This is a genomic window from Nostoc sp. (genome assembly GCF_036917675.1).
In the GTDB taxonomy this organism is placed as follows: domain Bacteria; phylum Cyanobacteriota; class Cyanobacteriia; order Cyanobacteriales; family Nostocaceae; genus Nostoc.
The window spans coordinates 1-98509 of the sequence record NZ_JBALCT010000033.1; the positions used below are offsets into that span (position 1 = coordinate 1).

A 98509-nucleotide genomic window follows, 5' to 3' on the forward strand; every position below is an offset into this window, starting at 1 on the left:
TCCCACTAAACAAACTTTACCAACTCGAACTAGGGAAACTCCACCAACTCCCACTAAACAAACTTTACCAACTCGAACTAGGGAAACTCCACCAACTCCCACTAAACAAACTTTACCAACTCGAACTAGGGAAACTCCACCAAATCCGACTGAGGGAGCATCGGTAGCAATAGTAGCTCCTTTGGCTAAAGATGAAGTGAGTAACTTGATACAAGCAGGAAGATTGCGACAAGATGCTTTACCCGACGTTATCGCTTTATACAAGGGAAGCAACACAAAACAGTTAGACTCAAGTTTTCTTGTCCACAATTCTGGACTTGAACCAGCACAGCTCTTGGCTAGCTTAATAATTGATAACAATGGCAACTTTCAACGGGCTGTAGTTCTAGAAATAGAACCAGCAAGACTCCAAAGCCAAAAAAGCACATACGAGCAAGTCCTCAGTGAAGTTTTCAAAACAGAAAACTTTATTGCTGCTCACAACAACGATGGTACAAAACCAGGTTTGAGCAATCTGTATGTCAGGATCAAAATCCAACCTACTAATTCCAACTAGATGCTTGAATTTTCGCAAAAACTGTGCTACATTTATAGGGTTGGAAATGCGCGGGCGTAGTTTAGTGGTAAAACTATAGCCTTCCAAGCTATTAATGCGGGTTCGATTCCCGCCGCCCGCTTAGAAAAAAACTCTAAAATGCGCTGGTGCAAGAAGCAAGTCTGGGCTTGCTAAAATAACTGTTTCAATCAGCAATGTCTACTATGTAGGTAGCGATCGCCAGACATGCAAGTATGAAATAAATAGCAAGTCTTGCCAACACTATTACTGCGCTATGTATCGGACTATTGTAGAGTGAGTATCTTGCCCGCCCAGTCAATGCAAGTCTAATGTTAAACAGCTTAATTATTGCTTTTTTTTGACCAAGAAACAGCCATAATTTATCAAGCGATGCCTGCGGCGGGCTACGCCTACGCCAAAGTTGACGAACAATTAACAATTCAAAATGACGCTATCTACGAGACGCTGCGCGTAGCTTGCTTCTTTGCAGGAGTACGCGGACTCGCTCTAAGTGAAGCTATGCCGAAGGCGTTGCCTCTCGTTCGCGGTAGCGTCTCCCCTTGGGAGAAGATAAGGCTTTAGGCTGCGCTAACAAAATTCAAACATTTTAGACAATTTTAGACAGGGATTTAAACCTCGACTGAAATTTAAGCTCCGTGTAATGTTACAGGTCTTCAACCCTTAGACTTACTATAAAAAAACTAGAGGGAATAGCGCAGCTTTAATTTCCGAGTATCCCTCATCGTTACAACATAAACAAATGTAATATTTATCCAAACCTGCCGCTAACGTAATCTCTGGTGTCTTCCTGCTTAGGATTGTTGAAAATTACTTCTGTTGCGTCGTACTCTACCATGAAACCATTACGACCACCTGTTTCTGTAGTCCGAACATTAAAAAAGGCTGTCTTATCAGAAACCCGCGCCGCTTGCTGCATATTATGGGTGACGATAACGATGGTATATTGCTCTTTCAGTTGGTGAATCAGTTCTTCAACCCGCAAGGTGGAAATAGGGTCGAGGGCGGAGCAAGGTTCATCCATCAATATAACTTCAGGTTGTACTGCGATCGCGCGAGCAATACATAATCGCTGTTGTTGTCCACCAGATAAAGACGAGCCATTTTGTCGCAGTTTATCTTTGACTTCTTCCCACAAAGCCGCTTGCCGCAAACTCTGTTCGACTAATTCATCCATATTTCCTTTGTAGCCGTTGATTTTAGCTCCAAAAGCAATATTGTCATAAATTGATTTTGGAAATGGGTTTGGTCTTTGAAACACCATCCCAATCCGACGACGCACTTCTACAGGATCAATGTCGGATGCATATAAGTTTTTATCGTAAAAAAGTATTTGACCTTCTGCGCGAAAAGACTCAATCAGATCATTGAGACGGTTATAGCATCGCAACAACGTACTTTTACCACAACCAGAAGGGCCAATAAAGGCTGTCACCTGATTTTTCGGTATATCTAGCCAGATATTCTGTAAGGCTAAAAACTTACCATAGTAAACGTTGAGATTTTCGGTGCGTAAAACGGTTTCAGTGTCATTCACTGTTTTAATGTTAGCGGCCATAAATTAAGTGTAGTATTAGTTTGAGCGATTGGTATCTGTACTGTAGATGGTGTGTTTACTAAACTTTTTGACGAGTTGCCCAGCGAGCAATGATACTTGTGATTAAAACCATCAATACCAAAATCAAAGATGCTGCCCAAGCTAGTGATTGCCAATTTTTAAACGGAGAAATGGCATATTTGTAAACCAAAACAGCAAGGGAAGCTGTTGGTTGGAATAAGCTATCTGGCCAAAAGTTGGAAAACAGAGCAGTAAATAGTAAAGGTGCGGTTTCTCCAGATGCTCTGGCGATCGCAAGCGTTGCTCCAGTTACAATTGCTGGTAAAGCTGCTGGTAAAACTACTTGACTCACTGTTTGAAAGTTAGTCGCTCCTAACCCTACAGATGCTTGTCGCAAATCTTGCGATACCAACTGCAAGGCTTCATCAGTAGTTCGCAAAATAATTGGCAACATCAGAATTGCCAGTGCAAACCCTCCACCGAGAGCGGAATATGATCCTAAGTTCAACTTTACCAGTGTTAAAACTACAATGCCATAGGCAAATACCCCAGCAATAATTGAGGGGACTCCACTAAGGACGTTAGCCGCAAAACGTACCCATCTGGCTACTTTTGCCGAACTAAATTCTGTGATGTAAATCGCCCCCAAAACTCCAAAGGGGATGCTAATCAAGGCAGCAATTCCTACCATTAGCAGCGTGCCTAAGATTGCATTACCAAAGCCTCCTCCCTTTTGTAGAGCTTTGGGTGGCAATTCCACAAACACGGCCAGATTCAGACTGCTAAAGCCTTTTATAACCACATAAGAAAGTACTGCTAGCAAAGGTAAAAGCGCCAATACTCCGCAGGTAAATGCGACTACAGTCATCACTGTATTAAACAGTGTTCTCTGAGATGTGGGGGAGCGAGTTAAACTGCGCTCTGGAAAACTAGAAGTCATAATTTAACCCAAAACTAAGCTATATTCGCTTGACTCTAATAACGATCAACTCTGCCAGAATATTGACTACCAGAGTCAAGAAAAATAGAACTAAAGCAGCATACATTAAAGCCGCAACTTGCAAACCACTAGCTTCTGAGAATTGATTTGCCAGTAAAGAAGAAATCGTATTGGCTGGAGCTAAAAGAGAGATACTGATGTTGTTGGAATTGCCAATTAACATCGTTACAGCCATTGTTTCTCCCATTGCCCGTCCGAGTCCCAGCATCACAGCACTAACTATGCCCGAAAAGGCTGCTGGGATGAGAATTTGCAAAATCGTTTCCCAGCGCGTTGCTCCTAATCCTATAGAGGCTTGGCGCAAACTGGGGGGTACAGAAATCAAGGCATCACGGGATAAGGCTGTGATGATGGGCAAAGTCATAATCGCTAATATGACTCCCGCCGGCAACATTCCTGGTCCTGTAGGAGAAGTGCTAAAAAATGGCAGCCAACCAAAGTAACTATTAAGCCATTTTCCCAAGCTGGTTAAGATTGGCACCAAAACAAAAATACCCCACACGCCGTAGACAACGCTGGGAATAGCTGCCAGCAGTTCTACTGCGAAAACCAGTACCAGCTTCACTTTACCGGGCAAAAAATCCTCGCTCAATACAACAGCAGTACCAACCCCAATTGGTACTGCTATCAATAGACCAATGAAAGAACTCAAGAGAGTTCCATAAATTTGAGGTAGCACCCCGTAGCTATCATTAACTGGGTTCCAAGTAGTGTTGGCTAAAAAGCTGACACCAAACTTTTGAATAGCAGGCCAAGCGCCAATTGCAACTTGTGACCCGATCCATAATAAAGTGGCCCCAACCCCAAAGGCGAAAATTTTAGTCAGCCAAATAAAACCCCGATCTAGGGACTTTTCTGCCTCAGAGCGATTTTTTATCGTTGATGACAGATTTTGAGAATTTGTAGTCATGAATACCGATTTTAACAATTAAATCAGACAAAAATGTGTGAGCGAACCAGATTAGTAAAATTGTCGTTTGATCATCTATTTAAACTGATATATTAGTAATCCTGTGTTCCCAGTTACTAATGTCCATAAAACGACCAATTCATCAGTTAAATTATTGATTAGGGATGTTTGATGCTTATTTGCTAGCGCTACTACCACTGCCAACAGAGATTTTATACTCTGGACTGATTTGATCAGCAGCAGCAGCTACCTTGGTGATGACGTTTTGGGGTAGAGGAACATACCCTAGTGCACTAGCCTGCTTCTGACCGTCAGTTAAAGCGTATTCGATCGCAGCTTCAACTGCCTTAGCTTTTGCCGCATTGGAATATTTCTTGTAAGCCAAAATCCAGGTGTAAGTGACTATAGGATAGGAATCAGCCCCTGCTGGATCGGAAATGAACAGGCGGAGATCAGGCGGTAGAGCTACAGATGCCAGAGCTTTAGAGGCTGACTCCTCACTAGCTACAATAAACTTGCCGCCTTTGTTTTCCAAAGCAGCAAACTTGAGATTATTTTGTTTGGCATAGCCGTACTCGACATAACCAATAGAACCTTGAGTTTGTTGGATTTGAGCGGTAACACCCTCATTTCCTTTAGCACCGACTCCCGTAGGCCAGTTGACAGTTTTGCCTTCGCCAACTTTAGTCTTCCACTCTGGGCTGATAGCGCTGAGGTGTTTTGTAAATACCCCCGTGGTTCCGCTACCATCTGAACGATAAACAACTGTGATCGGCTGTTTAGGAAGCTTTGCACCTGGGTTAGCGTTGGCAATTTGGGGATCATCCCAAGACTTGATTTTCCCTAGTAGAATATCGCCGTAAACTACCCGTGGCAGCTTGAGTTCTGGAACATCTGGCAAGTTGTAACTCAGCACGATGCTACCAGCAGTTACAGGCAGTAAAATAACACCCTTATCCGGTGGCACTTTCTGGATTTCTTCATCTTTCATGGCAACATCGCTGGCACCAAAGTCTACAGTACCTTTGATAAATTGCTCAACTCCAGCACCGCTACCAACTGATGCATAGTCAACTTGCAGATTTGGATATTTCTTGTTCAAATCCGTGAACCAGGTGTCGTACAGTGGTGCCGGAAAAGACGCACCAGCCCCGGTTAATTTTACGGTTCCACCAAGGTCTAATTTAGTTGGGCTAGAAGCAGTAGTATCTGTAGCAGTGCCAGAAGGTGTTTCCTTAGTGGCTGTGCTATCTGGAGTTTGTTGTCCGCCGCAAGCTGTTAGGCTGATTGTCAGTGCTAACACTGAAATTGAACCTGTGAGGCGATGATTTTTGATGACGCTAAGACGTGAGAGCATCGCTATCAATTTTTTATTATATTTCCAGGTGAGCGTTTCTAAGATACCCCTAAAGGACAACAATTAAGATTAACAATAGGTTAACAAAGCAAAAAAACAAGTATTTTTTTGATGAAAAGCAAACCCTTATTTTTAGGATTGATAAATCTTCTACCTGGTTGATTTTAGGTTGCAAATAGCACGAAGTAAAATATTTTACATTTATTTACAAAACTTTATTCTTAGTGTTCGTTCGTTGGTCAAGTCATCAAAAAAGTATGTCAATAGGTGATAAAGCGTGGTAAAAACAAAAGGCTTATAAGAGAAGGCAGGAGGTGGTAACTGAGCAGTTCGGCAGGCTCAGTGTAATACTTCCCGAAGTGCAGAGGGCAGTTCTTGGTAAAGGAAAGGATTATGAATGAAAACTTTCCTTCGACCCTTCTCTACGAGACGCTGCACGTAACTTGCTTCCCCGTAGGGGTACGGCTCAGGGCAACACAAGCTCAGGAACCATAGTTATGGGTATAAAACGCAGTTTAAAAAGAAGAATTGTATCGAGTACAGTGCAGCGAGATCCGGGGAGCGATCGCCTAAAAAAACTGCATTCAGGAAATATCTTAAGCACTTTGTAGGTAGTTCACTACAAATACTAAGCTCGATGATGTAAATTTTACCATATTTTAGGTCAAAGGCAGAATCAGAACACGCCTCAGTCAATAAAATTAGACAATAGACACCTAAGCCACAATTCGCAGAACTGAAAAATTACATACCAAAAAGGCAAAAGAAAATATGCTAGTTCTTAAGATGTCAGCACAAATTTAATTTCAATATTAATGAATATACTGCTTGCTATTGGTTTTCCCTTTTGCCTTTCCTTGGTTGTCTAATAAATGTTTGCTGCTTCCAATCAATTACTATGGTCTATGATTGGCTTACTCCTAACAATGGGTGGCACTTTCCTAGAAGCTTATGGCATCACCCTTCCTTGGAGTTGGAGTCAGCACGGAATTCAGACTTTTTCTTTAGGAGTCAGTTTTCAAATTGGCGCAGTGCTGCTGGTGGGTTGTTTAGGAGGCAAAAATGCCGGTGCGCTCTCGCAAATTGCCTATTTAGTGATGGGGTTAACCTTATTACCTATATTTGCCAATGGCGGCGGAATTGGTTATGTTAAACTATCTCAGTTTGGCTATCTACTAGGGTTTATTCCTGGAGCTTGGATTTGTGGCTTGTTTGCTTTTAAAGCTAGACCTCGACTAGAAACTCTCGCCTTTAGTTGCATCTGTGGTTTGTTAACTCTCCACCTATGCGGTATTACTTATTTGATTATTAGCTATATTTTTCAGTGGAAAGGCGCAGAAAATCTACCCTTGATGCAAGCAATCCTTAGATACTCCTGGTTTGCACTACCAGGGCAACTAACTGTGGTGTGTGCCGTTACTGTAATAGCATATGTATTGCGTCACTTAATGTTTTATTAGTTCATTGTCCTTCGTCATTTGTCAAAAGCTCATGACTAATGACTAATGACTAATGACTAATGACCAGTGACTAATGATCAATGACCAATGACTAATTCGCCATGCGTTTAAAAAATCGCCTTTTCTTTTTCGCTGCCTTCATCGCTTTCTTCTTAGACCAAATAACAAAATACTGGGTGGTGCAAACCTTTAGCTTGGGGCAGAGCCTACCACTCTTACCTGGGATATTTCACTTCACCTATGTCACTAATACTGGTGCCGCTTTTAGTCTGTTAAGTGGGAAAGTAGAGTGGTTGCGCTGGCTATCTTTAGGAGTGAGTTTAGTATTGGTAGTGTTGGCCTTGTTTAGTCCAACCTTAAATTTGTGGGATCAGTTGGGCTATGGCTTGATTTTAGGTGGAGCTATGGGCAACGGTATTGATCGGTTTGTTTTAGGCTACGTCGTTGATTTTCTTGATTTTCGCCTGATTAACTTTGCTGTATTTAATGTGGCAGATTCATTTATTAGTATCGGTATTGTTTGCCTGTTAATTGCTTCCTTGCAAAAAACACCGACTTCAACTGGCAGGTCACATTAAACTATAAAGCCTGGGATGATTAATCCCAGGCTATCTATTACTAAAACCCTTGCTCAGTCCTATATGCGAAGACTTGATCTAGAAGTTCGAGCAATTATGATTTTTTATCTTACACCAGTTCGCATAACTGGTGTAAGAGGTGAAGATGCACCAGCGATCGCTGATGACAAACTAGTATTTAGATTATGCCTCAGCTTTTAATTTAATTACCTGTGCCAGGAGTTGTTGGGGAACTAGAGCCTGGAGTACTGGGAGAGCTACCTGGTTCGATACTGCTGCCAGGAGTGCCAGGAGTGCCAGGTTGTTCAGGTGGGGTTGAGCTACCTGGTTCGGTAGTGCTGCCAGGAGTACCAGGTTTTGGTGGGGTAATGCTTCCTGGTGCTGGAGTTAAGTTGCTAGGAGCGCCAGGTTCAGGTGGGGTTGAGCTACCTGGTTCGGTAGTGCTGCCAGGAGTGCCAGGTTCAGGTGGGGTTGAGCTACCTGGTACTGGAGTTAAGTTGCGAGGAGCGCCAGGTTCAGGAGGTGTCATGGTTCCTGGTGCTGGAGTGCTTTCGGGAGTGCTAGATCCAGGAGGTGTCATGGTTCCTGGTGCTGGAGTGCTTTCGGGAGTGCTAGATCCAGGAGGTGTCATGGTTCCTGGTGCTGGAGTGCTTTCAGGAGTGGTAGTTTTATTGGGCGTGGTTTCTGCTGGTACTGTAGTGCTACTAGGAGCGCTAGGGGTGACAGCTGTGCCGTTGGGACAGCGAGAGTTTAGCGGAAAATACTCGCACAGAATCTTCATCCCTTCTGGCGACATCTTGATTTCCGCTGGTGCGCTAGTGGAGTCGCTACTGGATTGGGCTATGGGGGATTTACTGGATTGACCTACAGCAATGTTAGCGGTGAGCGCCAAAGATAAAGCTGTACCAATCATGGTCAGAGATTTTCCCATCATTCTGAAATTAACCTTAACGGAACACTCGACCTATTAAAACAGACAATAAGATTTAGAAAATCTTCCTAAATGAAGATATTTAGGTTTATTTCAGAATATGTGGATATGTAAATTGGTAAAAATTAAATCTGTTGTTTCTTAAGACTTAGTGTTTAATTATACGAAATAAAACCTATGTTTCTAGTTATTGAACTAGTAATAGTAGATAAAATCAGCCTTTGAGAATCGAGCAAAAATTTATACCTCTATAAATAAGTGACTAAAATCACAAATTAATTATAGTCGCAAGGGAAGTTAAAGTATAAATTAGATTAAAAAGTTCCGTATAGCCAATTTATGCTTTGGCTTATGAGTAAAATGATGAAAGACTAACATCTAAATAGATTGTAATTTGCCCGATTCTTCACTAAAAACTGTGATGTGAATAGCCGATGAGTTCTCCCCAACCCCCTCAAAAGCCACAAACGTTAATTGGTCAACTGACTCAAGCGGTACATACTATCCAAGCTAGAGTCGATTTTTCCAAATTAGCACTCAAGCCGAATGCCAAAGTACCGGAACTCTGGGTGCAGGACGCGGGGGCAGATAAGGCAGAGGTATATCCACTGTTGGGCGATCGCTATATTCTAGGTCGTAGCTCCAAATCCAGCGATATCGTCATCCGTAACCCTGTTGTCAGCCAAATTCACCTGTCGCTATTGCGGAATTCTACTCAACGCACACCAGTTTTTGTCATCAAAGACGAAAATTCCACCAATGGCATTTATCGTGGCAAGCGTCGTGTTAGTTCCCTGGAACTGCGTCACGGCGATATTCTGACTCTTGGACCTCCAGAACTCGCCGCTTCTGTGCGGTTACAATATGTCGATCCACCAGCCTGGTATGTCAAAGCTGCAAGTTGGACAGCTTATGGTGTTGGCGGTGTCAGCGCCCTCTTGGCATTGGTAATTGGCGTTGAATGGCTGAAATTTTCAGTCAGACCTCTACCTACAGCTACACGCGCTCCAGTGGTTGTTTATGCTCGTGATGGAGCCACTCCCCTGAGAGAGCCTCGGACTACCTCTCATGTAGACATGAAGCATTTAGAGGAATTTGGCCCTTATTTGCCTGCTGCGGTGGTGGCTTCAGAGGATACTCGTTATTACTGGCACTTTGGGGTTGACCCTCTGGGAATTTTACGAGCTGTGTTGATCAATAGCCGCAGTGGAGATGTGCAACAAGGAGCCAGTACTGTTACCCAGCAAGTTGCTCGCAGTTTGTTCCGCGAGTATGTAGGCAGACAGGATACCCTTGGACGCAAATTGCGGGAGGCAGTTGTCGCCCTGAAGCTTGAAACCTTTTACAGCAAAGATGAAATTTTGCTGATGTACTTAAATCGGGTTTTTTTGGGAGGAGATACCTCTGGCTTTGAGGATGCATCCCGATATTACTTTGAGAAGTCGGCTAAAGAATTAACTTTGGCAGAAGCAGCAACCTTGGTAGGAATTTTACCAGCCCCCAACGGCTTCGATTTTTGTGGGGATAGTCACAATAAGCTAGAAGCAGCTGAATACCGCAATCGTGTAATTAAGCGGTTGCTGGAGATGGGCAAAATTAAACCTGAGGATGCGAACCGAGCCAGACGCTCCACAGTCCAAGTTAGTCCTAAAGTCTGCGAACAGCAAGCTAAAACGATCGCTCCTTATTTTTACAGTTACGTCTTCTCTGAGTTGGAATCAATCTTGGGGCAGGGAGCCGCAAGAGAAGGAAACTATATCATTGAAACCCAGCTTGATCCAGCGTACCAGAGCCAGGCAGAAGTAGCGTTGCGGAATTCAGTCAATAACGGTGGCGCAAATTTTAATTTTTCTCAAGGGGCAATGGTAACTCTTGACTCCAGTACTGGCAGCATCTTGGCAATGGTGGGCGGCACTGATTACAAAAAAAGTCAGTTCAATCGTGCTGTCCAAGCCAAAAGACAACCAGGTTCCACCTTCAAAATCTTTACCTACACCGCCGCTATCCAACAGGGAATTTCAGCATCCAATAGTTATTCCTGCGCCCCTTTAACTTGGCAAGGCTTTACTTATAAACCCTGCCGTGCTGGTGCTGACACTAGCTTTGATATTGCTACTGGGCTGGCGCTTTCAGAAAATCCCATCGCCCTGCGAGTTGCCAAAGAAATTGGGCTGGATAAAGTGGTGGCAATGGCGCAGCGTTTGGGGATAAAATCATCCCTCGATCCAGTTCCCGGATTGGTACTTGGTCAAAGCGTGGTCAATGTTTTGGAAATGACTGGTGCTTTTGGTGCTATTGGTAATCGCGGTGTGTTGAATCCTCCCCATGCCATTAACCGAATTCTAGACAGTGGTGATTGCCGCGATCGCAAGGATATCAAAACCTGCCGTGTAATCTACTCCTTCGACCAAGATCCAGATGCCAACAAACGAGTGCTGCCAAATGGTGTCGCCGATGAGATGACTAGTTTGATGCGTGGCGTAATCACAAGAGGTACTGGTCGTAGTGCTGCCATTGGACTGGGGGAAGCTGGTAAAACTGGCACGACTGATAAAAACGTTGACTTATGGTTCATTGGTTTTATTCCCAGCCGGCGGCTTGTAACTGGTGTTTGGCTGGGAAACGACAATAATTCCCCGACATCTGGTAGCAGCGCTCAAGCAGCTCAGTTGTGGGGAAATTATATGCGGCGGATTACAAGGTAAATTGGGCATTGGGCATTGGGCATTGGGAACTATTGATCAATAAATGATCAATGGATTTTTGTGAGAAGACCTGATTTTGAGGACTTAGAAGTTTATCAACTTGCTGAAAAGCTAGCTAATCAAATTTGGCATATTGTTAAAGGATGGGATCATTTCACTAAAGATACACTGGGCAAGCAACTTGTTCGGTCTGCCGATAGTGTTTGTGCGAACATCGCAGAAGGTAGAGGTAGGTACAATGACCAAGACAATCGGCGTTTTGTCAAGATTGCGAGAGGGTCTTTGTATGAAACTATCAGTTGGTTGAGGTTAGCCTACGCCAGACAGTTATTGACAAATGAACAGGTAAGCAGATTTAAACCAATTCTTGATGAACTGTTACCCAAGTTTAATGCTTATCTAAAATCCATAGGGAATAGGGAATAGGGAATAGGGAATAGGGAATAGGGAATAGGGAATAGGGAATAGGGAATAGGGAATAGGGAATAGGAACTTAATTCTTTTTCCCATGCCCCATGCCCCATGCCCCATGCCCCATGCCCCATGCCCCATGCCCCATGCCCCATGCCCCATGCCCCATGCCCCATGCCCCATGCCCCATGCCCTATTGTTGATATCCCTGCCAAGGAGTGACTTCAAGTTTACCGCTAGGCTTGAATATCACTTGGAAGTGGGCGAGAGGTTCTTTATTGTTGGGGGCTGCTACATTGGAACCGTAGATAGCGTTGAACATTTTCGGAAGAGGTGTTTCCCGGAAATAGTCAAAGGCTACTTGGTTGAGTGGTTCATAGTCAGCAATTACACCATCTTTGTTAACCGCTACCCGATATTTTAAATCTCGCGTAAAAGTGGGGGTGCCACTCCAAGTTTGGCGAACTGTACTATAAAGCTTTTGATTTAAACCTTTGACTATATTAGAGTCAGTAATTTTTGCGCCGAGTACCTCTGGTGTAGTAGCATATCCCCGCCAAGGGCTAACTTCTAGTACACTTTTTGTATTAAACACTACTCTAAATTGGGCGATCGGTTCATTGGAAATGGGAGTGCGGTTAGCAGGATTATAAAGTAGGTTAGGCAGAGGAGTTTGCCCGACTCTGAGATTCGCCTCTTTATTCAATGCCTTATAACCAACGATCGCTCCATCCGCAGCTACACCCAGACGATAAATTAAATCGTCGTTCAATCCTGAGCGATTAGTCCAAGCTGGATGAATTTGGTTGTACACTTGGCGATTCAATGCACGTAACTGCGATGGATCAGTAATTTCTGGAACCGTATTTAAAAGTGCTTCTAAATCTTTAACTACTGGCTTTGCATTAGTTGTGGGCGTTGGTGTTTGTATGGGAGTTGCAGCAGCGATGGGAGTTGCAGCAACTGATACTGGAGGAGTTAGGCTTTTTGTTGTAGAGCTACTTTGCTCATCTGGCTTAGGCTGCGGTGGACGGATTTGGGGAGGTGGAATCAAGTTAAAAGCGATCGCTGCTACTGCTAAAGTTGATACTCCCACAGCAGCAGGAACTGCTTGCCTGATCAAAGCCTGACTAGCACCGCCATAGCGTCTGGTAACTGGTTGTAGTTCTAGGGATAATTCTGGTAAAGTTTGGCTATCAGCAAAAAACTGATCCACTGCTTCCACTAAATCAAACAACTGTACCGTATTCAAATCTATTTCAATAGGCGGACGTTTGGAATTTTTAGAGTGAGATTCGAACCCCTCTGGAATACCTTCTGAATGTATGATTAACCTGTGTCGGTTGCTGTTAACTTTCCGAAACTCTACTAGCTCCGATTCTTGGTTGTGTGCTTGCGGATTGGGTACAGTACTTAAAAATTCTTGGGCATAGCCACTAACAGCCCTCACCAAACTTTCAAAAAATTCTCGCCCTCCCGTTAGGGGTTGATTGTAACCAGATAAAGTACATTCTGCATTTACCAATATTGATAATTCCGGGCGCATTTCCTGGAACTGTGCAGCCCTAGTAACATCACTTAACCCTTCTAAAAGCAGTGTACAATTAGGTAGACTGTACTTACGTTGAATATTCATTCCACTTCACCGTCAAAAAGACTAATCCAGAACCTCTGCATTCCAGCTGTACCGGTACAAAATAGTAATTGTCCTAACAAATTTATCGCTAGCTCATCTAATTTTTCATCAGAACTTAATGCCAGTAAACCAGAACGGCGAGCATTCATCCGGCTCTTAAAATGCGCTCTAAACCGCTCTAGGTAATTAGATAGGCGCAAATTCTGTTCTAATGGAATCTGTTTTTCTTCCATTTGTTGACATATCATTAGTAACTGGCGGATGACAACAGTTAAACGCCGCGCCATGTAGCAAGCAATGACCACCAGAGCTTTTGCTTCCATAATAGTTAAGGGACGGCGCATGTGCGCTCTTCGTAGCGGGTTAGAGCTACGCATCCGCCATAAATTCACCCTGTCTTTAACAATTCCTTTAAGATCCAACTCTTGAGCAAAAGCCAGGATTGCTTCCGAACCACCAAGCTCTAAAGCTTCAATTGCCAGTAAAATCAGATCAATTTGCAACCGCGTTCTTCGAGGACACGTCTTGGAAGCGATCGCAGGATCTGGTAAAGTGTCCAGAACCGTCGGCAGTGAGTCTTGGGTTGGACTGTTGAACGGCGTTAAACTTGCTGAGACATTCATTCTATAAATACCTTGTGCGGTTCCAACAGATTAGATAAAACAAATTTAAGATCGGTAGCCAAGACTTGAAGATTAGACTTGTAGCAGTAGCATGACTATCTGATATATACATTAGTTAACTCTTTGTACTCAAAGATTTCCCTATATTGAAATTAAAGTTTTAAAACATCAGTTAATTCACCTCATTTATTAGTGCAATACCTTTTCTAGCTTGGTTTAGATTCTAATTATCGTCAATGAAGAGCGAAGCTTCAGCCTCGACTCCCAGCGTATGACATTATAGTGTACGATTTTTCAGGTATCTGAAATTAGGCATTGGGGATTGGGATAGCTATGAATTTAAATTAATAACTCCTCACTCTTCACTCCTAACTTTCCCTACTGCCTACTCCCTACTCCCCACTCCCCACTCCCCATTGTTATGGATTTGAAGTCTCTCGTTCGTGACATCCCAGATTTCCCCAAACCCGGAATTCTATTTCGGGATATTACTACGCTGCTGCGCGATCCAGAGGGACTGCGCTATACTATTGACTTTTTAACACAAAAATGCAACGAAGCTGGAATAACGGCGGATTATGTCATCGGTATAGAGTCGAGGGGATTCATTTTTGGCTCACCTCTGGCTTATAAATTAGGAGTTGGTTTTATTCCCGTCCGCAAAAGAGGGAAGTTACCAGCAGCCGTTCACTCAATTGAGTATGAACTAGAATATGGTACAGACTGCCTAGAAGTGCATCAAGACGCTTTACACCAAGGTAGCCGAGTTTTGATTGTGGACGATTTGATTGCCACGGGTGGAACTGCGAGTGCGACAGCAAAATTAGTACAGAAGATTGGCTGTGAACTAGTAGGGTTTGGGTTTATTATCGAGCTACGGGATTTACAAGGGCGTAAATATCTGCCGGACGTGCCGATTATCTCTCTAATTGAATATTAGTCATCGGTCATTAGACAAAGGACAAAAGACAAATGACATCTACGAGAATTTCCTTGGAGACAGGTCGGGATTGGCTAATCAGGCTAGTCACGAGCGAAACTTTTGTTTATGTCGCAAAGCGGCTATTGCAGGCACTACTGACTTTGTTTTTGGCGGCAGCCTTGTCGTTTTTCATTATTCAACTCGCTCCCGGTGATTATGTAGATACGCTGCGGCAAAACCCAAAGATATCTCCAGAAAGAATTGAGGAAATCAAGCGGCAGTTTGGTTTGGATAAGTCTTGGCCAGAGCAATTTTGGCTGTGGCTATGGCGAATCTTGACAAAAGGGGATTTTGGCACGAGTTTTATTTATCAACGTTCAGTGGCATCGCTGTTGTGGGAACGGGTACCAGCGACTTTGCTATTAGCGATCGCATCTTTAATTGTCACATGGGCGATCGCTATCCCTCTAGGGATTTTTGCTGCTGTTAACCAAAATAAGCTCTCAGACCGGGTTTTACAGGTGATTAGTTACGCCGGACAAGGTTTTCCCAGTTTTATCACAGCCTTAGCACTACTGGTTTTAGCGCAACTCACCTCGCCTTTATTCCCAGTGGGTAGCATGACTAGCATCAATCACTCGGAACTGTCGTGGTTTGGCAGAATCTTAGATATCGGCTGGCACATGATTTTACCCACGATCGCCCTCTCAATTACAAGTTTTGCTGGTTTACAACGGATCACTCGCGGCGAATTATTGGATGTGCTGCGTCAAGATTATATCCAAACGGCTCGTGCCAAAGGTCTGCCAGAAAACCGCGTTATCTACGTTCATGCACTCCGTAACGCCATAAATCCCTTGATTACCTTATTGGGTTTTGAATTAGCTGGTTTATTAAACGGTGCCTTCATCGCCGAATTTTTCTTCAACTGGCCCGGTTTAGGGAGGTTGACTTTACAGGCTTTACAAGCTCAAGATTTATATTTGTTAATGGCAAGCTTGATAATGGGCGCAGTGTTGCTGATTCTTGGCAATTTAATCGCCGATTTGATGTTAAAAGCCGCCGATCCACGCATTCGCCTAGAAAATCTCAATTAGTCATTTGTCTGTCATTAGTCATTGGTTTAACCTCATCTCCATGCTGTCTGAAGTTTATTACTTGGTGCGCTCAAAAACTGACGGTAATTATCTCATCGCTCGTCCTGATGCCGAAACATCGGGTTATTTATTACTGTTTCAGGAAAACTTTGATGCCTTAAGCTATCTCAATACCCATGCGGCAGAAGTGGCAAATCGCTTTACTGTGGAATCTATTGCGCGTACACAGTTGGGAAACTTGCTCAAACGTTGGGGTTTTAGCGGTGTGGGTATTGTGACTGACCCGTTATTGCCCAAGGTTGAGTTTTTGCAGCACAGTTAAACAGCTTATCCCTAAAGGCACTCCCTAACTTTACTATCTGGCTTTGTTAATATTTTTGCTTGCCTTATCTGCTTGATAGGAATCTCAATCACAAATTCTGTGCCCTTTTTAGGTGCAGAAACACACTTAATTTTTCCCTTATGCTTATCTACTACAATCTGATAACTAATAGATAATCCTAAACCTGTACCTTCGCCTATAGCTTTAGTAGTAAAGAAGGGGTCAAACAATCTAGTTTTAACTTCCTCAGTTATTCCTGAACCATTATCTTTAATGCTGATAACTACGCACTCTTGATTTTTAACTTCAGTATAAATAGTAATGAAACTAGGGTGTTGTTTAATCTCATCTTTTAAGCGCTCCATTTCCTGTTGACGTAAAGCATCAATAGCATTACTCAGGATATTCATGAAGACCTGATTTAATCCTCCTGCATAACATTCTACAAGAGGCAAATTACCATAGTCTTTGATAATTGTAATTTCTTGCTGTTCGGATTTTCCTTTGAGACTATGCTGCAAAATTAACAGCGTGCTATCAATTCCTTGATGAATATCAACAGGTTTCATTTCCGCTTCATCAAGACGGGAGAAGTTCCGTAAGGTTAGCACAATCTCGCGGATACGATCAGTACCAACTTCCATTGAGCATAAGATTTTCGGCAGATCATCAATAAGAAATTCCAAATCTATCTGATCAATTAAAATAGTTATTTCTGGGTTGTCATCAGGATATTGTTGCTGGTACAGATTAGTTAAAGTTAGTAATTGCTGAATATATTCTCTAACATACATTAAATTGCCATAAATGAAATTAACAGGGTTATTAATTTCATGAGCAACACCAGCGACTAGCTGACCCAGTGAGGACATCTTTTCAGTTTGAATCAGTTGTACTTGAGTATTTTGCAATTCTTGCAGTGTCTGTTGTAGTTGAATATTTTTCTGCTTTAATTTTTTCGTTCTCGTCGCAACTTGCATTTCCAATACATAATTAGCTTTTTCTAAGGCAGCTTGAGCGATTTTTTTCGCTTTTAAATATTCTTGCAATAAATTTAATACCAAAAGCCATGCCGGAATAAGTATTATTAAACTTATGATAGATTCTAAAATTGCCCAAAATATTCTTTGACGATATTCAGCAACTGCCTGCTGTAACTGAAGTGAGATATTACGGTTTCTTTTAGCAACACCATCTGCATAAATGTGTTTATTAATTTCATATTCGGGACTAGACAATAGTAGTTGGGCTGCTTGTTTTTGATTCTTCTTGACTAAATCAAAAGATTGATACTCCATTCTGACCAACTGCTGATTAGCATCATCAATTTTTTTGGCATCCTCATTTTCATATGTTTTAGGAGCCAGTTTAATAAGTTCTTTAATGATGACATCGAGTTGAGGTTCAAATTGCCGATACCGTTGTTCCCAAGTAAGTTTACCTGTAACAGCATTCATGCGAGCTGACATGGTTAATACTTCATCAAAATAGATAATTTTATCACTCAGTTTTTGCAGTTGAAATTCATTTTTAGTAATTCTATTGAAATGATAATATGCTTGCCAATTCAGCCAAATTTGAGGAATAAATAAAAGTAACGTTAGCAGTACTGTTACAGTTACTATTTGAGAGGGAAGAAATCTCAGTTTATAAGGTAGGTGCATTTTCATACTCTTGTTTTAGATATAATTAGAATCGGGCATTAACCAAATTTCAAAATGTCGTATTAGTTGGATCTCATCAGCACTAATACCAAAATAATTTCTGAGATAATTTATGGTTTCATTGTGATAATTTTCAAAAACTATCTCATTCATTTGTTTTATTTTTATTTTTTTGCCATAAATAAAACCTAAGTCAAAATTTATTAAATCTAATTTAGAAAAGTTGTATGGATATGGATATATAAATTGAGCAAAAAACTTAAATATCAATAAATGCATTCTATTAGTATTTAAATCGTTTCCCATAGTAAATCCAATTACAAAAGCTTCATCTTGAGGAGAAATTCCTCTACCTAAAAGTATGTGAATATAATCATGATCGTGAAGACTAATTTTACCAGGTAATGCCAAGGGGCTATTAGGATTCTCTAGTAACCAAATGACAAAAGGAATCTTCGGATTATGTAAACCAAATACTGTTGAATATGCTTCTTTTAACTTAATATGCTCTACATCTATTTGAAAAGTTGTATCTAAATCAAAAGCCATCTCTATAGTCATGAACGTTATTTAAGACAAGATTTTTTAACTTTATTATTAGCCTTGATGAGATTGCTATTTATATAGCAATCCTAAATCATTTGTGAAAGAGTAAAAGGCTGAAAAACTTATAAATAAATACGTACTTTTAATCTCCGTATTTTTTCACGATTAAATTCGGATTGCTATATTAATTTGCTTTTATTGTGTAAATAACAAAAGCATGGCAATGAGCAGCTACTGTTAGATTTAATAAAACAGAAACCATAAATTAATTAATACTTATTTTTTATTTACTTGTCTATATTTATCAGAAAAGTTATTCTTATTTTTATAAAAGAATGCTAAGAATTAGTTATGATAAAGTCTCAGTATAATCACTAATTAACTTTTCTAAAAATTATTTATAATTACGTTAAAAAGATGAAAATTTAAATATTAAATGTTTACAAATATAGAATTAGTATTTCAATGTAGTAATATGTTTAAAATTAAAGTAATATCTTCATAATAAATGAAGATATATAGGACTCCTATTTGATTTTTGAAATACACGTAGGTGAGCCAGTGCATTGGATGCCCAGCTTTCGATGTAGCAGACGCTCATATTCTTCCTACGCCAGAATCACACCAACTTGCTGCCCCGATCGCGTAATTTGTACCGATTCACCTTGTTCAATTTCCTGAAAAATTTTATCCAGATTCGTAGGAACTTGCTCAATTGAATACTGCTGAGACATTGCACTTTCACCTGTGTCCATCACTATTTGTTAAAAATTGCCAATAGTAAGAAATTATGGCAATTTTGCGAACTTATGTTATGTAAATAAGGATGCGATCGCACAAGTAAAATCAGGCAATATCGGTGAACTCAACTCATCACTATTGAACAACGTAGCAACTAACTTTAAACTCGCTTGTTCACGTCGGTAAACTTCCACCTGTTGGTTGCGCCAATCCACAATCCAATATTCTCTAATACCTCTTGCTGAGTAAAGCTTTAGTTTAAATTCCCTATCTCGCTTTTCATTTTCAATACCAGCAGACAGCACCTCTACTACCAGTTCTGGCGCACCAGTCAAATGCCCCGCCTCGTCTAAAAGTAGGGGCAATCTCTGATTACTAGCCCAGACAACATCAGGAATCACATTATCATTATCGCCAAAAATTATGCCTGGAGCAGGTACAACTTGTCCCAGACCAGTAGTCTGTGACCATATATCCAATGGAGTAATAATTCTGACACAAGTTTTTTGATGATTCCAGTGAGGCGCTCTGGTCACAAACAATTCTCCGTCAATAATTTCATAGCGGTTCCCGTTATCTGGAAACAACTCTAAATCGGCCGTACTCCAGCGCACTCTCTCAGATATCGGCTGGTTCATAAACCATGACTGTTGAATGATTTACCAATTCTAACCTTAGATTGACAGCATTTATTTAGCCCGCGCAGGCGGGCTTTGTTTGTGTAGCCGCAGACTTCAGTCTGTCGGAGCATCTACACGACTACCTTTTCTAAACTCAGCTTAGAACGCTTCACTTGCTGAGGAATTTCTACGGGATAATCTCCAGTGAAGCAGGCAGAACAGAAACTATTGGTGTCTTCTCGTGTCGCTTCTAGCATTCCGTCCCAACTGAGATAGGCGAGGCTGTCTACTTCCAATTGCTTGGCAATTTCGGCGACTGACTTGGTAGCAGCAATCAGCTGATCCTGAGAATCGGTATCGATGCCATAGAAGCAGGGATGAGTTACAGGCGGAGAAGAAATTCGCATATGTACTTCTACTGCACCAGCATCACGCAAGGTTTTGACTAGTTTACGGCTGGTAGTACCCCGTACAATCGAGTCGTCTACGATGATTACTCGTTTACCTGCCAGCACATCTTTGAGGGGGTTAAGTTTCATGCGGATACCTGACTCGCGCATCATTTGGGTTGGTTGAATGAAAGTTCGCCCAACATAGCGATTTTTAATAAGTCCTTCGGCGTAGGATACACCAGAAGCTTGGGAAAATCCGATGGCAGCAGGTATACCAGAATCAGGAACACCAAAGACAATATCGGCATCTACAGCAGATTCTTGAGCTAATTGCCGCCCTAACCGCATTCGGTAGCTGTACAAACTCTCGTTGTGCATGACACTATCAGGGCGAGCAAAGTAAATCATCTCAAAGATACACAATTTCCGCTCGGACTGTTGACTCCAATGATAGGAAGCTAGACCTTCTTCAGTAATCCAAACTAATTCACCTGGTTTAACGTCTCGCAGGTATTCGGCTCCAATTATGTCTAAACCACAAGTCTCCGAAGCCAAAACGTAACGAACTGGATTACCAGGCAAAGTGCCAATTACTAGGGGACGAATGCCATTGGGGTCACGCACACCCATGACGCCACTAGGAGTGCCAATGACTAAACTAAAGGCTCCTTTGCAACGGTGAAATGCTTGAGTTGCACCTTCTAGCCAATCTGCGCCAGCATTGACGGCTTCGGCGATCGCAAAAGCAATCATTTCTGAGTCTGTTGTTGTGACTAAGTTACATTTATTCTCAACCAACTCTTGACGCAGTTGCACAGTATTGACTAAATTGCCATTATGTGCTAGCGCCAATGAACCTAAACGTGTTTCCAGTACTGCGGGTTGGGCATTAACTTTACGGCTAGAACCTGTGGTGGAATAACGAGTGTGACCAACAGCAAGGCTACCAGGCAACTGATCCAAGATGGATTCATTGAAAACTTGAGACACCAAGCCCATATCTTTGTAAAGATGTATTTGTGTTCCCTCAAAGGTGGCAATACCAGCTGATTCTTGACCCCGATGCTGGAGGGCATACAATCCAAAGTAGGTCAGTTTAGCAACGTTTTCTCCTGGGGCGTAGATGCCAAAAACACCACAAGCTTCTTCTGGCTTGTCAGACTGATTTTCATGACTATTGATTGGGTTGTTGGTCTGATCGGGGTATTCATCCGAAGTGACAGAATGAATAGAAATCATGCTAGCTTTGCTCCTGGTGGGGGGGTCAATCAATTTGGGATTTTAGATTGACGATTTTGGATTGATCGCACCATAGTAGGGATGCGGCTTGGGATTTGAGAGTGGCTATTTTAGATTTGTTTCGCCCAGTAGGAGCAAGACATGAATCAGAAGCAACGCCCCCAATCCAAAATCTAAAATTCAAAATCTAAAATCGGTAGTCAAGTCACTGGGATTATCTGGATAGATGGTGGTAGAGTTCTTAACAAATCTTTAACCATCTATTAAAACAGTACCGTAATTATGCCTAATAAATCAGTTAGGAGTGAGGAGTTAGGAATTAGGAGTTAGGAGTTATGCTTTTTATTCCTAACTCCTCACTTTCAACTCCTAACTTCTTTGGGGGTGGTGGTGGGGATGGCGAGACGTCTGGCGATCGCATGGGAATAGCGATCGCTCATATCTTCGATACTAACTTTGATTAAGGTTTGGTTATCAGTGGTGAAAACCCCCAAATGAGTCTCAAAATTACCAACCGTACCCAGTTTTTGCCACTCTTCACCAAGATGTTCCTGTAAATATGATTCCCAAATTTCTTGTTGTTCTGATGCTACAGAAACTAAAATTCTGGCACCACCTTCGGCAAACAGCACCTCATCGAGGCGAGGTAGTGCCTGGGTTGGTGCTATTTCTAAATTGATTTCGGCACCAAGCTTGCCAGCAATACAACATTCTGCTAGTGCGATCGCCACTCCTCCCTCAGCACTATCATGGGCTGAACGTACCCAACCATTACGAATTCCTTCACGACAAACTTTCTGGACACGGCGTTCTAAATCAAAATCTACCCGTGGTGGTTTTCCGGCAACAGTACCGTGGATAGTGGCTAAATACTCCGATGCTCCCAAACTGATTTGGGATGCCAGAGGCAATCCGAGAAGATAAATCAGATCGCCGGATGCTTGCCAACCTTGTCCACAAATTTTGGTTATATCGGGAATCAAGCCCACCATACCGACAACAGGAGTGGGATAGATTGGTTGTGGGATGCCTTCGGAATCGAGAGTTTCATTGTATAAAGAAACATTTCCGCCGGTGACTGGTGTTGCTAACTCTCGGCAACCTTCCGCCAAACCGCGACAAGCTTCTGCCAATTGCCAGTAACCAATCGGTTTTTCTGGAGAGCCAAAATTTAGGTTATCTGTCACCGCCAGAGGTTCTGCACCCACACAGCTAAGATTGCGTGCAGCTTCTGCCACCACTGCCTTAGCTCCTTCGTAGGGGTCAAGATAAACATAACGAGGATTGCAATCTACCGTCGCTGCCACCCCTGATTTTAGATTTGGGATTTGGGATTTTAGATTGGGGATTTTTTCAAGGGGGCGCAAACGGATAACAGCCGCATCTGCACCACCTGGTAGAATTACTGTATTATTCTGTACTTGATGGTCATACTGACGATATACCCAGTTTTTAGAAGCGATCGTGGGTGTATCGAGCAAAGTTAACAGAATATCATTCCAACTTTGCAGGTGTCCTTGGAGTTCTATTCCAGCAGTTGTGCAATCAGGTAAGGAATCAGGAGTCCATTCCCAAGCTTGACGCGCATATTCTGGGGGTTCTGTTAACAACTCCCGATGATACAGTGGCGTATTTTCCGCCAAAGCTTCAGCCGGAATTTCTGCTGCTACTTCACCTTGGAAGAAAATCCGCACGATCGGTTCAGCGATGACTGTACCGGCGACAACGGCTTGAAGTCCCCAACGGTGGAAAATATCGATTAATTCCTGCTCACGCCCCTTGTGGGCAACGAACAGCATTCGTTCTTGAGATTCCGAAAGCAGATATTCATAGGGAATCATTCCCGTTTCTCTGACGGGAATCTGATCTAAATCTAGTTCAATTCCCACACCGCCTTTTGCCGCCATCTCTGAGGTAGAACAGGTGATTCCCGCCGCTCCCATATCTTGGGCGGCGACAACTGCACCCGTCTTAAACGCCTCTAGACAAGCTTCAATTAACGACTTTTCCAAAAATGGATCGCCCACTTGCACAGCAGGGCGGTTATCGATTGACTCATCGCTCAATTCTGCACTAGCAAAACTCGCGCCTCCCATACCATCGCGCCCAGTGGTGGAACCAACATAAAGCACGGGGTTGCCTAAGCCAGATGCTCCAGATTTGACGATTTCTGCTGTTTCCATCAACCCTAGTGCCATGACATTCACCAGAGGATTACCAGAGTAAGCAGAGTCAAAGTAAACTTCACCGCCCACTGTGGGTACCCCAACGCAATTACCATAATGTGAAATTCCCGCCACTACGCCTTGGAACAGCCTTTGAGTTTTGGCATCTTCTAGGGAACCAAAGCGCAGTGAGTTTAATAGAGCAATGGGACGCGCACCCATTGTAAAGATATCTCTGAGAATGCCTCCTACTCCCGTTGCGGCTCCCTGAAAGGGTTCTACTGCTGAGGGGTGGTTGTGGGATTCAATCTTAAAGGCTAGTTGGAGTCCGTCGCCCAAATCTACAACACCAGCATTTTCACCAGGACCCACAAGGATGCGATCGCCTGTCGTGGGAAACTGTTTTAATAGCGGTCGTGAATTTTTGTAACAGCAATGCTCTGACCACATCACCCCAAACATTCCCAGTTCAGCTTTGTTAGGATGACGCCCTAACCTACGGACAATTTCTTCATATTCTTCTGGCTTTAAACCTTCTGCGGCGATTTCTTCGGCAGAAAAGGCTGGTTTTGAGGTTGCAGTCATGGAAGTAATGCACTCTGGGGGGACAGAGCATTATTCTATCGATTTCTTAGTCACTCTCGAAATAAGCTTATTGACGCGGTTACGCCTAGAGGTTGACATTTTTCTAGTGCTAAAGTAATGGTATCTTCAAGCTTCCTATTTGATCATGAACACCATTACCATCAAAATTCCCGATGAGCGTTTGTTGAAGCTGCAAGAAACCGCTAATCATCTTGGCGTATCAATAGAAGAATTAGTGCTAATGGGTATTGAAGAAGTACTAAATAAACCAAACGCATCTTTCAAAGGTGCGATGAATTACGTACTCCAGAAAAACACTGAACTTTACAAGCGGTTGGCGTGATGCGCTATCTCACCCTAGAAGAGGTGTTGGAACTCTATCATCGCATAGTTGAGCAGTCAGGTGGATCGGCAGGTATTTCTAACATAGGTGGATTAGAATCAGCGATCGCTCAACCACAAATGACATTTGCTGGTGAGGAACTTTACCCTACAATAGTTGAAAAAGCTTCTGCCCTTGGTTTTTCCCTAATTAAAAATCATCCTTTCATCGATGGTAATAAACGCATTGGTCACGCGGCGATGGAAGTATTTCTAGTGTTGAATGGTTTTGAGATTAACGCAGCGCTGGATGAACAAGAGCAGGTAATTTTACAAGTTGCATCTGGTGAGTTAGGACGAGACGAATTTACCAAATGGCTTCGGAATCAGATAGTACCAAAGCCAGATTTTCCATCACTCATGTGAAAATAGGTTTGTCTTTAGGCGATGCCTACGGCGGCAAACTATGCATTTCTACTTTTCTGTAAATTAAAGCGCCATGTTTAAAGATAGTTCAGCTAAGTAACTTTATTGTATTTTATAATACTTTATATTGCAAATATGTACTGCAACTCAGAGATTATTCGGGTATAAGCAGTTTAGCTGTAACAATCAAGTGACGAGAATCACATTTATGTATGATTAGGATCGTCTTCCTGCGATCGCAAGCTTGGCATAATTAATGACAACTGAACTCTAGCCGAGTCATTAATAGGGAACACACTTAATTGCCGACAGCCTTAATCAAGGACTGTCGGTTTTTTGTATTTGGATGTCATTAGTCATTTGCTCAATGCCCATATCCAATAAAATTTACCCACAACTGGTTGATAACTTGACAGAGATTTTGCCAAAGTCACAACCAAATGTGGGGAAGATATGATCAAATTCGGGATCTTATGCCTATCGAGCGGTAAACCGCAAGTATACTCCTAGAACCAGCACAGACTTTGTATTAAGACATCGCTTGAATGATGTAATCAAAGTAGGGTGCTGCTTGAGCAGCGTCTTCCGCACTCAGCAAGCCAAGGGAGGCTGTTTTGAGGGAATTCATCGCTTCTACCATTCCAGGCACGGGAACGCCCAATGAATTGTACATTTCCCGCACGCCAATCAAACCAATTTTTTCAATTGGTTCTTTGTCACCGGCAAGTACGCCATAAGTAATTAGACGTAAGTACCAGCCAAAATCACGGATACATAGAGAGCGTTGACGTTCTCCATAAGCATTACCTCCGGGGGAGATAAAGTCAGGACGCTTTTGCCAAAGTTGTTTGGTTGCTTCCTGAACTATCTTTTTTTCGTTTTCGGCTAAGGTAGACGCAATCCGCGTCCGTTGTACGCCAGTTTGCAAAAAATCTTTGATATTTTTCAGTTCGCCACTGCTGGGATAACGCAGTTCGTCGTCGGCTTGGAGGATAACTTGGCTAATTACAGTCATGATGATTGAAATCACCTGAAATATTATTTATCTGTTAGTTTAACGAGTCGGAGGTACACAAGTGAAGAGAGATGATAGAGATCAGGGAGCAGAGAGAATTAATAATTTTTGACTCTTTAGTGTTGACTTTTGACTCTTGATTAATAACTAATGACTAAAATAGTTTGGCAACAGGGTGAATTAATTGAAGTGACGATCGCTAATCTGAGTGATACAGGTGATGGTGTGGGACGCGCTGATGAGCGTGTAGTGTTTGTCCCAGATACTGTCCCAGGCGATCGCGCCATCGTCCGCTTGGTACATGTTAAACCCAAATACGCCCACGGGAAGCTCCAGGAGCTATTGGAACGATCCCCCCACCGGATTAGACCTAGTTGTATTGTGGCTGACAAGTGCGGTGGTTGCCAGTGGCAGCATGTTGATTATAATTACCAGCTAGCAGCCAAGCAAAATCAAGTTATCCAAGCTTTGGAACGGATTGGCAGTTTTGTCCAACCACCGGTAGATCCGGTACTCGCTGCCCCTTTTGCTTTCAACTACCGTAACAAATCTACATATCCTCTGGGTACATCGGCAACAGGACAGGTACAAGCTGGTTATTATCAAAAAGGTAGTCACCAATTAATTAATTTAAATCAATGTCCAGTCCAAGACGCGCGATTAAATCCCTTACTTGCGGAAGTTAAGCAGGATATTCAACAGCAGGGTTGGCAAATTTACGACGAACAGCGTCATCAAGGGAAAATTCGCCATCTCAGTTTACGCATTGGGCGACACACTGGAGAAATGTTGCTGACTTTGGTGGTGAAGGACTGGAATTTATCAGGAATTGAAACCCAAGCCCAGGAATGGTTAAAGCGCTATCCCCAGTTAGTGGGAGTGTCGCTCAATCGCAATGGCGATCGCACAAATGCTATCTTTGGATCAGAAACCCGTTGCATCGCTGGAGTCCCCCACCTGCGTGAGATTTTTGCTGGACTGGAATTTCAAGTGCGCCCAGATACATTTTTCCAAGTGTATACAGAAACAGCAGAGGCACTATTGCAGGTAATTCAATCAGAACTCAATCTTCAAGGGCATGAGTTGCTAGTTGATGCCTATTGTGGTATTGGAACTTTAACTTTACCCCTCGCCAAAAAAGTGCGGATTGCTACAGGATTAGAAGTGCAACCAGCAGCAGTAGACCAAGCTATTTTGAATGCCCACCGCAACGGAATTGATAATGTGACATTCCAAGTTGGGAGAGTAGAAAAATTGCTGACAAAAATGGACACAATACCAGAAGTAGTAATACTCGATCCGCCACGTAAAGGGTGCGATCGCGCTGTGATCGACACTTTACGGCAATTGAAACCATCTCGGATTGTTTACGTCAGCTGTAAAGTAGCTACCCTCGCCCGCGACCTGAAATTGCTTTGTCAAGATGGGAAATATACTATCACACGGGTGCAACCTGCTGATTTTTTTCCTCAAACTGCTCATGTTGAAGCTGCCGCCTTTCTTGTGCTATCACATTTGGACAAGGGTGATAATTCCTTTACAAAAACTGAAATTTGAAATTTTTAGTCTACTGCATACTAAAGATGCTAAAATTGAATTAAGCTAAAAATAGAAATTCATTTTGTTTAAAGAAATTCAAGTTGCATAGGCTCTTAAAAATGTGAAATTGGATTGTGTAAATTACAAATCGGCAATTAACTAGAGTATGCCAATACTCTCTTAAATTACTAGCATCTTTTTAAGTTGCTGACTTCATTATCAAACTTATTCCAGCCGCTATATATCTAAACAATCCCAACTCATACATGAAGTCAATGCTCCCTAGCATTTTCAAAATTTAGTTTTAAAGACGCAAGTTTGAAGGCAGCATGACCACCTCAAGTTTTATCAGGGTGCCTGTAATAGCAAACTGATGTCTAGCTAACTGAAAGCTATGGGGTATCTCTTGTGATTACTATTTCACTCCGTCCAGTTGGACGTTATTGGGGCACTATTAGTTTTGCCTCAACCCTCTATCTTTGTCCAATATTAGATTTACTGTTGGCAGAAATTCCAGCAAAGTTACAAGCAGAATTGCGGCTAGGACTTCAAGAAGCCCTAGTAAACGCCGCTAAACATGGCAATAATCTTGATCCAAGTAAAACAGTTGTAGTGCGTTTTTCCTTAATAGATAATCAATATTGGTGGATAATATCAGACCAGGGTAGCGGCTTTACTCCTTCATCTACTAGTGAAGAAGAACCAACAGACTATTTACCACCAGATGAATCAGAAAGTGGTCGTGGTTTATCTCTTCTCCATCAAATTTTTGATCAGGTAGAATGGAACCGCAAAGGCACAGAATTGAGGCTTTGTAAACAAATGGAAAATCGCCGAGGACTATCTCTGCGACGGTAAGGCGATAACAGGGGAGTGGGGAAAGTTATTAGTTGATTGATTTTTTTTATCCCCGACTCCCTACTCCCTACTGCCTATTTCCCGTGAGTCGGACAGGGAGGCGCAGAAATAGAGCGATCTAACCAACCAATTGCTTGTTCTAATCTAGCTTGAGCTTCTTGTGGCTGATTCTTTAAAAGATACACAATAGCTGCTGCCACTTGTTCATTAGCGCGGGAATTGCGGTTAGACTTGAGGCGATGCCAATCGTTAGGGGAAATGCTTAGTCTTTCCATCAAGGCTTGAGCTAGTTCCAGAGTACTAAGTTCATTCAGTTGACTGGTTTTCGGCAGCTGGGTAGATTGGGACATAACTATTGGCACATTTGCATTTACTTCTACTGTACTACTTGTAAATGAAGCCGCCAAAACAATCACAGCCTTCAGCAGAAAATCCCGAACCAGATTTTGAACAAGAACTAGAGGAAGTAGAGCGATCGCTCCTGTCCTTAAAAGAGCGTTATGATCAAGTGCAACGCGATCGCCAACAACAGGCACAATGGCAACAGCACCGCGATCAACTGAAGCACAATAAGTCTCAGACTCCAGAAATCAAAGCAGACTTACGGCAAATTCAACACCAGTTGGAAATGCTAGAACAAAACTTAGAAAGCCAGTTATTTTCTTGGCGTAGCCTCAAAAAACCTTTCTGGCAAGTCGTCCGCTTTGGTGGAATGGGCGTTATCATAGGCTGGATATTAAAGTCTTACGCTGGGTAATCTCAATTTTGGATTTTAGATTTTGGATTGGGTGAAATCGTTAAGATTATTTAATATCCGTACTCCTGACGTTGACGAAATACAAGTTGTAAAATATGGTAAATCGACGGATTGCAGAAATATTGCGAAGTGGTCAACCTGATGAGTCTCTCCAAGTTCAAGGCTGGGTGCGGACGAAACGCGATTCCAAAGGGTTTGCTTTTATTGAAGTCAATGACGGCTCATCACTAGCTAATTTGCAAGTCGTCATTAATCAAGATTTGCCAGACTATGAAGCTATATTGAAAAAATTGAATACAGGTGCTGCTGTTGAGGTGACAGGGGTATTAGTGGCTTCTCTTGGTAAAGGACAGCGAATTGAGTTGAAAGCCGAAACAGTGAAAGTTTACGGAGAAGCTGATCCCGATACATATCCCCTGCAAAAAAAACGCCATTCCTTTGAGTTTCTGCGAACCATTGTACATTTGCGATCGCGGACTAATTCTTTTGGTGCAGTTTTCCGCGTCAGAAATGCTTGTTCGACAGCAATTCATCAATTCTTCCACGAAAGAGGCTTTTTATGGGTACACACACCCATCATCACTGCTAGTGATTGCGAAGGCGCGGGTGAACTGTTTAGCGTTACCAGTTTAGATTTAAAAAATATTCCCCGCACAAAAGACCAAGAAGTAGATTACAGTCAAGACTTTTTTGCTAAACCCACATATTTAACAGTTAGCGGCCAGTTGGAAGCGGAAGTGATGGCGATGGCGTTTAGTAACGTCTACACATTCGGGCCTACCTTCCGTGCAGAAAATTCCAACACCTCGCGCCACTTAGCAGAATTTTGGATGGTTGAGCCAGAAATGGCTTTTTGTGACCTAGAAGGCGATATGGATTTAGCTGAGGCTTTTCTGAAACACATTTTTAAATATGTGTTGGAAACTTGTCCAGAAGACATGGAATTTTTCAATGAACGCATTGATAAATCTGTGTTGTCCACAGCCGAAAATATTATTAATAATCAGTTTGAACGTTTAACTTATACAGAAGCGATCGCACTTTTAGAAAAAGCTGATGTGAAATTTGAATACCCTGTGAGTTGGGGTTTAGATTTACAATCAGAACACGAACGCTATCTAGCTGAACAATTATTTAAAAAGCCTGCGATCGTTACAGATTATCCAGCGCAAATCAAAGCTTTTTATATGCGTTTAAACGACGATGAAAAAACCGTCCGCGCAATGGATATTCTCGCACCCAAAATTGGCGAAATTGTTGGCGGTTCCCAGCGCGAAGAACGCTTGGAAATCTTAGAACGCCGCGTGTTAGCGCAAGGATTAAACCCAGAAGACTTGTGGTGGTATCTTGATTTGCGTCGTTATGGTACTGTTCCACACGCTGGTTTCGGCTTGGGTTTTGAACGACTCGTGCAATTTATGACTGGTATGGGAAATATTCGTGATGTGATTCCGTTTCCGCGTACACCGCAAAGTGCTGAGTTTTAGTTTGAATTTTAGACCTGGGTTTTTATAATCTCCAGGTCTTTGCCTTTTGTCGATAAAGATAAATCGAGCTAAAAACATTTATTATGAGCATACAGGATCAAACCATTGGTAAAATCCGGCAAATGCCAGAATCTTTACTTCATGAAGTGAATGATTTTATAGACTTCCTACTAATGAAGCATAGCGCTAAAAACTGGGAACTATGGCTTCAGTTTAGCGAGTCAGTGGAAATAGTGGAATCAGATTTTTCTGATTATTTATCTAATTTAGAAGATTATGAAGAACGCTTGGCACGTGGAGAAATTGAGTGGTAGATGTCACACGGGGAGATGTAGTTTTGTGCGATCTCAATCCCGTTGTTGGTACAGAACAAGCCGGAATTAGACCTGTTGTAGTGGTGCAAATTGATCGGGCAAATGCTGTTAGTTGCCATACCATTATTGCACCATTCACCTCAAAAATTAGAAGTGCTATTTTACTTTCTCATATGTTTGTACCTACTGGTATCGGTGGTTTAAGCCAAGATTCTGTAGTACTTTGTGAGCAAATTAGAGTTGTTGATAAATCAAGAATTATCAGAGTGATTGGTCATTTGGATGAGAATTATTTAGATAACTTGGCAATTGCTTTGTGTACTATCCTTGGCTTAAGGATTATGAACAATGATGATGATTAATAAATATTAGGTATTCTCACATGATTTGTATGCTTATTGAACTGTTCCCTACGCTGGTTTTGGGTTAGGTTTTGAACGACTCGTGCAATTTATGACGGGTATGGGAAATATTCGTGATGTGATTCCCTTTCCGCGTACACAGCAAAGTGCTGAGTTTTAGTTTGAAAATTTTCAACCCAGGCGATTAGAAATCGCGTCTACACAAACCAAGTCCGCGGATACAGACTAATAAAAACTTTGAAACCCGCGATCGCGGGTTTTGCTTGTGTAGCTATGTATTTTAGAAAGTGATTAGTTAAAGTTAAGATTTTTGAATCTCCTCTTGTAAAACTTGAATTTGCTCAATAGGTAATTCAGTAACTTGAGCAATTTGCTCTAAACTCATTCCAATTCCCAACAAATTTAAAGCCAACTTTCTTGTTGTTTCTGCTTTGCCTTTGGCTTCGCCTTCTGCTTTGCCTTTGGCTTCGCCTTCTTCTAGGATTTGTTGATAAATGACTGATTCGCGCATAATCTCACTCCTGAAAATCTTCCTAATTACGTCTTTCTTTAACACCAGACCTGCTAAAATTCCACTAGCAGCAGCTATATTTCTTTGCATCTGGCGATCGCTAATTACTTCAACTGCGATCGCTACTTGGGTTAATACCATTGTAGGATCGTTTGTCTGACTTAGCACTGCAAAGGGTAATAAACCTGGAATACTCATAAACCTTTCTGTTGGTTGTTCCCACAGGCGTATTACCTCAAACTGATGGTAAGTGTTGTTTAATCTAAAACTGGTTTCACTGACTAATTCTGAACTTGTTTTTCTCAAATAGATTACTATTTGGCGCATTGCTTTGTTAGGAAAGCGGCGATAAACCCTAACCCGATAATCTAACATCCGAAAGGGGATACCTTCATCAGGGTCAGTTTGAAACTCGGTATGTAGAACTAAATCATCAGATTGCAATAAGATTAATGAATCGGCGCGAATTGGTTCGCTTGATAATTCAGTAGGACTAAGTTCTGTTAATTTAATCGGTGAACCAAGTAACCAAGTTGCCAAGTCATCTTTGAAGTTTTCGGCAATGAATTTACAGATATTGTCATACATGGCAACCTGAAAGTAAGGGGATCGAGTATTTTTGAGAAAAATTAAATTTGTTGGTGTTGGGTTTCCTTGCGTCAACCCAACCTACTGCTATGGTTTTATGTTAAACAAGAAATACAAAAGCTAGCACTGGAGGTGTAAATTAATGTTAATGTTACTTCTCAACATCGGGAATGAGCGATATGCCATAGAAAGCCGACAGGTTGTAGAAGTAATACCACTTGTTGTACTCAAAACTTTGCCCCACCAGCCTGAGTATATCGCTGGTGTTTTTAACTATCGCGGACGCATTGTACCAGTAATCGATTTGTGTCAGTTGATGCGTGGCAAACCCTCTTCTGAGTACCTGAGTACTAGAATTGTATTAGTCAATTATTGGGGGAGTAATAATCCAGAACTTAAGGCTGCTTATATTTTGGGTTTGATGACAGAACAAGTTGTAGAAACATTACACAAGTCTGAATCTGAATTTGTTGATCCCAATATCCAGATAGATACAGCGCCATATTTGGGCAAAATGATTGTAGACGAGCAAGGGATGATTCAGTGTCTTCGCGTTGAGTACTTGTTCTCAGAAGCACAGCAACTCAATCTCTTGCCAGAAAGCGATCGCAATACTGTATTTTAGATTGGTCTGAAGACTAAATAAATGGCACAATCTGTGATTGAAGCTTTACTAAAAAGCAAGATTGGTTTAGATGCAAACTCTATTGGTACTGATGCGATCGCAAGTGCAATATCTCAACGGATGGCAGATTGCGGTATAACGGATATTGCTAACTACCTGGGGAAATTGCAGACATCTACCCAAGAATGGGAAGCACTGATTGACAGCGTAATTGTTCCAGAAACTTGGTTTTTTCGAGAACCAGAGTCCTTTGCATTTCTGAAGCATTATGTATTATCTGAGTGGTTGCCAGCAAATCCACACGGCGTACTGCGGGTTTTGAGTGTGCCGTGTGCAACAGGTGAGGAACCATATTCCATTGCGATCGCTCTATTAGAAGTAGGATTAAATCCTATAAAGATTCACATCGATGCTGTTGATATTAGCAAAAATTGCCTACTAAAAGCTCAACGAGCAATCTACAATCAATACTCGTTTCGTAGCAATAGCCAATCATTTCAAGAGGGCTATTTTCAGCCAACTGAGGCAGGATACCACCTGTCTGAACAGGTGAAATGCATGGTGAATTTTATTAATGGTAATTTGGCAGATCCGGCTTTTCTAGCTGACAGGCCGCTTTATGATGTAGTCTTTTGCCGTAACCTGTTGATTTACTTCGATCTGACAACAAAAGATCGCACCATTCAAATCCTAGAAAGGTTGCTAAGGCCAGAAGGCTTGTTATTTGTTGGACAAGCTGAAGCTTGGTTATTGTTAAAAACTAAATTGGTATCAGTTCGTCAATATTCAGTAGTTGCTCATCAAAAGTCCAAAGCAGGCGAAAATGTTCACAAAAATCATGATTCCAATCTTCAGAGACAAGGCTTAACAGGCAAAAATATAGATGTTCTCAACAGGCGACAGCTACCGAAAAAAACCCATTCTAAGTTTGTTGCACAAGAGAGGTTAAATGTTGCTCCCCAGAACCCCATATCGCCATTCGACCTAAAAGTAAATTTGTTAGAAATAGCTAGAGCTTTAGCCGACCAAGGTCGTTTGAATGAGGCGGTTAAACTATGCAACGACTATCTCAACCAAAATCAGGTGAGTACTGAAGCATATCTTTTACTCGGTCAGGTGCAGCAAGCGATGGCACTAAATGAGCGGGCGGCACAATCTTTTCAAAAAGCAATTTATTTACAACCTACTCACGAAGAGGCGCTGACTCATCTGGCATTACTCAAAGAACATCAAGGAGATGCGGATAGTGCTAATCTTCTCTGGCAACGAATTTACCGATTAACGAAGCATAGGTAGTGAGGAGATCAAGTAGGAGGCAATACTGCGTAGGTTTTGCCTAAAAAATAGAAATGTGTAGCGGTTCTCGTTTGTATACAATGCACTCTGACCTACCGTGTACACACAAATCTGTCTTGAAGCAATTTACGCTTTATCGAATACTCCAAAGAAACCTCACCCTGGTTTTGCGTAGCAAAACCTGTCCCTCTCCTTGGTAAGGAGAGGGATTAAAGTCAGAACAGGGTGAGGTTTTTGTTTTGGGTAAGGGACTTCCAAGAAATAAATTATCCAATCTTGTGGGGTGGACATCTTGTCCGCCCTTCTCTATGTGCCCTCGTGTCGCCCACCCCACAAGAACTAGTTGAGTATTTTTTTATTTGGAAGTCCCTAATTCGATGATTTGTGTGTACACCGTAGCCTAAAAGGAGAGAGGCTTTAAATCTTACTCCCCTTCCCTTCTAGGGAAGGGGCTGGGGGTTAGGTCTGTATTGGGCTAAACTGAGAACCGCTATATTCTTAACCGAACAGTATTGGGATTCATGCACCTTTAATACTCGTTCATCCACCTTTTATCCTCGTTCATCCACCTTTTATCCTCGTTCATCCACCTTTTATACTCATTCATCCACCTTTTATCCTCATTCATCCACCTTTTATACTCATTCATCCACCTTTTATACTCATTCATCCACCTTTTATCCTCGTTCATCCACCTTTTATACTCATTCATCCACCTTTTATACTCATTCATCCACCTTTTATACTCAAACTTCTTACTCAGCACTCAGCACTTTCCAATCAGAAGGAAAAGCTAGTCTCTAAACTAAACTATCTGCTTAATAATTTGTTTCAAAATTTAAAATACAGACTGTTCATTTTGTTTTTGATTTGGGAATCTTAAGAGATGAACGCGTTTTAAAGCAGCAGAGAAACAGTAGGATATCCAATGTTCAAGAATATGACCTTGCAAACACGGTTGATCAGTTCATTTTTATTCATGGGACTGATTGTACTCATAATGGCCTTGCTGGGATGGTTCACCACCAACCAGTTAAATCAGTACATTAACATCCTAGAGACGGATAGCATCCCCAGTGTGTCGGGGATATTGAAGATTAACGCAGGTCAGACACAAATCCAATCGGCAGAACGGTTACTATTTGATCCGGAAGTTACTGTTAGTGAAAGACAGGGTGGAATCACTCAAATTCAGGAGGGTTGGAAACAGATTAGCGAAGGTATTAAACAGTACGAAACAACGCCATTAAGCGAAGAAGAAAAAAAAGATTATGACATACTTAAAGAACAGCTACATACCTGGAAAGAAGCCCATGAAAAACTGTTAGATATAGAGCAACAATTTAATCAAATTGGTATTCGGAATCCTTGGAAAAAACAAATTGAATTAATCCGTCAAAGTAAAGACAAATCATCAGACTTTGCCCCTATTCAAGCGGCACTTGAATTACGTAATCGGATGGATTCTGAGGTAGCAAATAAGGAGCAACCGTTATATATAATAACGGGCGTACAAGCAGACAAACTTTTAAAACTTAATGAAGGTTACATATCAGACCTACAAAAAGAAGTCGAACAGAATGTGGCTCGCAGCATTTTCTGGATTTGTGTAGGAATTTTTATGGGCCCCACAACTGCGATTATTTTGGGGGTTGTAATCGCTCGACAAGTTGCATCTCAGATTATTAGTCAGATTATGGGTGTGGTTGGGCTTGCAGAGCAAATTTCCACGGGTAACTTAACAACTCAGGTCAAGGTTGACCCCAACAGCAAAGATGAAATGAATAGACTCTTAACTGCTTTCAAAACCATGACTCAGAGTCTCAACACTCTGATTCGTCAGGTACAACATTCAGGCATCCAAGTGACTACCTCAGCTACTCAAATAGCAGCTTCGGGTAAACAATTAGAAGCGACGCTCACTGAGCAGTTAGCTTCTACTAATGAGGTAACTGCCGCTAGCAAAGAAATTTCCGCCACCTCTAGAGAACTTGTAAGTGCAATGGAACAAGTTGCGACCATTTCACAAGTCACGACGACAGCCGCGAATGATAGCCAAAAAGACATTTTGCGGATGGAAACCACTATGCGGCAGTTAGCAGAAGCCACTAATGCTGTTGCTGCCCGACTGGGAGTAATTAGCGAAAAAGCAAACAATATTAATACTATCGTCGTCACAATTACCAAAGTGGCTGACCAAACGAATCTGCTATCATTAAATGCTGCGATCGAAGCCGAAAAAGCTGGAGAGTATGGCTTAGGTTTTGCTGTAGTTGCTAGAGAAATTCGCCGATTAGCAGATCAAACCGCCGTTGCTACTCTCGATATTGAGCAGATGGTGAAGCAGATGCAATCGTCAGTCTCTACAGGTGTGATGGAAATGGACAAGTTTGCCGCCGAAGTAGGACGGAGTATAGAAGATGTTGCCAACATCAGTACACAGGTTGGGCAAATTATCCAGCAAGTGCAAGATTTGAATCCGCGATTTGAGTTTGTCAACCAGGGTATGGAAACCCAATCTGTGGGAGCGCAACAAATTAGTGAGGCGATGGTGCAGTTGAGCAGCACTTCTGTGCAAACTGCGGATTCCTTGCGGGAAATTAATTATGCGATCGCCCAACTTAACCAAGTGGGGCAGGGATTACGTCAAGAAATTGCCCGCTTTCAGGTGAAAACAGAAGACGCTATACCCGGATTTCACCAAATCTCTTGATTAACCCTTATGAACCCGATCGCTACTCCATTAAATATTGAACGTTGTTGGAATTTTATCGGCATTGAGGGCGATCGCTCCTGTCCCCAATTAGCCACCTATACCCATTGCCGCAATTGCCCTGTTTATTCTACTGCTGGCCGTCATTTGCTAGAGCGCCCCATACCTGAAGATTATCGGCAAGAGTGGACTGAGTTATTGGCACAATCTAAAGCCGATGAAAAGTCCCAAATGCCATCCTCTGCTTTGCCCACAACTCAAATGACGGTTGTAATTTTTCGTCTGCAACGGGAATGGCTCGCACTTTCTGCCCAAATCTTTAAAGAAATTTCCCCTCCGAGTGTGATTCATGCCCTACCGCATCGCAGCAACCAAATCTTGCGGGGATTGGTGAGTATCCGAGGCGAATTGCTATTGTGTATCTCTTTGAGTCATCTGCTGAATCTGGAAGTTGCCGATACAACAGTACAAACGCTGAGTCCAGTGGTGTATTCGCGCCTAGTGGTGCTGGAAAAGGCAGGTAAAACTTGGGTCTTTGCTGTAGATGAACTTTATGGAATACAGCGATTTCACCGGGATGAATTACAAGATGCGCCTAAGACTCTGACTCAAACTTATACTAAAGGATTATTTCACTGGCAACCGGATGGGAAGCAAATCGAGCGATCGCACAGTGTCAGCTATTTGGATGATGAATTGTTATTCACCACTCTGGCTAGGAAGGTGCAGTAATGTTAGAAGAATTTGATGTCAGCAATCTTTCCTTGCTTGATTTATTCAACATGGAAGTAAAAGCTCAAGTTGTGGTGTTGAATGATTGCCTGTTGGCACTGGAGACGAAACCCGATCCCCAACAAGAATTGGCAGCCTTAATGCGGGCAGCCCATTGCATCAAAGGCGCTGCCCGAATTGTCCAAATTGAGCCGGCTGTCAACCTTGCTCATGTGATGGAAGACTGTTTTGTTGCGGCTCAAGAGGGAAAAATTATCTTGACTGCCGATCGCATTGATGTGTTGCTGCAAGGGGTAGATATGCTCCTGCATATAGCTGAAACGGTTACGGCTAACCCAAATTTGCAGATGTTAGAAGATGTTGGCATTCAATCGCTAGTGAGTGCGATCGCTAATATCCTAACTCCAGAGGCAACTTCTACAGAAATTCATCCCCTAATCACAACAGCGCAGTTAGAAGAGAACCAACAGACAATCCTTGTTTCCCCATCCCCGCTAAATATCTCCACATCTTCAGAAGAACTAGGCATCACCCCAAATCGGGCGGTGCGAATGAGTACTGAGAATCTGAATCGCTTGATGGGTTTAGCAGGAGAGTCTCTAGTTGAGGCGAACTCTTTAGAACCATTTGCTAACTCTTTGCTGAAGCTGAGAAGCAATCAGGGGGAATTGTCCAACCTGCTTACGAAGTTACAGGAATTATTGGGCAACTATCATCTGGATCGGCAAATTAAACAAAACTTAAGTGCAGCCGATCAAAAAGCTAAAGAATGTTACCAGATGATCAGCGATCGCCAAAACGAACTAGAACTATTTTCTCAGCGTTCTGCTAACCTTGCCCATCGCCTGTATCAGGAAATTATTACTACCCGGATGTGTTCGTTTGCTGATGGGGGACAGGGACTTCCGCGAATGGTGCGCGACTTAGCAAGACAATTGAGTAAACGGGTGAAACTGGAAATCATCGGTAAGTCTACTTTGGTAGATCGAGATATTCTAGAACGTCTGGAAGCTCCGTTGACTCATATTTTGCGGAATGCGATCGATCATGGCATTGAACCGCCCCAGGAGCGTCTAGCAGTAGGAAAGCCAGAAGAAGGAATTATTCGCATTGAAGTTACCCATCGCGCCGGAATGCTGTTTATCAGTGTTTCAGATGATGGACGGGGAATCGATATCGAGTTTTTGCGCCAAGCAGTGATCATCAAACAACTGACAAACCCGGAAATGGCCGCCCAACTTACCGAAGTCGAGTTAATGGAATTCCTGTTTTTACCTGGTTTCTCCACAACTGAGACTGTCACCGAAATTTCCGGTCGAGGTGTGGGGCTGGATATAGCCCATAGCACAGTGCGGGAAGTTGGCGGAACGTTGCGGGCGGTTTCTGTGTTGGGAAGGGGCATGACCTTTTATTTGCAGTTACCATTGACGCTATCTGTGATTCGCACCCTGCTAGTAGAAATTGCCGGCGAACCCTATGCCTTTGGACTCGCACGCATTGAACAGGTAGTGATCTTGTCCAAGTCTAATATTGCTGTATCGGAAAATCGCCCATTTTTCCTGATAAATAATCAACCTGTGGAGTTGATTTTGGCGAGTCAAGTTTTAGAGTTACCCTCGCCTGTGGTGAATATAGAATCGCTGTCAGTTATTGTAATTAGCGATCGCCTTAACCGTTATGGATTAGTTGTAGATCGGTTTCTCGGTGAGTGCAGTTTGGTTATCCGACCTTTAGATCCCCGCCTTGGTAAAGTCGCCAACATTAGCGCCGCCGCCCTGATGAATGATGGTTCGCCAGTGTTGATTGTCGATGTCGAAGATTTGGTACGTTCCATTGCTAAGGTATTTTCCAGTGGACAACTCTCCCAAGTAAATCAATCTGCTCATCAAGCAGTTACCAAAGTTTACAAGCGAGTGTTAGTGGTGGATGATTCGATCACGGTGCGCGAAATGGAGCGCAAACTCTTGGAAAACAATGGTTATAAAGCTGAAGTGGCGGTCAATGGTATTGATGGTTGGAATGCAATCCGTAGCGGCGATTATGATTTGGTGGTTACAGATATTGATATGCCCCGGATGAATGGCTTTGAACTTACCAGCCAGATCAAAACTCATGCCAAGTTGAAGCAAATACCCGTGATTATCGTATCTTACAAAGATCGGGAAGAAGACCGACTGCAAGGGTTAGAAGCAGGTGCAGACTACTACCTCACTAAGAGTAGCTTTCATGATGACACTCTGTTAAAGGCGGTGATTGATTTAATTGGAGAGGCTTAATATTAATACCAAATTTTAGATTTTGGACTTCGGCTACGCTCAGTCGAACGATTTTGGATTAAAAGTCTTTATTCTCAAACAATACTATTTATCCCAATTTTGTAAAATTAGATCGCAAAGACGCGATAAATCGCCGTCTCTACGAAAGATTGATATTGTAAAGACGGCGATTTATCGCGTCTCTTGTCTTAACCGAATCGTATTGGAAGCCCTCTTACTTAATCTGGGTTTGCAGGATTGTATTTGTAGCCTTATTTTGCAGAATTCACCCTATTTAGTGTGTCAACTTTAAATTGATAAATAAAGGAACGAACCCCAAAGGAAGAAACAGGACAAAAAGAAAAAGAAGAAAGCGCTAAAAGCGATTAGCAATAAATCTTTGACAATCCAAAATCCAAAATCCAAAATCCAAAATCCAAAATGGTATAACCTGTGAGAATTGCGATCGCTAACGATATGTTTATGGCTGTAGAAGCACTGCGGCGTGTTGTGGTCAAAGTACCAGACTACAAGCTGGCGTGGGTTGCTTACGATGGCGTGGAAGCCGTGAACAAGTGTGCAGACGATACTCCCGATTTGATTTTGATGGATGTGCTGATGCCTAGCATGGATGGAGTAGAAGCTACACGGCAGATCATGAGCCAATCTCCCTGCGCTATTGTGATGGTAACAGCTAGCGTTAATCGCTATGCAGCCAAGGTTTTTGAAGCAATGGGTTATGGAGCCTTGGATGCTGTCAACACGCCAGCTTTCGGTGATGATGGGCTACTAAATAAAATTGCGACGATCGCCCGCTTAATTGGTAAATCTTCACATCGGCGATCGCCCCCTCTCCATCGCCTAAAATCACTCCCACCCCTAATAGTCATCGGGGCTTCCACTGGTGGACCTAAAGCATTGACAACTATTCTCTCCCAATTTCCCCCAGATTTTCCGGCGGCTGTGGTCATTGTCCAGCATGTTGATGTCGAATTTGTCACAGGTTTTGCCACCTGGTTAAACGAGCAAATTCCTATGCCTGTGCAACTAGCGATCGCAGACGCGCTACCACAGTCTGGTAAAATTCTCCTTGCTGGCACAAATCTTCATTTGGTGATGCGTCCCGACCTCACCCTTGGCTATGACAAAGAACCACTAAATTTTTCTTCCCGTCCATCAGTCGATGTTTTCTTCAGCAGTGTGGCTAAAAATTGGACTGGACACGGGGTTGCGGTGTTGCTGACGGGGATGGGTCAAGATGGCGCTCAAGGCTTAAAACGATTGCGTCAAGCAGGTTGGCACACTATTGCTCAAGACCGCAAAACTTGCATTGTCTATGGTATGCCGAAAGTAGCAGTGGAATTAGGAGCTGTGGTGGAGGTTTTGCCAGTTGAGGCGATCGCATCAGCCTGTATTAAGTATTTACCGTCTGGTTTACGGTAAACACTTAATATATTACTACTTAATTATATTATCTAACTTACTTAATATTACTGTGGAATATATTAGTATAATCAGTTACGGTAAATTTGATAAACTGATTAATATACCTTTAAAAGGTATTTCAGATTACTATCACTGCTTGGTTACTGATATATAATTACGACATTACCAAATAATAAATTTTCGTTATCCCATTGTAATCTTTAAAACAAACACCATTTATAGGTGCTAAATGAACCTAGAAGAAACAGCACTCTTACAAATATCTCAAAAGACAGAAAGATTATCACCGAAGTGGAGTGAAGCAGAAACCCCACAAGCTATACCATTTATTCTGGATTCCAAAACATCCACAGTGAAGCTTTTGCTAATTGACGATCAGGTAATTATTAGCGAAGCCTTTCGTCGGATAATTGCGACAGAAACAGATATTTCCCTTCACTATACAAGTAATCCAGCTAAGGCTATTCAAGATGCGATCGCCATTGCACCAACGGTGATATTCTTGGATATGATCATGCCAGATATCGATGGATTAATGCTACTGCGTTGGTTTCGCTCTCATCCAGTAACTCGTGATATTCCTATCGTCATGTTATCCAGTAAAGAAGAAGCAAAGCTCAAAGCCGCCGCCTTTACTGAGGGTGCAAATGACTACCTAATCAAGTTACCCGATGCAGTTGAGTTAATTGCCCGTATCCGTTATCATTCCAAAGCATACAATAACCTCAAAGCACTGACTACAGCAACTGCTACTGCTCAACTTCAAGCACAACAATTAGAACAGACCTTACGGGAATTACAAACTACCCAAGTTCAATTGATCCAGACCGAGAAAATGTCTAGCTTGGGTCGGATGGTTGCAGGTTTAGCCCACGAAATTAATAATCCTGTGAATTTTATTCAGGGCAATTTTAACCACTTAAATAACCATGTTAACTGTCTTTTAAATTTAATCGGACTATATAAACAAAAACATCCTGAATCACATTTTGTATTGGAAGATGAGTATGGCGATTTTAACCTTGATTTTATTATCAATGATTTACCAAAAATTCTTTCATCCATGAAGATAGGGACTGATCGGATTCGTGACATTGTACTGTCACTAAGAAACTTTTCTCGACTGGATCATTCTGAGAAAAAAGCTGTTAATCTTCATGAAGGTATTGAAAGTACTTTATTACTTTTAAACCATCGACTCAAACAAAAAATTGAAATTATTAAAATATATGGAAATTTGCCATTAGTTCAATGTTATCCAGCACAATTAAATCAAGTATTCATGAATATCCTTAGTAATGGCATTGATGCTTTACTAGAGCTAGATAATCATAGCGAAAAGCAAATTGTGATTAAAACGGAAGTAACTGAATTAGAAACAGTCATAATTAGATTTAGAGATAACGGTTCTGGAATTGATTCCGAAATCCAAAGTAAGATATTTGATCCTTTTTTTACAACTAAAGCTATCAACAAAGGAACGGGACTAGGTTTAGCAATTAGCTATCAAATTATTGAAAAACATCAGGGAAATATCCAGCTAAAATCTGAACTTGGTTATGGAACAGAATTTGCAATTGAAATTCCAATAGCATTACCAGTTACCGATTTGAGTACAATTCCTATATAAGAAGTCAAAATCCAGAATCCGGCTACCGAATCTTGATTATGAATCATTTGTCACTGCTTGCGTGTGTGGGATGAGTAACGCTAGTCTTAAAATAAATCGTGTAAAGCAAAACCCTCATTCAATAAGTCGAGTAGGAAGCTAGAATGGCAATTCCAAATAAACAAGTAAAATCTAATACTGATATTTTAGATAGTAGACGCACCCAAACTCGTATCCGAGTTCGCATTCCTAAAAATTTACATGAGGAACCAGTCATTTCACGACTGGTTTCTCACTATGGGGTAACAGTCATTATTGCTGATGCTCAGATCAGCGCAAACGTGCCACAATATAGCTGCTTCGACCTGAAACTAAGAGGAACTACTTCCCAGATTGAAAGCGCCTTAACTTACCTCGATGAACTGGATTTAGAAGTTTTGTACCAATCCAGCCCTGAAGAAGATGGTTGGTAATCAATTTTCGATTTCGGATTTTGGATTTTAGATTAATAATCCAAAATCCAAAATCTAAAATCTAAAATTGACTATGCCATTTGATTTTCAATCGCCCACCGCGCTAATTCAGTGCGGTTATGGAGATTAGTTTTGCCCAACATATTGGACACATGGCTTTCAACCGTGCGCTGACTAACATTTAGTTCTTCAGCAATTTCCCGGTTAGCTAAACCCCTAGCGACAAACTGGACTACTTTCAGTTCGGTTGGGGTTAATTGCACATCGAAGGGAACCTGGATGCGGGAACCGTTTTCGCCTCCTTTTGCTTGGTGTTCTTTCCAACGGATAGTTTGTTTCAGCGAGGATTCAACTTGCGCTACGAGTTCTTCTGGTTCAAAGGGTTTGACCATATAAACATCAGCACCTTTATTCAGACCCTTAACTCGGTCTGCACTTTGTCCCTTAGCTGAAAGGAAAAGAACCGGAATCCAGCTGGTGCGTTCGTTTTGCCGGACTTGTTCCACAAAAGTATATCCGTCCATTTCCGGCATCATCACGTCGCAGATGATCATGTCTGGAACATCTTGCTCTAAAATTTCCAGAGCTTCACGTCCATTTTCGGCGGTGATGACTTCATATCCCCGGAATTCTAAGTAATCCTTCACCAGCAAGATGAGGTTAGGGTCATCATCAATCAATAGAAGTCGTTTGTGATCTTTCATGCTGGGCTCTTTCATAGCAGTGGCACTTGTCGCGCTTCGGTCCATCAAAGTCTTGAATATTTATCCTCTCTGGTGGGTTATTTCGAGATGTTGTCCTTTTTCCTACTTAACTTGCCTTTGCTGTCTCGAAGCCTCAAAAATGCCGAGCATTTTCAAGAGACTAGTAGCTCGATAGCTAAAGTCCAGCAAGGATACGTATAGCAGTAGTATCTATAATGCGCTATTATATATCGCATTGAAAGGGGCGGGCGAAAAAACACTGATTAAATAATAATCTTTCTGACTCACAAGTAAGTATTGGCTTAAAGATGACCCTAGCTCAAAACCAACCCGCACTTTCTTTAAGCTTACTGCTATACCATATCCTTCGATTGTTAAGCCTCTATGAGGTGTTCACAAGAAACTAGGGAAGTTTCTGGCAGAGCATGGGTTAAAAATGCCTATTCTTCTACCACCTTATTGCCTATTAAGTGTTCTTGGATGATCCGCTCAATAACTCCCAGTTTTCCTTGGCCATACCAGACCCCATCAGTGTAAACCACCATTATGGGGTCTAGAACAACAAACACGCAAGCAGTTGGCTTTAGTTCTATAGACGCAAATGGGATGACTCTGTTGCGGCTCATCAAGTTTTAACTCTTTAAGTTGCTTTTTTAAGTATTCCCAGGATTCCAGACTAGCTCCTTTTGAGCAGCAGTTCGCAATTGTCTGGTCAGCGCAAATAAAAATGTATGGCTGAATTTTTGCAAGTCCTAAAGTTTCTACACAATAACTCACGGCTTTATGTTCTGGAGACTTAGTGGTTTTGCGGATTTAATGGCTGGACTGGATCACTGTATTGTTACTTATCGAGCGGCTCCCTGATTACAGTTCTATAACAATTTCCAATGAATGGGGAGTGGGGAGTGGGGAGTGGGGAAGAATTCTTATAACTGCCTACTCCCTACTCTCTTCGTAACTTATAGAACCGAACCTGAAAGATCAGAATAATTAAGCATTTATACTTAAGTACACCGATGATCTTCTAGTTCGGGAACCCGTACTCAAGAGATTCTTGCCATTGGATGCCACTTTTCGGTAGATTAGCACTCAGGGGTTGAGAGTGCTAATACTCTGGAGAAAATAATTATGGCAGCTTTATCTTTAAGCGTTTCTACAGTTAAACCTTTGAGCGATCGCGTTTTCGTAAAAGTGAGCGCCTCAGAGGAAAAGACCGCAGGTGGTCTGTATTTGCCCGACACGGCCAAGGAAAAGCCCCAGGTTGGGGAAGTAGTCGCCCTTGGTCCTGGCAAGCGTAACGATGACGGTAATCGTCAGGAATTGGAAATTAAAGTCGGCGATAAGGTGCTGTACTCTAAGTACGCTGGCACTGACATCAAACTCGGCACTGAAGAATATGTACTGCTTTCTGAAAAAGATATTTTAGCAGTCGTGATCTAGTGGGGAGTTGGGAATAGGGAACAGGGAACAGGAAACAGGGGATGTCAAAAATAAAGACAATGCCCAATGCCCAATGCCCAATACCCAATGCCCAATACCCAATTCAAAAAAAATTGACTTACTCCCGGAATTTAGACACCTATGGCAAAGCGCATTATCTACAACGAAAACGCCCGTCGCGCCCTGGAACGAGGCATTGACATCTTGGCTGAGGCTGTAGCTGTTACCCTTGGCCCCAAAGGTCGTAACGTAGTTCTAGAAAAGAAATTTGGCGCACCGCAAATTGTTAATGACGGTGTAACGATCGCCAAAGAAATTGAATTAGAAGACCATATTGAAAACACTGGTGTAGCTCTGATTCGTCAAGCTGCGTCTAAGACCAACGACGCTGCGGGCGATGGCACCACCACTGCCACCGTTTTAGCTCATGCGATCGTTAAAGAAGGCTTGCGGAACGTTGCAGCTGGTGCTAATGCAATTTCGCTGAAGCGTGGTATAGACAAAGCTACTGCCTTCCTCGTAGAAAAAATCAAAGAACACGCCCGTCCAGTAGAAGACTCCAAAGCCATTGCTCAAGTTGGTGCGATCTCGGCTGGTAATGACGAAGAAGTTGGTCAGATGATTGCCCAAGCAATGGACAAGGTGGGCAAGGAAGGCGTAATTTCCCTAGAAGAAGGGAAATCTATGTTCACCGAGTTGGAAATTACTGAAGGGATGCGCTTTGACAAAGGCTACATCTCTCCCTATTTCGCCACCGACGCTGAACGGATGGAAGCGGTTTTTGATGAGCCTTTCCTACTGCTGACCGATAAGAAAATTGCTTTGGTACAAGACCTTGTACCAGTGTTAGAGCAAGTTGCTCGTGCTGGTCGTCCTTTGGTGATTATCGCCGAAGATATCGAAAAAGAAGCTTTGGCAACCTTAGTAGTAAACCGTTTACGCGGTGTACTCAACGTGGCTGCTGTTAAGGCTCCTGGCTTTGGCGATCGCCGCAAAGCACTGCTAGAAGACATTGCTGTTTTAACTGGCGGGCAACTAATTACCGAAGATGCTGGTTTGAAGCTAGATAACACCAAGCTGGATAGCCTGGGCAAAGCTCGCCGGATCACCATTACCAAGGACAGCACTACAATTGTTGCCGAAGGTAACGAAGCTCCTGTTAAGGCTCGTGTCGAACAGATTCGTCGTCAAATCGATGAAACCGAATCTTCTTACGACAAAGAGAAACTGCAAGAGCGTCTTGCTAAACTCTCTGGTGGTGTCGCTGTGGTGAAAGTGGGTGCAGCGACCGAAACTGAAATGAAAGACAAGAAACTGCGCCTAGAAGACGCTATCAACGCCACTAAAGCTGCTGTGGAAGAAGGTATTGTTCCTGGCGGTGGTACAACTCTGGCTCACCTTGCTCCTGAATTGGAAGTTTGGGCGAAGAGCAATCTTAAAGATGAAGAGTTGATTGGTGCTTTGATTGTCGTTCGCGCCTTACCTGCACCTCTGAAGCGGATTGCTGAAAACGCCGGTCAGAATGGTGCTGTGATCGCTGAACGTGTGAAAGAGAAAGAATTCAACGTTGGCTACAATGCTGCGACAAACGAATTCGTCGATTTGTTTGATGCTGGTATTGTTGACCCTGCGAAAGTGACTCGTTCTGCTCTGCAAAACGCTGCTTCCATCGCTGGCATGGTGTTGACAACCGAATGTATCATAGTTGACAAGCCTGAGCCTAAGGATAGCGCTCCTGCTGGCGCTGGCGGTGGCGGCGGCGACTTTGATTACTAATACTTTGTAGGCACATAATTTGTGAAACAGCTGCTTCCTTTATATGGAGGCGGCTGTTTTTTGTTTTAACTGTCTTTGATGAAGCTGTTCCCGGAGGCTAGGACACAAAGGGCGCAAAAATAATAGTACAAATATTCTGCTAATGAATGAACAGTATAAAAATAACAGTTATAATATGAATATTTAATGACATTCACTATGAATTACATCTTAGAAACACAAGCAAATTATGCTAGGAAAAATATTGAGCAAAGACTAGAAGATTTTCTTGATGCAGTTGATAATGATAAAAGCCTAAATCCAGATATAAAAGATCAGCTTGTTCATTTAAGATATGCTGATGCTTGGGAATTAACATCTATTACAAGTAAGTTTAGACAGCAATTGTCAAGAAGTCCCTATATAGATCCCGAAGTGGAAAGAAGAATACGATTGTTAGACATATCTACCCAACATTGGGCAAGATTCTTGGATATTAATACCTTATTTTTGTGCAATTTTTATACGTTTAAATAGCTTATTTATTACTATTTTTTATTTTTAAAAGCAGCTTCTTTTATCAAAAACTAGCCACTTTTTATAATTTTTATAAACTCAAGTAATTTCCTTGGCGTGCTTCGTCTTTGGGAGCAAGATTCAACAATATTTTTAGTTAATCCGGCGCTATTACCTTTAGCAAGTTTGATGCGAACTGACCCACCGCAAACTTTACTGGCACAACAGGCTAATACAAGAAGCTAATAGTAACGAAGATAAACAGTATGATTATGTATTAATTGACTTACCACCCTCATTTAATAATTTGGTTAGAACTGCACTGTATTCTTCTAACTATTTTATTGTTCCTTGTACATCTGATATTTTTTGTTCGTATTGTGTTGGGTTAATAGGAGAAACACTACCACGGTTTATTAAGGAATGGGAAATAGGATGTCAACTACACGACACCAATAATCCTCATAATCAAAAATATATAAATCTTGGTAAACCTGTATTTGCAGGTTGGATTTTCAATGGATACGATACAAGAAAGCCTAAAGATGAGAAACATAAGAGAATAATTGCAGCAGATCAGGCAATGGGGATGCAGATTGTGCAAAAGGTCAAAGAACTTGTAGAAACACTAGAAAATAAAATAAAGGAGCATCCCTCAGTTTTGCAAAACCACCCATCGGAAGGTTTCTGGTTAGGTGGAATAGAAGATATGAACATTCTTATTCAAAATAGTATGTGGCTAAATTGCCCTATTGCAACATTAGATCAAATGGAACCAGTAAGAAATCTTCAAGATCGGGGACAATGGTCGCCAAATCAATTAGATCAAATCAAGAGATTAAAAACTAGTTTTTTGTCGATAGCTGACAAGGTAATTAAACACTGTATTTGAAAAAATAAATATAAATCTATTTTGATATAGGGTAGCAATGTAAGTTGGGTACAGGAAAGCGATATAAAACAACGCAGCATCCTACGGGTTGTTTTATATCGCTTTTTTATAAAAAGATACGAAAAACTTATTTCAAATTTAAGGATAGTTAAATTGTTCAGCTATTGGTTGCAAATAATTTAGTTCTTTGTCTTGAGATTGTGCATCTAATAACTTACGCGCTACATCACGGGCAATTTCTAAAGTTTCAGCAACAGTCCGTCCTTGAGCTACTAAACCTTGAAGCTCATCGGATGTTGCTAAATAAACGCCTTCAGGTAATTTTTCAATGTGGATGTTTAGCAATTTTTCCATTTTTTTACGTGGTGATTACGTCTACTTTAATTTATATTCTATCGCTTTCTTAAAATACAGCGATCGCAACCTTTTTCCTTCCATATATCAAAAGTTTTTCTTGGTATCTTAGCGTGAGATAATCATTCGTTATTCAAGTTAGTAAATCAATTGGGAATTATAATATAAGAAGTAGGGTGCATTAATTCACTCTTAATAAATATCAGGATTCAGATGGCACAACCAAAATATGAAGATTATAGCGAATGCACTCCTACCAAATTAGTCAGAGAAAAGTTTGGAGATGTGAATGTTTATGTACAAAATGCTAAATCACTCTTAACAAAGGCTACTGGTTTTATTGGTAATTATGATTTTACTCTAAATCCTTACAGGGGATGTCAATACGGTTGTAGTTATTGCTATGCTGCTGCATTTAGCCCGAATGCTCAAATGCGCCAAGATTGGGGTAAATGGGTAATTTTTAAAGAAAATGCTGCTGAAATTTTAGCGAAAGAATTAAAAAAATGGTATGAAAAAAATCCCCAGCTTCCTCCTAGTATATATATGAGTAGTGTTACTGATCCTTATCAACCACTTGAGTCTAAACATCAACTGACTCGCCGATTGTTAGATGTAATGCTTGATGTGGGGATTGACGGTTATCCTACTCCAACTTTGGTGATTCAAACTCGTAGCCCAATTATTACTAGAGATATTGATTATTTACAACGATTTAAGCGATTGCGAATTAATATGAGCATTCCTACTGGTAGTGAATTAGTGAGAAAAGATTTTGAACCGCGATCGCCCAGTATTAAAGCCAGACTAAATGCAATTACTAAAATTAAACAAAGTATTGATTATTTCAAAGGTTTTCTTCCGAAAATTTCTATTACTATTACCCCTCTACTTCCTACTTTACCAACTGATGAAGCTGCTTTTATTGACAAACTAGCTATTGCAGATAGAATTGTAATTCAAGCTTTTCATCCTAGCGATAGTCGTTCTCTTATGGCATCAACTCGCCAAGAAGCTGAAGAAATTAAGCAAAAATATGCTTGGTGGTATGAGGATGAGAAATTAAGCTATATAAAATTTAAGGAAAAGTTAGTTTATCGGCTTCCAGGTGTACAAATTATGGAAGGCAAAGAGGGATTTGGTTATGAATAATCCTATCGTAAATTGGTGGCGAAGTCAGCAGCTAAAATTATTTTTAAAACGCGGAGATATCCGACGTGCAGTGCAACTCTTGCAAGAGATTCAAAAATCAGGTGCAACATTCTCATGGTTAGAAAAACTATTTAGAGATAAACTTCAACTTGAACGTTATTCCCAAGAATACAAACGACAAACAGAAACTTTAACTAAACAACTAACAGAAGCATCCCAGCAAAAAGCTAATCTAATATTAATGCCAGATGAAGAATTCGTTAAATATATCTATAAAGTTTTTAATTTAATCCAGCACGATGAATATAAACTGCAATCTACTGGTATTGATGAACGTATATTTGATGATTTTGAATCAACGCTAGTTGAATATCTCAAAGAAGAATTTAGTAAGATTCCTGAGAAACAGTTATTTATTAAGCTAGAAGACGCTTTTGATGATATTAATAACTTAAAAATTGGACACGACCCAGACTACCGGTTTAGTCTAACTCCTCATGTGTACTTTATGAAGTATTTTTTAGAAAATGTATATTGCACATATTTAGCTTGGTTTCTCATTTACCAAGATGCTTTACTACCAAGTAAGGTTAATATCCTTGATATTGCAGCAGGACCAGGAACAGTTGCTTATGGTTTAGCTTTGTTTCTCCAAAATAGTAGCAGTTTTTTTGATATCCCGCAAATGCACATATCCTATTACTCTTTAGAAAAACAAGATGCTTTCCAGTTTCGTGGACTTCAGTTTTGGCGACGATATATAGAGTCGCGCCTAACCACAGTGAATGCTTACTTCCGCTTTGTTACTACTGATCTTTTTACTTGGAAAAGTGAATCCAATAATCTACCCAAAGATTTTTTCGACTTTATCGTAATTTCTCACTGCTTCTTCGCAGATCCAGCTAAGAGGGTTGAAGCTAATAATACTTACAAGCAAATATTTGCCACTAGCTTAAAAAATTAAGGTTATGTTTTGGTAATTGTGCAAGATAAGAAGTTATTCAAAGTTTACGATGTTCACCAAGTTGAAAACCAAGAGCAGGAAAAAAATGTAGTACATAAATTTATGGCAGAACTGGGATTAGAGTTAGTCTGGTATAAATATCTAACCTCAACAGGTTCAAGAACAGCTTTGTCCGGTGCTAACTTTGGTAAATTTGCTCGAGAAAAATTACCAAAACAACTGTATATGAGTCCAATACTCCAACAGTATTTTGCTCAAAAGCATCTGTCACACTATACATTAGATGATTATGTGATCTTGGCAAAAAAATAATGATAAATTACAAGTAAAGCAGCAGAGAATGTATTAAATAAATATAAGTTATCTGAACTTTAATCTTAAATCTCTAAATGATCTGCAACTCAGAAACAGCAGAAGGTTGGCATGGCAAACTTAATTTAGTCTATGCCGATCGCCAGGGTAAAACCCAATTAATTTACAATCACCAACAAGCGCCCCTGAAGGTACAACGCCCATTTTATCCAGAAGGGGAAAAAGTTTGTCATAGCGTCATTTTACACACGGCTGGGGGAGTGGTGGGAGGCGATCGCTTATCCTCTAACATCCACCTCCAACCCCAAGCCCAAGCGTTAATCACTACAGCATCTGCTAGTAAGATATACCGCAGCAATGGCTTACTAGCTAGACAAACCATCCAGATGCAAGTTGACGCTGGTGCTTGTTTAGAATGGTTGCCGCAAGAGACAATTTTATTTAACGGCGCGATTTATCGGCAAGATTTACGGGTAGAATTAGCAACCGGGGCTAGTTGGTTAGGCTGGGAAATTACCCGATTTGGTCGCAGTGCTAGAGGAGAAAAATTTTACCTTGGAGAATGGCGATCGCACACCGAAATTTGGCAAGAAGGTATTCCTTTGTGGATTGATCGCCAATACTTACCCGGTAGCGAAGACATTTTCCACAGTCCTCACGGCTTGGCTGGAAAACCAATTGTAGGTAGTCTAGTTTGGGTTGGTGGTGCAGTTTCAGCAGAAATTGTCGAAAAAACCCGAAATTTATGGGATGGGGAAGGAGAAGCGGGCGTTAGCCGATTACAACATGGATTATTGTGTCGATATCGCGGTTCTTCTACATCTGAGGTGAGAAACTGGTTTATTGATGTTTGGCAGTTGCTGCGAGTTTCTTTCTTGAATCGTGGTAATTGTATACCAAGAGTATGGCAGGTTTAAACGAACCGCCATCGCCCAGTGTCTCGCAGAGAAGACGCCTTCGCGCAGCGTCTCGTAGAGAAGAACGCCAAAAGGAGAGAAGAATGCAACTTACGCCGCAGGAAAAAGATAAGCTATTAATTTTTACTGCTGCTTTATTAGCAGAAAGACGTAAAGGAAGGGGTTTAAAACTGAATTATCCCGAAGCGATCGCTTATATTTCTGCTGCCATTTTAGAAGGTGCAAGAGATGGGCAAACTGTAGCTGAATTGATGAGTTATGGTATAACTTTATTAACGCGGGATGATGTAATGGAAGGGATATCAGAAATGGTGCATGAAGTACAGGTTGAAGCTACTTTTCTTGATGGTACAAAGTTAGTGACAATACATAATCCAATTCGTTAATGAAAAAGAAATTAATATAGGAGAAATAGAATAGAAGGCAAATAGAGGTAACGAGATGCTATCACCATACCGATTAACATCAGTTAAAATTCAAGGTTATCGGCCTTTTAGAAATTTTGAAGCGCCACTACGACCACTAGAAATTATTGTTGGCGCTAATGGTGCTGGAAAATCTAGCTTGTTTGAATTTCTGAGATTTCTACGAGAAAGCTTATCTCAAGATATACCAGCAGAAATAGTTCCTGATTCTATTGGTCAACAGATTTTCCATATTCCAGGCCCAGCTAAGTTTCAATGGGATCTAGAAATAGATACAGGTCGTACAGTTGGTATTAGATATTTAGGGGAACTTATGGGGCCTGTTGGTCGAACTCAAGTTTCCTATGAACGTGTAGAATCATCTAAACCTTTTAGTGATAAATACACTACTCCATATATATATATGGATATTCAAGGTAATAAAGGTGTTGTTCAAGACCCTGATACCAAAAAATTCGCACAGCAAGAAATTGCGCTAAAGCGACCTAATCAGCTTGCTTTAAGTGCAATGACAAATCCATCACTTGAGGCTTTATATAACTTACGTGAATATATTCGTGATTGGAAGTTTTACAGTTCTTTTAATATAGCAAATCAGAAAATTCGCAAATCAGTTCTGATTGAACAAGAACCTGTTTTACGTGAAGATGCAGGCAATTTAAGTTCAATTTTGTTTTTCTTAAAAAATGAACATGAATCAGCATTTGATGAACTACAACAACACTTGCGTTCTGTAATTCCTGGTTTTAAAGAATTGACAGTAAAAGCGCGTGGTGGTCCAGGAGAAGTGATCGCTTTTTGGCAGGAATCAGGAATTGATCAAGACCTTAGCCTTGCTGATTTATCAGATGGTATTTTACGCCTAATTTGTTGGATTTGTCTTTGTGTGCAGCCAAATCCACCCTCTTTAATTTGCATTGATGAACCAGACCAAGGCGTTCATCCTCGAACGCTTCCTGTTCTTGCTGGTTTATTTGAAAAAGCTTCTGAACGTACTCAAATTTTATTGGCTACTCATGCTTCTTATTTCTTAACTCAATTTGACATATCTCAAATTGCTGTACTCAGAAAAGAAAATGGGGAAGCAAAGTTTATTAAACCTGGAAATTCTCAAGTTTTAATAGATATGCTTGATGATTTTGGCTCAGATGAAATAGAGCAGTTGCACCGTAGTGATGAATTGGAGCGGCTGCCATGAGAGTTTTGATTTATGTAGAAGGTCCATCTGATAAATTAGCAATGGAAGTATTATTATTACTTTTAATTGAGGAAAAACTACAACAGGGTATCAGTATCGAATTTTTTCCTGTTAAGGGAAGTAACAATGATATAGGAGGACATGCTAAGAAAGATTTACTGACAAAAACACCAATCAAAGCAGTAAATATTATAGGGAATAACCCAACTACAATTGTAGTAATAATGCCAGACTTATATCCTCAAAATATAGGATTTGCTCATGAAACTATTCAAGAATTAGAAAATGGGATTTTAGAGAATTTTAGTCAAGTATTATCCTCTAAACAAATTAATGATAATCGATTAAGAGAACGTTTTAAAGTTTTTTGTTTTAAACATGAGTTAGAAGCATTAATTTTAGCTGCTGAATCGCAATTAACAAGTGTACTTGGTGTGAATTATCTAAATGTAACATGGACAATACCAGTTGAAGATCAAAATCATAATGTTCCACCTAAAAACATTGTAGAGGAAATTTTTAGAAGATGTGGCAAGAAATATGATCCTAAAATAGATGCACCAAGAATATTAGGAAATGCTAGATATCAAGACATTGCAGAACAATGTCCTCAAGCATTCAAACCGTTTGTCGAGTTTTTAGAAAATATTTAAATTTGGAAAATAAATTATGATTCCTGGAGAAATCATCACACCAGCAGGTGAAATTGAACTAAATGTTGGTCGTCCAACTGTAAAATTACAAGTGTCAAATACAGGCGATCGCCCCATACAAGTCGGTTCCCATTATCACTTTTATGAAGTTAACACCGCCTTAAACTTTGATAGAGAACAAGCGCGAGGAATGCGCCTTGATATACCTGCCGGAACCGCAGTTCGCTTTGAACCTGGGGATGAAAAAGAAGTGAATTTAGTCCCCTTAGTTGGTAGCCGCCAAGTCTACGGCTTCAACAGCAAAATTAACGGTAATCTCGATTGATAAAACTCTAATGAAACTGGAATCATTTATATGCAAGAAGACCTGAAAATCTGGGAAGTATCCGCAGAAGACAAACTTACGGAAATCATTAAAACTAAATTGAATTTAGAGGCTCGTCTAGAAAAGTGGTTAGAAAGAGATATCTCTATTCTTTCACCAGATTTATTAGTAATTGGTAGGCAGGTAGCTACAGATTATAACGGAATAATTGATCTACTTTGTTTAGATAATGGTGGTAATGTTGTCATTGTGGAGTTAAAACGTGATCAAACATCTAGAGAAGTAACTGCTCAAGCGTTAGATTATGCCTCATGGGTGAAAAATCTATCTGCTGATGAAATAAATAATATTGCTGTTAATTATTTCAATTATTTAGGTAATGAAGGAACTTTAGAACAAGCTTTTCAAACAAAATTTGATAAGATATTTCCAGAGATTATAAATAGTCAACACAAAATTTTAATAGTTGCATCAGAAATAGATCCTAGTACTGAGAGAATTATTAGTTATTTGTCAGAAACCTATCAAGTTCCCATAAATGTAGCTAAATTTAATTACTTCAATAATAATGGGCATGAGCTATTAGCAAGAAAATTTTTAGTTGACCCCAACCAAGTTAAAGAAAATATTGCTAGTAAATCATCACGAAAAACTAACTTGACTTACAAAGAATTAGAAGAAACAGCAGAAAATAATGGTGTTAATCACATATATAAATTAGTTTACCAAGGCTTAATTAAATATCCTTTTTGGACAAATACGACAAAAAGTTGTATTACTTTTACTGGTACTGGTAAAAGTAGAAGTGCGATATTTAATTTAATACCTATTGAGAGTAATCAAGAATTGGGGCTGAAGTTTAAAATTTATCTAACTAGATTATCAAAATATTTAAATAAATCAGAAGAGGCAATAACTGAATTTCTACCAAATATTGAGCCAGTTTTGCAAGAAGAATGGTCTGGTTTAGTTGTGCAAGGATTTTTTACAAGTGAGGAATCAGCTAACCACTTCTTAACAAAATTAAATGAAGCTAGGAGTAATACGATATGAGTTATATAATGAACCGCCGCGCCTACGTCGAAATTTTAATGACTCGAATCCTGTGATTTTAGCGCTTCCATCATGACTGTACCAGCACCAAAGCCATTATAAGGAGTAGGTAAATCGTAGGTTTTGAAGGGTTCCAATGGAGAAATATCCTCTACTGTATCTAAATCTTCGGCAAGGATGCGAATTAGCTTGAGTTTTTCTGATGGAGAAAGCTTTCGAGCTATAGGAATTATGTCTGCTAGGGTCATTTTGTCTATGCCTCCAAGAACGCTCATTTATAGCATAAACCCAAATATTGCTGAAAAATATTAAAATCAACACTATCGCCAGGAGTAGCATTATGCCTTACAAAATGGATCGCCGCGCCTACGCCGAAACATACGGACCAACAGTAGGCGATCGCATCCGACTTGCAGACACAGAATTATTTATTGAAGTTGAACAAGATTTCACCACCTACGGCGATGAAGTGAAATTCGGCGGCGGTAAAGTCATCCGAGACGGGATGGGACAATCCCCCATTTCTAACGCTGATGGTGCTGTTGATTTAGTAATTACCAATGCCTTAATTCTCGATTGGTGGGGTATTGTCAAAGCAGATATTGGCATTAAAGATGGCAAGATTTTCAAAATTGGTAAAGCCGGAAATCCTTACATTCAAAATAATGTAGATATTATTATCGGCCCTGGAACTGAAGCCTTAGCTGGTGAAGGAATGATTCTCACTGCTGGCGGTATCGATGCCCATATTCATTTTATTTGTCCTCAGCAGATTGAAGTGGCAATCGCTTCTGGGATTACCACCATGATCGGCGGTGGTACTGGCCCAGCTACGGGTACAAACGCCACCACCTGCACCCCCGGACCTTGGAATATTTACCGAATGCTGCAAGCTGCTGATGCTTTTCCCGTCAACTTAGGATTTTTGGGTAAAGGTAACGCCAGTCAACCCCAAGGACTTGTAGAACAAGTAGCCGCCGGTGCAATGGGGTTAAAACTACATGAAGACTGGGGAACCACACCCGCAGCAATTGATACTTGCCTCAGTGTTGCCGATGAATATGATGTGCAAGTAGCGATTCATACTGATACTCTGAACGAAGCCGGATTTGTCGAAGATACGATCGCAGCTTTTAAAAATCGTACCATCCACACTTACCACACCGAAGGCGCAGGCGGAGGACACGCACCAGATATCATCAAAGTTTGCGGACAAGCAAACGTTCTACCATCTTCCACCAACCCCACACGCCCTTACACCCTCAATACCTTAGATGAACACCTGGATATGTTGATGGTATGTCATCACCTCGATCCAGCGATCGCTGAAGATGTTGCCTTTGCCGAATCTCGCATTCGTCGGGAAACCATTGCTGCTGAAGACATTTTGCACGACTTAGGCGCATTTAGTATGATTTCTTCCGATTCCCAGGCAATGGGAAGGGTAGGCGAAGTGATAATTCGCACCTGGCAGACATCTCACAAAATGAAGGTGCAACGGGGAACTCTTAACCCACAGGGAACAGAGCAAAAAGCAGATAATTTTCGGGCAAAAAGATATGTTGCTAAGTATACAATTAACCCTGCGATCGCTCACGGAATTGCTCAATATGTCGGTTCAGTGGAAGAGGGAAAATTAGCAGATTTATGTTTGTGGCGATCGGCGTTTTTTGGGGTAAAACCAGAGATAGTGATTAAAGGCGGAATGATTGCATGGTCGCAAATGGGCGATGCCAACGCCAGTATTCCCACACCGCAACCAGTGCATATGCGACCGATGTTTGGTAGTTTTGCTGGTGCCCGTCATGCCACATCATTAACTTTTGTTTCGCAAGCAGCTTTAGAGAAAGAAATTCCCAGCCAGCTAGGTTTACAAAAGGCAGCAGTTGCAGTTTCTGGGACACGCCAATTAAGTAAGCGGGATATGAAGCTGAATGATGCACTACCCCATATTGAAGTTGATCCAGAAACATACGAAGTAAGGGCAGATGGTGAGTTGCTGATTTGTGAACCTGCGACAGTTTTACCAATGGCGCAGAGGTACTTTTTGTTTTAATTCATGACCGAGCAACTTACTGATTACGATAGTCCTTGGAAAGAAGTCATTGAGCTATATTTCCCCCGCTTTCTGGAATTCTTTTTCACCCAAGCTTATGCTGAAATAGACTGGACGCGACCCTATGAATTTCTGGATACAGAACTGCAACAGCTAGAACCGGATGCCGAAATTGGACGGCGTTTGGTTGATAAAGTCGCAAAAGTTTGGCTACTGGATGGAGAGGAAGCTTGGGTATTGGTTCATGTGGAAGTCCAAGGGCAATATGACAGCCAATTTGCCGAACGGATGTACACATATAATTACCGTTTGTTTGACCGCCATAAAAAGCGAGTCATTAGTTTAGCAGTTTTAGCGGATGAACAAGCAAATTGGCGACCTTCCAGCTACAGCTATCAACTGGGCGGATGTCGCGTCAGCTTAGAGTTCCCTGTGGCGAAACTGTTGGACTATGAGCCAAACTGGGAAACCCTAGAGCAAACTACCAACCCCTTTGGTGTAATTGTGATGGCGCATCTGAAGACCAAGGCAACGCAACGAAAAGAAAGAAAATCGGCTACAGTGGAAACCAAGTCTAGTCAGACGGCTGTATGAACGGGGATATAGCCGGGAAGATATTCGGGAATTATTTCGGTTTATCGACTGGATAATGGTTTTGCCAAAAGAGTTGGCACTTAGTTTTAAAACAGAAGTAAGAAGTTACGAGGAGGCAGATAGAATGCGGTACGTAACTAGTATTGAAAGGCTAGCAAAAGAAGAAGGAATTGTCGAAAATGCTAGAGAAAGCATAATTACAGTCCTAGAAACAAGGTTTGGAGAAGTGCCAAACTCTATTGTCGAAGTGATCAATGGGATAGAAAAACCATCTGTACTCAAAATGCTTCATAAAAGTGCGATCGCAATTCCTTCCACAGCAGAATTCCAGCAAGTTTTAGATATAATCGCCTCTGATAAATGAGCGATCACTTGTATTGTGGGAAGGGCGTGATCACTATTCCTTCCACAGCAGAATTCTAGCAAGTTTTGGATAGTCTCGCCTTTGGAGAATGAACAATGTCTTACGACAAGCCCTCCGAGTTCGCAGTCGCCTGATGCTTATAAATAATTAAGACGCTCTATTGAGCTTGACAAAATACATATTATTAGGAAATCTCTGTGTTCTTTTTTATTGTTAATTTACTTATTGGTAATAGCAAGCTATACTCAATTTCTTGTCTGACTTCGCTGCTAACATTACAATCACTATTTAAGCAGTTTACCAGCAGATTGTTAGTATTATAATACTGCTGTAGTAGTTTATTTTGTACATCACAAAACTGCCAGTTATGACCAATATTACGATACTCGATCATCAAAGCTCTTAACTGCTCACACCAGACTTCACTATTTTGCTGCCACCATTCTCCAAATCTTTCTAATTCTGCAAATAGGGTTTCCCATTCTAATATTGGCTCATTGAGTTGATCTCTGAGTAACTGCAATGCTGTCTTTAATTCACATTGAAGAATAGAAGCTAAACCAATAGCATCTTCCAGAAAATCGTCAATATCAGCTATATAACACCAAGCTGTATCCCGATCAAGAAGAGCTTCTGCACGGTATGATTTATCAATAGTTTCATCAATAATATCAGCAGCATCAATAGCTAGAAAAAAAGCGTTAGCCAGGGCATCATCAAGAACTAGAGCATTTGTGAGAGCTTGATTGAGCAGCCAGTCGATATCTATATCCTCTAAAGTATCTTCAGAATCCCATCCAAGAGCATTATCTAATGTATTTTGTTCGCCATCTAAGTCCATTCTAAAATACAATGCTCTGATAGCTGCTGGTTTATAAGAATATTCAAATGAGCTAGATTTATGAACAAGCCACTCCAAAAAATGCTGTAAATTATCATCCGTAGCCACCAATATATCAATCTTTTCCTTCATCATTAGTACTAAAATATCTGCATTATTCATCATTCCGACTGATAGTAAAAATACCTCTTGCCAACGTTTATCACTGATATGCTGAACTAAACCTTCATAAGCTGAATCAGCTACAGTTTTTCTAGCATAGAAATACTCCTGAAACGTCAGATGTGAAAAAGAATAAATTCCTTTTGCTCTTTCTACAAGTAGCCCATGTTGGGCTTCAATAGACTTCAAAACGGCTTCGCTGTCAATTCTTAAAACCTCGGTTTTTAAATCAGCATCTGGTAAATTACTGATAAAATCGGCAATATATAACTCTAGGGTTTTTTGCTTAAAGAAATAGTCTTTATATTCAAAAGTAGCAAAAGCAATTGTACTTAATAAGTCTTCTTTGCAGAACAACGATAAATTCTTATAAACTTGATCGCGTTCAATGTTACGTTTAGCATCCCATCTCTTCAGTAATATATCTAATCCTTCTTTATAAAGTTCTGAACGGTTTGCTGGAAAATCTGAGCTTTCCTCAAAGACTAGACACAGCAGAGTTAGCAATAATGGATTAGTTGCTAGTTGATAAATCCGTTCGTTACCTTGCAGTTTTTGGATGAATCTTTCAGCTTTCACTTGGTCACTTAAGCGGAACCAGTTTTGGGCAAAAATGGCAATCTGTTCTTCGTCAAAATCTGCTACTTCTACCTCAGTGAACTGTTCAAAAGTGTATTCTTTGGCAGCTATCCGACAGGTAATGACAAATTGATTGGTGTGAAACTGTTCGGAAATCTCCCGAATTTGCCGTAAAATACGCTTCGTATCCTCTTCCTTGACTTCATCTAGACCATCCAGTAAAATCAAAGCTTTCCCTTGTTTAAACAGTTGCTCTGCTTTCACGCTGCTATTGTGGATACCACTAACAAATAATTGTTGGGCAATATACTGGAGAACATCTAGCTGTTTTGGGTCTTGTGCGAAGTCCTTGAGGATGATAAATAAGGAAACTCGGTTTGTCAAAAACTTCCCCTCAATGCACTGCATCGCCAAATACTTCAAAAATGTGGTCTTTCCCGCGCCTGGTTTACCCAAAACCATTAGTTTGTTGTGACGCTGCACTGCTTCCAGTCCTAGCACTCGCTTTTGAGTAGTTCTATTGATTCCAAAATGATCAAAGTCCTCTAGATCAAACTTTTGCAGCAGTTCCCCAATTTTCAGTCGCCTGCGTTTTGTTGTTTTTTCTAGAATGTTAACGTTGGTATAGATGCCTCGCTCTCCTGTTAACTCAATAGGCTGATCCATATCCAGCACCCGCATGGTTCCACATTTTTCTTTAATGCTGGATTTAACCTTTGTGCGAATTTCTTGAACTAGAGCATCAATATCATCCTCTGTAATATCATCAATTGATCCACCAACAGGTTTGTGCTGCGAATATTGTTTTTCGAGATACTCCCGCAAGCGGGTTTCTTTCACAGGTCCACTACCATTGATACGGAATTTCTTGTAAATTCCCGTTAGACAACTGCTGAGATTGCTGTCAGAGATATTAAGCGCTTGTGTAACTTGAACTCGACTCTTGCCATTACCAAAGATTTCTACAAAGGCGGCCTTTTCTCTGTTTGACAATTCGCTGTATTGCTCTAGTTGTGTCAGAAAGTCTTTGGGTAACGACATGTACCTACTGTAAAATCGCCTTTGAGTTAAGTTTAGCTTGCATTTACAAAGATTCACGGCTAGTCAAGATATGTCAAGACAAGTCACAACAAGTCAAATAAATAACTACAAAAGATAATTGCGACATTGAACTCAGTCAACCAACTGAGGCGATCGCAACGCAATGCTAGAAACACTAATCCCCCTAGTTATCAACAAGTCTATTGAAGTTATCCTTGGGCTACTGCTGAAAAAAATCTGGGCATGGCTGCTGAGGGATGAAAGCTTCCAACGCCTCAACCACTTTCTGAAAATGCAGATTCTTGTACTCTATCTTGATTGGATTTTGCTCAAAACATCTCTAAAATCTCTGCCGAAGCCAGCAAAAGAGAACGATTTAGATACGGGTGGCCAGTTTCGGTGAAGGAGGCAACGGTTTTTTCTATGCTCTCATTTTGAAAACAAATTGTGCAGAATGCTGAACACGGGCTATCCTACATACGGGAAAGCTCACTCTATCATAAGAAGTATGTTCCCCTAAGAAACTCAGAAGGAACTTTTACTTTACAGCGATCGCCTACGCAATTATATCTCCAGTTCCCTACCGAAACCGATACATCAAAGGCTAGATAAGTGATTCCACCATTTGCTGTATCCAAAGCTAAGATTTTACCAGCCATAATTTAATTAGTGAGTTATTTTTTGCCAAAAAACCAGCCCAGTTGAACTTAGCAGAAAATTCTCAACTTCAGTAAATACAAAATTACTAGTAAAAAATACTTCTTACGTAGGGAGGCTTACTAAAAAACTTGGCAGACAGCTTGTTAAAAATACAGCTAGTCTTACAAAAATTTATTTTTACCCCGTACCTTGCATCTATATGACTTCTCAATCTTCTCGCTCTGACAAAATTCTGGTTGTCGATGACTCTCCTGATAACGTGTTTTTGATCAAAACTATTTTGGAGGAAGAAGGTTACACGATTAGCACTGCAGAAAATGGTATTTCGGCCTTGGCAGAATTGAAAGCTTCTCCTTGTGACTTGGTTCTGCTGGATTTGATGATGCCAGGTATGGATGGTTACGAAGTTACTAAGCACATTCGTGGAGAGATGAAATTACCGCAATACATCCCCATACTGCTAATAACTGCCCACGATGCACCCAATGTCGCCCACGGATTAGACTTGGGTGCTGATGATTTTATCCGCAAACCTGTAACAGTAGATGAATTGCTGGCACGAGTGCGATCGCTCCTGCGCTTGAAGAATAGTATGGATGAACGTGATGAAATTGCCCGCCAGCGAGAAGATTTTGTCTCCCGCCTTACCCACGATTTACGCACTCCCTTGGTAGCCGCCGATCGCATGTTGATGCTATTTCAGCAAGGAGCGTTGGGAGCATTATCACCACAAATGCAGGAAGTAATCGCCATCATGGCCCGTAGCAATATCAACCTGCTTTCTATGGTCAATACCTTATTGGAAGTTTATCGCTTTGAAGCAGGTCGCAAAACTTTGGCATTTCAACCAGTTAATTTGGATAGATTGCTACAGGAAGTGACGGGAGAATTGGCACCCCTAGCTCAAGATAAAACACTGTCGCTAAATTTGGATTTTACTGAAGAGTCAAATACAGTGATGGGCGATCGCTTAGAATTGCATCGTCTATTCACTAATCTTATCGGGAATGCGATCAAATTTACCGATTCTGGGTCTGTGACTATTCGTTTGACTTCTCAAAGCAAGTTCGACAAGAGTAGCCAATCTCAGTTCTCTGAAAGATCCAATTCTGTTGACTACATTAGAATTGAAATAGTGGATACTGGTTTAGGTATTCCTCCTGAAGAACAAGCCACAATATTTGAACGATTTCGCCAAGGCAGTCACAAGAGTTCTGGTAGTGGCTTAGGACTGTACCTTGCTCGTCGAATTGTCGAGGCACATCAAGGCATTATTCTGCTTAATTCGGAGTTGGGCAAAGGTAGTATATTTATTGTACTTTTACCCACCAAAGCATGAGAAAATTAGCAATTATAAATTATGAATTCTCGAATTTTTACCCTGATAATTCATAATTTATAACTTTACTACTCTCTACCAATAATTTAAATTAATCATTCTAATTAGAAATCAAATCTTAAAATCTGATAAATTATGCTAATCTAGCAGCGCTAGCATTAAAAAAATAGTTTTTTAGAGGATAAAACAATGATTACCACTGAATTATCTAACGTTGGCGATATTATCCAGAATCAGCGAGAGTTTTTTCAAACTGGCAAAACTAAAGATGTCACTTTTCGCATTGAACAACTCAAAATTCTCAAGCAAGCAATCATTGAGCATGAACAGTCAATAGTCGAGGCATTACAAGCGGATTTACATAAACCAGAATTGGAGACTTACCTAACAGAAATCGGTGTCATCAAAGAAATTGATTATGCTATAAAACATCTTAAAAACTGGAGTAAGCCCAAAAAAGCAGCCGTTTCCTTTGATTTTTTTTCCTACTCAGCGAGAATTTATCCAGAACCGTTAGGGGTTGTCTTAATTATCGGGCCTTGGAACTATCCATTTCAGTTAATTATCTCACCGTTAGTAGGTGCGATCGCAGCCGGGAATTGTGCAATTATCAAACCTTCAGAAATTGCTTCTCATACCTCCGGTATCATCGCTGAAATTATTGCCAAACATTTTGACCCCGCTTATATTGCAGTGGTTGAAGGAGACGTGGAAGCAAGTGAAAAACTACTTGCAGAAAAGTTTGACCATATCTTTTTTACTGGTGGCACAGCCGTCGGCAAAATCATCATGGCAGCAGCAGCCAAATATCTCACACCAGTTACTTTAGAATTGGGTGGTAAAAGTCCTTGTATCGTAGATAGTGGCATTAATCTTGAACACACTATCAGACGAATTACTTGGGGCAAATTTATTAATGCTGGACAAACTTGTATTGCCCCTGACTATCTTTTAGTTGATAAAAAAATCAAAAAAGATTTAATAGATGGTCTGGGAAAATGCTTAAAAGAATTTTATGGCGATAATCCAGCAAACAGTCCTGATTATGCCAGGATTATCAGTCCAAAACACTTTAATAGGTTGTTGAACTTTCTCAAAGATGGTGAAGTTATCATTGGTGGAAAAACTCAATCTTCAGAGCGTTATATTGCCCCCACAGTGATTGATAATGTCTCTTTAGAAGATTCGGTAATGCAGGAAGAAATTTTTGGACCCATTCTACCCATAATTGAATATAGTGACATTGCAGAAGCGATCGCCTTGATTAACTCTAGACCCAAACCTTTGGCGTTATACTTATTTTCTCAAAACAAAAACCTGCAAAAGCGAGTTTTGCAGGAAACTTCATCTGGTGGAGTCTGTATCAACGATACAGTGATGCAGGTTGGTGTTTCGTCTTTACCATTTGGTGGGGTGGGAGATAGCGGTATTGGCAACTATCACGGCAAAGCTAGTTTTGACACCTTTTCCCATAATAAAAGTGTATTGCAAAACTCATTCTGGCTAGATTTAAAATGGCGATACGCTCCTTATGAGGGCAAATTACCACTCATAAAGAAACTTTTGGGTTAAAAAAGTGAGGAGTTAGGAGTTAGGAGTTATGAGTGAAAAATAAAAATCTATAACTCCTAACTTTGTCCATTTTAGATTTTGAATTTTGGATTGAAGGAAAAATTTAAAATTTAAAATCGTTCGACTGACTTGTACTGAGCCAAGGCGCAAGTGTCACGCCGAAGTCTAAAATCCAAAATTGAATAACTCCTAACTCCTGTACAGACGCGATTAATCGCGTCTCCTAACTCCTAACTATTAAAACCCAAAAGCGTTGCTGTAACGCTCCTCAGCCCAAGGTTCACCACGGCGATGGTAGCCATTGCGCTCCCAAAAACCAAGTTCTTCATTAGCTAAAAACTCTAAACCATTAATCCACTTAGCACTTTTCCAAGCGTAGAGGTGGGGAACAACTAGCCGCATTGGACCACCGTGTTCAGATGGAAGGGCTTCACCAAAGACTTTAAAGGCAAAGAAGTTTTCTTCACGCATAAAATCTTCTATAGAAATATTGGTAGTGTAGCCACCATAGCAGTGTTCCATAATGTGGGCTACTTTGGGGTCTAGCTCAATCAGACCCATGAAATCTGTAACTTTAATGCCAGTCCATTTGACATCCAGTTTAGACCAGCGCGTTACACAGTGGAAGTCTGCTGTGAATTCATGTTGAGGCAGCGCCATAAAGTCTGACCAACTAAAGGTAGCAGGTTTTGCCAAACCCCAAACTCGAAACTCCCATCCCTCAGCTCTAACTTCGGGAGTTGCACCATAAGTTAATACGGGGAAACCTTTAGCTAAATGTTGACCAGGAGGGACGCGATCGCCCTCTTCCTTCCCTGGCTTCTGAAAAAATTTTCCTAGCATAGTTGGAGAAAAATAAGTTTTCTCAAGATATTTACAAGCTTTTTTGCAAATACTCTTTATATGATTACTTGATCGTTACTCATAAATGATCGGTAATGGGTAATGGATCTTCCCAATTACTCACTACCAATTTTTATCGATTTAATGAGCTTGTGTAGAGTATTTATTATTCATAATCCAATCAGGAAAGCTAAGAAAAAGCGTTATTCAGTGGTAAGAAGTTTGATTGGTGACTTTGACCATCAAATCTATTGGTGCTGTTCATGCTTTTCCTGACTGGGAAATTATGATTCTTCTTCCTCTTCTTCAGCAGCTGGATAGACAAATGTAGAACGTCCAGTCAAAATTGACTTGCCCAAAGAGAGAGCTTTCTGAGCTTCGACTACGGCTTTATGCCTCCAGGTAGCTCGACGTTTATCTCGTTTTGATTTGGAAGTTTTCTTCTTAGGAACAGCCATGTCAACAGATCGCGATTCTTCACAACCTTCTTATTCTAGGCCATCCACTGACGCGAAGGACAACAGTTGAGTAAGGAATAAGTAAGTTGAATTGAGCGGTTGAGACTGAAGTGGGGACACGGCGCTTGGACTTCTTTGTATGTCGATCAATACTAAACCCGCTATTTTGGGGTTGACACACTGCTAGCTGCTGGAACTGTATTTGAGGTTGTCGGCTCTTTATCAAAGAAAAGTAGCGATCGCGCAGTTTTGAAGTAAGTCGCCCAATTTTGAGCATCAGGGCGCGATCGCCATTCTGGACGACTAACTCCTAATGTTAGAACTGGTGCGATCGATCCATAATTTTGTACGGACACAATGATTGAAACATCTGTCACCAAGATATCTTGGTCGAAACTTCGTTGAGCAGCTGCCCTAGCGGCTGCTTCCGCTCTTCGGAGAATGGTTTCGTAGTTTTCTTCCGGCAAGCGGTCAATAGCTAGATCAACTCTAGCGGTGTAAGCTCGCACAATCTGAGGTGCGATCGCTTCCGTTAAAAACCAGGCAGGAACAGTAGATATGAGCAAAACTACTAAAGGAATTATCCGGATTCTTCTGGCAATTTGGCTAATAACTGAAAAGGGAGTGATCGATGATGGTAGGTGAGCAGAAATCTTGCTCATGACCTTCTATCTCCTTAGTGATGATCTGTTATTGAAATTAGGTGAAAGTATTTTCCGAAAAAGTAACGTAATAAAAATTACATTCTAACTTAAGATTCGATGAGAATCACCTAGATTATAAGACATAGGTTAGCTTTGTTTTTTTGGGCAAAGCCAACCGCAATTTTAAGACCAGCAAACAATAACTGACAAAGAGCGGGATGGCAAATTACTGGGCAATAGCGATTGGCATCAATCAATATCAGTTATTTCAACCTTTAAGTTGTGCCCAAGCAGATGCTGAGGCACTAGAGGATTTTTTAGTGACAGAGGCAGGTTTTATCCCCAAACACTGTCTGTTAATGACAGATACTTCGCCGCCGATTGGCGATAGGTCAACTTATCCGACGAAGGAGAATATTCTGCTGCTGCTTGAGGATTTGGCAGCGACAAGTTGGCAACCGGAAGACTATCTGTGGTTATTCTTTAGCGGTTATGGAGTCAACTATAAAGGCAAAGATTACTTAATGCCAGCAGAGGGCAACCCCGAACTCGTGCAAGAGACTGGCATAGAATTGCGATCGCTAATGCAAAGTCTGCAACTTGCTGACCTAAATGTATTGCTACTACTCGATATCAACCGCGCTTTTGGCACTCAAGCGGATGCTCCCGTTGGTGAAGAAACAATAGAACTAGTCCAAGAACTACAACTGGCGACAATTCTTTCTTGCCAACCAGAGCAATTTTCCCATGAAAGTAGCGAATTAGGTCACGGGTTCTTTACAGCAGCTTTGTTAGAAGCTTTGCGTTCTGGTAATGGCAGCAACTTGGCAGATTTAGAAAGCTACCTAAGCCTGCTCATGCCAAAATTATGTCAACATCACTGGCGTCCTGTCCAAAACCCTGCTACTATCATCCCATCAAGGCAGCAGGTAATGTTGCCAAAATTGGCAATGGAAAGCGACTTTCAAGCAAATCCGGTGATTTATCCGGAAGAATCCTTTGCTGTTGCCCTTGCGGCTCCCCCACTCGACGATTACCCTAGAACTTCAGCAGATCGGGGCAGATGGGGAGAAGCTAGTGTGAACTCTTTGCAACAGGTGAAGGCTCACAGGGTCGAGAAGTCTAAAGCTCAAAAAGTCCAGGAGTCAGCTACCGGCTTAGTTTCGCAGCCAATGGCAGAAACTTCTTTAGGAGTGAATACCAGAGGAAGATTTATCCCCAATTCCTCCCAAGGCTACGTCTCTCGATTGCCATCGAATCAGCCAAGCATCCCTTTTTGGAAACAGTTTATCTTATGGGGCGGAGGTAGCTTGCTGGTAGCAGGTTTAATCGCTGTAGTTTTTCTCCGTAATCAAGAAACTTTTAGAATTAAGCAAATATCAAACACATCACCTAATGCTACTACTAGCGATCGCCAGGTTATCCAGAATTTACCAAGCGATCGCAACCAATCTAGCGCCCAAATAGCCTCTAGATCCGAGTCAGAAAAGCGGAATCAAGCAGTATTAGACCTGGCGAAAATGTCGCTCAGACAAACTCAGGCTAGTGATTTGGGCTTGGCGATCGCTACAGCCCGGAAAATTAAACCCGGTGAACCACTGTACGAACAAGCTCAGGAGAATATTAAGATTTGGAGCCGGATGATTTTAGATTTAGCAGAAGGTCGTGCTAAACAAAGACAGTATGCTAGCGCTATTGCTGCCGCTCGATTAATCACCAAAGATGAAGACCCCTATGCCAAAGCACAAGCAGCAATTAACCTGTGGCGGTTAGAGGGCAAGCAGTATGTGAGTAACAAAACTCTTTTAGATGCAGCTAATGCCTTGATTAAGTCTGGACAGGCATCTACCTACAATCGTGCGATCGAAGTTGCTAAGACTGTACCACCAGGTCAACCAGGCTTCGATACTGCCCAAAAATCGATCAATAACTGGAGTGAGAAAATTTTAGATTTGGCCAAGCGTCGCGCCGTCGAAGGAGAACGTAATAGCGCAATTGCGACGGCTGCTTTAGTGCCAGAGGAGACAGGCGCTTACGAAGATGCTCAGGATGCTATCCAAAAATGGCAAAAAAATATAGTAAAAAAATAGTTATGAGTTAGGAGTTATCAATCATGAGTTAGGAGTTATCAATCATGAGTTTTATTTTTAATTCCTCACTAATCACTCCTCACTCCTAACTTTTTCCTCAGCACGGGCTAAACCCTAGCTATCCGCTAACAGTACTCTGTATTAGCAGTACTGCGTCACATCTTCGCCACAATCGTCGGCTAGATAGCACATTGCTCGGAAACGTAAACCAACTACTTCTTCATATAAGGGGTTGAGCTTGCACATGGGCGGAATGTGAAACAGAGTTTTCCCGAATAATTTGACATCTCGCTCAAAGGGACACTGAGATGGAATCAGTTTGCACAAGCGGTGAGCTAGTTGGCGATCGCGGACTTGAATGTTTTCTACTCGTTGCCGTAAGGGTTGGAGAATATCCCAGTAAGGCTTGGAAACAGGACGGTTTAGCTGGGTTACTTTATGGTTACTAGTCTCTGCTTGATTGATTGATACCCAGCTTGCCAGAAAAATCTTTTTTGTAGTATTGTTGAACACCTTCATGGCTAATCCTCCGTGTTATTAAGGCTATTCGTCTTTTTGATGAATATATCCAACGTGGCGACGACCTTTACCGGAAGAATCGTGTCCTGACTGCGATATAATGTAATACCTGATTGCCACTTAAGTCAGAACCTAATTTGTTACTACGTCAAGTTAATCGCAATTTTCTGGGGATCGGTAGTGTAATATTACGATCTTGTTCATATCTTGACATAGTTTAAATTTTAGTAAAGACATCTGTCATTGGGTAGGTTTTAGTGTAGCATTTACAAACCTTAATATAAGGTCTTCCTGCAAGTATTTTTGCTAAGTATAAATATTGGTAATACCCTACTAGGCGTTTTTCGTCTCTGTATTCCCACCTTCCCACCTTCCCGCATCCTGTTCATTGCTGGTTGTTCTGAATTTGCAGGATGCATGGCAGTCTATTTATGCCAATACCATCGTATTTCTCTTGAGCATGATGGTAGTTAATGCCAACCTATGCTATGCAGGTTTAGGCGATCGCAATCAGTGATAAGGTAGATTGAAACCTGCTGGTAATGTTTTCTGGATTGTTTATACTGACGCGAGTCACGCAAAAATTGAATTTGCTCCAGCCATTTACCCATGCGGTTAACTCTGCTGCGAGTTTTTTGGGTGTAACTGTTGTTTTATCTAACTTAATTTCTAATATGCCTGCCGTACTCATAGGCATATCCGACCCTTTGTTTAAATCAGTTTCCGTATATGAATCATGCCAGAATGATGTAAGTTAGTGAAAAACTTTAACAACCCTAAGCTGAAAGCACCTGCTGGGCTGTCAGGGTTAGTTCTGCGAATGTTTGAGAAATAATCTGCTGGTTTTCAGTAAACACAGTTTGCTTGTAACTACGGTTGTCTAGCAAACACACCGTCACCTTATTTTTTAAGGGGTCAACAATCCAATACTCGACCACACCAATAGCTGCATACTCAGAAGTTTTTTGGTTATAGTCCCGATCAACAGATTCAGGACTTACCACCTCAACTAAGAGGGGTGGAGCAGTTTTGAGGATAGCTGAAGTACTCTCAATACTTTGTGCCTGTTGGTTGGTAATCACACAAATATCAGGTCGCCTGAGTTGTTTATTGGTCAGCACCTCTGTACCGTTAGGACGCGGTTGTAAAGGCAGCCCCATTTTTTGAATTTCCAAAAAGAAGCGAACTAAGAGTAAAGTGATAATCGCCTCATGCTTGCCAGTACCAGGAGGCTTTTCTAGCAGCACCCCATCTTCAAGTTCATAGCGCTTGTCTGTGCCATCATCAAAATTGATGTACTCATCAAGAGTACTAATTTTTATTGGTGTTTTAGTCATAGCGATCGCCTCCAATAACAATAACTATAACTATAAGCAAATACAAACTGCTGAGGCTTCTATACCTATGTTAAAAAACTGTATGTATCTAGCACAAAAGCGCAAAGACGTTAGAAAAACTCTACGTCTCTGCGCCTCTGCATGAGATTTTATCTTAAATTCCCTATGATGCTACCTGAGCAGCAGTCCGAGTCCGGCGTCTTCTCCCATCAGCAACTTTCACAGGCGGCTGATCAGGAATTTGCATCAACAAAGTCACAGATGGTTGACATTGCAGTTCGCGGCGGATGGAACGTTGCAATTCTCGTTCTAAAGTTCCTTGCAATCCACCCCAATCTATATCTGCTGCTTCACCTTCGCCAGCAGCAAATTCTGACCAACGCACAGTCAGGATTTCTTCAATCCGTTGTTTTACCCAGGTTTGTAGCAGCGATCGCTCTACACTTGTCACTACACCCCGGAGGTGAACTTCTGGTTTTGCCAACAGTTTACCATTCCAATCAATGGCAGCTGCGATCGTGATAATGCCTTCTGAAGCCATGCGTTGCCGTTCTTGTAAAACTTTGGCACTTACCATACCCGAACTAGTAGTATCTACCAGTTCGATACCACATGGGACTTTACCAGCGACGCGAATGGCATCTTCAGTCAGTTCGACAACATCACCATTTTGGATGATGATCATGTTTTCTGCGGGAATGCCCATACTCTGAGCCGTTTCTGCGTGCTTCACCAGCATCCGATGTTCGCCGTGAAATGGCACAAAGAATTTGGGTTGAGTTAAGGCAATCATCAGCTTTTGTTCTTCCTGACAGCCGTGACCAGAGACGTGAATCCCTTTATCCCGACCATAGACCACTTTCGCCCCCTGAATCATCAATTTATCGATGGTGTTGACTACAGCGATCGTATTTCCGGGAATTGGGTTAGCAGAGAATACTACCGTATCTCCTTGGCGGATTTTAATGTGAGGATGTTCTTTGTTGGCAATGCGGGTCATTGCTGCCATCAATTCACCCTGAGAACCTGTAGTTAAAATTAAAACTTTCTCATCAGGGAGATTACGAACTGCGTGCAATGGTTGCAGCAAATTATCTTCACACTTGATATAACCTAAATTGCGGGCATGAGCAATCAAGTTGAGCATGGAACGCCCCACAATGGTCACTACACGATTTTGCTTCTTGGCGATATCCAAAATCATGTTGATGCGATGCACACTGGAAGAAAAGGTAGTGACAAATAATCGCCCAGTAGCTTGACTAAATACTCTCTCTAGATTGGGATAAACTGAACGTTCTGAAGGTGTAAATCCTGGGATTTCGGCGTTAGTGGAATCACTTAGGAGGCAAAGAACGCCTTTTTCACCATGTTCTGCTAGGCGTTGCAAGTCAAACCTTTCACCATCCACTGGGGTATGGTCAATTTTAAAATCGCCTGTGTGAATAACTACACCAAGGGGAGTCTGAATGGCAACGGTGAAACTATCAGCGATGGAGTGAGTGTTACGGATATATTCCACCAAAAAGTTTTTGCCAATCCGCACGACATCACGGGGTAGAACAGTTCTGATTTCTGTGCGATCGCGCACTCCCGCTTCTTCCAGTTTACCCTCTAGCATTGCCATTGCTAGTCTTGGCCCATAAATCACGGGGATATCAAATTGCTTGAGATGAAAAGCAATCCCACCAATATGGTCTTCATGACCATGAGTAACGATCATCCCTTTAATTTTGTGGCGATTTTCCCGCAGATAAGTTGTATCTGGCAGAACAATATTTACTCCATGCATCGCCTCTGTGGGAAAAGCCAATCCTGCATCTAACAAGATAATTTCATCGTCATACTCAAAAAGACAGGTATTTTTCCCAATTTCATGCAAACCGCCCAAAGGAATAATTTTCAAGGCGGAATTGTTAGCTTCGTTTTTAGCCATTTTCTCCTTAGATTGTTACTTGTGGTTAATTAAATTGATACTTAACTTTCCTTGTATTTAAGACAACATCATCTGTCTCTTAAGTCAGTCCCAAAGTAATCAAGTTTTAATTGAAGATTTCAATTTTTTATTCAATAAAATCGACTGTAATTCAAGGATTCATAGTATATCTATCAGTCCTAGCACAGGTTTTTAAATTGCAACTTATGAACAATTATGGTCATTGTTTATATGTATCTTTAGCAAGGAGCAGACTACCAGCGCTTAACTAGGTGGTGGCTAGATTAAACTAAGTTCTTTCAGAACGGCTTCTAACTTTTGAGTGACTTCTGAATCAGCTTCACACAGGGGCGGACGAGTTGAACCTACCTCCCAACCTTGAAGTTTCAGTGCTTTTTTCACCGGAATGGGATTTGAAGTGAGAAATAGAGCTTTAAACAACGGGAACAGTTGGAGATGAATCTCGCTGGCTACCTGAATTTTCCCCGCACGAAAAGCTTGAATCATCTGCTGTAGTTGGTTTCCTACCAGATGAGAAGCCACACTTACCACACCCTTTGCCCCGATCGCTAACAAGGGCAAAGTCATGTAATCATCACCAGAATAGATGTGGAATTCTTTTGGTGTCAAGCGACGAATTTCGCTTGCTTGATCTATACTACCAGTGGATTCTTTAATCCCGACAATATTGCTAACCTCAGCTAACCGGGCAACTGTTTCTGGCTGAAGGTTTTGTCCGGTACGACCGGGGACATTGTATAACAACAATGGTAGGTCGGGACAGGCTTGTGCTATCGCCTGAAAGTGTGCTTCCAATCCCGCTTGTGGCGGTTTGTTGTAATAAGGAACAACTTGTAAGGAACCATGTACTCCTATCTTAGACGCTTTTTGGGTGGCAGCGATCGCTTCTTTGGTGGAATTTGAACCACAACCTGCGATTACCTTAGCTTTTCCTGCCACGGACTGCAATACTTCGACAAATAACTGGTATTCCTCATCCCAACTTAGCGTCGGGGATTCTCCTGTTGTGCCGCACATCACCAATGTATCTGTACCGTTGTTAACTAAATGCACCGCCAGTTCTGCCGCTACACCATAGTTGACACTACCATCTGCTTTAAACGGCGTAATCATCGCGGTTAAAACATTGCCAAAATCTCCCACCCTTTTTTCACTCCTGATTACCCATGTTTTTGTATCTTGGTGGTTTTCTATTGTAATAACCTATCTGCAAATTACTTTCAAGTGTCGTTAATCATTTGTCACTTAATCAATGATTAATGACTAACAGCTAATGCTTTGAGTAGATTTTTTTCTACTAATAACTCAGCAATTTGTATTGCATTCAATGCTGCGCCTTTGCGGATTTGGTCGCCACACAACCATAATTCCAACCCACAAGGATGAGAAATGTCCTGACGAATTCTTCCCACTAAAACTTCATCTTTACCTGTTGCTTCAATTGGCATCGGAAAATGATTAGTTCCCCAATCTTCTACCAATTTCACTCCAGGGGAGGAACTTAAAATTTCTCTGGCTTCCTTGGCACTAAAGGGAGTCTCAAATTCTAAATTAATGGCTTCGGAGTGGGCGCGGAGTACGGGAACCCGTATACAGGTTGCAGTAATTCTGATTTGCTGCGTGCCAAATATTTTTCGGGTTTCGTTGACCATTTTCATTTCTTCCTCACAATAACCCAAATCGTTTAATGGGGAGTTATGCGGGAATAAATTAAATGCCAGTGGGTAAGGCAATACCTCAGCAACTGGCGGCTGTCCTTGTAGTATAGCGCTTGTTTGGGTTTTGACTTCTGCCATTGCTCTAGCACCAGCACCACTAGCAGATTGGTAGGTTGAAGCTACGATGCGTTGCACTGGTTTAACTTTATGCAATGGCCATACTGCCACAGCCATTAAAATTGTCGTGCAGTTGGGGTTAGCAATAATCCCTTGGTGATTAGCTGCGGCTAGTGGATTCACCTCTGGCACTATTAAGGGAACTTCCGGGTTCATCCGAAAGGCGCTGGAGTTGTCAATTACCACTGCGCCCTTTTTTACGGCAATTGCTGCCCAAGTTTTAGATGTAGAACCACCTGCACTAGCCAGTACTATATCAACATTTTCAAAGGCGCGATCGCTCACTGCCTCTACTGCTATATTTTCCCCTTTAAACCGCAGCGATCGCCCGACACTCCGCTCTGATGCTAATAACTTCAAGTTAGCAATCGGGAAATTACGGCTTTCTAATAATTCCAGCAACTCTGTGCCAACTGCACCAGTTGCTCCCAAAATAGCTAAACGATAGGATTTCGACAAGCTTGCTTCCTCCCTTAAGATTTGGAACAATTGACAATTTATTTATATTTAAATAGCGATCGCAGTCTGAAAATACATTTTGAATAGATTTAGATTTTTCTCTAATTTAGTCGATCTTTATAGATTTAATACATTTATTTTATTAACTATTTAATAAGTTAAGAGATGTTGCATTCTAAAACAATGGCTATCTGATTTCTCCATCGATTTAAACTATATATTATTATACAATAAATCGCCATTTAGCAGAAAAATCGAGATATCTGCACTTAGACGTTTAACAGGCATCCCACCTGTAAGGCAACAAACATCTTGGCTGCAAATTTCTTTACCAAGATGATGAATATACTAGGATAGAAGTGTATAAAACCAGCACGATATAAAACTGAGCTATGGGGCTAGGCAACAGATGCGTTCTGGCGCCACAACTTAATAATAGCTAGACTCAAGACTATAACTTTAACTTGAGGGTACTAACCAGTCGCTGAGAACTAGGATATCACGGCATTAGCCTAGTGAATAATTAATTCCTAAGTTGTCAGAGTGAATGGGGAGTGGGGAGATGAGGGAAGAAAGAATAACTAATGCCAATGCCCAATGCCGAATGCCCAATGCCGAATGCCGCCATTAACTAAATTGTTATGAAGGTAAAATGTCAAGTCCTTGGTCATTGGGAGTAAACTGGATCTTTGCCCCAGGAGAAACATCCAAAGATGGATGTCATCATACCCTTCCGTTGCCCCTAAGAGACATCAAGCCATAAACGCAAGCAATTGTTCTATTGCGTCTTGTGTGTACTCGGAGTATAAAATACCAGAAAACTAGAGACGAAGCATGAAAGTCACCCAGGAAAAACTTCCCGCCAGCCAAATTGGACTGGAAATAGAGATTACGCCCGAAATTACCAAGCAAACTTACGAAAAGGTCATTAAAAACTTAGCGAGTACTGCCAATATTTCTGGGTTTCGTAAAGGCAAGGTGCCTCGCCCGATATTACTACAACGGCTGGGTACAACTCGAATCAAGGCAGCAGCGCTGGAAGAACTAATTCAAGATGGCATTGAGCAAGCAGTCAAACAAGAAGCTATCCCGGTAATCGGTCAGCCGCAATTACGCTCCTCTTTTGAAGATTTGATTAAGAATTATGAACCTGGAAAACCCCTGACGATTTCGGCTGCTGTCGATGTAGAACCAGAAGTGAATCTAGTGCAATACACTGATCTACAGGCTAAGGCAGAAGAAGTCAAGTTTGATCCAGAACGAGTGGAGAACGCGCTGGATAAGGAACGTCAACAATTGGCGACATTGATTCCTGTGGAAGGACGTGCAGCCCAAATCGGCGATATTGCCGTAGTCGATTTTAAAGGTTCATTCTCCAAAGTTGAGGGCGAAGACGAAACAGCTGAACTAGAACCTATTCCCGGAGCCGAAGCAACTGATTTTCAAGTTGAGTTGCAGGAAGATAAGTTTATTCCAGGCTTTATTTCGGGAATAGTGGGGATGAATCCTGAAGAAACCAAAGAAATTGCGGCGCAATTCCCAGATCCTTATGCTAATGAAGATTTAGCTGGAAAAGCGGCAACTTTCACAGTGACGCTCAAAGAGTTGAAAGAAAAGGAGCTACCAGAAGTAAATGACGATTTCGCCCAAGAAATCAGCGATTTTGAAACCTTAGAGGAGTTACGCGCTTCTTTGGTAGAGCGATATCAAAAAGAGGCGGACGACAAAACAAAAACCAATAAGCAGGAAGCCTTGTTAACGGAACTGCTCAACCACGTAGAAGTTGACTTACCAGGAACGTTGATTGAGCAAGAAGTGGATGCAATGCTAACGCAAACAGCAATCCGACTGTCTCAGCAGGGACTAGATGTGAAGAATTTGTTTACTCAAGATATTATTGCTCAGTTGCGGGAGCGATCGCGGACTGAGGCAATTGAACGCATTAAACGCTCCTTGTCCTTGCGGGAAGTCGGTAAACGCGAATCTATCGAGCTAACATCAGAAGAAGTCGCAGCCAGAGTCACAGAACTTTTGGAGGAGTACCCGGAAGAACAAGACGTTGATGAAGATAAACTGCGCTCAATCGTGGAAAACGAACTATTAACCGAAAAAATCATTGATTGGCTCTTAGAACACTCCTCAGTTGAACTTGTACCCGAAGGCTCCTTGAGTCCCATCGAGGAAACGGAAGCCGCAGAATCAGATGCTGATGCTGATGCACCTCAGACAGAGGAAGAAAACAACGAACCTTCCACAGAAGTCACAGAAGGATAATAAAAAATCCCACAGCCATAAGTTCACCAGTTCTGAGTTAAAGTACTGGTGAAATGGGTAAGGTAAAGGAGATGAGGAAAGGGGAGCAGGGAGAAATAACCAATGCCCAATGCCCAATGCCCACTGGGATAAAGTCAGAATAATTAAAGAATTAATGAATTTTCCGCAAATAGTGACACCTGTTATTACCTGAGCTTGATACTGTGTTAGACGAGAGGAAATTATATGAGGCATAATGGTTAACACGTAGCTTATAAAAATCCCATTCGTCGAAAAGGCAGCATTTGCTGCTGAAACATTTGTCCTAAATTATCGTCAAATTTAGTTGTATGCTTCTATCGCAGTCGGGAGATAACCCCATCAGCAACTTAAGTCGAATAAACATTAACTCCCAGTTAAACAGCCCTAGCAACATCGTGCCGATGGTGGTAGAACAGTCTGGCATGGGAGAAAGGGCTTTCGACATCTACTCGCGCCTGCTGCGAGAGCGGATTATCTTTTTGGGAACGCCAATAGACGATGCCGTAGCCAACTCAATCGTGGCTCAGTTGTTATTCCTAGACGCCGAAGACTCAGAAAAAGACATCCAACTGTATGTTAATTCTCCTGGCGGCTCGGTCTACGCAGGGATGGCAATCTATGATACAATGCAGCAAATTCGCCCTGATGTTGTTACCATCTGTTTTGGATTAGCCGCGAGCATGGGGGCATTTTTGTTGACAGCAGGGGCTGCGGGTAAGCGAATGTCTCTGCCCGACTCCCGGATTATGATTCACCAACCACTTGGTGGCGCTCAAGGTCAAGCCATTGACATTGAAATTCAAGCCAGAGAAATTCTTTACATTAAGGCCAAGTTGAATCAGTTAATGTCTCAACATACTGGTCAACCCTTAGAAAGAATTGAAGCAGATACTGAGCGCGACTTTTTTATGTCCGCAGATGAGGCGAAGAACTACGGTTTGATTGATCAGGTCATTTCCAGGCAAAATCTTCCCACAGCAGGGGAAAACGTCACCATTCTGAAATAAGAGGCTGGTATGTCTAAGTACGACTCCCATTTAAAGTGTTCATTTTGTGGCAAGTCTCAAGAGCAGGTGCGTAAATTAATCGCGGGGCCGGGAGTCTACATCTGCGATGAATGCGTCGACTTGTGTAATGAAATACTAGACGAGGAGTTACTCGATACCACTGGTGCAGCAGCACAACCAGCACCACGAGCAGAACCACCTCAAAAACGGCGTACCCATTCTTCTAGTATTTCGTTTAATCAAATACCCAAGCCCAGAGAGATTAAAAAATATCTAGACGAACACGTTATTGGTCAAGACGAAGCGAAGAAAGTGCTGTCAGTAGCTGTTTACAATCACTACAAGCGGCTGGCGGTGATTCAGTCTAAAGCCAGTGGCAAAGCTGGGGCAGATGATGCAATAGAACTGCAAAAGTCCAACATTTTGTTAATCGGCCCGACTGGTTGCGGCAAAACTCTGTTAGCACAAACCCTAGCAAAAATCTTGGATGTACCCTTTGCCGTCGCTGATGCTACGACGCTGACGGAAGCGGGCTATGTGGGAGAAGATGTGGAAAATATCTTGCTGCGACTGTTGCAGGTGGCAGATTTGGATATAGAGGAAGCACAACGGGGAATTATTTACATTGACGAAATTGACAAAATTGCTCGTAAGAGCGAGAACACATCAATTACCCGCGATGTTTCTGGCGAAGGCGTGCAGCAAGCTTTGCTGAAAATGTTAGAGGGAACGATCGCCAATGTACCACCCCAAGGAGGACGCAAGCATCCCTATCAAGACTGCATCCAGATTGATACAAGTAATATTTTGTTCGTCTGTGGTGGTGCCTTCGTGGGCTTAGAAAAGATTGTAGATCAGAGAGTTGGCAAAAAAGCAATCGGCTTTGTGCAACCCGGAGAAGGGCAATCGAAGGAGAAACGAGCCGCAGACACTCTCCGCCATCTAACACCAGATGATTTAGTCAAATTTGGCATGATTCCAGAATTTATTGGGCGCGTGCCAATGGTAGCAGTAGTAGATCCGCTAGATGAAGAAGCGCTGATGGCGATTCTCACCCAACCACGCAGCGCCTTAGTGAAGCAGTACCAAAAGCTGCTGAAGATGGATAATGTCCAGTTAGATTTTAAAGCAGATGCTTTGCGAGCGATCGCTCAAGAAGCTTACCGCCGTAAAACTGGTGCTAGAGCGTTACGGGGCATTGTCGAAGAACTGATGCTGGACGTAATGTACGAGTTACCATCCCGTAAGGATGTGACACGCTGTACAGTAACACGGGAGATGGTCGAGAAGCGATCGACTGCCGAACTGATAATGCATCCATCTTCACTACCGAAGCCAGAGTCAGCTTAATGGTCATTAGTCATTGGTTATTGGTTATTTGTCAAAAACTAAGGACTAATAACCATGTACCAAGGACAAATGACAACCGACAAAGGACAAATGATAAATGCCTTATATTAGTGTTCGTGGGGTTGAGCATTACTACGAATGGGTGAAAAAGCCATCTGGTTCTTTGGTAAAACCAGTGATGGTTTTCATGCACGGTTGGGCTGGTTCCGCTAGGTATTGGCAAAATACGGCTGATGTTTTATCAGAGCAATTTGATTGTTTACTCTACGATTTGCGGGGATTTGGCCGTTCTCGTGGTAAAGCGACTATAGCCCAAGCAAGTGAATCTTTTGCCGAGTCTCAGTCCCCCCAGGAAGAATCGGAGGCAATTAGAGAGTTAACCTATGAATTAGAAGAATATGCTGATGATTTGGCAGCTTTGCTAGATGGTTTACATATTGAGCGTGTGCATATCCATGCTCACTCAATGGGCGCATCTGTTGCCACTTTATTTTTTAACCGCTACCCCGAACGAGTGGAACGAGGAATTTTAACCTGTAGCGGCATTTTTGAGTACGACGAAAAATCTTTTAGTGCCTTTCATAAATTCGGTGGCTATGTAGTAAAATTCCGTCCCAAGTGGTTAAGCAAAATCCCATTTGTTGACCGGATGTTTATGGCTAGATTTTTGCATAGTTCCATACCACATTCTGAGCGACAAGCTTTTTTGCAAGATTTTCTCGAAGCAGATTACGATGCGGCTTTAGGGACAATTTTTACTTCAGTCAGTAAAGCTCAAGCTGAATTGATGCCGCAAGAGTTTGCCAAGCTAACTGTGCCGACTTTGCTAGTGGCAGGGGAGTATGACAAAATTATTCCAGCCGAGATGGGGAGTCAAGCAGCCGCACTGAGTGACAAAGTTGAATTTGCGATGATTCCCGGTACGGCGCATTTCCCAATGTTGGAAGATGCACCAACTTATCTGCAACGGGTACAAGAGTTTTTGCAAATTAATACCTCAAAACCGCAAGGAAGTTAACTTATTTATTTTTCGGGCGTTACTGATTGAAAGTATGAATTAGCCTCACGCAAAAGCGCAAATAATTGTTATTTAGTCATATCGAAAAATATCATTGCAGGTTTGAAAAGGTCGAGGTGCAATGCTAGTTACAGTGTTTATCTCCAGGGACAATTCTCTCCAGATAAACAAATAGCACTCTTACCTAAGCTTGTTTGAGGCTTATCGGTGAGACAAAAGAATTCTAATGCATCTCCACCTGCATTCACACCAAAGTCATCTACAGATGCATCAAGTACAATTGCTAATCGTCGAACATAGTAAAATGTATTACCAACTAACCTGTAGCCGATAACACCCAAGGTAAGTCCGTCTGTAACACAATCGGGTGTTTGTATTTTAGGTGCGGAGAATTGAGCTTGAGCAACGAATTGCGTTGAAAAAAAGCCAAATAAGAGCGTTAGAACTATTACAAAACTGGTAATCCATAAACCAGTTGTTCTTTTAATCTTGAGCATGGTTAAATGCGGTATTAAAAAGCCTTAATAAACTTCAGACTATACTGTTAGTTGCCATTTAATCAATGAGCTTTAAAAAAATTTACACAATTAGGCATCGTGCCCAGATACGTGGTGCGATTCGTTCTGAAACCTATTATTGAGACACTCGTTACCTAGTTTTGCGTCACGATTAGTTCCAAGATGTTATTTTCGGATAGCCTGCACAAATTCGGCAACAGCGTCGTACTGGTCAGGATGCGCGATATATTTTAGTAACAAAGCTGGATCTAAATTTGGTAAGAAACCACTACGGTTTACTTCTTCATATTCGCCAGCCGCATTTAAACGGAATATTTTTATCTGGTCTGATTTCCAGAACCAAATTTCAGGTACTTTCTTGGGTTTGAATAGCTCCTTGCAGTTAATAGTGCCACTAGTAACAATAATTTCAATAACAATATCTGGCGTTTCTTTATTGCTGCCAATGCAGTAAGATTCATCTGGTGTGCCAGAAGCATACCCAGGTTCTTCTAGAGTAAAACCACCACGACCGTAGAACCGGATTCCCAACTCTCTCATGTAAGCTTCTAGCAAGTATCCAAGAGTTCTTTTTACGTACTCATGTTTTTCACCAATGGGCGACATAATTTCTAATATTCCTGACAAATACCAAAGTCGGACATTGCGGTTATCCTTTAACTGTGCTTCTATACCTTTGAATTCGTCCCAAGAAACATTAGCGACGGTTACAAGTTTCTCTTGTATGGGATGGTCTAGAAGTGGAATACTCATATTGCCTCAACAGTTGTTTTATTGATTGATAAGTAGCTGAATAAATATAGATGTTTTTACCCCTATCTTAATTATCTTGGAATTAACTCAAACCCAGTTCTCGTTTTAGCAAGTTAATCGAGTTAGTGCCGATATAATTTTCAACCTTAATCAGCTTTGGTCTACGAATAATATCTTCATCAAATGCTTGCACGGCTGCTTGCACTGCGGCAAAACTGGCTTGATCGGTTATAATTACCTCAGCTCGTTTAACCATTGCTTGAAGTTTATAAGCATCTTTTGGTTGAGAAGTCATCACTAGTAGTTCATCCCCTCGCAGACCGTGGAGGATTACTTCTGCGGCTCGTGCAATCCCAGAACTGAGGCTAACTATGCCTACACAGTTTTCTTTTGGTAGGGTTTTTAATAAGTTGAGTTCTTTGGTGTAGTCGTAGATATCTAGAGGAATTACCCGTGCAGCTTTCGGAGCTGCGATCGCTTCCACATTACTGATAAAATACCGACTTGTGACTACTGTTGCTGAGGTAGTTTTATCTAGCGCAGCTGTTAATTCATCCATTGCTACTAACTGGACTGGTATTTTCAGAGCTCGTTCTAATTCATACACCATCAACTCACCAGCACCCATGTCATAAGATGGAACTGCAACCAGTACTCGCGCACTACAACGCAAGCGCCAGTCAATTTCCGCTAAAAATAGTTCTCTAGCTTGATTCAGTGAACATCCTTGAGAGAGCAGATTATCAAGTGCTTGCTGGACAACTTGATATGCATCAGGATTTTGTTTGAGAATTGGTGATTGCAGCCTGCTACCGCCCTCATGACCTTGGGGACGAACATAAATTCCTGAACCAGCCATACTTTCAACAAATCCGTCTTCCTCCAGTTGACGGTAAACTTTGCTAATGGTATTACGGTGTAATCCCGTTTGCATTGCTAGCGCGCGTGTACTTGGCAATTTGTAAGCCGGGGGATATTGCCGAGAAGCGATCGCAAACCGGATTTGATTAAACAGCTGGGTTGATGCGGGAATTTCGCTGTCTGGCTGAATACGAAATTGAATCATCATCAAACCTCTTGAATACTAAGTGGGGAGTAGGGAGTAGGGAGTAGGGAGTAGGGAGTAGGGAGTAGGGAGTAGGGAGTAGGGAGTAGGGAGTAGGGAGTAGGGAGTGGGGAGTATGCTTTCCTACTCAGCACTTTTAACTCAGCACTCTTTTGGTTCCAGCTGCATTTGCTACATATCAAATATTCTATTTACATATAAAGTTCTTCGGGGAGAAATTTCTAATGCGTTCATTATTGGTAATTAATAATTTAATTGGAAATAACCTGGCCATACTGGCATAGTTATATCAAATAAACACAAGACTAATCACATAGCACTGGTAATAATTATTATGACAGAGCAAGCAATAATTACCACAACGGTTAATCTTTTGCAAGATAATGTTCAAGTGTCTGCAAATCTTGCAGAGCCAAAAGAATCTGGATCTTACCCCGGAGTGGTGGTACTACAAGAGATTTTTGGTGTCAATGTTCACATTCGGGAAGTTACAGAACGGATTGCCAAACTTGGGTATGTAGCCATCGCACCTGCACTTTTCCAACGGGTTGCTCCTGGTTTTGAAACCGGATACACACCCGAAGATATGGAAACGGGCAGAGGCTACGCCATGCAAACTCAAGCATCAGAGTTATTGAGCGATATTCAATTAGCAATTGACTACCTCAAAAATCTGCCCCAAGTCAAAAAAGATGGCTTTGGCTGTATTGGTTTCTGCTTTGGTGGTCATGTCGCATATCTTGCAGCCACCTTACCAGATATTAAAGCTACGGCTTCCTTCTACGGTGCTGGAATTACCACCCGCACACTAGGAGGTGGCACTCCTACTATCACCCGCACCAGAGAAATTCCAGGCACTCTCTATGCCTTCTTTGGTAAAGAAGATGCTAGCATTCCAGCCGAACAAGTAGATGAGATTGAAGCAGAGTTAGAAAAATATAAAATTCCTCATCGTGTGTTTCGCTACGATGGAGCTAATCACGGATTTTTCTGTAACCTTCGTGCCAGTTATAATCCTAAAGCGGCAGCCGATGCTTGGGAGCAAGTGAAACAACTTTTTGGTCAACTGACCTAAAAACTATGCAACCAAGTTTGTCTTTGATCATTTGTTATTAGTAAGAATCAGAGACAAAGAACAAATGACAAATGACAATCTAAACTACAGTGGCATCATATCAAATAACAATTAATCTTCAAAAGTCATGAATTCCGAATCGCAACTTTCTCAAACAGCCAATTCGTCATTTACGATGGACGATTTTGCCAAAGCACTAGAAAAACACGACTACCAGTTTCAAAAGGGACAGGTTGTACATGGCAAAGTGTTCCAACTTGACCATGATGGAGCCTATGTCGATATTGGTGGCAAATCGTCAGCTTTTCTGCCGCGCGATGAGGCTTCTTTGAGAGCAGTTACTGATTTATCGGAGGTGCTGCCATTGCAAGAGGATATGCAGTTTTTGATTATCCGAGATCAGGATGCAGAAGGTCAAGTCACCCTTTCTCGCAAGCAGTTGGAAATTCAGCATATCTGGGAACGACTGGCCGAAATGCAGGAAAATGCTCAGACTGTACAAGTACGGGTTATGGGTGTAAATAAAGGTGGTGTTACCGTCGATATTCTCTCTTTGCGGGGATTTATTCCGCGATCGCACCTGGCAGAGCGTGATAATTTAGAAGCACTCAAAGGTCAAAATCTGACTGTGGGCTTTTTGGAAATAAATCGTAACACCAACAAACTCATCCTTTCCCAGCGTTTAGCAACTCGTTCTAGCAACTTCAGTTTATTAGAACTAGGTCAACTGGTGGAAGGTAAAGTTACTGGCATCAAACCTTTTGGTGTGTTTGTCGATTTAAATGGTATGGGGGCTTTGCTTCATATCAAGCAGGTAAGCCAAAAATTCATCGAATCTCTAGAAAAGGTATTTAAAATTGGTCAGCCAATTAAAGCTGTAATTATTGACTTGGATGAGGGTAAAGGGCGGGTTGCTCTTTCTACCAGAGTTTTGGAAAACTTCCCTGGCGAAGTCTTAGAGAATATGGATGAAGTGATGGCTTCAGCTGAGGCGCGTGCCAATAGGGCTAATAACAAAGCTTCTGAATAGTTTTGAGGTGGGCTGCTTGCACAACGTATAAATAGTGCGTTTCCGATAACGCCCAAAAAAAGAACCCCACCCCCAACCCCTAAGAGCTCTTCGGGAGGCAGGGTGGTTTCATACGAAGAAAGAAAAATACATAAGTCTTGATTCTCGTTTTGTGATATGGCTTTTTACCCCACTTCCATTCCTCTCCCCGAAGCGGAGAGAGGCTTTGAAACTCAGTTTTGTTTTTTCTCTGCTTGTATGAAACCACCCTGCTCCACCCTCTTCGGGAGGGGAGGAAAAGCACAGCTTTGGCTCTTTGAGGTTCTCCGGGTTTAATAAGTAATCAAGCGGACATGATATGAGCCGTCGAATTCACGCTAAAACAAGAATTTCAGTCAGCTTTAGATGACTTTCGCTATGAGCCGCAGAATTTATTCTGAGGCGGACGTGTGGGCAATGCCAATATTCTGCAATGATGCAAAAACCTTAATCCACAGTCTCACATTTGAACCCATCACCCGCCATAGGTTAGAAACCAAACCTACGGCTAATAGCGAAAGTCCTCTCAAGAGGACTAAACAAGAATTAATCAGCCCCCAGTGCTAGGTATCGCATCTCTGAAATATTGATTAACTCCTAGAAAATAACCCTGTTAAAAATAGTTATAAAAGTCTGAAGTGCTTAAAATGTTACACTTCACAAGTCTCGACGCGAGAAAAGATAACTATAAACCTACACCCCCCAAACAGCTATGCTCATTGGTATGAACTTAGAGCCAGGGCGAATGGAATAGAGCCTCCGGCACGCTGACGCGAACGCGGCTACACAAACAAGAGCTTTCCTCCGTGGGCTAAGAGAAAATTAAGGTTTTTTAACCCACAAAGTTGGGTATATTGAGCCGCCTAAATTTATTGATCAGATATATATATTTTCAGTTGAATACTTTCTTTCAAGCTGCTAAGGTAAGCTAGCAACGCATAAATAAAAATCACAATTCCGATCATTTCCAAAAACTCTTCAATAACTATACCCGTTAACGTTATGATACTGCGGCGACCAAAATCTTCTATCAAAAATCCACCGATCATTTCCATACCTAATGTTCCACTTATATAAATAACTGCGGCAATAAAAAATAAATACCGAGTCTTTGGCGGGAGAGCAAGCCAAAATTTAAGATATTTAAATGTAAAAACTGCCACTAAAACTACACCAGGAATAACCCAGGTTTGGAAAAATATAGGATTGAGATGAAGCGCTTGTCGCACTGACGGAATGATCAAAATCTCGTGAAAACTAAATGCTTCATCCAAACTCAAATATACAAATATAAAAGATAGGGTTTTCCAGTAAGAGAAATGGCGGTCTTTCGTCTTAATAACAGTAATTACTTTAAGTAATCCCGAACAAAATAATAGAGAGAATGCGGAATACCAAGCAGGAATATTAAATTCGCCATCAAGGCTAAATAGTTGGTAAAACCATTTGCTAGCAGGCAAGGGAAACTTCGAGAGCCAAAAATAGCCACTTAAAACGCCTGCGAAGGTGAGGCTGATAACTATAACTATTAAACGTCGAGCAATTGTTTTAGTACGGAGATGAATTGGTAACTCCACACTAGAGATTGATACTTGGGTCATACTAATATTGAGTAATTTATTTTATTAGTTAGGAAATTATCTCATGAGTGTAAATATCTCAGCAAACTGTTACAGAACTTTTCGCTCTGGCGGTTTTCCAGTGATACCCCAAATTAACTGCTCCATAGCCTCAGTATCTGTCCGAAAGTCAACCCACGTATGACCCTTAAGAAACCCTTACAGCGCGGGTCTACTTTATCTCGTTCCCAGTTGGAATGCCTAATAGGGGGGTTGCCGCCTCAAGATTTGCGGCTCTGCCGTAATTGAAGTGCATTTCCAGCCAGAGGCTGGAAACGAGGTTTTAAATGGGTTTGGGCTTAAGTTGGCACCAATGGCGAGATGCCCACAAGAAGTAGTTGAGTATTTTTTTATTTGGGAGTCCCTAAAGTAGAATTTAATAAGCAAAATGGCATTTGACTTATATTAGGAATTAAAACTTTTGCGGTAATGAGCAATGGCGAAAAAGCCGAAAGTCCTAGCTACAAAAAGCTTGACAGAAAAATTCGCAAACTCCAAAAAAAGCTAGCGCGGCAAATAAATGGTTCTAATCAACGCTATAAAACTCGAATTCGCATTGCAAAGCTGCACAACAAAATAGCTGACACCCGTAAAGACTTCCTGCATAAACTATCTACTAAGATTGTTAGCGAAAACCAAGCTATTGTTTTAGAGGATTTGAATGTGTCGGGAATGGTGAAAAATCGCAGACTCTCAAGAGCAATTAGTATGCAGGGCTGGCGTGAATTTAGGACGCTATGCGAGGCTAAAACTAAGAAATATGGCAGAACTTTTCATGTTATTAATCGGTGGGAACCAACTAGCCAAGTTTGTGTGCGATTCGTTGAGTAGAAATACTTAGAAATAGGTAGGGATTACCCGCAAAGGAAACCAACCCCTCGTATCGGTTGGAACAGAACCTTGACAACTGAATGACCATGAGGGTGTAAATCCCTCCCCTGTAGATGCCAGGTGAAAGCATATTCCCTACGGTAGCGATGCCATCAATCCGTAAAGCGGGATTAAAAGCCCTTCCACACTCCTAGTCCAAGGTAGTGCGGGGCAAGCAAAGAATCCATGAATAAGACATAACGTCTGAATCCACGACCGAACCACCGTGAGGCTTAACCAGCAAAAGGGACTGATTAGCTGGAACCAAAAGGTAAAGGATAAAAGGTAGGCGGTTGCAAATCCGACCTACAGCATCTCTAAAACAAACCCGGTGGAAAGTGGAATTCTAAAGGTTCATAGTATGGTCATTCGGAACGAAGTAACCCTCCGTATGCTCTCAGGTCGGTCGATTTCCTGAGTAGGTGCTAACCGGATGCTGCGGACGGGCAGGATTGAGTCAGAAGCGAAAGACGCGGTTGTAATGATCCGTATATGCTGACAGACTCACGGTAGTAAGGATTGAGTAGTTTCAAGTAGCAGCAGATATGTCTAAAACGAGTGTCAAAACTACGGTGGAATGGAGAAAGGTAAACTGGCGCAAGCTGGAGAGCCGAGTATTTAAGCTGCAAAAGAGAATATTCATAGCCTCTAGTCGTGGTGATTTAAAAGCAGTTCGCAGACTCCAGAAGACATTGATGAGGTCTTGGTCGGCAAAGATGCTGGTGGTGCGTCGCGTGACACAAGATAACCAGGGTAAAAAGACATCCGGGATTGACGGGATAAAATCATTAACCCCCGTACAAAGGCTGGCACTGGTGCAAAAACTTGAGCTAAAGGGGAAAGCCAAGCCCACTAGAAGGGTATGGATAGATAAACCGGGGACTGACGAAAAACGTCCACTCGGAATTCCCACGATGTACGACAGAGCCAATCAGGCGTTAGTTAAATTAGCGCTTGAGGCTGAGTGGGAAGCAAGATTTGAACCCAATTCCTATGGCTTCCGACCAGGACGTTCATGCCAAGATGCAATAGGAGCAATATATATAGCGATAAATCAGAAAGCCAAATACGTGCTGGATGCCGATATTGCTAAATGCTTCGACCGAATTAATCACGGAGAACTTCTCAAAAAGCTAAACACATTCCCAACCCTAAAACGCCAGATAAAATCATGGCTAAAATCAGGAGTGATGGACGGCAAACAGTTGTTCTCAACATCTGAGGGTACGCCACAAGGTGGGGTTATCTCACCACTATTAGCAAACATTGCCCTTCACGGGATGGAAGAGCGGATAAAGCAGGTAGCCGAAGAGTTACCAGGAAGGAAACGTGATAACCATTACGCCCTTAGCCTAATCCGGTATGCCGATGACTTCGTGATATTGCATGAAGACATAACCGTTGTCCAGAGATGTAAGGTAATCATAGCCGAGTGGTTAAATGGCATAGGACTGGAATTGAAACCAAGTAAAACGCGCCTTACCCATACGCTGGAAAAGCACGAGGGACAAGACGCGGGGTTTAACTTCCTGGGATTCAATATCAGGCAGTACCCAGTAGGAAAATATAACACGGGTTGTAGCTCTAATGGAAAGCCACTTGGATTCAAGACACTCATCAAACCCAGCAATCAAAAGCTAAGAATACACTATGACAGTGTATCCGAGGTAATAGAGCAACATAAAACAGCCCCACAGGCTGCGCTAATAGCCCGCTTAAATCCAATCATTAGGGGATGGGCTAACTATTACCGCACTGTCGTCAGCAAGGAATCATATTCCGAACTAGACAAAAGGGTGTATCTGAAGCTAAAAAGTTGGGGACAAAGACGACACCCGAATAAATCGGGACATTGGGTAGCCAACAAATATTGGCAAACCTGTGGTAATGACAACTGGGTATTCGCAACCAGCCAGGAAGGTAAAAACCCACTGCGGTTACTGAAATATAGCGCCACTGAAATCACGCGCCATGTGAAGGTCAAAGGCGAAGCCAGTCCTTATGATGGCAACCTAGTTTACTGGAGTACAAGAATGGGTAAAAACCCGGAAGTCCCAAAAGATGTGGCAACACTTCTAAAGCGACAAAAAGGAAAATGCGCCCACTGCGGACTATATTTTACAGAATCATCGGTGATGGAAGTTGACCATATCATTCCTAAGTCGAAAGGCGGAAAGAATGAATATAAAAACCTACAACTACTTCACCGACATTGCCACGATCAAAAGACCGCTAGTGATGGCAGTCTCGGCACAAAATCTGGCTGCAATAGTGCCAAGCCTAATCCCGCCAAATCGGGGAACAGAGGTACTTATGACAAGAGCCTTATTACTGAGGAGCCGTGTGATGCGAAAGTATCAAGCACGGTTTTGAAGACGAGCGGTTCTCGTGAGGGAATCGCTTAGTTTAACTCAGAATGCGGTTATAAGTGGGGCAAACTTGATTTAAAGATACGTCTTGTTAAATGTTTAAACTGCGGCGTTGAACATGATCGCGACGAAAACGCCGCCAAGATGATAGAGAAAGTCGGGACAGGGCATTGCCACGACTCTAAACGGGTACGGAGACGGGAGGGAGAAGTCTATTTTGGTAGCACCTGTCTGTGATGTATCAAGTGTTTCCCCGTCTCTTCAGAGCGGTGAGTATGTCAATTTTCTCTATCTTTCTCTAATGCTTCCTGGATTGCACGACGGCAAAATTCTGGAGGATCATCCTTAGTGGATAGTTCTTCTTTCATAGTTTTTGTGACACGTAAGTTAAGACGCTCACTTAAAGGTTCTTCCCTCTCTGATTTAAATGGGTTTAAATTTTCTGGATGACCTTTAGGATTAGGCATTTATGTATAAATATAAATATAAGTTGAATCACTGGTAGGCAGTAGATTAGATTGGTTTTTGGTGGTTGCTACAACTTGCCGGAAGTACAACCACCAATATCCAATTTGAAAAATGGACATTACTATTTTATGTTCACGCGTTCCGAACTTGAAATCAAGACTATTAAAGAATTACGCGACTTGTGTCGGAGATACGGTGTAAAACCTACTGGGAATGCAGGATACAAAACCTCGTACATCGTAACTCTGATGCCATTTCCATTTTTAGCACTGCAACAAATGAAGCAAGGTAAAGGGTTAAAATTCCCTAACTTTAACGCTATTCAGATAATCAGTTCTGCTATTGAGGAGATGAATTCACCCACAGATGAGCAAGCAGCGCTAATTCGGATAACTTTGGAGGGCAGAAAAATGAGCTATCCTGACCGATACGACCAGGAGAACCTGCTGAACTTGCACAAAGCTAAGATGTCGCTTGAACAAGCTATTGACTTGTTGAGCCAGTAAAACTAATCCCATTAGCCTATCCCCTACATCTACAAAGATATGGGGGATAATTTTTAGAGTATTAAGATAAATAAGGTGTGACCTATTGGCTTAATTGGCGTGAGGAGAGCTTGAGCATAGTAACAAAGTATAAAGATATGCTCATGTTGTTTAAGTATTGCTCAACAGATTTTGAGCATATATCAAGGATTTCAAGAACTATAAACGCTGAAAGTATTCAATTTAGGTATTTATATGTTTCTAGTAACTGGAGCAACGGGAGGAATTGGTCGCAGAGTTGTGCGACTCCTACGACAACGAGAACAGTCTGTGCGGGCATTTGTCCGCCTTACATCGCGCTACAGCGAGTTAGAACACCGGGGTGCAGAAATCTTTATCGGTGACTTGCTAGAGGAAAAAGATATTCAGAAAGCTAGTCGGGGTGTGAAGTATATTATCAGCGCCCACGGTTCTGATAGCGATGCTCTATCTTTAGATTACCGCGCCAATATTGAACTGATTGACCAAGCAAAAGCCAATGGCGTAGAGCATTTTGTCTTCATTTCCGTATTGGGAGCCGATCGCGGTTATGAAGACGCTCCTGTGTTTAAAGCCAAACGAGCAGTAGAGCGATATTTGGCAGCTAGTGGCTTAAATTACACAATTTTACGCCCAGCTGGATTAGCATCTAACTTGCTGCCACTAGTAGAACGATTCCGGGAAACAGGATTGTATCTGCTGATTGGCGATCGCAAAAACCGTACCTCAATTGTCAGTACCGATGATTTGGCAAAGATAGTCGTGGATTCTGTGACAGTTGAAGGCGCTCGCAACCAGATTTTACCAGTGGGAGGCCCGGAGATTTTATTACGAGAAGATATTCCTCGGATTTTTGGTCGGATCTTTATCAAAGAACCAGTAATAATTAACTCACCACTATTTGTCATTGATGGGTTACAGAGTGCATTAGGCTTATTTAATCCCCAAATCCAAAAAGCTTTGGGAACTTATCGCACATTGCTAGCAAATGAATTTCTCTGTACAAAAGATGAAATTGCCAATTTAGAGGCGATTTTTAACTTCCAGTTGGAGACATTAGAAAACTTTTTGCGGCGCTATCTAGCAGTTTGAATTAGGTAATGGGGCATGGGGCATGGGGCATGGGGCATGGGGCATGAGCAGAAAAACTAATATAGCGTTTCCTAATCAGATGAAGTACATCATAGCCCCCTATCGAAGAGCGGGGAGGGGGTTGGGGGTGCGGTTCTTGTACCTCACTCAACCGATAACCGCTATACCCAATGCCCAATGCCCAATGCCCAATGCCCAATTCCCAATGCCCAATACCCAATACCCAATGCCCAATGCCCAATACCCAATAATCTAAAATTCTATGAACTCTTCCTTAGCTGCAAATGCTGCTCAAGCACGTCAGACAAAAGAGCGATTCGCCCAACCAGAGGAACAACTCACCTATGAATTGGGGAAGGCAGTACAGGAATTGCCACCCCTGTACACGAGATTATTAGCGGGAACGATGACTGCCATCGTATTTGGGACGATCGCTTGGGCGTACTTCTCGCAAATAGATGAAGTAGCAACAGCACCAGGGGAATTAATTGCTTCCACACAGGTAAGACCCGTGACATCCTTGGGTGGAGGGTCAATTGTCGCCGTCAAAGTGCAAGAAGGCGATCGCGTTACTAAAGGTCAAGTTCTGATTCAAAAAGATCCAGACTTGCAAATAACCGATGTTTCCCGCCTAGCTAAATCTACTAGATTAATTCAAGACGATTTACAACGTTTGGATGCAGAACGCACCGGAGGCAAAACTGCTGGGACAAAACTGCAAGATGAACTTTTAACCTCCCGTCTACAAGACTACCAAGCGCGTCAAGCTGCGGCGGAAGCAGAAGCAAATCGCCAAATAGCACTCATCAATCAAGCCAAAGTCCGCTTGACTCGATTGCAAGACAATTTAGTTAATGCCAAAAGCAGCGTTGGCAATGCCAAAACCAACCTTGTCAACGCCGATAGCATCCGAATTAAAATTGAAAGTAATTTGACGCTTGCACAACAAAGGGAAAAAAGCCTACACACCCTAATTACTCCTGGCGCTGTACCTCGTGTGGATTACCTAGATGCCCAAGAAAAATTAACTCGTGCAAAGACAGAGATCACTAGATCACAAGATGAAGTGACTAACGCCCAGAATAAAATCACAGAGGCTCAAGATAAAGTCACATCATTAGAAAAAGATATTGCTGCCCAAGTCCAAGAAATTCACCAAGCAGAACAAGCTTACAACTCTGCACGCAGTCAAGCCCAACGTGTAGCATCAGAACGCCAAAGTGAAATTTTAACCCAGTTCAACAAGCGTAAAGAAGAATTAACAACTGTTCAAGGTCAATTAGATCAGGCGAGGAAGCAGCAAGCTTTAGAAACGATTGAAGCTCCCGTTGCTGGTACGATTTACAGAGTCAAAGCCACCAGGGGACCAGTACAATCGGGTGAAGAATTGGTGTCAATTTTGCCGGAAGGGGAAGAAATGCTCCTAGAGGTAAAAGTTCTTAACCGCGATATTGGGTTTATTCGTCAAGGAATGAAGGCAAAAGTGAAAATGGCGACTTTCCCCTTCCAGGAATTTGGCACTGTGGAGGGCGAAGTTATGCAAGTCAGTCCGAATGCAATTGTTGATAAAGAATTAGGCTTAGTTTTTCCGACAAGAATTAAGCTAAGTAAACACTCAGTGAACGTGCGGGGTCAAGAAGTAGAATTTACACCAGGGATGACTGCTACAGGTGAAATTGTCACTCGTAAAAAGTCAATTTTGACATTCATCACTGAGCCTGTGACACGGCGGTTCAACGAGGCATTTTCGGTTAGGTAGCGTTTGTAGCCTCTGATGTTTTTATAGCTGTTTCAAAAGCGATACTCGCCCAGGCTACGCCTACGCATCTCATAACATACATCTATAGCGCTCCTCACTTGAGTGCTATTTTATTGACCTAACAAGAACAGCCCCTTCCCTACAAGGGAAGGGGAGTAAGATTCAAAGCCTCTCTCCTTTATTGATGGTGCTAAGGGTACAAAAGCGTTAAAGCGAAAATATACGGTTACATTATTGTTTATTCTGATACCAAAAGCTGCAATTGCTCTTGATACGCCAGACGACTACGAGCAGCGATTATATATTTTGTAAATCGGACAGGATGCTTAACCTACAATAATAGTGCTATATCTTTGTAGTTCAAAATTTTAATAAACTATAAAGGCTTAAAAAAATCACAAAGCCGACTTTTGCAACACAACCGTATTTGATGGCTAAATCAATTGTTTCAATAAAACGGCTCGGCAAACAGTTAATCGACTGGTTGCTTGAAGAAGACCGACGAGAAAAGGAAGGGCCTTACCGCAAGGAAGAATCACATCGCCAGCATTCTTGGTGGCAGGTGATGTGCTTGACTGGTGTAGATTATTTCTCGACCCTTGGCTATCAACCTGGGATTGCAGCACTGGCAGCTGGCGCTCTTTCTCCTATAGCTACCCTGATTCTGGTTTTGCTGACCCTCTTTGGAGCATTGCCAATCTATCGGCGCATTGCTGCCGAAAGCCCTCGTGGGGAAGGGTCGATCGCAATGTTAGAGCGTTTGCTCCCCTGGTGGCAAGGTAAATTACTTGTGCTGTGCCTACTTGGGTTTGTCGCAACCGACTTTATTATTACCATTACCTTATCGGCTGCTGATGCTACAGCCCATATCATCGAAAATCCACTGATCCCAATTTGGCTTCACAATCAGACGATCGCAATCACTCTCATCTTAGTTGCATTACTAGGCGGAGTTTTCCTCAGAGGTTTCCGAGAAGCGATTGGGATTGCAGTAGTTTTAGTGGCAGTTTATCTGGTATTAAACTTCATTGTCGTTAACGTCGGTGTATATCAGATCCTAATTCACCCAGAAGCGATCGCTAACTGGCAGACGGCACTTTTTTCACGCCATTCCAACCCTTTCATGCTACTCGGCATAGCTCTTTTGATATTCCCCAAGCTAGCGCTGGGATTGTCAGGTTTTGAGACGGGCGTGACCGTCATGCCCCTGGTCAAAGGTAGTAACAGTGACACTTCCCAACATCCCAAAGGGCGGATTCGGAATACACGCAAGCTGCTTACCAGTGCTGCTCTGATTATGAGCTTCTTTTTGCTCACCACCAGCTTTATAACTACTCTACTGATTCCAACCGCAGAATTTGCATCTGGGGGCAAAGCTAACGGACGGGCCCTTGCTTATTTAGCACATCTGTATCTAGGCAATGGCTTAGGCACAATTTACGATCTAAGTACTATTTCCATTTTGTGGTTTGCAGGTGCATCTGCAATGGCAGGGCTGCTGAATATTGTGCCCCGCTACTTACCACGCTATGGCATGGCACCAAATTGGGCACGAGCAGCACGACCTTTAGTTTTGGTCTATACAGCGATCGCCTTTGTTGTCACAATTATCTTTCGGGCAAGTGTGGAAGCCCAAGGTGGGGCTTACGCAACTGGTGTGCTTGTGTTGATCACCTCAGCGGCCTTTGCCGTAACCTTATCAGCCCACCGTCATCGAGAGAAGCGGGCAAAACTCATTTTTGGCATTATTACACTGTTATTTTTATATACCACTATTGTCAATATCATCGAAAGACCAGAAGGTATTAGGATCGCTGGGTTCTTCATTGGTGCAATCATTTTTACCTCGCTGGTTTCTCGTGTGTGGCGTTCAACGGAACTGCGAACAGAGCAGATCGAATTTGACGAGCTTGCTAGCCAATTCCTTGCCGAAGAGAGCCAGGGAGCAATCCGACTGATTGCAAATCGGTTGAATAAGGGCGATGTTCTAGAGTATTTTATGAAAGAGAAAGAGGTCCGCGAGGATAACCATATTCCACCCAACGATCCAATTCTTTTTCTAGAGATTCATGTATCAGATGCTTCGGAGTTTGCGGATGTGATCAAAGTAAAAGGGGTGCAAGTTGGTGATTATCGCATCCTCCGGGCTGAGAGTGCAGCAGTACCTAATGCGATCGCGGCTTTATTGCTGTATATTCGTGACCAAACAGGTAAGATTCCCCATGCCTACTTCGGCTGGGTTGAAGGCAACCCGATACAATACTTACTGCGTTTTATCTTATTTGGGGAGGGTGATATTGCTGTAGTTACTCGTGAAGTACTCCGTCGGGCTGAAAAGAATTCCCACAGGCGTCCTGGCGTTCATGTCGGAGGTTAAATCAAAAGGGTGTAGGATGTCGCGTAAGTATTTCAAAATTCAAAATTAAAGAAATATAATCTAAACAAGTCTGCCTTCAGGAGATTGACTCAATCACATATATCTCCCCAAAAACCCTTACCTTTGAAGATTTTCTCTCTCAATATCGAGATAATCCCCGCTATGAACTGGCAGATGGAGAACTAATTGATATGGAACCCACTGGCCCGCACGAAACGGTGAGTGGCAAACTTGCAACCCAAATTGGGATCTACCTTGTTGCAGAACAACTCCCCTGGTTTATTCCTCGCACTTGTTTAATTTACCCCTTCGTAGATGCTGCTACAGTTCGTCGTCCTAATGTTGTGGTTCTCGATGAAACCGTTCTCCAGCGTGAACCACTTTGGGAGGGAGAACCCGTAATTACGCTGGGACGTTCGATTCAACTGGTGGTTGAAGTCGTTAGTAGCAACTGGGAAACTGACTATGCTCGCAAGGTTGAGGAATATGCCCTCTTAGGCATTCCTGAATATTGGATTGTGGATTATCGAGGATTAGGCGGTGTGGCATTCATTGGTAAACCCAAACAACCTACCTTTACTATCTGTGAACTGGTTGAAGATACCTATACTCAACAAAAATATCGGCTAAACCAATCAATTAACTCGCCGCTTTTGCCTAATCTTCAACTTCGCCTAGATGACATTCTGGCTCGTTAAGTGTAGGTTCGAGAATCTCTTGGACATACTCAAAGCGATGTGACGAAGAATATGGGAGTGGTACAATCAGCGCTTTCAAAAACCCTATGATTCAGAAGTGCGTAGAAGCTTTGCTTCTTGTCGTCAGACATCGCCTTGACGAGATTATGAATAGTTGGAGTACGACGCCGAATAGCCCGCCGTAGATATCACCTGCTTTAACCCTATTACCATATTACTAAAAGTGCGTGCGTGATTCGGGTTTTGGTAAACCTAGCGAAAGATAGAGCTAAAATTGATTTATAGATAGATAAGAAAACTTAAAGATGTTAAATGCGGTAGAGTTTCAAGCAAAGATTCAAAACGGTTTAATTCAGATTCCCGATGAGTATAAACAAGAACTCAATGAAGGAGATGATATTAAAGTAATTGTTTTGGTGAATAAAAAATTATTTCCAAAAAAAGACATAATTGATGAATTGACTGATAATCCTGTTCAAGTGAATGGTGTACTCACCCGTGAGGAAGTTTATAGTCGTTAGTTATGACTGCTGTTCCATCTTTTATTGATACCAATGTTTGGCTCTATCGTCTATTTGATCACAAAAAGATAGACGTTGCAGAAAGAGATAGAAAGCGTAATATTGCTATTTCAATTACCTCGGATGAAGGAATAATTATCAGTACGCAGGTTGTGAATGAAGTTTCTGCTAATTTCTTGAAAAAAACAGCCTTTAACGAAGAGCAAATCAAAGCTGTGATTCAGTCTCTTTATCATCGCTGTACTATGGTAGAGTTTAACTTAAATATTTTTGAATCTGCATCGGATATCCACAGTCGATATAATTTTTCTTTTTGGGATGGTTTAATTGTTGCTTGTGCGCTGCCCGCAAGAGCAAGTATTCTTTATTCTGAAGATATGCAGGATGGGTTAATAGTAGCTGGTCAATTAGAAATTGTGAATCCGTTTAAATCAAGGTAGAGAGGTTACTTGAGTTGCGATCGCCTTTACAGGAGTATGATTTTTGGAGTGCGATCGCTTGTAGTAAAGTATTAGATGCGATCACCTGTTTTAGAGGATGAATGAACAAGTATTATTGCTAACATCAAAAACTCCGAAACCTAACCCCCCTAGCCCCCCTTCCCTACAAGGGAATGCAGGGTGGATTAATTGTCCAGAGAGAAAATATAACATGGAAGGATGATTCCTTGAGAAAAACACCAAAAACAGAGGAAAGTTGGGAATGAATT

Annotated in this window: 96 protein-coding genes, 1 tRNA gene and 5 pseudogenes; 67 read left to right on the plus strand and 35 right to left on the minus strand. The window is 41.8% G+C overall.

The window, feature by feature from the left end:
* From V7K31_RS11200 to V7K31_RS11210, 3 genes and pseudogenes are all read left to right on the plus strand, one after another.
* Nucleotides 1-556 (plus strand): annotated as a pseudogene (locus tag V7K31_RS11200) (hypothetical protein); the annotation flags it as partial.
* 50 nt (nt 557-606) lie between these two features.
* Nucleotides 607-677, plus strand: a tRNA-Gly gene (locus V7K31_RS11205).
* Nucleotides 678-904: 227 nt separating this feature from the next.
* Nucleotides 905-1138 (plus strand): hypothetical protein, encoded by a 234-nt coding sequence (locus V7K31_RS11210; RefSeq protein ID WP_335094391.1) that lies wholly within the window; start codon nt 905-907, stop codon nt 1136-1138.
* Between the two features lie 187 nt (nt 1139-1325).
* On the opposite strand, the gene pstB is transcribed toward V7K31_RS11210, so the two are convergent.
* The 4 genes from pstB to pstS all read right to left on the minus strand — a co-directional run bounded on the left by pstB (nt 1326) and on the right by pstS (nt 5399).
* Nucleotides 1326-2132 (minus strand): phosphate ABC transporter ATP-binding protein PstB, encoded by an 807-nt coding sequence (gene pstB, locus V7K31_RS11215; RefSeq protein WP_335094392.1) that lies wholly within the window; start codon nt 2130-2132, stop codon nt 1326-1328.
* Between the two features lie 58 nt (nt 2133-2190).
* A complete protein-coding gene (gene pstA, locus V7K31_RS11220; RefSeq protein WP_335094393.1) occupies nt 2191-3072 on the minus strand; it encodes a phosphate ABC transporter permease PstA in 882 nt (293 codons plus the stop codon).
* A 19-nt stretch (nt 3073-3091) separates the two neighbouring features.
* Nucleotides 3092-4042 carry a phosphate ABC transporter permease subunit PstC gene (pstC, locus tag V7K31_RS11225; protein ID WP_335094394.1) on the minus strand — a complete coding sequence of 317 codons (951 nt, stop codon included), beginning with the start codon at nt 4040-4042 and terminating at the stop codon, nt 3092-3094.
* Nucleotides 4043-4217: 175 nt separating this feature from the next.
* Entirely contained in the window at nt 4218-5399 is a 1182-nt protein-coding gene (pstS, locus tag V7K31_RS11230; protein ID WP_335094395.1) for a phosphate ABC transporter substrate-binding protein PstS, read from the minus strand.
* 872 nt (nt 5400-6271) lie between these two features.
* On the opposite strand from pstS, the gene V7K31_RS11235 reads away from it, so the two are divergent.
* The 6 genes from V7K31_RS11235 to V7K31_RS11260 all read left to right on the plus strand — a co-directional run bounded on the left by V7K31_RS11235 (nt 6272) and on the right by V7K31_RS11260 (nt 11499).
* Nucleotides 6272-6859: a biotin transporter BioY gene (locus V7K31_RS11235; protein WP_334827509.1), complete on the plus strand. Its 588-nt coding sequence runs from the start codon at nt 6272-6274 to the stop codon at nt 6857-6859.
* A 101-nt stretch (nt 6860-6960) separates the two neighbouring features.
* Nucleotides 6961-7437, plus strand: coding sequence for a signal peptidase II (gene lspA, locus V7K31_RS11240; protein WP_335094397.1), 477 nt, complete (start codon nt 6961-6963; stop codon nt 7435-7437).
* A gap of 15 nt (nt 7438-7452) precedes the next feature.
* The gene (locus tag V7K31_RS11245; protein ID WP_335094398.1) at nt 7453-7638 is read left to right on the plus strand and encodes a hypothetical protein; all 186 of its coding nucleotides are present in this window, start codon (nt 7453-7455) and stop codon (nt 7636-7638) included.
* 11 nt (nt 7639-7649) lie between these two features.
* Nucleotides 7650-8300 (plus strand): hypothetical protein, encoded by a 651-nt coding sequence (locus tag V7K31_RS11250; protein WP_335094399.1) that lies wholly within the window; start codon nt 7650-7652, stop codon nt 8298-8300.
* Nucleotides 8301-8802: 502 nt separating this feature from the next.
* The gene (locus tag V7K31_RS11255; protein ID WP_335094400.1) at nt 8803-11073 is read left to right on the plus strand and encodes a transglycosylase domain-containing protein; all 2271 of its coding nucleotides are present in this window, start codon (nt 8803-8805) and stop codon (nt 11071-11073) included.
* Nucleotides 11074-11133: 60 nt separating this feature from the next.
* Nucleotides 11134-11499, plus strand: coding sequence for a four helix bundle protein (locus V7K31_RS11260; RefSeq protein WP_335094401.1), 366 nt, complete (start codon nt 11134-11136; stop codon nt 11497-11499).
* Nucleotides 11500-11677: 178 nt separating this feature from the next.
* Here the strand turns inward: V7K31_RS11260 and V7K31_RS11265 are convergent, their stop codons facing one another.
* On the minus strand, nt 11678-13120 hold the full coding sequence (locus V7K31_RS11265; protein ID WP_335094402.1) for a DUF4335 domain-containing protein: 1443 nt from the start codon (nt 13118-13120) through the stop codon (nt 11678-11680).
* The gene (locus V7K31_RS11270; RefSeq protein ID WP_334830501.1) at nt 13117-13743 is read right to left on the minus strand and encodes a DUF3038 domain-containing protein; all 627 of its coding nucleotides are present in this window, start codon (nt 13741-13743) and stop codon (nt 13117-13119) included. Before V7K31_RS11270 ends, V7K31_RS11265 begins: the two co-directional genes overlap by 4 nt.
* 421 nt (nt 13744-14164) lie before the next feature.
* Here V7K31_RS11270 and V7K31_RS11275 point away from each other — a divergent pair, with 421 nt between their 5' ends.
* The 3 genes from V7K31_RS11275 to V7K31_RS11285 are packed head-to-tail and all read left to right on the plus strand — an operon-like array spanning nt 14165 to nt 16084.
* Entirely contained in the window at nt 14165-14683 is a 519-nt protein-coding gene (locus V7K31_RS11275) for an adenine phosphoribosyltransferase (RefSeq protein WP_334830503.1), read from the plus strand.
* A 32-nt stretch (nt 14684-14715) separates the two neighbouring features.
* Nucleotides 14716-15762 carry an ABC transporter permease gene (locus V7K31_RS11280; RefSeq protein WP_335094403.1) on the plus strand — a complete coding sequence of 349 codons (1047 nt, stop codon included), beginning with the start codon at nt 14716-14718 and terminating at the stop codon, nt 15760-15762.
* A 40-nt stretch (nt 15763-15802) separates the two neighbouring features.
* Nucleotides 15803-16084 carry a hypothetical protein gene (locus V7K31_RS11285; RefSeq protein ID WP_094339700.1) on the plus strand — a complete coding sequence of 94 codons (282 nt, stop codon included), beginning with the start codon at nt 15803-15805 and terminating at the stop codon, nt 16082-16084.
* An 11-nt stretch (nt 16085-16095) separates the two neighbouring features.
* Here V7K31_RS11285 and V7K31_RS11290 read toward each other — a convergent pair whose 3' ends face one another.
* The 6 genes from V7K31_RS11290 to purL all read right to left on the minus strand — a co-directional run bounded on the left by V7K31_RS11290 (nt 16096) and on the right by purL (nt 24036).
* Nucleotides 16096-17748 carry a sensor histidine kinase gene (locus V7K31_RS11290; protein ID WP_335094404.1) on the minus strand — a complete coding sequence of 551 codons (1653 nt, stop codon included), beginning with the start codon at nt 17746-17748 and terminating at the stop codon, nt 16096-16098.
* Between the two features lie 15 nt (nt 17749-17763).
* The gene (locus V7K31_RS11295) at nt 17764-18309 is read right to left on the minus strand and encodes a hypothetical protein (protein ID WP_335094405.1); all 546 of its coding nucleotides are present in this window, start codon (nt 18307-18309) and stop codon (nt 17764-17766) included.
* Nucleotides 18310-18902: 593 nt separating this feature from the next.
* Complete coding sequence (locus V7K31_RS11300) at nt 18903-19049, minus strand: hypothetical protein (protein WP_335094407.1); 147 nt, start codon at nt 19047-19049, stop codon at nt 18903-18905.
* A 57-nt stretch (nt 19050-19106) separates the two neighbouring features.
* Entirely contained in the window at nt 19107-19673 is a 567-nt protein-coding gene (locus tag V7K31_RS11305) for a Uma2 family endonuclease (protein WP_335094408.1), read from the minus strand.
* 113 nt (nt 19674-19786) lie between these two features.
* Nucleotides 19787-21286 (minus strand): amidophosphoribosyltransferase, encoded by a 1500-nt coding sequence (purF, locus tag V7K31_RS11310; RefSeq protein ID WP_335094409.1) that lies wholly within the window; start codon nt 21284-21286, stop codon nt 19787-19789.
* 362 nt (nt 21287-21648) lie between these two features.
* Nucleotides 21649-24036 carry a phosphoribosylformylglycinamidine synthase subunit PurL gene (purL, locus tag V7K31_RS11315; RefSeq protein ID WP_335094411.1) on the minus strand — a complete coding sequence of 796 codons (2388 nt, stop codon included), beginning with the start codon at nt 24034-24036 and terminating at the stop codon, nt 21649-21651.
* Between the two features lie 145 nt (nt 24037-24181).
* Here purL and V7K31_RS11320 point away from each other — a divergent pair, with 145 nt between their 5' ends.
* Both V7K31_RS11320 and V7K31_RS11325 read left to right on the plus strand, forming a co-directional pair.
* Nucleotides 24182-24379: a DNA-binding protein gene (locus V7K31_RS11320; protein ID WP_335094413.1), complete on the plus strand. Its 198-nt coding sequence runs from the start codon at nt 24182-24184 to the stop codon at nt 24377-24379.
* The gene (locus V7K31_RS11325) at nt 24379-24783 is read left to right on the plus strand and encodes a type II toxin-antitoxin system death-on-curing family toxin (protein ID WP_335094483.1); all 405 of its coding nucleotides are present in this window, start codon (nt 24379-24381) and stop codon (nt 24781-24783) included. Before V7K31_RS11320 ends, V7K31_RS11325 begins: the two co-directional genes overlap by 1 nt.
* A 529-nt stretch (nt 24784-25312) precedes the next feature.
* Here V7K31_RS11325 and V7K31_RS11330 read toward each other — a convergent pair.
* Nucleotides 25313-25798 (minus strand): allophycocyanin subunit alpha-B, encoded by a 486-nt coding sequence (locus V7K31_RS11330; RefSeq protein WP_335094414.1) that lies wholly within the window; start codon nt 25796-25798, stop codon nt 25313-25315.
* Nucleotides 25799-25948: 150 nt separating this feature from the next.
* On the opposite strand from V7K31_RS11330, the gene rlmD reads away from it, so the two are divergent.
* Together rlmD and V7K31_RS11340 are read left to right on the plus strand one after the other, a co-directional pair.
* Nucleotides 25949-27355 (plus strand): 23S rRNA (uracil(1939)-C(5))-methyltransferase RlmD, encoded by a 1407-nt coding sequence (gene rlmD, locus V7K31_RS11335; protein WP_335094416.1) that lies wholly within the window; start codon nt 25949-25951, stop codon nt 27353-27355.
* 390 nt (nt 27356-27745) lie between these two features.
* A complete protein-coding gene (locus V7K31_RS11340) occupies nt 27746-28195 on the plus strand; it encodes an ATP-binding protein (RefSeq protein WP_335094418.1) in 450 nt (149 codons plus the stop codon).
* 74 nt (nt 28196-28269) lie between these two features.
* Here V7K31_RS11340 and V7K31_RS11345 read toward each other — a convergent pair whose 3' ends face one another.
* Nucleotides 28270-28545 carry a DUF6439 family protein gene (locus V7K31_RS11345; RefSeq protein WP_041565907.1) on the minus strand — a complete coding sequence of 92 codons (276 nt, stop codon included), beginning with the start codon at nt 28543-28545 and terminating at the stop codon, nt 28270-28272.
* Between the two features lie 44 nt (nt 28546-28589).
* On the opposite strand from V7K31_RS11345, the gene V7K31_RS11350 reads away from it, so the two are divergent.
* The 5 genes and pseudogenes from V7K31_RS11350 to V7K31_RS31850 all read left to right on the plus strand — a co-directional run.
* A complete protein-coding gene (locus V7K31_RS11350) occupies nt 28590-28952 on the plus strand; it encodes a hypothetical protein (protein ID WP_335094420.1) in 363 nt (120 codons plus the stop codon).
* Nucleotides 28953-29047: 95 nt separating this feature from the next.
* Nucleotides 29048-30439: an asparagine--tRNA ligase gene (gene asnS / locus V7K31_RS11355; protein WP_335094421.1), complete on the plus strand. Its 1392-nt coding sequence runs from the start codon at nt 29048-29050 to the stop codon at nt 30437-30439.
* Nucleotides 30440-30522: 83 nt separating this feature from the next.
* Complete coding sequence (locus tag V7K31_RS11360; RefSeq protein WP_334947038.1) at nt 30523-30753, plus strand: DUF2281 domain-containing protein; 231 nt, start codon at nt 30523-30525, stop codon at nt 30751-30753.
* Nucleotides 30747-31115, plus strand: coding sequence for a type II toxin-antitoxin system PemK/MazF family toxin (locus V7K31_RS11365; RefSeq protein ID WP_335094423.1), 369 nt, complete (start codon nt 30747-30749; stop codon nt 31113-31115). The genes V7K31_RS11360 and V7K31_RS11365 overlap by 7 nt, the downstream gene beginning before the upstream one ends.
* Before the next feature lie 40 nt (nt 31116-31155).
* A pseudogene (locus V7K31_RS31850) lies at nt 31156-31275 on the plus strand (amino acid--tRNA ligase-related protein); the annotation flags it as partial.
* Nucleotides 31276-31416: 141 nt separating this feature from the next.
* On the opposite strand, the gene V7K31_RS11370 reads toward V7K31_RS31850, so the two are convergent.
* A complete protein-coding gene (locus V7K31_RS11370; RefSeq protein WP_335094424.1) occupies nt 31417-32214 on the minus strand; it encodes an Rpn family recombination-promoting nuclease/putative transposase in 798 nt (265 codons plus the stop codon).
* A 142-nt stretch (nt 32215-32356) separates the two neighbouring features.
* On the opposite strand from V7K31_RS11370, the gene V7K31_RS11375 reads away from it, so the two are divergent.
* From V7K31_RS11375 to V7K31_RS11410, 8 genes are all read left to right on the plus strand, one after another.
* Nucleotides 32357-32839, plus strand: a complete 483-nt coding sequence (locus tag V7K31_RS11375) for a chemotaxis protein CheW (RefSeq protein ID WP_335094425.1) — start codon at nt 32357-32359, stop codon at nt 32837-32839.
* Nucleotides 32840-32860: 21 nt separating this feature from the next.
* Nucleotides 32861-34135, plus strand: coding sequence for a CheR family methyltransferase (locus tag V7K31_RS11380; protein WP_335094426.1), 1275 nt, complete (start codon nt 32861-32863; stop codon nt 34133-34135).
* A gap of 928 nt (nt 34136-35063) precedes the next feature.
* Complete coding sequence (locus V7K31_RS11385; RefSeq protein ID WP_335094427.1) at nt 35064-36848, plus strand: methyl-accepting chemotaxis protein; 1785 nt, start codon at nt 35064-35066, stop codon at nt 36846-36848.
* A gap of 9 nt (nt 36849-36857) precedes the next feature.
* Entirely contained in the window at nt 36858-37580 is a 723-nt protein-coding gene (locus tag V7K31_RS11390; RefSeq protein WP_335094428.1) for a chemotaxis protein CheW, read from the plus strand.
* Nucleotides 37580-39856 (plus strand): hybrid sensor histidine kinase/response regulator, encoded by a 2277-nt coding sequence (locus V7K31_RS11395; RefSeq protein WP_335094429.1) that lies wholly within the window; start codon nt 37580-37582, stop codon nt 39854-39856. The genes V7K31_RS11390 and V7K31_RS11395 overlap by 1 nt, the downstream gene beginning before the upstream one ends.
* A 432-nt stretch (nt 39857-40288) precedes the next feature.
* The gene (locus V7K31_RS11400; RefSeq protein ID WP_335094430.1) at nt 40289-41278 is read left to right on the plus strand and encodes a chemotaxis response regulator protein-glutamate methylesterase; all 990 of its coding nucleotides are present in this window, start codon (nt 40289-40291) and stop codon (nt 41276-41278) included.
* 232 nt (nt 41279-41510) lie between these two features.
* Complete coding sequence (locus V7K31_RS11405) at nt 41511-42911, plus strand: hybrid sensor histidine kinase/response regulator (protein ID WP_335094431.1); 1401 nt, start codon at nt 41511-41513, stop codon at nt 42909-42911.
* Nucleotides 42912-43054: 143 nt separating this feature from the next.
* Nucleotides 43055-43363 (plus strand): NIL domain-containing protein, encoded by a 309-nt coding sequence (locus V7K31_RS11410; RefSeq protein WP_335094432.1) that lies wholly within the window; start codon nt 43055-43057, stop codon nt 43361-43363.
* A 71-nt stretch (nt 43364-43434) separates the two neighbouring features.
* On the opposite strand, the gene V7K31_RS11415 is transcribed toward V7K31_RS11410, so the two are convergent.
* Nucleotides 43435-44112, minus strand: a complete 678-nt coding sequence (locus tag V7K31_RS11415) for a response regulator transcription factor (protein WP_012407592.1) — start codon at nt 44110-44112, stop codon at nt 43435-43437.
* Between the two features lie 395 nt (nt 44113-44507).
* Nucleotides 44508-44693 (minus strand): hypothetical protein, encoded by a 186-nt coding sequence (locus tag V7K31_RS11420; protein ID WP_335094433.1) that lies wholly within the window; start codon nt 44691-44693, stop codon nt 44508-44510.
* Nucleotides 44694-45195: 502 nt separating this feature from the next.
* On the opposite strand from V7K31_RS11420, the gene groES reads away from it, so the two are divergent.
* From groES to V7K31_RS11445, 5 genes are all read left to right on the plus strand, one after another.
* Entirely contained in the window at nt 45196-45507 is a 312-nt protein-coding gene (gene groES, locus V7K31_RS11425; protein ID WP_334782876.1) for a co-chaperone GroES, read from the plus strand.
* 141 nt (nt 45508-45648) lie between these two features.
* Nucleotides 45649-47283, plus strand: a complete 1635-nt coding sequence (groL, locus tag V7K31_RS11430) for a chaperonin GroEL (RefSeq protein ID WP_335094435.1) — start codon at nt 45649-45651, stop codon at nt 47281-47283.
* A gap of 198 nt (nt 47284-47481) precedes the next feature.
* On the plus strand, nt 47482-47799 hold the full coding sequence (locus tag V7K31_RS11435) for a hypothetical protein (RefSeq protein ID WP_335094436.1): 318 nt from the start codon (nt 47482-47484) through the stop codon (nt 47797-47799).
* Nucleotides 47800-47895: 96 nt separating this feature from the next.
* Nucleotides 47896-48024, plus strand: coding sequence for a hypothetical protein (locus V7K31_RS11440; protein ID WP_335094437.1), 129 nt, complete (start codon nt 47896-47898; stop codon nt 48022-48024).
* Nucleotides 48025-48058: 34 nt separating this feature from the next.
* Nucleotides 48059-48670, plus strand: a complete 612-nt coding sequence (locus tag V7K31_RS11445; RefSeq protein WP_335094484.1) for a hypothetical protein — start codon at nt 48059-48061, stop codon at nt 48668-48670.
* Nucleotides 48671-48808: 138 nt separating this feature from the next.
* Here the strand turns inward: V7K31_RS11445 and V7K31_RS11450 are convergent, their stop codons facing one another.
* Nucleotides 48809-49024 carry a type II toxin-antitoxin system HicB family antitoxin gene (locus tag V7K31_RS11450; protein ID WP_335094438.1) on the minus strand — a complete coding sequence of 72 codons (216 nt, stop codon included), beginning with the start codon at nt 49022-49024 and terminating at the stop codon, nt 48809-48811.
* A gap of 213 nt (nt 49025-49237) precedes the next feature.
* Here V7K31_RS11450 and V7K31_RS11455 point away from each other — a divergent pair, with 213 nt between their 5' ends.
* From V7K31_RS11455 to V7K31_RS11495, 9 genes are all read left to right on the plus strand, one after another.
* A complete protein-coding gene (locus tag V7K31_RS11455) occupies nt 49238-50176 on the plus strand; it encodes an SPL family radical SAM protein (protein ID WP_335094439.1) in 939 nt (312 codons plus the stop codon).
* Nucleotides 50169-51140, plus strand: coding sequence for a photosystem II assembly protein (locus tag V7K31_RS11460; RefSeq protein ID WP_335094440.1), 972 nt, complete (start codon nt 50169-50171; stop codon nt 51138-51140). Before V7K31_RS11455 ends, V7K31_RS11460 begins: the two co-directional genes overlap by 8 nt.
* Nucleotides 51141-51149: 9 nt before the next feature.
* Nucleotides 51150-51452 carry a hypothetical protein gene (locus V7K31_RS11465; RefSeq protein ID WP_335094441.1) on the plus strand — a complete coding sequence of 101 codons (303 nt, stop codon included), beginning with the start codon at nt 51150-51152 and terminating at the stop codon, nt 51450-51452.
* A 77-nt stretch (nt 51453-51529) separates the two neighbouring features.
* Nucleotides 51530-52369, plus strand: a complete 840-nt coding sequence (locus tag V7K31_RS11470) for an urease accessory protein UreD (protein WP_335094442.1) — start codon at nt 51530-51532, stop codon at nt 52367-52369.
* 83 nt (nt 52370-52452) lie between these two features.
* On the plus strand, nt 52453-52755 hold the full coding sequence (gene ureA, locus V7K31_RS11475; protein WP_335094443.1) for an urease subunit gamma: 303 nt from the start codon (nt 52453-52455) through the stop codon (nt 52753-52755).
* 55 nt (nt 52756-52810) lie between these two features.
* Entirely contained in the window at nt 52811-53992 is a 1182-nt protein-coding gene (locus V7K31_RS11480; RefSeq protein WP_335094444.1) for an AAA family ATPase, read from the plus strand.
* Nucleotides 53989-54645, plus strand: coding sequence for a DUF4276 family protein (locus tag V7K31_RS11485; protein ID WP_335094445.1), 657 nt, complete (start codon nt 53989-53991; stop codon nt 54643-54645). The genes V7K31_RS11480 and V7K31_RS11485 overlap by 4 nt, the downstream gene beginning before the upstream one ends.
* A 16-nt stretch (nt 54646-54661) precedes the next feature.
* Nucleotides 54662-54970, plus strand: a complete 309-nt coding sequence (locus V7K31_RS11490; protein ID WP_335094446.1) for an urease subunit beta — start codon at nt 54662-54664, stop codon at nt 54968-54970.
* 30 nt (nt 54971-55000) lie between these two features.
* Nucleotides 55001-56023 carry a hypothetical protein gene (locus V7K31_RS11495; protein WP_335094448.1) on the plus strand — a complete coding sequence of 341 codons (1023 nt, stop codon included), beginning with the start codon at nt 55001-55003 and terminating at the stop codon, nt 56021-56023.
* Between the two features lie 35 nt (nt 56024-56058).
* Here the strand turns inward: V7K31_RS11495 and V7K31_RS11500 are convergent, their stop codons facing one another.
* A complete protein-coding gene (locus tag V7K31_RS11500) occupies nt 56059-56271 on the minus strand; it encodes a hypothetical protein (RefSeq protein ID WP_335094449.1) in 213 nt (70 codons plus the stop codon).
* Between the two features lie 92 nt (nt 56272-56363).
* Here V7K31_RS11500 and ureC point away from each other — a divergent pair, with 92 nt between their 5' ends.
* Both ureC and V7K31_RS31855 read left to right on the plus strand, forming a co-directional pair.
* Nucleotides 56364-58079, plus strand: a complete 1716-nt coding sequence (gene ureC / locus V7K31_RS11505) for an urease subunit alpha (RefSeq protein ID WP_335094450.1) — start codon at nt 56364-56366, stop codon at nt 58077-58079.
* 3 nt (nt 58080-58082) lie between these two features.
* Nucleotides 58083-59037: pseudogene (locus V7K31_RS31855) on the plus strand (transposase).
* Nucleotides 59038-59221: 184 nt separating this feature from the next.
* On the opposite strand, the gene V7K31_RS11520 reads toward V7K31_RS31855, so the two are convergent.
* Entirely contained in the window at nt 59222-61660 is a 2439-nt protein-coding gene (locus V7K31_RS11520) for an NACHT domain-containing protein (RefSeq protein ID WP_335094453.1), read from the minus strand.
* 163 nt (nt 61661-61823) lie between these two features.
* Here V7K31_RS11520 and V7K31_RS11525 point away from each other — a divergent pair, with 163 nt between their 5' ends.
* Nucleotides 61824-62063 carry a hypothetical protein gene (locus V7K31_RS11525; protein WP_335094454.1) on the plus strand — a complete coding sequence of 80 codons (240 nt, stop codon included), beginning with the start codon at nt 61824-61826 and terminating at the stop codon, nt 62061-62063.
* A gap of 94 nt (nt 62064-62157) precedes the next feature.
* Here the strand turns inward: V7K31_RS11525 and V7K31_RS11530 are convergent, their stop codons facing one another.
* Nucleotides 62158-62319, minus strand: coding sequence for a hypothetical protein (locus V7K31_RS11530; RefSeq protein ID WP_335094455.1), 162 nt, complete (start codon nt 62317-62319; stop codon nt 62158-62160).
* A 200-nt stretch (nt 62320-62519) separates the two neighbouring features.
* Here V7K31_RS11530 and V7K31_RS11535 point away from each other — a divergent pair, with 200 nt between their 5' ends.
* On the plus strand, nt 62520-63659 hold the full coding sequence (locus tag V7K31_RS11535; protein WP_335094456.1) for a hybrid sensor histidine kinase/response regulator: 1140 nt from the start codon (nt 62520-62522) through the stop codon (nt 63657-63659).
* A 189-nt stretch (nt 63660-63848) separates the two neighbouring features.
* Nucleotides 63849-65231: an aldehyde dehydrogenase gene (locus V7K31_RS11540; RefSeq protein WP_335094457.1), complete on the plus strand. Its 1383-nt coding sequence runs from the start codon at nt 63849-63851 to the stop codon at nt 65229-65231.
* Between the two features lie 237 nt (nt 65232-65468).
* On the opposite strand, the gene V7K31_RS11545 is transcribed toward V7K31_RS11540, so the two are convergent.
* The 3 genes from V7K31_RS11545 to V7K31_RS11555 all read right to left on the minus strand — a co-directional run bounded on the left by V7K31_RS11545 (nt 65469) and on the right by V7K31_RS11555 (nt 67194).
* On the minus strand, nt 65469-66074 hold the full coding sequence (locus V7K31_RS11545; protein WP_335094458.1) for a sulfite oxidase-like oxidoreductase: 606 nt from the start codon (nt 66072-66074) through the stop codon (nt 65469-65471).
* Nucleotides 66075-66358: 284 nt separating this feature from the next.
* Nucleotides 66359-66532: a 50S ribosomal protein L32 gene (gene rpmF / locus V7K31_RS11550; protein WP_094328804.1), complete on the minus strand. Its 174-nt coding sequence runs from the start codon at nt 66530-66532 to the stop codon at nt 66359-66361.
* A 161-nt stretch (nt 66533-66693) separates the two neighbouring features.
* Nucleotides 66694-67194: a hypothetical protein gene (locus V7K31_RS11555; protein ID WP_335094459.1), complete on the minus strand. Its 501-nt coding sequence runs from the start codon at nt 67192-67194 to the stop codon at nt 66694-66696.
* Between the two features lie 200 nt (nt 67195-67394).
* On the opposite strand from V7K31_RS11555, the gene V7K31_RS11560 reads away from it, so the two are divergent.
* Nucleotides 67395-69266 carry a caspase family protein gene (locus V7K31_RS11560; RefSeq protein WP_335094460.1) on the plus strand — a complete coding sequence of 624 codons (1872 nt, stop codon included), beginning with the start codon at nt 67395-67397 and terminating at the stop codon, nt 69264-69266.
* A gap of 141 nt (nt 69267-69407) precedes the next feature.
* Here V7K31_RS11560 and V7K31_RS11565 read toward each other — a convergent pair whose 3' ends face one another.
* Nucleotides 69408-69785, minus strand: coding sequence for a Mo-dependent nitrogenase C-terminal domain-containing protein (locus tag V7K31_RS11565; protein ID WP_335094461.1), 378 nt, complete (start codon nt 69783-69785; stop codon nt 69408-69410).
* 530 nt (nt 69786-70315) lie between these two features.
* Here V7K31_RS11565 and V7K31_RS11570 point away from each other — a divergent pair.
* Nucleotides 70316-70477, plus strand: a pseudogene (locus tag V7K31_RS11570) (anion transporter); the annotation flags it as partial.
* 84 nt (nt 70478-70561) lie between these two features.
* Here the strand turns inward: V7K31_RS11570 and V7K31_RS11575 are convergent.
* From V7K31_RS11575 to V7K31_RS11590, 4 genes are all read right to left on the minus strand, one after another.
* Nucleotides 70562-71122 carry a Uma2 family endonuclease gene (locus tag V7K31_RS11575; RefSeq protein WP_335094462.1) on the minus strand — a complete coding sequence of 187 codons (561 nt, stop codon included), beginning with the start codon at nt 71120-71122 and terminating at the stop codon, nt 70562-70564.
* A gap of 163 nt (nt 71123-71285) precedes the next feature.
* Nucleotides 71286-73058: a ribonuclease J gene (locus V7K31_RS11580; RefSeq protein ID WP_335094463.1), complete on the minus strand. Its 1773-nt coding sequence runs from the start codon at nt 73056-73058 to the stop codon at nt 71286-71288.
* Nucleotides 73059-73337: 279 nt separating this feature from the next.
* Nucleotides 73338-74222 carry a 4-hydroxy-tetrahydrodipicolinate synthase gene (gene dapA, locus V7K31_RS11585; protein WP_335094464.1) on the minus strand — a complete coding sequence of 295 codons (885 nt, stop codon included), beginning with the start codon at nt 74220-74222 and terminating at the stop codon, nt 73338-73340.
* A gap of 113 nt (nt 74223-74335) precedes the next feature.
* Nucleotides 74336-75373 carry an aspartate-semialdehyde dehydrogenase gene (locus V7K31_RS11590; RefSeq protein ID WP_335094465.1) on the minus strand — a complete coding sequence of 346 codons (1038 nt, stop codon included), beginning with the start codon at nt 75371-75373 and terminating at the stop codon, nt 74336-74338.
* A gap of 834 nt (nt 75374-76207) precedes the next feature.
* On the opposite strand from V7K31_RS11590, the gene tig reads away from it, so the two are divergent.
* The 4 genes from tig to V7K31_RS11610 all read left to right on the plus strand — a co-directional run bounded on the left by tig (nt 76208) and on the right by V7K31_RS11610 (nt 81043).
* On the plus strand, nt 76208-77647 hold the full coding sequence (gene tig / locus V7K31_RS11595) for a trigger factor (protein WP_335094466.1): 1440 nt from the start codon (nt 76208-76210) through the stop codon (nt 77645-77647).
* A 329-nt stretch (nt 77648-77976) separates the two neighbouring features.
* Nucleotides 77977-78675, plus strand: coding sequence for an ATP-dependent Clp endopeptidase proteolytic subunit ClpP (gene clpP / locus V7K31_RS11600; protein ID WP_335094467.1), 699 nt, complete (start codon nt 77977-77979; stop codon nt 78673-78675).
* Nucleotides 78676-78684: 9 nt separating this feature from the next.
* Nucleotides 78685-80025, plus strand: coding sequence for an ATP-dependent protease ATP-binding subunit ClpX (clpX, locus tag V7K31_RS11605; RefSeq protein WP_334833522.1), 1341 nt, complete (start codon nt 78685-78687; stop codon nt 80023-80025).
* Between the two features lie 97 nt (nt 80026-80122).
* A complete protein-coding gene (locus tag V7K31_RS11610; protein WP_335094469.1) occupies nt 80123-81043 on the plus strand; it encodes an alpha/beta fold hydrolase in 921 nt (306 codons plus the stop codon).
* A 137-nt stretch (nt 81044-81180) separates the two neighbouring features.
* On the opposite strand, the gene V7K31_RS11615 is transcribed toward V7K31_RS11610, so the two are convergent.
* The 3 genes from V7K31_RS11615 to V7K31_RS11625 all read right to left on the minus strand — a co-directional run bounded on the left by V7K31_RS11615 (nt 81181) and on the right by V7K31_RS11625 (nt 83380).
* On the minus strand, nt 81181-81540 hold the full coding sequence (locus tag V7K31_RS11615; protein WP_335094470.1) for a hypothetical protein: 360 nt from the start codon (nt 81538-81540) through the stop codon (nt 81181-81183).
* Between the two features lie 186 nt (nt 81541-81726).
* Nucleotides 81727-82314, minus strand: coding sequence for a Uma2 family endonuclease (locus tag V7K31_RS11620; RefSeq protein WP_335094471.1), 588 nt, complete (start codon nt 82312-82314; stop codon nt 81727-81729).
* 82 nt (nt 82315-82396) lie between these two features.
* Nucleotides 82397-83380 carry a GntR family transcriptional regulator gene (locus tag V7K31_RS11625; RefSeq protein WP_335094486.1) on the minus strand — a complete coding sequence of 328 codons (984 nt, stop codon included), beginning with the start codon at nt 83378-83380 and terminating at the stop codon, nt 82397-82399.
* Between the two features lie 334 nt (nt 83381-83714).
* On the opposite strand from V7K31_RS11625, the gene V7K31_RS11630 reads away from it, so the two are divergent.
* Together V7K31_RS11630 and V7K31_RS11635 are read left to right on the plus strand one after the other, a co-directional pair.
* On the plus strand, nt 83715-84455 hold the full coding sequence (locus V7K31_RS11630) for a dienelactone hydrolase family protein (protein ID WP_335094472.1): 741 nt from the start codon (nt 83715-83717) through the stop codon (nt 84453-84455).
* 127 nt (nt 84456-84582) lie between these two features.
* Nucleotides 84583-85485, plus strand: a complete 903-nt coding sequence (locus V7K31_RS11635) for a S1 RNA-binding domain-containing protein (protein WP_334833528.1) — start codon at nt 84583-84585, stop codon at nt 85483-85485.
* An 887-nt stretch (nt 85486-86372) separates the two neighbouring features.
* Here V7K31_RS11635 and V7K31_RS11640 read toward each other — a convergent pair.
* Nucleotides 86373-87080, minus strand: coding sequence for a hypothetical protein (locus tag V7K31_RS11640; protein WP_335094473.1), 708 nt, complete (start codon nt 87078-87080; stop codon nt 86373-86375).
* A gap of 453 nt (nt 87081-87533) precedes the next feature.
* Here V7K31_RS11640 and V7K31_RS11645 point away from each other — a divergent pair, with 453 nt between their 5' ends.
* The 3 genes and pseudogenes from V7K31_RS11645 to V7K31_RS11655 all read left to right on the plus strand — a co-directional run.
* The gene (locus V7K31_RS11645) at nt 87534-87953 is read left to right on the plus strand and encodes an RNA-guided endonuclease InsQ/TnpB family protein (RefSeq protein ID WP_335094487.1); all 420 of its coding nucleotides are present in this window, start codon (nt 87534-87536) and stop codon (nt 87951-87953) included.
* A 584-nt stretch (nt 87954-88537) separates the two neighbouring features.
* Nucleotides 88538-90397: a group II intron reverse transcriptase/maturase gene (gene ltrA, locus V7K31_RS11650; RefSeq protein ID WP_335094474.1), complete on the plus strand. Its 1860-nt coding sequence runs from the start codon at nt 88538-88540 to the stop codon at nt 90395-90397.
* An 18-nt stretch (nt 90398-90415) separates the two neighbouring features.
* A pseudogene (locus V7K31_RS11655) lies at nt 90416-90598 on the plus strand (zinc ribbon domain-containing protein); the annotation flags it as partial.
* Nucleotides 90599-90639: 41 nt separating this feature from the next.
* Here the strand turns inward: V7K31_RS11655 and V7K31_RS11660 are convergent.
* Nucleotides 90640-90828, minus strand: a complete 189-nt coding sequence (locus V7K31_RS11660; protein WP_335094475.1) for a hypothetical protein — start codon at nt 90826-90828, stop codon at nt 90640-90642.
* Between the two features lie 129 nt (nt 90829-90957).
* Between V7K31_RS11660 and V7K31_RS11665 the strand changes: the two genes are divergently transcribed.
* The 8 genes from V7K31_RS11665 to V7K31_RS11700 all read left to right on the plus strand — a co-directional run bounded on the left by V7K31_RS11665 (nt 90958) and on the right by V7K31_RS11700 (nt 98240).
* Complete coding sequence (locus V7K31_RS11665; RefSeq protein WP_335094489.1) at nt 90958-91335, plus strand: hypothetical protein; 378 nt, start codon at nt 90958-90960, stop codon at nt 91333-91335.
* Between the two features lie 234 nt (nt 91336-91569).
* On the plus strand, nt 91570-92445 hold the full coding sequence (locus V7K31_RS11670) for an SDR family oxidoreductase (RefSeq protein WP_334948063.1): 876 nt from the start codon (nt 91570-91572) through the stop codon (nt 92443-92445).
* Between the two features lie 43 nt (nt 92446-92488).
* The gene (locus tag V7K31_RS11675) at nt 92489-92701 is read left to right on the plus strand and encodes a hypothetical protein (protein ID WP_335094477.1); all 213 of its coding nucleotides are present in this window, start codon (nt 92489-92491) and stop codon (nt 92699-92701) included.
* 6 nt (nt 92702-92707) lie between these two features.
* Complete coding sequence (locus tag V7K31_RS11680) at nt 92708-94204, plus strand: HlyD family efflux transporter periplasmic adaptor subunit (protein ID WP_335094478.1); 1497 nt, start codon at nt 92708-92710, stop codon at nt 94202-94204.
* A 430-nt stretch (nt 94205-94634) separates the two neighbouring features.
* The gene (locus V7K31_RS11685; protein WP_335094479.1) at nt 94635-96581 is read left to right on the plus strand and encodes an amino acid transporter; all 1947 of its coding nucleotides are present in this window, start codon (nt 94635-94637) and stop codon (nt 96579-96581) included.
* Between the two features lie 92 nt (nt 96582-96673).
* Nucleotides 96674-97279, plus strand: a complete 606-nt coding sequence (locus V7K31_RS11690) for a Uma2 family endonuclease (RefSeq protein ID WP_335094491.1) — start codon at nt 96674-96676, stop codon at nt 97277-97279.
* A 305-nt stretch (nt 97280-97584) separates the two neighbouring features.
* Nucleotides 97585-97800: a hypothetical protein gene (locus V7K31_RS11695; protein WP_335094480.1), complete on the plus strand. Its 216-nt coding sequence runs from the start codon at nt 97585-97587 to the stop codon at nt 97798-97800.
* Nucleotides 97801-97802: 2 nt separating this feature from the next.
* A complete protein-coding gene (locus V7K31_RS11700) occupies nt 97803-98240 on the plus strand; it encodes a PIN domain-containing protein (RefSeq protein ID WP_335094481.1) in 438 nt (145 codons plus the stop codon).
* On the opposite strand, the gene V7K31_RS11705 is transcribed toward V7K31_RS11700, so the two are convergent.
* A complete protein-coding gene (locus tag V7K31_RS11705; protein WP_335094482.1) occupies nt 98227-98349 on the minus strand; it encodes a hypothetical protein in 123 nt (40 codons plus the stop codon). The genes V7K31_RS11700 and V7K31_RS11705 overlap by 14 nt on opposite strands.
* Nucleotides 98350-98509: the final 160 nt, after the last annotated feature.

Coding starts and splice junctions, on each gene's coding strand:
- pstS (WP_335094395.1), bottom strand. CDS start 5,399: ATGCTCTCACGTCTTAGCGTCATCAAAAATCATCGCCTCACAGGTTCA.
- V7K31_RS11630 (WP_335094472.1), top strand. CDS start 83,715: ATGACAGAGCAAGCAATAATTACCACAACGGTTAATCTTTTGCAAGAT.
- lspA (WP_335094397.1), top strand. CDS start 6,961: ATGCGTTTAAAAAATCGCCTTTTCTTTTTCGCTGCCTTCATCGCTTTC.
- groES (WP_334782876.1), top strand. CDS start 45,196: ATGGCAGCTTTATCTTTAAGCGTTTCTACAGTTAAACCTTTGAGCGAT.
- V7K31_RS11565 (WP_335094461.1), bottom strand. CDS start 69,785: ATGAAGGTGTTCAACAATACTACAAAAAAGATTTTTCTGGCAAGCTGG.
- V7K31_RS11380 (WP_335094426.1), top strand. CDS start 32,861: ATGGCACAATCTGTGATTGAAGCTTTACTAAAAAGCAAGATTGGTTTA.
- V7K31_RS11625 (WP_335094486.1), bottom strand. CDS start 83,380: ATGATTCAATTTCGTATTCAGCCAGACAGCGAAATTCCCGCATCAACC.
- V7K31_RS11405 (WP_335094431.1), top strand. CDS start 41,511: ATGAACCTAGAAGAAACAGCACTCTTACAAATATCTCAAAAGACAGAA.
- V7K31_RS11235 (WP_334827509.1), top strand. CDS start 6,272: ATGTTTGCTGCTTCCAATCAATTACTATGGTCTATGATTGGCTTACTC.
- V7K31_RS11520 (WP_335094453.1), bottom strand. CDS start 61,660: ATGTCGTTACCCAAAGACTTTCTGACACAACTAGAGCAATACAGCGAA.
- V7K31_RS11525 (WP_335094454.1), top strand. CDS start 61,824: ATGCTAGAAACACTAATCCCCCTAGTTATCAACAAGTCTATTGAAGTT.
- V7K31_RS11280 (WP_335094403.1), top strand. CDS start 14,716: ATGACATCTACGAGAATTTCCTTGGAGACAGGTCGGGATTGGCTAATC.
- ltrA (WP_335094474.1), top strand. CDS start 88,538: ATGTCTAAAACGAGTGTCAAAACTACGGTGGAATGGAGAAAGGTAAAC.
- V7K31_RS11500 (WP_335094449.1), bottom strand. CDS start 56,271: ATGACCCTAGCAGACATAATTCCTATAGCTCGAAAGCTTTCTCCATCA.
- V7K31_RS11700 (WP_335094481.1), top strand. CDS start 97,803: ATGACTGCTGTTCCATCTTTTATTGATACCAATGTTTGGCTCTATCGT.
- V7K31_RS11450 (WP_335094438.1), bottom strand. CDS start 49,024: ATGGAAAAATTGCTAAACATCCACATTGAAAAATTACCTGAAGGCGTT.
- clpX (WP_334833522.1), top strand. CDS start 78,685: ATGTCTAAGTACGACTCCCATTTAAAGTGTTCATTTTGTGGCAAGTCT.
- V7K31_RS11370 (WP_335094424.1), bottom strand. CDS start 32,214: ATGTATGACAATATCTGTAAATTCATTGCCGAAAACTTCAAAGATGAC.
- V7K31_RS11615 (WP_335094470.1), bottom strand. CDS start 81,540: ATGCTCAAGATTAAAAGAACAACTGGTTTATGGATTACCAGTTTTGTA.
- purL (WP_335094411.1), bottom strand. CDS start 24,036: ATGACTGCAACCTCAAAACCAGCCTTTTCTGCCGAAGAAATCGCCGCA.
- clpP (WP_335094467.1), top strand. CDS start 77,977: ATGCTTCTATCGCAGTCGGGAGATAACCCCATCAGCAACTTAAGTCGA.
- V7K31_RS11480 (WP_335094444.1), top strand. CDS start 52,811: ATGCTATCACCATACCGATTAACATCAGTTAAAATTCAAGGTTATCGG.
- V7K31_RS11455 (WP_335094439.1), top strand. CDS start 49,238: ATGGCACAACCAAAATATGAAGATTATAGCGAATGCACTCCTACCAAA.
- V7K31_RS11580 (WP_335094463.1), bottom strand. CDS start 73,058: ATGGCTAAAAACGAAGCTAACAATTCCGCCTTGAAAATTATTCCTTTG.
- V7K31_RS11410 (WP_335094432.1), top strand. CDS start 43,055: ATGGCAATTCCAAATAAACAAGTAAAATCTAATACTGATATTTTAGAT.
- pstA (WP_335094393.1), bottom strand. CDS start 3,072: ATGACTTCTAGTTTTCCAGAGCGCAGTTTAACTCGCTCCCCCACATCT.
- V7K31_RS11270 (WP_334830501.1), bottom strand. CDS start 13,743: ATGAATGTCTCAGCAAGTTTAACGCCGTTCAACAGTCCAACCCAAGAC.
- V7K31_RS11395 (WP_335094429.1), top strand. CDS start 37,580: ATGTTAGAAGAATTTGATGTCAGCAATCTTTCCTTGCTTGATTTATTC.
- V7K31_RS11330 (WP_335094414.1), bottom strand. CDS start 25,798: ATGACTGTAATTAGCCAAGTTATCCTCCAAGCCGACGACGAACTGCGT.
- pstC (WP_335094394.1), bottom strand. CDS start 4,042: ATGACTACAAATTCTCAAAATCTGTCATCAACGATAAAAAATCGCTCT.
- V7K31_RS11685 (WP_335094479.1), top strand. CDS start 94,635: ATGGCTAAATCAATTGTTTCAATAAAACGGCTCGGCAAACAGTTAATC.
- V7K31_RS11680 (WP_335094478.1), top strand. CDS start 92,708: ATGAACTCTTCCTTAGCTGCAAATGCTGCTCAAGCACGTCAGACAAAA.
- V7K31_RS11320 (WP_335094413.1), top strand. CDS start 24,182: ATGAACACCATTACCATCAAAATTCCCGATGAGCGTTTGTTGAAGCTG.
- V7K31_RS11620 (WP_335094471.1), bottom strand. CDS start 82,314: ATGAGTATTCCACTTCTAGACCATCCCATACAAGAGAAACTTGTAACC.
- V7K31_RS11265 (WP_335094402.1), bottom strand. CDS start 13,120: ATGAATATTCAACGTAAGTACAGTCTACCTAATTGTACACTGCTTTTA.
- V7K31_RS11675 (WP_335094477.1), top strand. CDS start 92,489: ATGAGCAGAAAAACTAATATAGCGTTTCCTAATCAGATGAAGTACATC.
- V7K31_RS11290 (WP_335094404.1), bottom strand. CDS start 17,748: ATGCACCTACCTTATAAACTGAGATTTCTTCCCTCTCAAATAGTAACT.
- V7K31_RS11660 (WP_335094475.1), bottom strand. CDS start 90,828: ATGCCTAATCCTAAAGGTCATCCAGAAAATTTAAACCCATTTAAATCA.
- V7K31_RS11470 (WP_335094442.1), top strand. CDS start 51,530: ATGATCTGCAACTCAGAAACAGCAGAAGGTTGGCATGGCAAACTTAAT.
- pstB (WP_335094392.1), bottom strand. CDS start 2,132: ATGGCCGCTAACATTAAAACAGTGAATGACACTGAAACCGTTTTACGC.
- V7K31_RS11530 (WP_335094455.1), bottom strand. CDS start 62,319: ATGGCTGGTAAAATCTTAGCTTTGGATACAGCAAATGGTGGAATCACT.
- V7K31_RS11435 (WP_335094436.1), top strand. CDS start 47,482: ATGAATTACATCTTAGAAACACAAGCAAATTATGCTAGGAAAAATATT.
- V7K31_RS11255 (WP_335094400.1), top strand. CDS start 8,803: ATGAGTTCTCCCCAACCCCCTCAAAAGCCACAAACGTTAATTGGTCAA.
- groL (WP_335094435.1), top strand. CDS start 45,649: ATGGCAAAGCGCATTATCTACAACGAAAACGCCCGTCGCGCCCTGGAA.
- V7K31_RS11635 (WP_334833528.1), top strand. CDS start 84,583: ATGAATTCCGAATCGCAACTTTCTCAAACAGCCAATTCGTCATTTACG.
- V7K31_RS11485 (WP_335094445.1), top strand. CDS start 53,989: ATGAGAGTTTTGATTTATGTAGAAGGTCCATCTGATAAATTAGCAATG.
- V7K31_RS11285 (WP_094339700.1), top strand. CDS start 15,803: ATGCTGTCTGAAGTTTATTACTTGGTGCGCTCAAAAACTGACGGTAAT.
- V7K31_RS11665 (WP_335094489.1), top strand. CDS start 90,958: ATGTTCACGCGTTCCGAACTTGAAATCAAGACTATTAAAGAATTACGC.
- V7K31_RS11415 (WP_012407592.1), bottom strand. CDS start 44,112: ATGGACCGAAGCGCGACAAGTGCCACTGCTATGAAAGAGCCCAGCATG.
- V7K31_RS11360 (WP_334947038.1), top strand. CDS start 30,523: ATGAGCATACAGGATCAAACCATTGGTAAAATCCGGCAAATGCCAGAA.
- V7K31_RS11545 (WP_335094458.1), bottom strand. CDS start 66,074: ATGCTAGGAAAATTTTTTCAGAAGCCAGGGAAGGAAGAGGGCGATCGC.
- V7K31_RS11560 (WP_335094460.1), top strand. CDS start 67,395: ATGGCAAATTACTGGGCAATAGCGATTGGCATCAATCAATATCAGTTA.
- V7K31_RS11495 (WP_335094448.1), top strand. CDS start 55,001: ATGCAAGAAGACCTGAAAATCTGGGAAGTATCCGCAGAAGACAAACTT.
- V7K31_RS11275 (WP_334830503.1), top strand. CDS start 14,165: ATGGATTTGAAGTCTCTCGTTCGTGACATCCCAGATTTCCCCAAACCC.
- V7K31_RS11385 (WP_335094427.1), top strand. CDS start 35,064: ATGTTCAAGAATATGACCTTGCAAACACGGTTGATCAGTTCATTTTTA.
- V7K31_RS11245 (WP_335094398.1), top strand. CDS start 7,453: ATGATTAATCCCAGGCTATCTATTACTAAAACCCTTGCTCAGTCCTAT.
- V7K31_RS11295 (WP_335094405.1), bottom strand. CDS start 18,309: ATGACTATAGAGATGGCTTTTGATTTAGATACAACTTTTCAAATAGAT.
- rlmD (WP_335094416.1), top strand. CDS start 25,949: ATGACTAAAATAGTTTGGCAACAGGGTGAATTAATTGAAGTGACGATC.
- asnS (WP_335094421.1), top strand. CDS start 29,048: ATGGTAAATCGACGGATTGCAGAAATATTGCGAAGTGGTCAACCTGAT.
- V7K31_RS11575 (WP_335094462.1), bottom strand. CDS start 71,122: ATGACTAAAACACCAATAAAAATTAGTACTCTTGATGAGTACATCAAT.
- rpmF (WP_094328804.1), bottom strand. CDS start 66,532: ATGGCTGTTCCTAAGAAGAAAACTTCCAAATCAAAACGAGATAAACGT.
- purF (WP_335094409.1), bottom strand. CDS start 21,286: ATGATTTCTATTCATTCTGTCACTTCGGATGAATACCCCGATCAGACC.
- V7K31_RS11305 (WP_335094408.1), bottom strand. CDS start 19,673: ATGAACCAGCCGATATCTGAGAGAGTGCGCTGGAGTACGGCCGATTTA.
- V7K31_RS11375 (WP_335094425.1), top strand. CDS start 32,357: ATGTTAATGTTACTTCTCAACATCGGGAATGAGCGATATGCCATAGAA.
- V7K31_RS11555 (WP_335094459.1), bottom strand. CDS start 67,194: ATGAGCAAGATTTCTGCTCACCTACCATCATCGATCACTCCCTTTTCA.
- V7K31_RS11490 (WP_335094446.1), top strand. CDS start 54,662: ATGATTCCTGGAGAAATCATCACACCAGCAGGTGAAATTGAACTAAAT.
- V7K31_RS11610 (WP_335094469.1), top strand. CDS start 80,123: ATGCCTTATATTAGTGTTCGTGGGGTTGAGCATTACTACGAATGGGTG.
- V7K31_RS11460 (WP_335094440.1), top strand. CDS start 50,169: ATGAATAATCCTATCGTAAATTGGTGGCGAAGTCAGCAGCTAAAATTA.
- V7K31_RS11350 (WP_335094420.1), top strand. CDS start 28,590: ATGAAGCCGCCAAAACAATCACAGCCTTCAGCAGAAAATCCCGAACCA.
- ureC (WP_335094450.1), top strand. CDS start 56,364: ATGCCTTACAAAATGGATCGCCGCGCCTACGCCGAAACATACGGACCA.
- V7K31_RS11420 (WP_335094433.1), bottom strand. CDS start 44,693: ATGAGCCGCAACAGAGTCATCCCATTTGCGTCTATAGAACTAAAGCCA.
- tig (WP_335094466.1), top strand. CDS start 76,208: ATGAAAGTCACCCAGGAAAAACTTCCCGCCAGCCAAATTGGACTGGAA.
- V7K31_RS11300 (WP_335094407.1), bottom strand. CDS start 19,049: ATGGACACAGGTGAAAGTGCAATGTCTCAGCAGTATTCAATTGAGCAA.
- V7K31_RS11390 (WP_335094428.1), top strand. CDS start 36,858: ATGAACCCGATCGCTACTCCATTAAATATTGAACGTTGTTGGAATTTT.
- V7K31_RS11325 (WP_335094483.1), top strand. CDS start 24,379: ATGCGCTATCTCACCCTAGAAGAGGTGTTGGAACTCTATCATCGCATA.
- ureA (WP_335094443.1), top strand. CDS start 52,453: ATGCAACTTACGCCGCAGGAAAAAGATAAGCTATTAATTTTTACTGCT.
- V7K31_RS11695 (WP_335094480.1), top strand. CDS start 97,585: ATGTTAAATGCGGTAGAGTTTCAAGCAAAGATTCAAAACGGTTTAATT.
- V7K31_RS11345 (WP_041565907.1), bottom strand. CDS start 28,545: ATGTCCCAATCTACCCAGCTGCCGAAAACCAGTCAACTGAATGAACTT.
- V7K31_RS11535 (WP_335094456.1), top strand. CDS start 62,520: ATGACTTCTCAATCTTCTCGCTCTGACAAAATTCTGGTTGTCGATGAC.
- V7K31_RS11540 (WP_335094457.1), top strand. CDS start 63,849: ATGATTACCACTGAATTATCTAACGTTGGCGATATTATCCAGAATCAG.
- V7K31_RS11670 (WP_334948063.1), top strand. CDS start 91,570: ATGTTTCTAGTAACTGGAGCAACGGGAGGAATTGGTCGCAGAGTTGTG.